The 115,343-nt window shown below is 73.6% G+C and carries 76 protein-coding genes and 3 pseudogenes; 42 read left to right on the forward strand and 37 right to left on the reverse strand.

From position 1 onward, the window contains the following. Window positions 1-419: 419 nt before the first annotated feature. Window positions 420-818: pseudogene (locus ACZ4UX_RS13930) on the reverse strand (DUF2267 domain-containing protein); the annotation flags it as partial. 450 nt (window positions 819-1,268) lie between these two features. Next, on the reverse strand, window positions 1,269-1,706 hold the full coding sequence (locus ACZ4UX_RS13935; protein WP_329491750.1) for an Hsp20/alpha crystallin family protein: 438 nt from the start codon (window positions 1,704-1,706) through the stop codon (window positions 1,269-1,271). 1,085 nt (window positions 1,707-2,791) lie between these two features. Here ACZ4UX_RS13935 and ACZ4UX_RS13940 point away from each other — a divergent pair. Both ACZ4UX_RS13940 and ACZ4UX_RS13945 read left to right on the forward strand, forming a co-directional pair. Beyond that, window positions 2,792-3,073, forward strand: coding sequence for a helix-turn-helix domain-containing protein (locus ACZ4UX_RS13940; protein ID WP_329492399.1), 282 nt, complete (start codon window positions 2,792-2,794; stop codon window positions 3,071-3,073). A 472-nt stretch (window positions 3,074-3,545) separates the two neighbouring features. Then, window positions 3,546-3,935: an STAS domain-containing protein gene (locus ACZ4UX_RS13945; RefSeq protein ID WP_465706756.1), complete on the forward strand. Its 390-nt coding sequence runs from the start codon at window positions 3,546-3,548 to the stop codon at window positions 3,933-3,935. Between the two features lie 599 nt (window positions 3,936-4,534). Here ACZ4UX_RS13945 and ACZ4UX_RS13950 read toward each other — a convergent pair. Together ACZ4UX_RS13950 and ACZ4UX_RS13955 are read right to left on the reverse strand one after the other, a co-directional pair. Further along, entirely contained in the window at window positions 4,535-6,091 is a 1,557-nt protein-coding gene (locus ACZ4UX_RS13950) for a DEAD/DEAH box helicase (RefSeq protein WP_465706757.1), read from the reverse strand. A gap of 372 nt (window positions 6,092-6,463) precedes the next feature. Beyond that, on the reverse strand, window positions 6,464-6,667 hold the full coding sequence (locus ACZ4UX_RS13955; RefSeq protein ID WP_030918248.1) for a cold-shock protein: 204 nt from the start codon (window positions 6,665-6,667) through the stop codon (window positions 6,464-6,466). 834 nt (window positions 6,668-7,501) lie between these two features. On the opposite strand from ACZ4UX_RS13955, the gene ACZ4UX_RS13960 reads away from it, so the two are divergent. Both ACZ4UX_RS13960 and ACZ4UX_RS13965 read left to right on the forward strand, forming a co-directional pair. Beyond that, window positions 7,502-8,167 carry a hypothetical protein gene (locus ACZ4UX_RS13960; protein WP_465706758.1) on the forward strand — a complete coding sequence of 222 codons (666 nt, stop codon included), beginning with the start codon at window positions 7,502-7,504 and terminating at the stop codon, window positions 8,165-8,167. A gap of 335 nt (window positions 8,168-8,502) precedes the next feature. After that, the gene (locus ACZ4UX_RS13965; protein WP_465706759.1) at window positions 8,503-9,000 is read left to right on the forward strand and encodes a hypothetical protein; all 498 of its coding nucleotides are present in this window, start codon (window positions 8,503-8,505) and stop codon (window positions 8,998-9,000) included. Between the two features lie 228 nt (window positions 9,001-9,228). Here the strand turns inward: ACZ4UX_RS13965 and ACZ4UX_RS13970 are convergent, their stop codons facing one another. Together ACZ4UX_RS13970 and ACZ4UX_RS13975 are read right to left on the reverse strand one after the other, a co-directional pair. Then, a complete protein-coding gene (locus tag ACZ4UX_RS13970; protein ID WP_465706760.1) occupies window positions 9,229-9,768 on the reverse strand; it encodes a CinA family protein in 540 nt (179 codons plus the stop codon). Window positions 9,769-9,788: 20 nt separating this feature from the next. Then, window positions 9,789-11,255 (reverse strand): aminotransferase class I/II-fold pyridoxal phosphate-dependent enzyme, encoded by a 1,467-nt coding sequence (locus tag ACZ4UX_RS13975; protein WP_465706761.1) that lies wholly within the window; start codon window positions 11,253-11,255, stop codon window positions 9,789-9,791. Between the two features lie 204 nt (window positions 11,256-11,459). On the opposite strand from ACZ4UX_RS13975, the gene ACZ4UX_RS13980 reads away from it, so the two are divergent. Then, window positions 11,460-11,792, forward strand: a complete 333-nt coding sequence (locus ACZ4UX_RS13980; protein ID WP_329491756.1) for a hypothetical protein — start codon at window positions 11,460-11,462, stop codon at window positions 11,790-11,792. Between the two features lie 73 nt (window positions 11,793-11,865). Here the strand turns inward: ACZ4UX_RS13980 and ACZ4UX_RS13985 are convergent, their stop codons facing one another. Further along, window positions 11,866-12,036: a hydrophobic protein gene (locus ACZ4UX_RS13985; protein ID WP_329485246.1), complete on the reverse strand. Its 171-nt coding sequence runs from the start codon at window positions 12,034-12,036 to the stop codon at window positions 11,866-11,868. Window positions 12,037-12,244: 208 nt separating this feature from the next. On the opposite strand from ACZ4UX_RS13985, the gene ACZ4UX_RS13990 reads away from it, so the two are divergent. The 3 genes and pseudogenes from ACZ4UX_RS13990 to ACZ4UX_RS14000 all read left to right on the forward strand — a co-directional run bounded on the left by ACZ4UX_RS13990 (window position 12,245) and on the right by ACZ4UX_RS14000 (window position 13,248). Then, window positions 12,245-12,484 (forward strand): hypothetical protein, encoded by a 240-nt coding sequence (locus ACZ4UX_RS13990; RefSeq protein WP_465706762.1) that lies wholly within the window; start codon window positions 12,245-12,247, stop codon window positions 12,482-12,484. Window positions 12,485-12,543: 59 nt separating this feature from the next. After that, window positions 12,544-12,675: pseudogene (locus ACZ4UX_RS13995) on the forward strand (glutathione-dependent formaldehyde dehydrogenase); the annotation flags it as partial. A 99-nt stretch (window positions 12,676-12,774) separates the two neighbouring features. Continuing rightward, on the forward strand, window positions 12,775-13,248 hold the full coding sequence (locus ACZ4UX_RS14000) for an MSMEG_6728 family protein (protein WP_465706763.1): 474 nt from the start codon (window positions 12,775-12,777) through the stop codon (window positions 13,246-13,248). Between the two features lie 175 nt (window positions 13,249-13,423). On the opposite strand, the gene ACZ4UX_RS14005 is transcribed toward ACZ4UX_RS14000, so the two are convergent. Beyond that, window positions 13,424-13,984 (reverse strand): TetR/AcrR family transcriptional regulator, encoded by a 561-nt coding sequence (locus tag ACZ4UX_RS14005; RefSeq protein WP_465706764.1) that lies wholly within the window; start codon window positions 13,982-13,984, stop codon window positions 13,424-13,426. Window positions 13,985-14,100: 116 nt separating this feature from the next. Here ACZ4UX_RS14005 and ACZ4UX_RS14010 point away from each other — a divergent pair, with 116 nt between their 5' ends. From ACZ4UX_RS14010 to ACZ4UX_RS14025, 4 genes are all read left to right on the forward strand, one after another. Further along, entirely contained in the window at window positions 14,101-14,787 is a 687-nt protein-coding gene (locus ACZ4UX_RS14010) for an SDR family oxidoreductase (RefSeq protein ID WP_465706765.1), read from the forward strand. Between the two features lie 54 nt (window positions 14,788-14,841). After that, complete coding sequence (locus ACZ4UX_RS14015; RefSeq protein WP_465706766.1) at window positions 14,842-14,973, forward strand: hypothetical protein; 132 nt, start codon at window positions 14,842-14,844, stop codon at window positions 14,971-14,973. Between the two features lie 197 nt (window positions 14,974-15,170). Then, the gene (locus ACZ4UX_RS14020) at window positions 15,171-16,175 is read left to right on the forward strand and encodes an NADP-dependent oxidoreductase (RefSeq protein ID WP_465706767.1); all 1,005 of its coding nucleotides are present in this window, start codon (window positions 15,171-15,173) and stop codon (window positions 16,173-16,175) included. Window positions 16,176-16,557: 382 nt separating this feature from the next. Further along, window positions 16,558-16,965: an imine reductase family protein gene (locus ACZ4UX_RS14025; RefSeq protein WP_465707009.1), complete on the forward strand. Its 408-nt coding sequence runs from the start codon at window positions 16,558-16,560 to the stop codon at window positions 16,963-16,965. A 90-nt stretch (window positions 16,966-17,055) separates the two neighbouring features. Here ACZ4UX_RS14025 and ACZ4UX_RS14030 read toward each other — a convergent pair whose 3' ends face one another. The 5 genes and pseudogenes from ACZ4UX_RS14030 to ACZ4UX_RS14050 all read right to left on the reverse strand — a co-directional run bounded on the left by ACZ4UX_RS14030 (window position 17,056) and on the right by ACZ4UX_RS14050 (window position 20,927). Beyond that, entirely contained in the window at window positions 17,056-17,832 is a 777-nt protein-coding gene (locus tag ACZ4UX_RS14030; protein ID WP_465706768.1) for an alpha/beta fold hydrolase, read from the reverse strand. A gap of 76 nt (window positions 17,833-17,908) precedes the next feature. Then, window positions 17,909-18,226, reverse strand: a pseudogene (locus ACZ4UX_RS14035) (aldo/keto reductase); the annotation flags it as partial. Beyond that, window positions 18,223-19,089, reverse strand: a complete 867-nt coding sequence (locus tag ACZ4UX_RS14040) for a helix-turn-helix domain-containing protein (protein WP_465706769.1) — start codon at window positions 19,087-19,089, stop codon at window positions 18,223-18,225. The pseudogene ACZ4UX_RS14035 and the gene ACZ4UX_RS14040, both read right to left, overlap by 4 nt. Before the next feature lie 295 nt (window positions 19,090-19,384). Continuing rightward, the gene (locus ACZ4UX_RS14045) at window positions 19,385-19,711 is read right to left on the reverse strand and encodes a nuclear transport factor 2 family protein (RefSeq protein WP_465706770.1); all 327 of its coding nucleotides are present in this window, start codon (window positions 19,709-19,711) and stop codon (window positions 19,385-19,387) included. A gap of 31 nt (window positions 19,712-19,742) precedes the next feature. Continuing rightward, window positions 19,743-20,927 (reverse strand): M20 metallopeptidase family protein, encoded by a 1,185-nt coding sequence (locus ACZ4UX_RS14050; RefSeq protein ID WP_465706771.1) that lies wholly within the window; start codon window positions 20,925-20,927, stop codon window positions 19,743-19,745. A 171-nt stretch (window positions 20,928-21,098) separates the two neighbouring features. On the opposite strand from ACZ4UX_RS14050, the gene ACZ4UX_RS14055 reads away from it, so the two are divergent. Continuing rightward, complete coding sequence (locus ACZ4UX_RS14055) at window positions 21,099-22,124, forward strand: Lrp/AsnC family transcriptional regulator (RefSeq protein ID WP_465706772.1); 1,026 nt, start codon at window positions 21,099-21,101, stop codon at window positions 22,122-22,124. 375 nt (window positions 22,125-22,499) lie between these two features. Here ACZ4UX_RS14055 and ACZ4UX_RS14060 read toward each other — a convergent pair whose 3' ends face one another. Continuing rightward, window positions 22,500-22,877, reverse strand: coding sequence for a hypothetical protein (locus ACZ4UX_RS14060; protein ID WP_465706773.1), 378 nt, complete (start codon window positions 22,875-22,877; stop codon window positions 22,500-22,502). A gap of 270 nt (window positions 22,878-23,147) precedes the next feature. Between ACZ4UX_RS14060 and ACZ4UX_RS14065 the strand changes: the two genes are divergently transcribed. From ACZ4UX_RS14065 to ACZ4UX_RS14085, 5 genes are all read left to right on the forward strand, one after another. Next, the gene (locus ACZ4UX_RS14065; protein WP_465706774.1) at window positions 23,148-24,149 is read left to right on the forward strand and encodes an RICIN domain-containing protein; all 1,002 of its coding nucleotides are present in this window, start codon (window positions 23,148-23,150) and stop codon (window positions 24,147-24,149) included. Window positions 24,150-24,522: 373 nt separating this feature from the next. Next, window positions 24,523-25,236 carry an NPCBM/NEW2 domain-containing protein gene (locus tag ACZ4UX_RS14070; protein WP_465706775.1) on the forward strand — a complete coding sequence of 238 codons (714 nt, stop codon included), beginning with the start codon at window positions 24,523-24,525 and terminating at the stop codon, window positions 25,234-25,236. Between the two features lie 743 nt (window positions 25,237-25,979). Beyond that, window positions 25,980-26,834, forward strand: coding sequence for a methyltransferase domain-containing protein (locus ACZ4UX_RS14075; protein WP_465707010.1), 855 nt, complete (start codon window positions 25,980-25,982; stop codon window positions 26,832-26,834). Between the two features lie 301 nt (window positions 26,835-27,135). Further along, window positions 27,136-27,429, forward strand: a complete 294-nt coding sequence (locus ACZ4UX_RS14080; protein WP_465706776.1) for a hypothetical protein — start codon at window positions 27,136-27,138, stop codon at window positions 27,427-27,429. A gap of 179 nt (window positions 27,430-27,608) precedes the next feature. Further along, window positions 27,609-27,866 carry a hypothetical protein gene (locus ACZ4UX_RS14085; protein WP_465706777.1) on the forward strand — a complete coding sequence of 86 codons (258 nt, stop codon included), beginning with the start codon at window positions 27,609-27,611 and terminating at the stop codon, window positions 27,864-27,866. A 510-nt stretch (window positions 27,867-28,376) separates the two neighbouring features. On the opposite strand, the gene ACZ4UX_RS14090 is transcribed toward ACZ4UX_RS14085, so the two are convergent. Both ACZ4UX_RS14090 and ACZ4UX_RS14095 read right to left on the reverse strand, forming a co-directional pair. Further along, a complete protein-coding gene (locus tag ACZ4UX_RS14090; RefSeq protein ID WP_465706778.1) occupies window positions 28,377-28,670 on the reverse strand; it encodes a hypothetical protein in 294 nt (97 codons plus the stop codon). 754 nt (window positions 28,671-29,424) lie between these two features. Further along, window positions 29,425-30,447 (reverse strand): LysR family transcriptional regulator, encoded by a 1,023-nt coding sequence (locus tag ACZ4UX_RS14095; protein WP_465706779.1) that lies wholly within the window; start codon window positions 30,445-30,447, stop codon window positions 29,425-29,427. A 458-nt stretch (window positions 30,448-30,905) separates the two neighbouring features. Here ACZ4UX_RS14095 and nadC point away from each other — a divergent pair, with 458 nt between their 5' ends. The 5 genes from nadC to ACZ4UX_RS14120 all read left to right on the forward strand — a co-directional run bounded on the left by nadC (window position 30,906) and on the right by ACZ4UX_RS14120 (window position 35,449). After that, window positions 30,906-31,799: a carboxylating nicotinate-nucleotide diphosphorylase gene (gene nadC / locus ACZ4UX_RS14100; RefSeq protein ID WP_465706780.1), complete on the forward strand. Its 894-nt coding sequence runs from the start codon at window positions 30,906-30,908 to the stop codon at window positions 31,797-31,799. Continuing rightward, entirely contained in the window at window positions 31,787-32,659 is an 873-nt protein-coding gene (locus ACZ4UX_RS14105) for a PhzF family phenazine biosynthesis protein (RefSeq protein ID WP_465706781.1), read from the forward strand. The genes nadC and ACZ4UX_RS14105 overlap by 13 nt, the downstream gene beginning before the upstream one ends. Window positions 32,660-32,765: 106 nt before the next feature. Next, window positions 32,766-33,059: a DUF1330 domain-containing protein gene (locus tag ACZ4UX_RS14110; protein WP_465706782.1), complete on the forward strand. Its 294-nt coding sequence runs from the start codon at window positions 32,766-32,768 to the stop codon at window positions 33,057-33,059. 403 nt (window positions 33,060-33,462) lie between these two features. Further along, window positions 33,463-34,683, forward strand: a complete 1,221-nt coding sequence (locus ACZ4UX_RS14115) for an alpha/beta hydrolase family protein (protein ID WP_465706783.1) — start codon at window positions 33,463-33,465, stop codon at window positions 34,681-34,683. Window positions 34,684-34,891: 208 nt separating this feature from the next. Next, window positions 34,892-35,449 carry a hemerythrin domain-containing protein gene (locus ACZ4UX_RS14120; RefSeq protein ID WP_465706784.1) on the forward strand — a complete coding sequence of 186 codons (558 nt, stop codon included), beginning with the start codon at window positions 34,892-34,894 and terminating at the stop codon, window positions 35,447-35,449. A 213-nt stretch (window positions 35,450-35,662) separates the two neighbouring features. Here ACZ4UX_RS14120 and ACZ4UX_RS14125 read toward each other — a convergent pair whose 3' ends face one another. The 3 genes from ACZ4UX_RS14125 to ACZ4UX_RS14135 all read right to left on the reverse strand — a co-directional run bounded on the left by ACZ4UX_RS14125 (window position 35,663) and on the right by ACZ4UX_RS14135 (window position 37,803). Further along, window positions 35,663-36,355 (reverse strand): DUF6766 family protein, encoded by a 693-nt coding sequence (locus tag ACZ4UX_RS14125; RefSeq protein ID WP_465706785.1) that lies wholly within the window; start codon window positions 36,353-36,355, stop codon window positions 35,663-35,665. A gap of 85 nt (window positions 36,356-36,440) precedes the next feature. Then, complete coding sequence (locus tag ACZ4UX_RS14130; RefSeq protein ID WP_465706786.1) at window positions 36,441-36,857, reverse strand: hypothetical protein; 417 nt, start codon at window positions 36,855-36,857, stop codon at window positions 36,441-36,443. A 421-nt stretch (window positions 36,858-37,278) separates the two neighbouring features. Further along, window positions 37,279-37,803: a GNAT family N-acetyltransferase gene (locus ACZ4UX_RS14135; RefSeq protein WP_465706787.1), complete on the reverse strand. Its 525-nt coding sequence runs from the start codon at window positions 37,801-37,803 to the stop codon at window positions 37,279-37,281. A gap of 551 nt (window positions 37,804-38,354) precedes the next feature. On the opposite strand from ACZ4UX_RS14135, the gene ACZ4UX_RS14140 reads away from it, so the two are divergent. Next, window positions 38,355-38,804 (forward strand): SRPBCC family protein, encoded by a 450-nt coding sequence (locus ACZ4UX_RS14140; protein WP_329491774.1) that lies wholly within the window; start codon window positions 38,355-38,357, stop codon window positions 38,802-38,804. Window positions 38,805-39,008: 204 nt separating this feature from the next. Here ACZ4UX_RS14140 and ACZ4UX_RS14145 read toward each other — a convergent pair whose 3' ends face one another. The 6 genes from ACZ4UX_RS14145 to ACZ4UX_RS14170 form a co-directional block, all read right to left on the reverse strand. After that, on the reverse strand, window positions 39,009-39,473 hold the full coding sequence (locus ACZ4UX_RS14145) for a DUF5709 domain-containing protein (protein ID WP_465707011.1): 465 nt from the start codon (window positions 39,471-39,473) through the stop codon (window positions 39,009-39,011). 286 nt (window positions 39,474-39,759) lie between these two features. After that, window positions 39,760-39,963, reverse strand: coding sequence for a hypothetical protein (locus ACZ4UX_RS14150; protein WP_359808374.1), 204 nt, complete (start codon window positions 39,961-39,963; stop codon window positions 39,760-39,762). Between the two features lie 47 nt (window positions 39,964-40,010). Further along, a complete protein-coding gene (locus tag ACZ4UX_RS14155) occupies window positions 40,011-40,235 on the reverse strand; it encodes a hypothetical protein (RefSeq protein WP_465706788.1) in 225 nt (74 codons plus the stop codon). A 715-nt stretch (window positions 40,236-40,950) separates the two neighbouring features. Further along, window positions 40,951-41,964 carry an NAD(P)/FAD-dependent oxidoreductase gene (locus tag ACZ4UX_RS14160; protein ID WP_465706789.1) on the reverse strand — a complete coding sequence of 338 codons (1,014 nt, stop codon included), beginning with the start codon at window positions 41,962-41,964 and terminating at the stop codon, window positions 40,951-40,953. Beyond that, window positions 41,961-42,482: an isoprenylcysteine carboxyl methyltransferase family protein gene (locus ACZ4UX_RS14165; protein WP_352291336.1), complete on the reverse strand. Its 522-nt coding sequence runs from the start codon at window positions 42,480-42,482 to the stop codon at window positions 41,961-41,963. Before ACZ4UX_RS14165 ends, ACZ4UX_RS14160 begins: the two co-directional genes overlap by 4 nt. Before the next feature lie 6 nt (window positions 42,483-42,488). Continuing rightward, a complete protein-coding gene (locus ACZ4UX_RS14170) occupies window positions 42,489-43,556 on the reverse strand; it encodes a type III polyketide synthase (protein WP_396491002.1) in 1,068 nt (355 codons plus the stop codon). Between the two features lie 79 nt (window positions 43,557-43,635). Here ACZ4UX_RS14170 and ACZ4UX_RS14175 point away from each other — a divergent pair, with 79 nt between their 5' ends. Further along, on the forward strand, window positions 43,636-44,520 hold the full coding sequence (locus tag ACZ4UX_RS14175) for a UbiA family prenyltransferase (protein WP_465706790.1): 885 nt from the start codon (window positions 43,636-43,638) through the stop codon (window positions 44,518-44,520). A 495-nt stretch (window positions 44,521-45,015) separates the two neighbouring features. Here ACZ4UX_RS14175 and ACZ4UX_RS14180 read toward each other — a convergent pair whose 3' ends face one another. Together ACZ4UX_RS14180 and ACZ4UX_RS14185 are read right to left on the reverse strand one after the other, a co-directional pair. Then, window positions 45,016-45,144, reverse strand: a complete 129-nt coding sequence (locus tag ACZ4UX_RS14180; protein ID WP_465706791.1) for a hypothetical protein — start codon at window positions 45,142-45,144, stop codon at window positions 45,016-45,018. 653 nt (window positions 45,145-45,797) lie between these two features. After that, window positions 45,798-46,511 (reverse strand): hypothetical protein, encoded by a 714-nt coding sequence (locus ACZ4UX_RS14185; RefSeq protein ID WP_465706792.1) that lies wholly within the window; start codon window positions 46,509-46,511, stop codon window positions 45,798-45,800. A 395-nt stretch (window positions 46,512-46,906) separates the two neighbouring features. On the opposite strand from ACZ4UX_RS14185, the gene ACZ4UX_RS14190 reads away from it, so the two are divergent. After that, window positions 46,907-47,296, forward strand: a complete 390-nt coding sequence (locus tag ACZ4UX_RS14190) for a hypothetical protein (RefSeq protein WP_465706793.1) — start codon at window positions 46,907-46,909, stop codon at window positions 47,294-47,296. A gap of 491 nt (window positions 47,297-47,787) precedes the next feature. Here ACZ4UX_RS14190 and ACZ4UX_RS14195 read toward each other — a convergent pair whose 3' ends face one another. Continuing rightward, a complete protein-coding gene (locus ACZ4UX_RS14195) occupies window positions 47,788-49,773 on the reverse strand; it encodes an APC family permease (RefSeq protein ID WP_465706794.1) in 1,986 nt (661 codons plus the stop codon). Between the two features lie 420 nt (window positions 49,774-50,193). Here ACZ4UX_RS14195 and ACZ4UX_RS14200 point away from each other — a divergent pair, with 420 nt between their 5' ends. Continuing rightward, entirely contained in the window at window positions 50,194-50,454 is a 261-nt protein-coding gene (locus ACZ4UX_RS14200) for a GlsB/YeaQ/YmgE family stress response membrane protein (protein ID WP_329491812.1), read from the forward strand. Between the two features lie 225 nt (window positions 50,455-50,679). On the opposite strand, the gene ACZ4UX_RS14205 is transcribed toward ACZ4UX_RS14200, so the two are convergent. Further along, complete coding sequence (locus ACZ4UX_RS14205) at window positions 50,680-51,228, reverse strand: NIPSNAP family protein (protein ID WP_465706795.1); 549 nt, start codon at window positions 51,226-51,228, stop codon at window positions 50,680-50,682. Then, entirely contained in the window at window positions 51,225-51,701 is a 477-nt protein-coding gene (locus tag ACZ4UX_RS14210) for a hypothetical protein (RefSeq protein WP_465706796.1), read from the reverse strand. Before ACZ4UX_RS14210 ends, ACZ4UX_RS14205 begins: the two co-directional genes overlap by 4 nt. Before the next feature lie 56 nt (window positions 51,702-51,757). On the opposite strand from ACZ4UX_RS14210, the gene ACZ4UX_RS14215 reads away from it, so the two are divergent. After that, on the forward strand, window positions 51,758-52,687 hold the full coding sequence (locus tag ACZ4UX_RS14215; protein WP_465706797.1) for a helix-turn-helix transcriptional regulator: 930 nt from the start codon (window positions 51,758-51,760) through the stop codon (window positions 52,685-52,687). A 159-nt stretch (window positions 52,688-52,846) separates the two neighbouring features. Here ACZ4UX_RS14215 and ACZ4UX_RS14220 read toward each other — a convergent pair whose 3' ends face one another. Next, a complete protein-coding gene (locus ACZ4UX_RS14220; RefSeq protein ID WP_465706798.1) occupies window positions 52,847-53,542 on the reverse strand; it encodes a hypothetical protein in 696 nt (231 codons plus the stop codon). Window positions 53,543-55,048: 1,506 nt separating this feature from the next. On the opposite strand from ACZ4UX_RS14220, the gene ACZ4UX_RS14225 reads away from it, so the two are divergent. From ACZ4UX_RS14225 to ACZ4UX_RS14265, 9 genes are all read left to right on the forward strand, one after another. Continuing rightward, window positions 55,049-56,257: a cytochrome P450 gene (locus tag ACZ4UX_RS14225; RefSeq protein ID WP_465706799.1), complete on the forward strand. Its 1,209-nt coding sequence runs from the start codon at window positions 55,049-55,051 to the stop codon at window positions 56,255-56,257. Between the two features lie 104 nt (window positions 56,258-56,361). Continuing rightward, window positions 56,362-57,708 (forward strand): serine hydrolase domain-containing protein, encoded by a 1,347-nt coding sequence (locus ACZ4UX_RS14230; RefSeq protein ID WP_465706800.1) that lies wholly within the window; start codon window positions 56,362-56,364, stop codon window positions 57,706-57,708. Window positions 57,709-57,847: 139 nt separating this feature from the next. Beyond that, window positions 57,848-75,064 carry a non-ribosomal peptide synthetase gene (locus ACZ4UX_RS14235; RefSeq protein ID WP_465706801.1) on the forward strand — a complete coding sequence of 5,739 codons (17,217 nt, stop codon included), beginning with the start codon at window positions 57,848-57,850 and terminating at the stop codon, window positions 75,062-75,064. Between the two features lie 13 nt (window positions 75,065-75,077). Further along, window positions 75,078-95,108: a non-ribosomal peptide synthase/polyketide synthase gene (locus ACZ4UX_RS14240; protein ID WP_465706802.1), complete on the forward strand. Its 20,031-nt coding sequence runs from the start codon at window positions 75,078-75,080 to the stop codon at window positions 95,106-95,108. Between the two features lie 92 nt (window positions 95,109-95,200). Then, window positions 95,201-95,404, forward strand: coding sequence for an MbtH family protein (locus ACZ4UX_RS14245; RefSeq protein ID WP_465606995.1), 204 nt, complete (start codon window positions 95,201-95,203; stop codon window positions 95,402-95,404). Between the two features lie 109 nt (window positions 95,405-95,513). Beyond that, on the forward strand, window positions 95,514-96,026 hold the full coding sequence (locus ACZ4UX_RS14250; protein ID WP_359836805.1) for a GNAT family N-acetyltransferase: 513 nt from the start codon (window positions 95,514-95,516) through the stop codon (window positions 96,024-96,026). Window positions 96,027-96,516: 490 nt separating this feature from the next. Continuing rightward, window positions 96,517-97,401 (forward strand): helix-turn-helix domain-containing protein, encoded by an 885-nt coding sequence (locus ACZ4UX_RS14255; RefSeq protein ID WP_465706803.1) that lies wholly within the window; start codon window positions 96,517-96,519, stop codon window positions 97,399-97,401. 278 nt (window positions 97,402-97,679) lie between these two features. Continuing rightward, entirely contained in the window at window positions 97,680-99,683 is a 2,004-nt protein-coding gene (locus tag ACZ4UX_RS14260; protein WP_465706804.1) for a WD40 repeat domain-containing serine/threonine protein kinase, read from the forward strand. Beyond that, the gene (locus tag ACZ4UX_RS14265; RefSeq protein ID WP_465706805.1) at window positions 99,680-101,158 is read left to right on the forward strand and encodes a serine/threonine-protein kinase; all 1,479 of its coding nucleotides are present in this window, start codon (window positions 99,680-99,682) and stop codon (window positions 101,156-101,158) included. The genes ACZ4UX_RS14260 and ACZ4UX_RS14265 overlap by 4 nt, the downstream gene beginning before the upstream one ends. An 802-nt stretch (window positions 101,159-101,960) precedes the next feature. Here the strand turns inward: ACZ4UX_RS14265 and ACZ4UX_RS14270 are convergent. Genes ACZ4UX_RS14270 through ACZ4UX_RS14285 form a run of 4 tightly spaced genes read right to left on the reverse strand, consistent with a single transcriptional unit; the run spans window position 101,961 to window position 103,776 of the window. Then, a complete protein-coding gene (locus tag ACZ4UX_RS14270) occupies window positions 101,961-102,185 on the reverse strand; it encodes a hypothetical protein (protein WP_465706806.1) in 225 nt (74 codons plus the stop codon). Beyond that, window positions 102,182-102,601: an arsenate reductase ArsC gene (locus tag ACZ4UX_RS14275; protein WP_465706807.1), complete on the reverse strand. Its 420-nt coding sequence runs from the start codon at window positions 102,599-102,601 to the stop codon at window positions 102,182-102,184. Before ACZ4UX_RS14275 ends, ACZ4UX_RS14270 begins: the two co-directional genes overlap by 4 nt. A 36-nt stretch (window positions 102,602-102,637) precedes the next feature. Beyond that, complete coding sequence (locus ACZ4UX_RS14280; protein ID WP_465706808.1) at window positions 102,638-103,387, reverse strand: aquaporin; 750 nt, start codon at window positions 103,385-103,387, stop codon at window positions 102,638-102,640. Continuing rightward, entirely contained in the window at window positions 103,384-103,776 is a 393-nt protein-coding gene (locus ACZ4UX_RS14285; RefSeq protein ID WP_465706809.1) for an ArsR/SmtB family transcription factor, read from the reverse strand. The genes ACZ4UX_RS14280 and ACZ4UX_RS14285 overlap by 4 nt, the downstream gene beginning before the upstream one ends. 85 nt (window positions 103,777-103,861) lie before the next feature. Here ACZ4UX_RS14285 and ACZ4UX_RS14290 point away from each other — a divergent pair, with 85 nt between their 5' ends. Beyond that, window positions 103,862-104,371: an ArsI/CadI family heavy metal resistance metalloenzyme gene (locus ACZ4UX_RS14290; protein WP_465706810.1), complete on the forward strand. Its 510-nt coding sequence runs from the start codon at window positions 103,862-103,864 to the stop codon at window positions 104,369-104,371. Window positions 104,372-104,539: 168 nt separating this feature from the next. On the opposite strand, the gene ACZ4UX_RS14295 is transcribed toward ACZ4UX_RS14290, so the two are convergent. Continuing rightward, the gene (locus tag ACZ4UX_RS14295) at window positions 104,540-106,699 is read right to left on the reverse strand and encodes a DUF5054 domain-containing protein (protein WP_465706811.1); all 2,160 of its coding nucleotides are present in this window, start codon (window positions 106,697-106,699) and stop codon (window positions 104,540-104,542) included. Window positions 106,700-107,408: 709 nt separating this feature from the next. Between ACZ4UX_RS14295 and ACZ4UX_RS14300 the strand changes: the two genes are divergently transcribed. Further along, window positions 107,409-108,437, forward strand: a complete 1,029-nt coding sequence (locus ACZ4UX_RS14300; RefSeq protein ID WP_465706812.1) for a LacI family DNA-binding transcriptional regulator — start codon at window positions 107,409-107,411, stop codon at window positions 108,435-108,437. A gap of 391 nt (window positions 108,438-108,828) precedes the next feature. On the opposite strand, the gene ACZ4UX_RS14305 is transcribed toward ACZ4UX_RS14300, so the two are convergent. Continuing rightward, a complete protein-coding gene (locus tag ACZ4UX_RS14305; RefSeq protein WP_465706813.1) occupies window positions 108,829-109,407 on the reverse strand; it encodes a DUF4328 domain-containing protein in 579 nt (192 codons plus the stop codon). A 387-nt stretch (window positions 109,408-109,794) separates the two neighbouring features. On the opposite strand from ACZ4UX_RS14305, the gene ACZ4UX_RS14310 reads away from it, so the two are divergent. The 3 genes from ACZ4UX_RS14310 (at window position 109,795) to ACZ4UX_RS14320 (ending at window position 115,121) form a co-directional block, all read left to right on the forward strand. Then, window positions 109,795-110,475, forward strand: a complete 681-nt coding sequence (locus ACZ4UX_RS14310; RefSeq protein ID WP_465706814.1) for a TetR/AcrR family transcriptional regulator — start codon at window positions 109,795-109,797, stop codon at window positions 110,473-110,475. Window positions 110,476-111,094: 619 nt separating this feature from the next. Then, entirely contained in the window at window positions 111,095-112,579 is a 1,485-nt protein-coding gene (locus ACZ4UX_RS14315; protein WP_465706815.1) for a flavin monoamine oxidase family protein, read from the forward strand. Between the two features lie 304 nt (window positions 112,580-112,883). Next, window positions 112,884-115,121 (forward strand): ATP-binding SpoIIE family protein phosphatase, encoded by a 2,238-nt coding sequence (locus ACZ4UX_RS14320; protein ID WP_465706816.1) that lies wholly within the window; start codon window positions 112,884-112,886, stop codon window positions 115,119-115,121. The last annotated feature ends 222 nt before the right edge of the window (window positions 115,122-115,343 follow it).

Here is a 115,343-nt window from a genome sequence, read left to right on the forward strand (position 1 = left end):
TTCCCCCCCCCCCCCCCCCCCCCCCCCCCCCCCCCCCCCCCCTCCCCCCCCCCCCCCCCCCCCCCTCCCCCCCCCCCCCCACCACGCCCATGGCCGGTGTTGGACGGTCGACTTCGGCGCGGCGCGGCGCGGTGATGGTGCGGGGTGTCAGGCCGCGGTGGCCGGTCGCGCGTTGCCGAACAGGAGCGCTGACGACGACACGGGCCACCAGCGGCCGGGGGAGGGGGAGCTCGCCGGTCGTCGCGGTGCAGGCCTCGACGGGGAGGGCGTCGGCGAGGTCGCACCGCTCCTCGTCGACGAGTCGTGCGCCGCGGACGCCCTGACCGTGGTCAGGGCGCGTTCGGCCCTTGGGCTGTTCTGGTGGCGGCCGAGGATGCGGTCGCGGTCGAGGCGGGTGTGCCGGGTCGTGGCCGGGGTGGCCCTGCTGCGGGGTCGGGGCGGCCGAAGAGGAGGTCGTAACCCGGGGGGAGTTGGAGCAGGAGGCGGTGGGTGAGGTCGTCGCCCGCGGCGTCGGCGACGACGCTGAGGACGGCGCTGACGTCCCAGGCGGCGGTCGCCTCGCTCGCGCCGGGGATCCAGGCGGCGGTGGCCCGTACGAACCGTTCCGCGTCCAGGGGCTGGGCGGCCTGCAGGGGGTTGAGGAGGACCAGGGCGAAGGTCTCCGGGAGCCGGGCCGCCAGCTCGGCCCGGTCGCGGCCGGCGACGTGGGCACCGAGCAGGGCCAGGACCACGCGGGCGGCCTGATCGGCCTCGCGGGGTGTGGGGTACTCGCCGCGTTCTCGGACCTGGGCCAGGAACGCCTCGGGTCGAAGAGTCATCGTGGTTGCCTCTCCGGATGCGTGGGTGGGCGGTTGGACCTGGGCGCGGGTTGCTGCCGTTCGCGGGCCCGGCGGCGGTGAGGTCGGGGTCCGCCGGTCAGGCGCCGTCCCAGGCCGGTGGGCCGCAGGATCCGGGTGACCGGGTACTGCGGCCGCGTAGCGCCGGGTGCTGGCCGGTGGCGTCGGCACGGTTGCGGGCAGGGCGTGGGGCGGCGACCACGGGGGCCGGCCCTGCACGACGGCGAGGAGCCTGCGTCGAAGGGGTGCGGCGCTCGCGAGGTTCGACGTCACCGCGGGCCGTCACCACGAGGGGGTGCCCGCAGCGCCGGCGGCGGCGTTGCTTCCTTGGCACGGGGCGAGCCTTCCCCGCTGACGCCCGGGCGGGCGCCGGAGGGGGTACCGCCCTGCGCGGCCCGGGGGTGCAGGGCGCAGGGCGGCAGGCTCAGGAGGTCAGGCGCGGATCTGCCTGGGCGCCGGACCCTGGGCGGTGACGGAGATCTTGCGGGGCTTGGCCTTCTCCGCGACCGGGATGCGCAGGGTCAGCACGCCCGCGTCGTAGTCGGCGCTGATGCCCTCCGGGTCGAGGGTGTCGGAGAGCATCACCTGGCGGGAGAACACGCCCAGCGGCCGCTCCGAGAGCTCCATGCGCGCGCCCTCGACCTCCGGGCGCGGGCGCCGCTCCGCCTTGACGGTCAGCATGTTCCGCTCCACGTCGATGTCGATCGCCGCCGGGTCCACCCCGGGAAGGTCGAACGCGATCACGTACTCGTCGTCGGCCCGGTAGGCGTCCAGCGGCATCGGGGCGGGCCTGCTCCAGGTCCCGCTCTGGGTGACGAGCTGCTGGGTCAGACGGTCCAGCTCGCGGAAGGGGTCGGTGCGCATCAACATCGCGAAACACCTCCAGTGGTCCAGGCAGCCAAGTGCCAATGCGCTTCACCTGACACCCGTTGTAGCATGTCATCCATCCGATGACAATGGCTGATGTCTCCGACAGAGTGACTCCATGAGAGAACGGCCACGCCCGGTGCGGGCCGCCACCGGCCCCGGCCGGTGTGGGCTCCGGGTGCGGGCCGCCGGGCCCGGTCCTCGCGCAGGGACGAAGACTGCCTCCTCGGTACGCAACGGAAAATCTATGCCCGCTGAAGTAGACATTGCCTGGCGCCGTGGTTACTGTTTCTCTCGTAGACGCGGTCAAGCAGTACCCGCCAGACACGAACTGGCGGGCAGCAGTACGCAAGTTCGCAGGTCGGCGCGGTTGCAGGGTCCTGAAGCCAGGGATGTGCGGTAAGGCGACAGGACCGGCGGCCGCTCCGGGCGGCCCGCAGGTATCAGGGGCCGCCACCCAGCGTTACCGCAGTTCAGCAAGTGCATGGCCAAGCAAGTGCATGACCCGAAGGTGAAGTTGAGTTGGGCAGTACCAGCAGTCGCAGGACGCGGTATCCCAGTAAAGGCGCCAGGACTGCGGGCGCGCGTGCTGGGAGGTCCGGGCAGTGGGGTTCCAAGCCGAGCAGGTGAGCACGACGGGCGACGGGGCTGGCTGCCGGACCGGGCGGACCATCAGGACCGCCGCAGCAGTAGTTGGCAGTACAGCAGTAACCGCAGTTCGCAGGGACAGAACCCGGGTAGTGCAGAGGATGAACGGAGGGACGTAGCGCCATCAGGATCGCCCGGCCCGTGAGGCAATGCACCGGGCGGAATCCGAGGACCCCGAAGCAAGGACGGTGGTTTCCGGTCACGCATACGCGATCCCCGCACGCCCCCTCACCCGGGGCGAGGCGGACTCAAGGAACCCGGCCACAGGGCCGGAAGATGGTGTAAAACCCTTCGGGGCCCCGGGAGCCGCAACGGCCCCGGGGCCCCTCAGCGCGTCCCCGGACACAACAAGAAGAGGTGCAGTGACCACGGCAACCATCCGACCGCATACCCCCGACACCCCCGACCGTCTCGACGACGACGACTACCCCGCCTACACGATGGGCCGCGCCGCCGAGATGACCGGCACCACACCCGGCTTCCTACGCTCCCTCGGCGACCAGGGCCTCATCACCCCCCTGCGCTCCGAAGGCGGCCACCGACGCTACTCCCGCTACCAGCTGCGCATCGCGATGCGCGCGCGTGACCTCGTAGACCAGGGCACCGCCATCGACGCAGCCTGCCGCATCGTCATCCTGGAAGACCAGCTCGAAGAAGCCCTGCGTATCAACGACGAGCTCCGCCGCTCCCAGCAGGGCCAGGCCCCCGACGCCGATACCTGACCGTCTGCCCCGCCCGGCCGACGAGACCGGCCCGCGGTGGGCGACGAGCGCTCACCGCAGGCCGCCCGGCCGCCCGTCCGAGAGCAACGCCGCCGGCCGCCGATCCTGGATCACGGAGCGTCCTCTCCTGCGCGGGCCGGCCGCAGACTCCGCCTCACCAGCGCGAGCTGTCCGTGACCACCGGGTACGACGGCTTCGTCGTCATTCCCGAGCCCACGCCCCGACACGGCTCCACCACCACCGTCGCGCCAGCGTCAGGACGCCTGCCCGGCCTACTTCCGCCGACCGGATCGCGCCGTCTCCCGGCCGGCTCTGCCCGGGACCCGCCCGTAGGCGGTTCGCCCACGCGGGTGGTCCGCCGGGCCCCCGGCCACTACGGTGTGATGTGCCCCCGCACGCGGGCCGTCAGGTCAGATTCCCGCTTCGCGGGCGCACCCCGGGCCGCCGAGAGCGGGGCCGCAAGGAGTGAACGGTGACCGTCTCCGAGGAGAGTCGACCTCCTGCCCTCGATGTCCGCCTTAGGCCGGACGCGGGCGACGTGGTGCTCGACGCGGCGGGCGACCTCGACCAGACCACCGGTCCCCTGCTGAGCGCCGCCGTGGAGAGCGTCCTGGACACGCCGGCCGTTCCCGGGAAGCTGGTGGTCGACATGTCCCGGGTCGCGTTCTGCGACTCCGGTGGCCTCAACGCCCTCATCCGCGCCCACCTGCGCGCCCGCGAAGCGGGGTCGGAGCTTCACCTGCTGCGTCCGACCGCACCCGTCGCGGCTCTGCTGCGCCGTACCGGCGTGGACCAGGTCCTGCTCGTGGGCGCGGACCCTGCGGTGGCCTTCACCCAGGAGGGCATGCCCGGGTTCGCGTGAGGTCGCACCGCCGCAGGGCAGCGCCCTGCGGGGAGGAAGGTCGCCGGTGGCCGGGGTGCCACGGGCGACCCGGCGGCCGCGGAGGCCCGGTGGGGCTTCGTCGCGCACTCGTGGGCGTCCCAGGCCGTCGCCTCCGGCCGCCGGGAGCAGGCGACCTCTGCCGTACATCGGCGCCCGAGGCCGGTCCTGGAAGCTGAACAGGCCGATGACGTGACCTTCGCGGTCCACGACGGCCACGTGTTCAGGCCAGGGGAGTGCATGGCGGCGGCCGCGGTGTCGGCGGGCATGCCCGGCGTGGCGAACGGGGCGCGGTCGAGAACGATGTCGTGTACGGGGGGAGCGCTCGGTGGACCAGGACCGGGCCGGAACGGCGCCAGGTGCAGGCCGGTCGGCAGCCCGGCGCAGCGACCGGCCTCGCCGTCTTTCGCCCGGCGGGTCCGGCGGGCGATCGTGGCACGTCGGTGGGACGGGTCGGCGGGGTTCGCCGGGGTGGGGCGCTGTCGGCGGCTCGCGCGTGCGGGGCATCGCGGGAAGCCGGTGTCGCCGAGGCGGCGAACCGCGCGGGCCCGGTGCGCTGTGAGCACCGGGCCCGGCGGGTGCTACGCGGCGAGGGCCACGCGCCCGGGCGCGCGGCGGCGGCCGGAGGTGCCCCGGTTGTCGCGGCCCGCGGCAGACCGGGTGTCGCCGGAGCCGCCTGCGGGGCGGCCGCGGCGGCCACGGCTGGTGGAGGTGCTGCGGCGGGGGCGTTCGGTGACGGGGTCGGCGATCACGGTGGGGATGCCGGTGGGCACGCGGGCGCCGGTGATGCGGGACAGTTCCTCGTCGCCGGCGGTGACGCGGGTGGTGACGGGGGTGATGGCGGCGGTGGTCATCATCCGGGTCATCTCGCGGCGCTGGTTGGGGAGTACCAGCGTCACGACGGTGCCGGACTCGCCGGCCCGGGCGGTGCGCCCGCCCCGGTGGAGGTAGTCCTTGTGGTCGTTCGGCGGGTCCAGGTTGACGACCAGGTCGAGGCCGTCGACGTGGATGCCCCGGGCGGCGACGTTGGTCGCGATGAGGGCGGTGACCTGGCCGGTGCGGAACTGCTCCAGGGTGCGGGTGCGCTGGGGCTGGGACTTGCCGCCGTGCAGGGCGGCGGCCTTCACGCCGTTGGCGAGCAGCTCGTCGACCAGGCGGTCGGCGCCGTGCTTGGTGTCGATGAACATGATCACCCCGCCGTCTCGGGAGGCGATGTGGGCGATGGTGGCGTTCTTGTCGAAGCTCTGGACGTGCAGCACGTGGTGTTCCATGGTGCTGACCGCTCCGGCGGACGGGTCCACCGAGTGGGTGACCGGGTCCTTGAGGAAGCGGCGTACCAGGCGGTCGACGTTGCGGTCCAGGGTGGCGGAGAAGAGCATCGTCTGGCAGCCCTCGGCGACCTGCTCGAGGAGCTCGGTGACCTGCGGCAGGAAGCCCATGTCGGCCATCTGGTCGGCCTCGTCGAGCACGGTGATGCCGACGCCGTCGAGCTGGCAGTCGCCGCGCTGGATGAGGTCCTTGAGCCGCCCGGGGGTGGCTACCACGACCTCGGCGCCGCGGTTCAGTGTCTGGGCCTGGCGGCCGATCGACATCCCGCCGACCACGGTCGCCATTCGCAGGCGCACCGCGTGGGCGTAGGGGGTGAGGGCGTCGGTGACCTGCTGGGCGAGTTCGCGGGTGGGGACCAGGACCAGGGCCAGCGGGCGGCGCGGCTCGGCTTTGTGCCCGGCGGTGCGGGCCAGGACGGCGAGGCCGAAGGCGATGGTCTTGCCGGAGCCGGTGCGGCCTCGTCCGAGGACGTCGCGCCCGGCCAGCGAGTTCGGGAGCGTCGCGGCCTGGATCGGGAACGGCGCGGTGACGCCCTGGCGGGTGAGTACCGACAGCAGCGCCTTCGGCATGTCCAGCTCGTCGAACGCTTCGACGGCCGGCAGCGCCGGGGTGGTGCTGACCGGCATCGCGAACTCGCCCTGCGGGGAAGAGCCCTGACGGGAGCCCCGGCCGCCGGAGGAGTACCGGCCGCCGGCGGGCCGGTCGCCGTAGAAGGAGCTGCCGCCGGAGCGGGAGCCCGTGGAGGAGCGGGAGCCTGCGGAGGAGCGGGAGTTGGCGTTCTGGTACGAGGAGCGACTGGAGCGGTTCATGTGGGACCTTCCTCAGGGCGGCACGTCACGAGGAAGGCTCCGTGGCGCGGAGGCGCCGGCGGAGACCGCAAGGGAACGGGCCGAAAGTGTGACGGGCGGAGCGTGGACGGTAGAACCGTGCGGCACGTCACCTACGGTCGGCGCTCACCGCGAAGGGGGCGGGAGCGAAGAACCTCGAACCGTGAGCTGTCACGGTAGGGCGCCGATCCGGACGCGGCGCTGGGCGTCTCGCGTGGGGATGGCCGCCGGTGGCGGAGCCAGGGGGCCTGAACGGCCGGGGATGCGCGTCGTGGCGCAATGCCGAGGGGCCCGCACCGGGCATCAAGTACGCGGTGCGGGCCCCTCGCTACCAGGCGGGTGCCGTGGCAGAAACTACAGCGGACGAATGTTCTCGGCCTGCGGGCCCTTCTGGCCCTGCGTGACGTCGAACTCGACCTTCTGGCCCTCGAGCAGCTCGCGGAAGCCGTTGGCGTTGATGTTCGAGTAGTGGGCGAAGACGTCGGGGCCGCCACCCTCCTGCTCGATGAAGCCGAAGCCCTTTTCCGCGTTGAACCACTTCACAGTGCCATTAGCCATAAAGAAATCTCCTTCAAGGGGCTGTCCGAAGCACGCACCGTGCGTGCTTCGAGTCGCCGCGATGAGCACCCACCCGGGGAAGAGCCGGGAAACAAAAATGCGCCTGCGATACATCAGCAGGCGCACACAAAGTTCATGGGAACCACTACTGCAACTAAGAGCGACTCTAGCAGGCCACGGCCTCCCGTGGTGGATTTCTTCACCTCCGGTTGTGCGACGGCCTTCCTCGGGGCCCGCCGGACCCGAGCCGACCGGATCACCAACGCCCTTCTGTGGAAGGCCAGTTGACAAAGAATCCGCACCCCCGTCGGCACCGGTGTCTCCCCGGGAGAATGTGTCCCGCCACCGGGGGCACCCTGGCTCCTCCGGCAGCGCCGTAAACGTGACGTACCACGCCCACCTTGCAATCCAAGGCGCCGGGCGGCGTACACGGCATTCCGTCCCCCGAAATCGAATGCGCCGGAAAAGCCTCGTGCCCGCGCTTTCCGGCGCGTACCGCTGAACGCGGACCCCTCCGGTGCTCTCGCCACCGGAGGGACGGCTGGTCGACGTGCCGCACGGCGTCCACGGCTTCGACTGCGACGAGCCGACGAAGGAATCCCAGCGGGGCCGTTGAGCGGGCGGGGGCGTGACGGGGCATCGGGGGGCTGAGGTGGCCGGGGCCCCTCACGGCGCGTTGCACCGTGCCGATCGGCAGGGTGCAACGCCCCGGGAGGGCGGCCCCGTTCATGCCGATCGGCACATGTGCGGGAGGGGGTGCGGAGGCGAGGGTTAGGGGCATCAGGACGGCGGCCGACGGGGCCGCCTGGAGGAGGGAAACCCACCATGTTCCGTATGCGTAGCCGTGCCCGCGTCAGCGCCCGTGTCGTCCGGGGTGCCGCTGCTGCCGGGCTGGCCCTTGCCGGGCTCGCGGGGATCGCTCCGGCGTCGGCCACCGGTACCACCGGCCCCGCTGCGGGCCCGTCCGTGCAGCAGGACGGGCGGCCCGGGCGTCCGGCGAGCGTCAGTGGTACGGCCCGTATCTGGTACGCGATCACTCCGGACGACGAGATCCGGTTCACCCTCGATGCCTGGGCGGAGCCGTACACCCGCCCCTTGCCGGGTACCCAGGCGTCCGAGGGGCTGCCCACCGACGCCCGGGGCACCATCCGCTACTCCCACCGGAGGGCCGCCACCGGGGAGGTCTACAGCGCCGAGGCGGAGGTGGACTGCCTGAGCACCGGCGGCCCGGTCGCCACGCTGACGGCTGTCGTCACCAGGTCGGACGTGGGCAACACCGGCGAGCGGATAGGCCTGAGCGTCTACCAGGGCACCGGGCACGGCGACGGTCGGCTCGGGTTCTCCTGGGGCGTGGCGAACATGGACATGGGGGCCGACGGGAAGCCGTACCAGCCGGTGGTCGGCACCTGTATGGCGCCGGCGCCGTTCGCCCCGGTCCTGCGGGGTGGCTTCACCGTCCACCACACCGAGTTGGAGGCGCCGAAGACGGCCGGACGGTAGCCGGGCGGCCCGCCCCGGAGATGGTCAGGCGGACCGGACGAGGAGTCCGTGCCGGTAGCGGGCGGCGGCGGTGATCGGGGCACGGGATCCAGGCCGAGCGTCCCGAACAGGGCGTAGCGGGCGCCGCGTGTCCCGTGGTCGAGTGCGTCGGCGGTAGACGCGCCAGGGCCACCGTGACCTCGCGGGCGGTAGGGGTGCCGAGCGGCGCCTCGGGTGGGCAAGGAGGCCTGCTCGGGCGAGACGGCGCCGCGGCCCCTTCGACGTCCGGGGCGCGGCTCACCTGGACGGGTGCGCTGGGCTGGCCACGGCGTGTGACTCGGCAGCAGCCTGCGGTTATGGAGTACGCAACGGCACAGCGAACCGATTCCCCCGGCCGCCCAGACGGCGGGGAGCCCGGGAACGGGCGGCGGCGAGCGGCCCTACGGGTCGACGAAGGCCTCCTGGTCCTGGCGGCGGCCGTCCTCGACCACGGGGTGCCGCTCTTCGATCGGCGGTCCGGCGATGCGGCCGCGGAGGTGGCGCGTCGTCTACGCTCCGCAGTCGACAGGCCGCCGCAGACGCCGGACCGCCAGCACCTGGCCGTGGCTGTCGAGAACGCGCTGCGCGACCGTTCCGGCAGGCCGCGGTGTGTCGTGGAGGCGGCGACGGTGGAGGAAGCGGTCGCGTGTCTGCGGCGTGTGGAATCGGCGCTGGCGGGCGAGGCGCTCGGTCGGGCCTGCCGACGTCTGTGGGAGGCCCTGTACCTGTGCATTCCCTTGACGACGATCCTCTCCCGGCCCGCGTGGCCGCCCGCCGTGGGCTTCGAGCTGGCTGACGCGCCTCCGCTCGGGTGAGACGCGCCCGCCGGTCCGAGCACGATCCGGGCACGGCGGGAAGCGCTCCGTGGGTAGGGGGGAGCGGCCCGTCCACGGCCAAGGGGGAAGACAGCCCTCGCCGACGCGGAGATCGAGGACCGCTCCCCAGAAGGAGAAGCTCGAGGTCGCCGCCCACGTCCAGGACGAGGAGACCAGACCCTTCCCCGGCTGCGCCACCCCTGTGCTCCCGAACTGTGTCCGTGCTGATCAGTCGGGACGCAGCAGGTCGTGGAGGAGCTGCAGGGCGGCGAGGACTGCGTCGTTCTGGATGTCGTTGCGATGCCCGGAGCGCGGCTCGGGCTGGGTGGTGATCGTGGCGTGCGGGGCGGCGACGGCCACGAAGACGGTGCCCACCGGTTGGCCGTCCTGCGGGGCGGGGCCGGCGACGCCGGTGGTGGCCAGGCCGTAGGTGGCCTGGGTGAGGGCGCGCACGCCCTGTGCCATCTGGGCGGCCACCTCGGGATGGACGGCTCCGACCTCGCCGACCAGGGCGGGATCGACGTGCAGCAGCCCGGTCTTGAGGTCGGTGGCGTAGGCGACGACGCCGCCGAGGAACGTCGCGCCGGAGCCGGGCGCGTCCGACAGCGCCACGGCGAGGCGGCCGCCGGTGAGGGATTCGGCCGCCGCGACGCTGTGGCCGGCGGCGGCCAGCGCGGAGGTGATCTGCCGGACCAGGACGTCGGCCGGGTCGAGCCCGCGGGAGCCGTCCTGGCCGCCGTGTCCGGTGCGGCCTTTGTCAGGGGGCATGGGGATCTCTCAGGCAAGGATCAGGTCTCGACCACGACGCGCAGGGAGGCGAGTTCGGGGTCGGCGCTGTCGGGGACGAGCATGCCCGCGTCGACGCCGCTGCGCAGGTAGTCGATCACGTCGTCGTTGAGGCGTTCGCCCGGGAGGGCGGCGGGGATGCCCGGCGGGTAGGGGGTGAGCATCTCGGCGGTGATTCGGCCGGACGCCTTCTCGATGGGTACCTGTTCGGTGGGGCCGAAGAACGCGTCGCGAGGCAGCATGACCTGCTCCAGGCGCAGGTCCCCGGGGGCGGGAATGTGGATACGGGGTGCCGGCCGCAGATCCGGGGCGCTCTCGGTCAGTTCGGTCAGTGCGCGGATGAGGGTGTCGGCGGTCGTGGTGTCGTCGGCGTGGGTGAGTTGGGCGCTGACGCGGCGGTGGTCGCAGACGTGCAGGGTGATCTGGTGGTGGGAGCGCAGCCAGTCGGCGGCGCGGTAGCCGGTGGTGCCGAGTGCGGAGATGTCGACGATGACCTGGAGCGGGTCGAGGTCGGCGGCGAGGCCCGGTGCGCAGAAGTCGTCGCGGCCGTGGACGTGCAGACCCTCTAGGGCTTCGATCCGGGCGCGGGTCGTGTCGGCGAGGTCGAGGGTGCGGTCGTAGAGGGCGCGGCCGTGCTGGACCATCTGGCGGCGCCAGCCGTCGAGAGCGGCGTAGATCAGGGTGGAGGGGCTGGTGGTGCCGAGCAGGTCCTCGCGTTGCTTGAGGACGGCCGGGTCGATCAGGTCGCCCTGCAGGTGGAAGACGGAACTCTGCTCCAGGGCCGATCCCATCTTGTGGACGGAGGTGACGCACACGTCCGCCCCCGCGTCCATCGCCCAGCGCGGCAGCCGGGGGTGGAAGGGCAGGTGCGCGCCCCAGGCCTCGTCGACGATCAGCGGTTTGCCGCGCTCATGGCACACCCTGGCGATCGCCTCCAGGTCGGCACATGTCCCGTAGGGGGTGGGCGAGGTCACCAGGGCGCCGCGGGCGTCCGGGTGTTCGTCGAACACCGCCTCGAAGGACTCGGCGGTCGGGGGGTGCGCGAGGTGCAGGTCCGCGTCCCACTGGGGATCGACCCACAGCGGCCGGATCCCGGCGACGATGAGTCCGGCGACGACGGACTTGTGCACGTCCCGGCCCACCAGCAGCGTCTCGTGGGGGCCGGCGACGGCGAGCATCGCGGCCTTCACCGACAGGGAGCTGCCGCAGGTGGAGAAGAACGTGTGGTCGGCACCGACGGCCTCCGCCATCAGCTCCTGGGCGTGCTGGAGGATGCCTCGGGTATCGAGGCGGTCGTCCAGGCCGCCCGTGGCCAGGACGTCCGCGCGGAAGACGCCCGTGCCCAGGGTCTCCAGTACGCGGGGGTCGGCGCCGCGGCCCTGCTTGTGGCCGGGCGGGGTGAAGGCGGTCAGCGGGTTGGCGTGGAATGCCGCGAGGGCTTCGAGTACCGGTGCCTGGGACTGGTCCATGCCGCGCGTCTTCCCACCGGTCGGGGCAGGAAACGGGGCGGCGTCGGAGCCGGCGCAGGTCCACGGGACGGACGCGGGCCGGGCGGCGTCCGCACCCGGGTGCCGGGGGCGCGCGCACCCTCCGCTCCCTCCACCGGGCGACGGGGCTGGTCCGGATGCCACCGTGGGGGTGCGACGGACCGTCCCTGCGGCCAGGTTGAGGAGATGGACATCGTCACCGTGCTGGAGCCGGACACCCCGACCAACATTCGGCTCCTGGAAGCGGACTTCGCCCCGGCCGATCCGCAGGGCCCGGTGCGCCGCGCACACGCCGCCCCGGCGGAGGCCTCGGGCGTCTGCGGCCCCCTCACCCTGTGCGGCCTGGACACCGGCGAGATGACCCTCGCCCCGCACCGACCCACCGACCCCGACCAGCCCTGGCGCCAGGCGCGCTGGAACACCTGCTACACGTGCCGGACAGCCGAGCAGAACGCCGGGCCGGCCGCTCAGGACCGCCGGGACGACGGCTCCCGTCCGGCGGGAACGACGGCCGGCTGACGGGGCCGCACGCACGGCGGCGGGGCGCCCGCTTCACGCGTGCGCCCCGCCGAGCCTGATCTACGGATGTGACCTACCAGCGGTACCAGCGGTGGCGCCGGCCCGAGGAGTGCGTGCCACGGGCCACGAAACCCACCAGCCACAGCACGAGTACGGCAATCGCCACCCACCAGAGAATCTTGAGTGCGAACCCGGCGCCGAAGAGCAGCAGGGCCAGCAGGAGAACGAGAAGAAGGGGAACCATCGGAACCTCCGCAGTCGGTGTCGAGCAACCGGTTGCCCCGGGGTCGCACGCATATTCGCCCGAATCCTTCCGGCAACCCGGGGTAGAGGGGCCTGTTTGGCGCAGGGGCCCCACCGCTTCGGCGCCTCCCGGGCCCGGCGGGCCGCCGCGGTGCCCGTTTGGCGCAGGACCGCCCGGGCAGGCGCGCGGTACCCGAAGAGGAGGAGCCATGGACGACATCCCCCAGGGCGGCTCCGGCGGAGTGCCCGGTCACCACCACGACGACCCCGGCCACCCCGGGACTCCCGACAGCCCCGCGACCCCGGACGGTCCGTCGGACGGCCGCGGCCGGGAGGCGAAGACCGTCCGCGCCGGACAGCCGGTCGCCGAACAGCGGACCGACCGGAAGGCCGATCGGCAGGAGGGCGGCGATCGGGAGCAGCCCACGGGCGACCGACCCGACGAGTGAACTGCACCCCTGGCAAGGGGCACAGTGAAAGCTGTCAGCCGGCGCACGGCCAGCGGGACATGAGGACCGAAGAGGTACCCGATCCCGTGAGCAAGGACCCGACCGACGTCATCGTCAGGGTCACCACCAGCGGACTGTGCCGGTCCGACCTGCACCTGTACGAGGTGCTCCGGCCGTTTCCGGCGTCCGGCCCGCCGCGCTTCGGCGGGCCCGAGCCGGGCCACTGACCCGACCGGCCGGGGCGCCCGCGTTGCCGCGCGCGCCCCGGAGGGGCCCGGCACGATGGAGGGGTGCAGACCTTCCTGCCCTACCCGGACTTCGCTGAGTCCGCCGCGGTGCTGGATCCGAGGCGGCTCGGCAAGCAGCGGGTGGAGGCCCTCCAGGTGCTTCGTGGGCTGACCGTCCCCGGGTACGGCTGGCGCCACCATCCGGCCGTAGGGATGTGGGCCGGGTACGAGGAGGCGCTCGTCCGGTACGGGCTGGAGATGTGCCGGGCCTGGACCGCCGAGGGGCGCCGGGACACCTGCGCGGACAGCCTCCGGGACGGCCTGCCGGAGCGCGCCGGGCCGCCCGTCGTGCGCTCGCAGGCGGAGTTGGCGGGTGCGGGAGAACTCCCTCCGTGGCTGGGAGCCGCGGAGTTCCACGCCAGCCACCGGTCCGCGCTGCTCCGCAAGGACCCGGCCTTCTACCGGGCCCGCTTCCCGGACGAACCGGACGACCTGTCCTACGTGTGGCCCGCATCCGACCGTGCGCGCCGGGTGTGAGGCGGGGCCACCGCTCGCCGCGCAGGGGCCGGCCTGGCGTTTCGCGCCGAGACATGGCCGAGTCGGCGTCGCGGCACGAGCTGGTGCCGTCCGTTCGGGGTGGTTCTCGGTCGCGTCGCCTGGGCCGCGAGTGCTGGGTTTTCGAGCACCGCGCCGACCAGCGTGGCTGTGCGGATCAGCTGGTTGCCGTCAGGGCTGCGCGCGCGGCGGTGAGGATCTGCTCGGAGAGCGGGGAGCCCTTGGTGGCGCGGGCCAGGACGAGTGCGCCGACCATCGTGCAGAGCTGGGCGATGCCGTCCTGGTCCTCGGTGGCGAGCCACTCGGCGAAGTCGCTCACTCCTTCGGCGTAGGCGCGGTGGGCGTCGCGGGCTCCGGGTTCGCGCGCCATGTCGGCGGCCAGTGCGGCGGTGGGGCAGCCCTCTGCCACGTCGTCGCGGTGCTCCGTGGAGAGGTAGATGTCGACGAGGGCTCGCCGGGCGGCCTCACGCTGCCCAGCGTGCTGCTCGAGTCCGGCATCGCGGCGCTGGGTGAGCTCCTCGAACGCGTGGGTGGTGGCTTCGTCGATGAGGGCCTCCTTGGAGGCGAACTGCTTGTAGAAGGCGCCGTGGGTCAATCCGGCCGCCTTCATGAGGTCGGCGACGCTGACGTGCGTGCCCTGCTCGCGGAAGAGCCGTGAGGCGGTCTCCACGACCCGCTTGCGGTTCTCCTGCGCCTGCGCCTGCGATACGCGGCCCATCGGGCACCTCCATTTGGATGTCGACTGGCATCTATCCTAGCCGCAGGTTAGATTGGATGCGTAATCTAATTGGGGGCGGCCCGAACGGTCGGGCCGCCGCGACGCTGGGAGCGCACATGGAACTGAAGGACGCGGTCGCCGTGGTCACCGGAGCCAATCGGGGACTGGGCCGCCATCTGGCCGCGCAGCTCGTGGAGCGCGGAGCGAAGGTGTATGCGGCGGCCCGCCGCCCCGAGACGGTGGACCTGCCGGGTGTCGTCCCGCTGCGGCTGGACGTGACGGACGAGGAGTCGATCCGGGCCGCTGCCCGCGTCGCGTCCGACGCGACGCTGCTGGTGAACAACGCGGGCATCTCCACCGCCACGCCGCTGATCGCGGGCGGCCTGGACGCGGTGCGTCTGGAGATGGAGACGAACTACTTCGGCCCGCTCGCGGTGACACGGGCTTTCGCCCCGGTCATCGAGGCCAACGGCGGCGGCGCCGTGCTCAACGTCCTGTCCGTGCTGTCGTGGCTGCATCCGGCGGCCCTGGGGTCCTACGCGGCGGCGAAGGCCGCGGCATGGGCACTGACCGGCGCGGCCCGGGAGGAACTGGCTCCGCACGGCATCACCGTCTCCGCGCTGCACGTCGGATACATGGACACCGACATGGCCGCAGGGATTCCCGCCGCCCAGAAGGCCGACCCCGCCGACGTCGCCGCCCAGGCCCTGCACGGCATCGAGACGGGCCTGCCCGAGATCCTCGCCGACGAGAGCACCCGGTACGTCAAGCAGGGCCTGGCCGCCTCGCCGAACGCGGCGTGAAGCGCACCCGCCGCACCCTCCCTTCCTCCCCTGTTGATCCTTGAGCAAGGACACATGATGCGTTACACGACTTTTGGACGCCGGACGGGTCTGCGCGTGTCCGAGTACGCGCTCGGTACGGCGAACTTCGGCACCGGCTGGGGCGACTCCAGCCGCGTCATCGCCCCCCTCGCACCGTTGGCCTGACACCCGAGGGCAGCGGCGGCCGGAGCGTCGCCGCCGCCCCTGGCCTGCGGCGGACGCCGAGCCGGTGAGCGCAGAGCGCCGCATCGGCGAGGGGCCCCGGAAGACCGAAACAAGCACCACAGAGTGTCCCGTTACTGGGAGAAGCCCAGCATGGACCAGAGATCCCGTCCCCTCCCGGACGAGAAGCGGAGACGACGATGAAGGCCTTCCTGATCGAACGGTACGGCGACAAGGCCGGCCCCCACGCCGGTGAGATGCCCGACCCCCGGGTGGGCGCCGACGACGTCCTGGTCCGGATCCACGCGGCGAGCGTCAACCCGCTCGACGTCAAGCTCCGCGACGGGGCCTTCAAGGCGATCCTGCCCTACCGTCTCCCTCTCGTCCTGGGCAACGACCTCGCCGGGGTGGTGGTCCAGGTGGGATCGTCCGTCACCCGGTTCACGGTGGGCGACGAGGTCTACGCGCGGCCCGACAAGGACCGCATCGGCACGTTCGCCGAACTCATCGCCGTCCACCAGGACGACCTCGCCCCCAAACCGGCCGCACTCACCATGGCGGAGGCCGCCTCCCTTCCCCTGGTCGCCCTGACCGCCTGGCAGGCACTGGTGGAACGGGCACACGTGCGGCCGGGCCAGAAGGTCCTCGTCCACGCCGGCTCCGGCGGGGTGGGCACCATCGCCGTCCAACTGGCCAAACACCTGGGCGCGCAGGTGGCCACCACCGCGAGCACCGCCAAGGCCGACCTGGTGAAGGAGCTGGGTGCCGACATCGTCGTCGACTACAGGAAGCAGGACTTCGCGTCCGTCCTCGACGGCTACGACGTCGTCCTGGACACCCTCGGCGGTGAGACGCTGGAGAAGTCGCTGCGGGTGCTCAAGCCCGGCGGGACGGTCATCAGCGTCGCAGGCCCTCCGGACGCCGCGTTCGCCCGTGAGCTGGGCGCGAACGCGGCCCTGCGGCTGGTGATGAGCGCGCTGAGCTTCAGGACCCGGCGCCGCGCCCGGCACCGCGGCGTGACGTACGCGTTCCTGTTCATGAAGGCCGGCGGTGACCAGCTGCGCGAACTCACCGCGCTCATCGACGCCGGAAAGATCCGCCCGGTGGTCGACCGTGTCTTCCCCTTCGACCGGACCGGGGAGGCGATGGAGTACGTCGAGAAGGGCCGCGCGAAGGCCGGCAAGGTCGTCGTCACGATGACCTGACCGAACAGTCCTCCCGCCGGCAGACCGGCGGAGCCCCCCTCGGCTGCCGGGAGAGGAGGGTCGTCCTGGCGCGGACAGCTGGGCTTCGAGGCCGGCGACGCGGTGGCGTTGGCAACGCAGATGGGAGCGAGTGGCCTTGAGCCGCTCGTCGAGCGTGCGGTTGTCGGTCGTGAGCCGGCGGACCCGCTGATTGAGCGTGGTGTTCTCGGTGGTGATCCGCTGGATGGCCTCTCAGGGCCGGACCGCTTGGGGCACCTTCGTCGACGGCCGCCTCGTCAGCGTCAGTTGATGACGCCGGCGTCGTGGGCGAGGAGAACGGCTTGGACGCGCTTGGTGACGCGGCGGTGGGGAGTCGACACTGGGCACGCTCGGCACCGTCACCCTGGGGGCGGCGGACCAGGGGCTCGCGGCTTTGTACGACGTGGCCGGCCTGGCCGTGATGTGGAGCGTCCTGAGCGCGTGGCTCCAGGGCACGGCCATGCTCAGGACGGTCGGCGTCGACGCCGCGACGTACGCGCCATTCGCACAGCAGATCGCCGCCGGGGTGGCCGCATGGCTGCCCGGATACGCGGAGCAGATCGACGCCGGCTCCTTCCCGGCCGAGGCGTCCGCCCTGGAGACCGACGCACGGGCGATGGAGCACCTGATCGAGGAGAGCGAGGCGGTGGGGGTGAACGCCGAACTGCCCAAGTTGCTCAAGGAGATGGCCGACCGCGCGATCGCCGCCGGACACGGCGCGGAGCAGTATCCCGTACTGATCGAGGAGTTCGGCAAACGCCGCAACGGCTGACCGGCCCGGCACCGGGATCGGGCCGACCTGCCGTCGCTGCTCCTCCGGCGGAGGGGTTCGGACTCGGTGCATCGGGGGCGGAGTTCGGCGTCACTGCTCCGGGAGACGGCGGATGAAGTCCAGCAGCAGGGTGCAGAACGCGGCGGGCTGTTCCAGCGGCGCGAGGTGTCCTGCGGCTGGGATGACCACGCTCTGGCCTGCGTCGAGGGCGTGGGCCAGAGCCTCGCCGCCCTCGAAGAAGTCGGGCATGTCGTGTTCACCGACGCCGACCAGGGCGGGAGCGGTCAGTGTCCGCAGCGCTGCCGTTCCTTCACCGAGCGGGTCCGCCGCCAGTGGCGGCTCGCCGTGGGCGAGTTGTTCGGCAAGCCGGCTGCGGAGCATCCGGGCAGCGTGAGCGCGTACTTCGTCGCTCGCGCCGGCGGAGGTCCATGCCTCGACACCAGCTGTCACCGCTGTGTCCAGGTCGCCGGCGGCGAGCGCGGTCCTTTCGGCGTCCCAGGCGGCCCGCAGACGTGGAGAGGCCGGCTGGTCGTGGGGCCGGTACCCGACGAGTACCAGGCCGTCGACCCGCTCGGGTGCCGTGACGGCGGCCTGGAGCGCCACCAGGGCGCCGAGGGAGTTCCCGGCCAGGACGAAGCGGTCGGCCCCGAGGTGGTCGAGTGTGTCGAGTACATCCGTCCAGGGGGCCACTTCACGGGCTTCGGGTACGGTCGCGTCGCCGTGGCCGGGCAGGTCCAGGGCGATGGCCCGCACGCCCGCGTCGGCGAGCAGGGGGAGGTGGGCGCCCCACATGGTGCGGTCGGTGGGGCGGGCGTGAAGCAGGACCACGGGGCGGCCTCGGCCCATCTCATCGGAGGGCAGCAGCATGGCAAGCATCTTTCGTCGGTGGGAACAGGGGTGGGGACGGAAAGGGAGAGACCGCCCGGGCTCCTGGTGCGAAGGAGCGGGAGACCTTCCTGACCTCGTCGGGCCCGTTGCGGGTCAGCCCCGCCTTGGTCGCGATCAGCACGTCGTCGCGGTAGGGGTGGATCGCCTCCCGGATGATCTCCTCGCTCACGTACGGGCCGTAGGAGTCCGCGGTGTCGATCAGCCGTACGCCGAGTTCGACGGCGCGGCGCACCACGCGCACGCACTCCCGGCGGTCGTCGGGCTCACCCCACACCCCGAGTCCGGTCAGGCGCATGGCACCGAACCCTAGACGGGCGACCTCCTTGTCGGCGATCTCGAAGGTGCCGGCGGCCTCGGAGAGCGTCGCGGTCATGACCGGGGTCCTCCTTCCGGCACCGGAGCGGCGCGGTCCGCCAGGGCCCCGTCCCGCTCGGACAGCCGGCCGAGCAGGACCAGGGCGTCGGCGTCGGCGCTGCCGGGTTCCGCGCTGTAGACGGACAGGTGCTGTCCGGGGGCGCTGGTGACGGCGAGCGCCTCGAAGTGCAGACGTATCTGTCCCACCCGCGGATGCCGGAAGTGCTTGTCCTCGTGCGTACGCGGGCGGACCTCGTAGTGCGCCCACAGGCCCGCGAACGCGGGGCTGCGCACGCTCAGTTCGCCGACGACCCGCTCGATCCGCCCGTCCTGCGGGAACTGCGAGGAGGACGCCCGCACGTTGCCCACCGCGATCCGCGCCGCCTGGTCCCAGTCGGCGTAGAACTCGCGCGCGAAGGGATCGAGGAAGATCATGCGCAGCAGGTTGTCGTACCGGGCGAAACCGCTGTACAGCTCCCGCGCCATCGCGTTGGCCGCCAGTACGTCCTGCGCCGCCCCGACCACGAAAGCCGGCACGTCGCGCATGCCGTCCATCAGCCGCAGCAGCGCCGGGGCGACGGTCGTCGCGGCAACCGCCGTCCCGAAGACGGACAGGCCCAGCCGGAAGAGATGGGCGGCCGCCGCGTCGTCCAGCCGCAGCGCCCCGGCGATCGCCCGCAGCACCTGCTCGGACGGGTGCCGCTCCCGGCCCTGTTCCAGCCGGATGTAGTAGTCCGTGCTCATCCCGGCCAGCAGCGCCACTTCGTCACGCCGCAGCCCGGGCACCCGCCGCGCCCCGTCGTCCGGCAGGCCGACGTCCGCCGGCGCGACCGCCGCACGGCGGGCCCGCAGGTAGGCGCCGAGCTCATTCGTGTTCTCCATGGCCGCCACGCTAGTCGTGGCCGGATGCCGGGGCGTGGGTGCGCTGCACCCACCCCGGAAGGCCCACGCTGGAGGGCCCACTCCGTTTGCCCCCGTGACCTGCCGCCACCGCGCTTCGAGAAGCGGATCGTGCCGGCTGCCTCCTTCATCGCCGGCCCTGTCGCCGGGCAGTGCGTCGCGGACGGTGGCGCTTCGGCGGCGATGCCGGGCTCCTGGTCCGTTCGGCCAACCCGGCCGCTCAGCGGGGCTCAGGGGAACTCAAGCGACGTCGCACATCACCGCACGCCCAGGCGGCTCAGCCGAGGAACTCGACGCGGTCGATGAGGCCTTCGCGGACCCGGTAGGCCACCAGGACGCGGACCGGTTCGTCGGACAGGCCGTGGGCGACTTCGTGGTCGACCACCCAGTCGCCCTCGGTGAGCCGTCCTACGATCTCCGCCCGGCAGCGGCCCGCGGCGAACTGCCGCGTGTAGGTGTCGCGCAGGGCCTGGCGGCCTTCCAGTCGGCTGCCGTCCCGCCGCAGAACGAGGATGTCCTCGGCGTAGGTGGCGACGAAGGCGTCGATGTCGTGGTTGTTGTAGGCGGTGAGCTGCTGCTCGACCACGTCGCGCGGTTCGGTCATGTGCTTGATCGTTTCTTCCTTGGGCAGGGGTTCAGGCCGCGAGACGGCGGGTGGCGAGTTCGGCGTAGAGCGCCGCTCCGTCGGGGAGCACCGCGTCGTCGAACTCCGCGTAGGGAGAGTGGTTGAGCGGCAGGGTGTCGGGATCGCTCCCCTTCGGGGCGGCGCCGAGCCACGCGAACGATCCCGGAACGGCGTCGAGTACCCGGGAGAAGTCTTCCGACCCGGTCATCGGGTTGGCCATCGTCCGGAAGCGTTCCTCGCCGAAGGCCTCTCGGACGGTGTCCCCGAGGAAATCGGTCTCGGCCCCGTCGTTCACCGTCACCGGGTACCCGGGAAGGTACTCGATCTCGGCCCGCAGGCCGTGGGCGGCCGCGACGGCCCGCACCAGCTCCACCACGGTGTCGGTGACCTTGGCCCGCGCCTCGGCGGAGAAGGTGCGCACGGTCGCCTCGAAGTAGGCGGTCTCGGGGATGATGTTGCGCTGGGTACCGGCCCGGAGGAGTCCGACGGTGATCACCACCGGATCGAACACGTCGAAGCGGCGGGTCACCATGGTCTGCAGGGCGGTGACCGTCTCGCAGGCCGCCGGGACGGGGTCCTTGGCCCGGTGAGGTACCGAGCCGTGCCCGCCCGCACCGTGGAGGGTGACGTTCAGCGCATCGGAGGCGGCAAGGATCGGCCCGCGCCGGGAGCTGAACTCCCCGTGCGGCATGGTCGACGCCACGTGCAGGGCGTATGCGGCGACCGGGCGCGTGCCCGCCGCGTCCAGAACGCCCTCGGCCAGCATGGCTCCGGCGCCGTCCCAGCCCTCCTCGCCGGGCTGGAACATGAAGACCACGTCGCCGTGGAGCCGCTCCCGCCGTGCGGCGAGCAGGTGTGCGGCGCCCGTGAGCATGGCGGTGTGCAGATCGTGTCCGCAGGCGTGCATGGCACCGTTGTCGGACGCGAACGGCAGCGGGGCCTTCTCGATGACCGGCAGTCCGTCCATGTCGGCGCGCAGGAGCACCGCCGGCCCCGGTAGCCCGCCGCGCAGCACCGCGGTGACCGAACTCAGCGCGGAGCCCTGACGTACTTCCAGCGGCAGTCCCTCGAGAGCCCGCAGCACCCGCTCCTGGGTGCGCGGGAGATCAAGGCCCAGCTCGGGGAACCGGTGGAGGTCGTGGCGGAGCCGGACCAGGTCGGGAGCCAGAGCCAGGGCGTCGTCGTGTATGGACACAGGTACCTCCATCGGGCCCGCGCGGGGCGGGAACTTGTGCGGAGCGATCTTGTTCCGCGATTCTGGAGCCCGCAGCGGGGGATTCCCGCGATTTCGCAGGATCACGCCACGAAGAGGCCCTTCGATGAACGAACCAACCGGCAGTCGACAGTGACCGGCGCCGAGGTGACAGTGGACGAGTTGGATCTCGCCCTGGTGAACGCGATGCAGCTGCGGCCCCGGGCACCCTGGTCGCTGCTCGGCCAGACCCTCGGGATCAGCCCGGTCACCGCCGCGCGCCGCTGGCGACGGCTCTCGGAGGCCGGGATCGCCTGGGTGACCGCCTACGGCCTGCCCCACCCCGAGGACCCTGGCTGCGTCGCGTACCTCGACATCGACTGCGCTCCCGACCGGATTCGGCAGATCGCCGACGAGCTGGCCGAGGACCCGCACGTGATGAGTGTCGAACACCTCTCCCAGGGCTGCGACCTCGTCATCGCCGCGGCCTTCACCGACCTGGCGACGGTCTCCCGTTACACCGCCGAACGGTTGGGCAGGCTCCCGGGGATCACCGCCGTCCGCACCCACCTGGCGACCGGCTTCTACGCCGAGGGGATCCGCTGGCGACTGGATTCACTGGACCCCGCCCAGCGCCTGGAACTCCACGACGACCACCCGACGGGCTACGGGCCGTCCTCCCCAGTACGGGCCGAAATCCGCCACGAAGACCGGGAGTTGCTTATCAGGCTGGGCACCGACGGCCGCCTCGGCCAAGCCGAGCTGGCCGCCGCCACCGGGCTCAGCCCGTCCACGCTGCGCCGCCGCCTCGACCGGCTGGCCGCCTCCGACGCGATCCGCTTCCGCTGCGAGATCGCCGCCGGAGACGCCGGCCGACCGGTCCTGGCGACCTTCCGGGCCGACATCCCTCCGGACCGGCTCGACGAGGTCGGCCCCCAACTCGCCAGGCTCCCCGAGATCCGGCTGTGCGTAGCCGTCACCGGCCGGCACAACCTCATCCTCTCCGTCTGGCAGCGCTCCCTCGCCGACGTCCAGCGACTGGAAGCCGCACTCGCCCGCAGGTTCCCCGACCTGCGAGTGGCCGAGCGCCGCGTGTCACTGCGCACCGTGAAGAGGATGGGACGGATCCTGGGCTCGGACGGCCGCGCGGTCCGCGCCGTCCCGATGGACATCTGGCGAGACCCGATCCCGGTCTCCTAGCGGTGGTCCACCCGGAGGTGCCGACCACCGGTCCGCGCCCGGGACGGCGCCGGCGGGCGCGTGACCGGCCCCGCACCCCCGGTGCCCCCGCCCGGGCCGTCGACCCCGGTCCGGCTGCCACCGACCTCACCTCCCTCCTCGCCGGGCCGCCGTCCTGGTGCCGCAGGTCCTGGTGGCCGCCCCGGTCCGGTCCGCTGTTGCGCCTGCCTGCCGCCGGTCCGTCCCTCACGGCGCCAGGTCTCCTCCGTCGCCAGGAGCCGGCCCTTCCCGGGCCGATCTGGGAGTGACGTGGGGGTGGTCGTGCGTGGTGTGCGGTGCGGGGCAGCGGCCCGAGGGCATCCCCCCGGGCCGCCGGGCCGCTCCGTTCGGTCTGGGTCAGCAGCGAACGGTGGAGCCGCCGTTGCTCAGGTTGGCGTCGTAGATCCAGCCGCTGCCGGCCGGGCCCCGGACGTAGGTCCAGGTGTTCCCGTAGTCGTTGACGGAGTAGCAGTCGTAGTCCACCCGGATGCCCTGGGAGAATGAGCCGACCAGGGTGCACGCTCCGTACGGGCCGGTCCGCACCGGAGCACTGCTCGCCGAGATCGTGCCCGAACCCGAGTCCAGGTTGCTGTGCGGCCAGTTCGCGTTGCCGCAGGTGACGGCGGCGAGGTCGGACGACGACGGCGCCGCGGCCGCCGACACGGCCGGGAACGAGAGCGAGGCCACGGCCGTCAGCCCGACGGCGAGTGCGGTCTTTCGGAGACGGGATGTCATGAAGCGAACTCCTCGTGAGCGGGTCGCCGAGCCGGCCGGCCCGGCGAGCCCTCACCCTTGCCGCCGCGGTCACGGCCGGGCAAGGTTCCCGAGGTGTCCGGGACTGTCCGGGACTGTCCGGGGAACGGTCGGACACGCCGGACTCGGTCCGACCAGCCGAACCTCCCGGACCGCGGGACGACGGCGCCGGCCGCACCGCTGCCCTCGTCCTGGCCAACAACGTCTTGAATCAACGTGGTTGGCCGCGGACTGCTCCGCCAGGATCGGGGCATGAGTTCCCAACCCTTGCCACCGAATCCCTCCCTGGCGCGGGATACGGCCGAGTTCGTCGCGTGTCTTCGACAGCTTCGGCAACGGTCCGGGCTGACCTACAGGGCGCTGGAACGCCGCGCTGCCGAGGTCGGGGCCGTGCTCCCGCGCAGCACGATCGCCGAGGCGCTCCGGCACGACCTGCTGCCGCGACCGGAACTGCTCGACGCCTTCGTCCGGGCCTGCGGCCTCGGCGAGGACCCGGCCGTGTGGCTCGCGGCACGCGAGCGGCTGGCCCACGAGGCCACCCACCCGGGGCCCGGCGCCCCCGCCGAGGCCGGCCCACCCGGCCCACAGACCCTGCCCGGCGCCCCGCGGACCGTACCGCCCGCGCCCTCCCGCCGGCGGCTGCGCAGCGCTACTCCGATCGTGGTGGTCCTGGCGCTGGCGGCCGCCGTGGCGGGCGGGGCGGCCTTCCTCCACGACCGTGCGCACCGCCCCGCCGCGCCCGCTCCCTCCTCCGGCACCCAGGAACGGGCACTGGTCGCGGCGGGCGCGTATCTGATCCGGCCGGTGGGCTCCGGACTCTGCCTGGGGGAGTCGACCACGCACGAAAGCGGTGGCGAGGTAGGGCAGTTCGCGTGCCCGGGTAACGTGCCCACCTACGTCTTCGAGCCGGTCGGCGGCGGCCAGTACACGATCCGCTCCCTCCATCCGGTGATGGGTCACGGCTGCCTGGGAGTGGAGGCCGCACTCCTCGCCGACGGCGCCCGTCTGATGAACGACTACTGCGGCCGGCGGGGGACAGCGGAACGGTTCCGGCTGCGCGCGTCGCCGGGAGGCGCCGGTAGCTACCTCATCCAGCTGGTCCACAGCAACGCCTGCGTGACCATCCCGGGCGATATCGGCACCCCGGGCGTCCTCGCACGCCAGCTCCCCTGCGCAGACCCTCCCGCCGGGCAGAGCTTCACCCTGGAGCCCGTGCCGGCCCCGACCGCCATCCCGGACATCAGAACCAACTGATCACTCGCGTCGGCCGGTGCAGCCGGCCTGGTCCGCCGCCTTCGGTGATCGCGGCCGGCCCCGCACCCACCGCGAACGGGGCGAGGCACGCGGCGAGCCGATCGCCGACCCGGTGATGGCGCGGCCGGCCTTCGGGTCGAGCCCGCCGGGCCGGGGCCGGGGAGAAGACAGAGGTGGTGCCGCTGGTTCTCACCCCGGATCGACTCCGCCCTGGCCTCGCCTGTTACGCGGCACTCCGGACAGCGAGGCCCCTGCTTCCCGCAGGCCCTCTGTTGTGCGGGCTCGGGATCGGCGAATATCGTTCCTGATATTCCGTCAGTCGGCGCAGGGGGAGCGAACGCCCTTGCGGTGACGCCGTTTGAAGGAGCCGGCAGTGACTGCTGAACCGTCGCCGGGTGGTGTCCCGCCGGTGCCCCCGGGCCCGCCGCCGGGTGCCGGAGGCGGACCGGCGCCCGCGTCCGGCCGTCGCCTCGGCGAGATCGCGGCGCTCGTCTCGGCCGGCACCGCCCTCGCAGGTCTCCTCCTCGGCTTCCTCGGACTTCCCGCTGTGGTGAACTCACCCACCGCCAGCACCGTCACCGAGACCGTACGCGCCACGGTGACCGTGACCGTGACCGCGACCCCGGCAGGCCCCTCCACGCCCATCACGGCTCCGGCACCGAGCGGCAGCGGCCAGCCGCCGCCCACCACACCCGGGCGGGTCTCCCTCGTGGACGACCTGCTGCCCGTCGACCATGAACAGGGCAACTACGACCGCGGGCCGCAGAACGTCAACGGCACGCTGTACCCCACCGTGCTCTCCAGCACCTGCGCCACCGCCACCTGGCAACTGGACCGCCAGTACACCACCCTGACCACGTCATACGGCCTGGCCGACAGCTCGTCCTCCGGCAAGACCGTGAGGATGTACATCGAGCTGGACGGCGCCCGGAAACTGGAACGAGATGTGCTGGTCGGCTCGACGACGCCCGTGACTTTGAACGTCCAGGGCGTCTTCCGCGTCACCCTTGGCTCCAGCTACTGCTACACCTTCGGTTCGAACAACGTGGGCGCGTGGATCGACCCCGTTGTCACCAAGGCCCCCTGAGTCCGCCCTTGGTCTGTGGCCCGCATGGTGACTTGCTCTCCGGCCCCTGGCCCGGCCGCAGGCGTCCCGTGGGCGTGCTCGCGCTCGTCGCGGTGCTTGGTGCGCAGCAGTCGGCCGGGGCCGGCGAGGACCGGCCGGTGAGCGCGGCGCCGGACGCCGGTCGGCGCGCGGAGCTGCGGCGGGCGGTGAGCCGCGGTGGACGGCGGAGCGCGGCGAACGAGATCAGGTTCGGGGGCGGGTGATGACGGTGCTGCCGCTTCGGGGCGAGGGGCAGGCGCCTGCCTGGAGCGGGGCGCGGGGGCGCGGTCGGCGACGGCGCGCTGAAAGGCGTGCCCGTCCGAGACGTTACCTTTGCCGCTTCTACGCCGACATCACCTGGGGCGGCGGCCGCGGTTCTCGACGTTGTGCGAGGAGAGGGCGGTGATGTTCAGCGACTACGGGTTCCACCACCAGAGGTCGTCACGGGTGAACACCGGCAAACTCGCGATCATCGTGAACGGCTATGGCGGTGGCGGTGGAGTCTGCTGTGGACGGAGCCACCCGCCTCGTTGTCGGCGAGCCTGCGGTGCGGGGACACGGCACGGCGGTCCTTGGCGCACGGTGGACCATCGGACGGAACCGAGCGCGTGTTCCCCCTGCTCGGACTGCGGCATCACGGGATGTCCAGGAAATCGGAGGCGGCGCTGCCCACGAGTCCCATAGCATCGGCTCGGACCGACCCGTCGAGTATCACCAAGGACTTTGTGAATCACTCCGATCTCCACGCCAAGGCCCCCTCGCTCGCGGCCGGCATGGCCGCTGCCGATCACAGCCCGGACATCCAGCTGTCCCAGACTCGCCACCGCGCCGCGCTCGTGGCGAGCTGGCAGATCGCACCCGGCTCAACGGTCCTCGAACTGGGCTGCGGCCAGGGCGACATGACCGTCGTCCTCGCGGAGGCGGTGGGGCCCGACGGGCGCGTGACGGCCGTCGACGTGGCCGACCCCTCCTACGGGGCGCCGGTCACGCTCGGAGAATCGGCGGCCCGGATCGCGGTAGGCCCTCTCGGGCCGCGCATCGACTTCCGCTTCGGCACGGACGTCCTCGACCCGTCGGTCGACTTCCCCGGAAGTACCTTCGACTTCGTGGTGCTCGCGCACTGCTCCTGGTACTTCGCATCGCTCGGACAGTTGCGGGACACACTGGCCCGGGTACGGCCGTGGGCGCGGCGACTGTGTTTCGCCGAGTGGGACTTGACGCCTGCGTCCGGCGACCAGCTGGCGCACCTCCTGGCTGTGCTGCTCCAGGGGCAGACCGAGGCCGCGGGGTCTCATGGCCAGGGCAACGTTCGCACGCCGTTCTCCCGTGAGGCGCTGCTGAGGCTCCTGCACGAGGCCGGCTGGACGGCCGACGGCAGCGGCCCGGTCGATACCGGAGGGCTTCAGGACGGCGACTGGGAGATAGCCGCCTGCCTTGACCTGGCCGCAACGGAGGAGCGTCTGGCCGCGCTGCCCGAGCCGGTGCGCCAGCTCGTCCTGAGCCAGGCCGACGTTCTCCGGGCCATCGCCAAGCCGCACGGCAACCGCGCGCTCGCCGCGTACTCAGTCACCGCGCGCTGACCCACGGCCCCGGCGGCCGGCCGGTCAGAGGTCGGTGGGATCGGTCAACCGTCGCCCTTCTTCGCTTCCAGGCCCGGGGATGCGGGCGGTGTCTGCCGAGCCCTCGGAGGGGCCGAGTTGTCCTGGACCCTCGCCGCATTGGCCGCCGTCTCGCCCGCCACGGTCCGCCAGGACGTCGCGGCCCAGGTCAACGAAGTCGCGCGGGTGCTCCACACGAACCTCCACCCGGTGAAGGAACGCGGCGTGCGAGCCGTGCGGCCACGCCCCTACCCTCGCGCGGGTGACGGCTACGAGACGTGGCATGCTGCCTCCCGTGATCGACACCGCCGATAGCGCCGCTTCGGGCGGGACCTGGTCGTCCGCCACCGCGCGCGAGCCGGCCGAGTTCCCCGCGGCCGGAGTCGAAGGAGTGCCCGGCGTCGAGCACGCCGCCGACGGCCGCCGCACCCTGTGCGGGATCCGCGGCCGGTACCTGACGTTCTTCCTGCGCCACTTCCAGCCACAGGGCCTGGCCTCGTGCCGCAAGTGCCGGACGCTGGCCGAGGTAGCGCCCACCCAGCCGGGCGGGCAGGAACGCCTGCACGACCTGCTCTGACGTGCGCGGATGGGCGCTTGCCCCGTGCCCGGCCAGAATCGCGACAGCCGCGCGAGCGTAGCCGCCGGGGTCAGGTGCTGCCGCGTTCCGGTGCTCAATTGGCGGGAACGAGCAGCGGCACAACCTCGGCCCGGGCTGTTTCGCCCCCCGTGTCGTCGCTCGGGGCCTATCATCCAGCAATGCTCATAGGGTTAATGATCGGCTTTCTGATCCTCGGTCTGGGCCTGGCCTCGTACCAGGCCTCCAAGCGGCAATGGCTCGACGCCGCTCGGCACCTGTGCAGTACCGCGATCGCGGTCGCCGGGTACGCGGCGATTCTGCTCCACAGGCCGTGGATCGGTATGGCGGCTCTGCCTGTAGCGGTCGCCGCCGCCGTGGCCTACATCGCGATCGCCAGGTCTCAGGCCCGGAAATCCGCCCCAGCTGACAAGACCTGACGAGGCCGAAGCCGAGTTGCCCGGGAGGCGGTCGCGGCTGCGCCGGCCTGGATGGCGTGGTCCTCAGCCTCAGCGCACTCAGGCGTGTAGCCCAGCGCCTGGGCAGCGACGGCCGGCGGCATCTCCTGGACCAGGGCGCGGATCACGCAAGGCGGGTGCCGAGTGGGTGGATGCCGTTCTTGGCCAGCTGGTTCAGCAGGTAGGTGGAACAGCGCGAGGCTGCAGGCCGCCTGTTCCGAAGGAGATGATCGGCTGTCTCCTGAGCAGAGTCCTCAGGTGCTCCGATGCCCTAGAGAGCGGCGTTCACCCGTGCTGGCGCTGGCGGCGGCAACGCGTCGTCGGCGAGCAGCGGCAGCAAGAGCAGGAGTCGGGCCGCGGTGTCGTGCATGCCGGGTGCGGTCAGGTCCGGCGTCTCGGCGATGTGCACGATGTCGCGCCAGGACAGGCCCGGGCCGTACCAGTCGCTGTCAAAGCTGGACAGGTGCTCTGTCCGAGACCCGTCCGGTTGGGTCAGCAGGTAGTCGGTCCCGTAGTCACCGATGAGGTTCCGGTAGACGACGACGGGGCTGTGACCACCTTGGAACGGGATGCGAAACGCCGGCCAGGCCAGGCCTGGTCGTCCAGGAGGACTTCGGACAGGGCGTCCGTGTCGGCGCCGTCGTCACCGAACCACTCTGGTGCTGGCCGGGTCTCACCCGAGGTGAACCGGCACATGGCCAGCAGGTGATTGGACCAGAACCCGGCACGCTCAAGCAGCCACTCACCCGCGACCAACGGCCCGTAGTCGTATCCCTTGATCAGCACGAATCAGAGTGTCTCAAGCCCACTGACCTTGTTCCGCTGCCGGGCCGTCGGGAGTTGCGGGACAGCCCTCAGCCGAGGAGGACGGGATCATGGGTGGGACGGACCCGGAGGCCTGAGACGGCGTGCTGCTGATTCAGCCCGGCGGCCGTATCCCCTTCCTTCGCCGTCATCGGGCCGCCGGGAACGCACGGTCGGTCGTTCTGGCGGTGGGGGCCTCACGACTCGGAGCTCCCTGTCGAGTGGCACGTCGACCTGCGACCGGTATCGCCGGAGGTCGACCGTTCGATCGACGAGCAGGCCGCATGGGAGCGGAGCATGCGTGGCGAGGGTCCGGACATCGAGCTTCCTGGCGGCGAAGACCTGCACGACTACTTCGGTGGTTTCGCCTGCTATCCCAACCGCTACGCGCGGGTCGGGCCCCCTGGCAGTTCCTCTTCAAGATCAGCGACGCCGGCGAAGCTGAGGAGGATCCCTACTTCCTCAACTTCGGCCAGGTTAAGGATTTGCCTTCGTCAGCCCCGATCGCCGCGAAGGACGCTTCTTCTGGGAATGCTCGTAGTCACCGAGCTGTCTCGGTGGCGTACTCGTTCCGGTGGGCCCCGCGGACCGGAACTGAGTGCTCGTGATGCTGGGCCTCAGGAGGCGGTGGAGGGGAGCAGGGGCTTCTGGGCGGCAAGATCAATCGGTGCCGCCTTCTGGCCGGCCCCAGGCGGGAGGCCGATCGTGCGAAGCCGGGCGCCGAGGCGGCAAGCGGTCAGCGGTCGTGCCGGCCGCGGGCTCGGGAGGGGCCAGGGCGCGTGGTGCTGGTTGCCGGCGACCGGACGGGCCCGGCACTGGTCGACGAGGTGGCGATCGGGGAGTTCGTCGCGTGCTGGCCGGCTCCGCCGGTTCCGTCGTCGACGGGTGGCCGGCTGTCCGATCGTGCCAGCAGGTCCGCCCAGGGGCTGTCGTCGGGGGTGGCCAGGAGGAAGCGTTCCCGTGGCGGGTCGGACGCGAAGGGGCGCCAGGTGATCCCGGTGTCCTTCGTGACGGCGGTCCGGGTTCGTAGGGTGATCAGGTTCTGGTTGTTGCGCAGGTGGTGGCGGTACAGGGCCCGGCTGTGCGCGTCGACGGTACGTAGTCGTGGTGACCAGCCGTGGCCGGCGAGGTGGGCCAGGACGTCCTCGGTGAAGTGCGGGTTGCGTTCGGCGGGGAACCAGAGCAGGTCCTGGCCCGCGAGGTCGGCCCAGGACAGGGCCGTGTGGTGGGCCAGCGGGTGGTCGGGGCGCAGGAGCACGCCGAGTGGTTCGTCGGCGAGGGTGAGCGTGGCCAGGTCGTGGATGTCGTGGAAGGCGCGCATCACCCCGAGGGAGAGGGTGCCGGTCCGTAACAGGTCGAGTTGCTTCGGGGAGTCGGTCTCGGTGAACTCGACGTCCGGGGATCCGTCTTCGGCCAGGACCTGCTCGACCCGTGCCAGCAGGTGGTCCGGGACGGTGCCGCAGACCCCTACGCGTACCGGAGAGCGGGCGTCGCGTGCCTGCGCCAGCGACGACTCGATCTCGGCCAGGGTGCGTGTGGCGCTCGTGTACAGGATCCGGCCGCCCTCGGTGAGCTCCATCCCTTTGGGTCTGCGGTGGAACAGTTTGGCCCCGACCCGGCGTTCCAGGGCGCTGATCTGTTGGCTGAGGCTGGGCTGGGCGATCCGCAGCACCCGTGCGGCCTCCGTCATCGTGCCTTCCTCGGCGACGGTGACGAAGTAGCGGAGATGACGAAGTTCGACGCCCTGGTGGTCGTGCACGTCCGCTCCTTGCTCCCGGGATAGGTCAGAGCCTATGGGGTGGCCTCGTGGGTCTATTGGCGGGCAGCGGATCGCGGGGGTTTTGATGGGGGCGAACCGTCGATCCGGCGGTCTTGTTGAACGGAGCAACACGTCATGCGCGATGACTTTCCCGGCGCCCGCGTCGGGTTCGTCGCCGCCGCTGCTCACGGTGGCGTTGTCGTCCTCGGTGCCGGGCCCGGCGACTGCGCCGCAGCCATCCGCGGTGCGCGGCCGGGGCCGCGCACCGCGGTGGTAGGGGCCGAGTACGGGGGGCGGCGGGTGTATCGGCGCCAATGGTGTTCCGTCCAGATGTGGGATCTCACCCAGCAGATCGCTAGGCACATCCATGCCCACCCGACGCCAGCGAAAGCCGTCGAGGAAGCCGTCCAGGGCCTCGTCGGTCCGTTGATCGATCTCCGAGAGGCGAGGAACCAGCTATGAGGATCGCCGATTTCCCCTTGTCGGCGGCGCGGGCCAGTGTGGCCGCCGCCTTGACGGAGGACAGGGCCGACGGCGACGTCACCACCTTGTGGAGCGTCCCGGCCGATCTGGTCGCCACCGCCGAGATCAGTACCCGCCTGCCCGGCGTCGTCGCCGGAATGCCCGTGGTCCGCGAAGTCTTCGCCCAGAGCGCCCCGGAGGTCGGGGTCGAGGCTCTGGTCGCGGACGGCGAACGGGTGCGGGCCGGGGACGTCCTGGTGCGGCTGACCGGGTCGGCCCGCAGTCTGATCACCGCCGAGCGCACGGTGCTGAACTTCCTGCAGCGCCTGTGCGGCATCGCCACTGTCACCGACGCCTTCGTCCAGGCCGTGGCCGGAACTCCGGCGCGGATCCTGGACACCCGCAAGACCGCCCCGGGGCTGCGGGCGCTGGACAAGTACGCCGTCACCGCCGGCGGCGGCGGCAACCACCGGCTCACCCTGGCGGCGATGGTCCTCCTGAAGGAGAACCACATCACCGCGGCGGGCGGGGTGACCGCGGCGATCGACGCGGTCCGAAAGGGAATGGCCGATTCCGGGAGGAGCCTGCCGATCGACGTCGAAGTGCAGACCGTCGCGCAGGCCCGCGAGGCCATGGAAGCGGGAGCGGGCTGGCTCATGCTCGACAACATGGAACTGGCCGACATCGAAGAAGTGACGCGGATGAGGGCCGGCCGTCGCGGCGGTTCGGAGATCCTCCTGGAGGCCTCCGGCAACGTCACCCTGGACCGGGTTCGCGCCATTGCCGAAGCCGGCGTCGACCTCATCTCGATCGGGTCCCTGACGCACAGCGCGCCCGCGCTCGACCTGACGATGCTGATCACGACGGACGCGGCGCCGTGCCCGAGGTGACGATCGTCGACGCGTGCCGGCGACAGGGCCGGGGCGGCAGCGCGACCGCCGTGCTCGACGACGCGCCCTTCACCGATGCCGAGCGACGGCGCGTTCCCGCCGCGACAGGCACCTCGCACGCGGTCTTCATCACCGCGATGGACGGCGAGGACCGGGCCCGAGCGTCGTATCGGCTCCGATTCTTCACCGGCGAAGGCGAGTTGCCCGCCTGCGGCCACGGCACGGTCGCCGCACTGGCGCTGCTCGCGCTGCGCCACGGCGGCGACGCCTACTACCGGGCCATGCTGCACACCACGACCCGCGTATTCGAAGGCCGGGCGACGCGGGAACACGACGACCTGACGGCCACGTTCGACCCCGGCCCGATCAGCCCGCGAGAGGCCGGGGGACCCGGACTCCGGGCGATCGCGACCGCCCTCGGCCTGAACAGCGAAACCCTTCCCGACGCTGCCCACGTGGCCTCACCCGGCCGGCCACGGCTCCTGTTGCCCGTACGATCGCGCACCGCGCTGGCCGAACTCTGCCCGGACTTCAGGGCTCTGCGCGATGCCTGTGACCGCTACGGACTGCTGGGCTGCTACGCCTACTCGGTCCCCGACGCGGACGGCCGGGCGGCGGCCCGAATGTTCGCCCCGTCGATCGGCGTCCCCGAGGACGTCGCCAACGCCAACAGCACCGCGTGTCTGGCCGCGTATCTCGCGGATCAGGGCGTCACCGCAATCGCGGTCGACATGGGCGATCACCTCGGCCATCCGTCCACGATCATCGCCGACGCTCGGCGCGGCGCGTCCGGCACCCGGATCCGTGTGGGCGGCGCCGCGCAGATCGCGCGCGCCGTCGGCCTTCCCCGGCTCGACTGACACGAAAGCGACTCGCGGTGGCCAGCAGGCCGACCGGGCCGGCCGCCGACGCTCGTCCGAGACCAACCCGTCCATCGAATGCACTCATCCCCACACTGGAGGTTCCATGCCCAAGGGCTACTGGGTCAGCGTCTACCGCACCATTTCGGACCCTGAGAAGCTGGCTGCCTACAACGAGCTGGCCGGTCCGGCCGTCCGGGCCGGGGGCGGACGGCTCCTCGCCCGTGACGGTCGGGTCGTGGCACACGAGGCCGGAATCGCCGCGCGCACCATCCTGATCGAGTTCGACAGCTTCGAGCAGGCCGTCGCGGCCCGCGAGAGCGCGGCCTACCAGGAGGCGCTGGCCGCCCTCGGCGACGGCGCCGAGCGCGACTTCCGCATCGTCGAAGGCATCGACTGACCGACGGTGGTCCGGTCGGATCCTCACCGATACAGCGGGGTTCCGGGGTATACCGGGCCGCTCCCGGGAACGGTGTCATCAGCTGGTTCCGACACGGCTCGGGCCGCCTGGCCGGGACCGGCGGCAGGGGCGTGGCAGCGCGGGATGTCGCGGTCGGTGGTGTGGACGGCGGCCCGGCCCGCGGTGAGGACTCGCCTGGGCCGGGGTGATGCCCCGGAGAGGACCGCCATCGCCAACTCCAGGTCGAAAGCCGCCGATCCGCACCCTGCGCCGTGGCATCCGACCTGTCCCCTAAGGGATGGGCGCCCAGCATCCCTGACGGACCCTGAGGGGGTCTTCCCCCCGTGACGGCCGGGGGGTGGCTCCATGTCCCGGCGCAGCGGCCAAGCGGCAGGATCCTTACATGACTTCACGGCGAACAAGTACTCGGATCCTGGCGGGCGCGGCTGTCCTCGGCAGCGTGTCGGCCCTCGCGGTACCGGTCTCGGCGGCGGCCGACTTCCCCGGGGAGCGGGCCCAGGGAGGGGCCGTCGTCTCGGTCGAGCAAGCGGCAGACCTCACGGCGGAGGAAGTGGCCGGACAACTCCGGGGCGAGATCGACTCCACCCAGGTCCGCTACGGCGTGACCGCCTACCGGGTCACCTACCGCACCGCCGACAGCGCGGGTTCCCCCACGACCGCGAGCCAGCTCGTCGTCCTGCCCAGGAGTGGGGCGCGTGACCTGCCCGTCGTCTCCTGGCTGCACGGCACCACCGTCTACCGCAAGGACGTCGCCTCGGAGAATCCCGAGTCGAACGACCGGCTCGTCGCCCTGCTGTTGGCCTCGACCGGACGAGCCGTTTCGGCACCCGACTACGTCGGCCTCGGCTCGGGTGAGGGCTTCCACCCCTACGGCGACCCCCGGGCCACCGTCGCGGCCTCGGTGGACGGCCTGCGTGCGGCCCGAACCCTCGCCCACCGCAACGGCCGGGAACTGCAGCGCAACGTCCAGGTCAGCGGCTTCTCGCAGGGCGGCCCCGCGACCATGCTGGTGGGCCGCGCGCTCCAACGGAAGGACACCGACCGCTACTTCCGGCTGGGGGCCCTCGCCCCGGTCAGCGGCCCCTACAACCTCTCCGCCTTCGAGGCCGCCGCAGCCGACGACAGGATCAGGAACGCCGGCCTCTACCTGGCCTACTTCGCCACCGCCTGGAACAGGATGTACGGCCTCTACCCCACACCCGGCGATGCCTTCAAGCCCCCCTACGCCGGTGACGTGGAGGACCTCTTCGACGGCTACCACACCACGGAGGAGATCGCCCACGCCCTCCCGGCGACCTCCGAGGCCCTGTTCACCGAGGCCTTCCTGAACAGGATCCGCAAGCCCGACGGTGTCCTGAGCGAGAAGCTGCGCCCGATGGACAACACCTGCGACTGGCGGCCGAACGTGGCGGTGGAGATCTTCTACAGCCGGGGCGACCGAGACGTCGATCCCAGTCACTCGACCTACTGCGCGGACCAGTTGAGGAAGCAAGGCGCCGCCCCCCGGCTGACCGAGGTCGGCGGTGTCGACCACAACGGATCGGTGCTGCAGGCCCTGCCCCGGATCATCAGGTTCTTCGACGAGGCGGCCAAGACAAGCTGAAACCCGCCACCCACCACGACACCGGCCCGTAGCCCGCTCGGCCCGTAGCCCGCTCGGTCCGGCCCGGACCGGCCCGGACCGGACCGGGGGAGTTTGCGGCCGCCCGATCCGGTGAGGAGCGGGCCACCGGCGAAGGCCCGCGAGGGAGCGGGAACGCCCTTCGGCTGGGCGCGGACCGACTCGCCCGCGGACGACGAGAGGCAGGACAATGGGACACGGCGGAAACGTGATCGAGGAACTGATGGCGGACCACCGCGAGGTGGAGGACATGTTCGGCCGCATCCGGGCCATGAACGGCGGCGGCCAGGCACTGCGGGACGTGATCGACCACGTCACCATCGAGCTGGTGCGGCACTCGGTCGCCGAGGAGCAGTACCTCTACCCCGCGGTCCGCGAGCACCTCGACGGCGGCGACGCCCTCGCGGACAGGGAGATCGAGGACCACCGCCAGGTCGAGGACCTCCTCAAGCAGCTGGAGGACCTGCGCACCGACGATCCCACGATGGGCTCGGTGCTCCGGCAGCTGATGGACGAGGTGTCCGCCCACGTCGAGGACGAGGAGACAAACCTCTTCCCGATGCTGCGCACGGCCTGTACCCCGGAGCAGCTGGACGACCTCGGGGACAAGATCCGCCGGGCGAAGGCCATGGCCCCGACCCGCCCGCACCCGGCGGCCCCGGACAGCCCGATGGCCAGCAAGCTCCTCGGCCCCGGTGTCGGCCTCGTGGACCGGGCCCGGGACTTCGTGACCGGCCGCGGCAAGTAGGCCCCGACCGCGCCGACCGAACCCCGGCGGTTCCCTGTCACGCCTTGCCCGACCGGGCACACGCCCCGCTCGGTCGGGCAGGGCGTGACGGGGTCATGTCCCCGCCCGCACTCGTGTACCTCCGCGCGCCCGGCGGATCCCACCGGCTGGAGCGTCTCCGTGGCGTCCTCCGCCCGGCCCGGATCGGGGCCGCCGGGGGGCCGCCGGTGGGCATCAGCCTTCGACGCCGGTGGAGGTGTGGGCCGCGCCGACCGGCTTCGACTCGGGTGATCCGCGTTGGCGCAGGTAGACGGAGAGGATCGCCATGGAGGCGACCGCGAGGAGTTCGGACTGCCAGTTCTGCAGGGTGCGGTTCCAGAAGTCCGCGGACAGCACGTAGTCCCACCAGGTGAACGGCGCCTGGAGGTCGCGCAGCCGCCCGGCGTTGAACGAGGCCGCACCGGTGATCGACTGGGCGAACCAGGAGCCGACGAAGAACAGCGCCATGACCGTGCCGAGGGAGCGCGAGTACAGGGTGCGGCGCAGTCCGGCCGCGCGGGCCCAGGAGGGCGAGTCGGCGGTGGCGTGCGCGCCGACCTTCTGTTCGCGGTCGGACTCGGTACCGGGCCGGTCCAGGCTCTTGGACTCCGGGGACCCCCGTTGCAGCAGCCAGACGGTGCCGAAGATGTACAGGAAGAACTGCAGGTACTCCGACTGCCAGTTCTCGGTGACGTCCACCGCGAAGTCGGAGCCGGTCAGATAGCCGGCGACACCGACGGGCTGGAGATCGGCCGCGACGAGCTCGTTGTTCACCTCCGCCAGCCCCGCGGCGGCCTGCCCGATCAGGGTGAGCAGAAAGGCGGCACCGAAGGCCAGGGTGAGGCTGTTGTCGCGCAGGAATCGCCCCGCGCGGTCCGTGCGGCTCATCGGTGCAGCGCCCCGATCGTCGTGAAGTAGACCAGACCGCCGACGACGATCAGCACGCACAGGGCGAACAGGCTGCGCACCGGTCTCACGCTCCCTTGACCACGCACTTGTAGGGCTTGCGGGGCTGCGGGTCGCACCCGGCGGCGGTGATCTTCCATCCGTCCGGGAAGGCGGACAGGAAGAGGGTGTCGCTGTCCAGCACGGCGCGGGCCTGCCGGCCGTAGACGTCGACTCGGCGGACGTCCGCGGCTGCGGGTAGGTCGCTGTCGCCGATCGCCTGCTGGCAGCCCGTCTTGTTGCTGTCCTCGAGTTCCTCGCGGGTGCCCGGGGCGAGTGCGCCGCACAGCGCCGCGTTGTCCTGGCGGGCGAGGTCGGCCTCGAAGGCGCGTGCCGCGGCCGCGACCGCGTCCTCCCGGTCCGACAGCGACGAACAGCCGCACAGCACCGCCAGGGCAAGCCCGACCTGAAGGCCCGCCCACATCCTGCTCCGCCCTGAGACCATGCGGGGCAGTCGACCACGACCGGCCGCCCACCCGGGCGACGCGGGGCCGCCACACGACCGAACGAGTGGCTCGACGGAGCGTCACGAGAGCGCCCGCCCCGCAGGGCTCCGCCTCACCGACGGCGCCGGCGTCCGGGCGAGCCGGGCACGACCTCGCCGGCGAGCCGGGCCGGCGGAGCCTCGCACTCCCGGGGAGGCGGCAGGTCGGGCAGGAGGGGTGCCGGCCGCTGCGGCGGCCGCGCCACGCATCGGGCCGTGACCCGTCGCGCCTACGGCTGCGCCGGGGCGCCGTCGCTGTATCCGGTGGGCCTGTCGCCGTACAGGCCCACCGGAGGTCGGGCTGGGGGGACGAGCCAGTTCGCGGGGTGAGCGGAGGGGCCGACGCGGGGCGTTTCGCCGGCCCGTCCGGCTAGAGGGTTGGCTACCGGGGGTCGCTGCGGAAGCCCGGGTAGCCCAGGATGAGGACCTTCTCACTCGGGTTTCGGACGTAGGGGATCACCTTTCCGGTGTCCTCGAAGCCGAGTCGTCGGTAGAAGGCCAGGGCGCGTGCGTTGCTCTCGTTGACGCCGAGGGTCAGCCACCGTGCGTCGGTGTGGTCCTGTGCGTGGCGGATGGCGGCCCGCACGAGGTCGGTGGCGGGGCCGGTGGCGCCGCGGTGGGCCGGGGTGACGTAGACGGAGCGGACGCACAAGGTGTCCGGGACGTCGGGGACGGGTTCGATGCCGGCCGTTCCCACGCAGTTCCCGCTCGCGTCGCGGGCCGTGAGGGTGGCACGTTGCCCGGCGGCCTCCGCGGCGGCCTGTTGCTGCCAGTAGGCGGCGGGGTGGGCGGCGGTGTCGGCGTAGGAGAGGTTGAATGCGCCGGGGGAGTCCCGCAGTGCCTCCAGGGTGATCTCGCGGAGCTCCCGCCATTCCTCGGCGGCTATCCGGTGTACGACGTAGTGCATGCGGTGAGCCTGGCACGGCCGTGGCGTGGCGGGATCAGGCGCGAGGATGATCTTCGTCCGGCGGCTCCCCCGCAGGGGGGGACCCCCGGGGAGAGGGAGGACGGCCGCAGCCGGCGGAACCGAGCCGGGGCGGTTGTGTCGGGCGGGTGGGGGAGCACCGCCGAGATACCGGGAGGCTCGTGACGGCCGAGAGCCAGGTCGGCTGGTGCGCGGCGCTGTGACCTTCATGAATGCTGCCGACTCGATGCCCTGCCCCGGTGCCTGGATCGGAGCCGGATGCCGGGGCGTCCTGGTCCACCTCGCCCGGCCCTCGGCCCGGGTCGCCCGCGTCGTGGAGGTCACCGGCGCCGACCAGGTCTTCCTCGGTCGATCCGCGTGCGCCGGGTGGTGGGCGGAGAGCGGTGGCCTGGGGATATCGGTACTCGGATGGGTGGCGGCTGTTGCCGGTTCGTCCGGAATGCGGCGAAATCGGTAGGGGCCGGGCATACCGGCCGGCGGTCGGGGCAGGTGCTTGCCCGACCGCGAAGCGATGCGAAGGCGAGTGAGCAGCGATGAGCAAGGTGCAGGAGCAGATCGACGTCGATGTGCCGGTCAGCACGGCGTACAACCAGTGGACGCAGTTCGAGCAGTTCCCGATGTTCATGGAGGGCGTCGAGGAGATCACCCAGCTCGACGAGCGGCACAACCACTGGAAGACGAAGATCGCCGGTGTGTCCCGGGAGTTCGACACCGAGATCGTCGACCAGGTCCCGGACGACCACGTGGCGTGGCGTACCACCAGTGGTGATGTGCGGCAGACGGGCATGGTGCGGTTCGAGCCGATCGATGCGACCCATACCCGGGTGATGATGGAGATGGACTTCCAGCCCGGCGGCATGGCCGAGAAGGCCGCCGACATGACCGGCATGCTCGACCGGCAGGTCAAGGGCGACCTCAAGCGGTTCAAGCACTTCATCGAGAAGCGCGGCACCGCCTCCGGCGGCTACCGCGACACCCTCTGACCCGGACCACGCCGTCAGCCGCCCCCGCCACGTCCACGGATGTGGCGGGGGCGAGGTCATGTGCGAGCGGGAGCGAACCCGGAGGGACCGGGCAGCAGGTGCTGCCCGGTCCCTCACCGCTGACCGTCCCCATGGCCAGCCCCCAGTCGCCGGATCCAGGGCCCGGAACTGAGGGTGTCTACCTGGGGCGGGCTCAAGCGATGGTCAGGGCTCCTCGTCCGGGACGATGTGGACGGCGGCTTCCTCGGCAGACGCCGCGCCTCCGTCGACACCGACATCCGTCGCGAAGGTACTCGGTCCGGTGGCCCGGGGGCGCAGCCGGCCCGCGCGGGCGGCCCCTACCTCCTCGTCGCGAGGCTCGTCGCTCGTATCGGCGGTCTCGTCGGTGCCGTCTGTGGGGGTCTGGGCGGGGACGGCCAGCGTTGGGTCCGGGACCTCCTCGGCCAGCCGTTGGTCCAGGCTCTCGCCCTCGTTCTGCTCCGCCGCCGTGGTGCCCTGGTGTTCGACGGCGAGTGGCCGTTCCGGCGGGGACCAGCCCTCCTCGTAGGGACCGGCGGCGCGGTCGAGCAGGGTGTCCTCCGGGTCCAGGAGGCCGGTGTCGTCGCCGACATCGGTTGTGGCATCGGGCTGGTAGACGTCGTCGCCCCTGGCGTCGTCCGTTGCGGTCATCATGTCCGTCCTTTCGTGGGGCTGGGGCTGTGCTTGCCGGGCGCCTGTCCCGGGGGCCCGGATCGGTCCCCGGTTCCCTGCGGGTCCCGCTGCCGCTTCCCGACCGCCGCTCCCGGCCGCTTCCTGCTGCCAGGAGCGGCGGCGCAGGTGCCGGCGGTGGACCGTGGTCCTTCTGGCGATGTCCGGGTGCCGGCCCGGCAGGCGGGGCACCTTCGGTCACTGGGTGGCGCCAACTCTCACCGCTCAGGTGGGGCCACTGGACTTCCTTCCGGTCAGGACGGGAAGGTCAGCGGCTCGACTCCTCCGGGGCCGGTTTGTCGTCGGGGCCCAGGTGGCGGGTGGGCGTCGGGTCGGCCGTGGTGGCGTCTCCCTGTCGCTCGTCCAGGTCCTGTGCTTCGCCCTGTGTGCTTTCGTCGCCCTGCGCGGCAGTCGGGCCATCCGGTTCGCGCTCCGGGTCGTGCTCCTGCTTCGCGTCGCGCTCGGTGCTCATCGGATTCCGGTCCTTTCGTAGGATGGTCGGCGCCTTCTGCGGCCCGCTCAGGGCGCCACCGCGTCCGCGGCCGGCGCGGCGGGCGGCTCGTCCTCGGACCCCTGCCCTTCGGGGCGGCCCTGCGGGCGGTCGTCCGTCTTGGCGCCCGGCCCCGCCACCCGGCCCGCGTCCTCACTCTCCAGCGCGCGCCGGATGCGCTCGGCGGCGGAGCCGACCGCGTCGTCGACGTCGCCCTCGCCGCTCACCGAGGTGTTCTTCGCCTGCTCGCCCATGTCGCTGTGCCCTCTCCGCTGTGTCCGCGCCCCGGTCCGTCCCGGGGCGGTGATCGTCTACGGGTGCGGCTGCCCAGGCCGCACGGCCTCACACCTGCGGACATCGGCGAGCAGGCCCGTCCGGCGGCTCACCGGAGGCCGAGGGGGCCGGTGATCATGCGGCCACGGCTCGGCCCGCTGCCCGTACTCCTCCAGCGCGGCGTCGACGCGGCCGGTGACCACGGACGCGGGGCGCGCGGCGCGCGGACGGTGTCGGTCGGCACCCGCTCGACACCGCGTCCGAGCGCCCGCCGGGCGTGGCCGAGCCGCTGTCCGGCGTCGGCGCGATGCACCGGCCGGGGCCGGCGGCTCGGTGGGCGGCGAGCGCCTCATCCCCCCGGACCCGGCTCGCCCGGGCGTGCGCGGCGCGCGGATCCAGGACGCGGGAAGTACGCCACCAAGGAGGAGGCCGACCAGGGCGTCGGGTCGGCGAGGGTGGGCACGACGGCTGTGACGTTCCACCGGGCGCTCTGGGCGGCTGCCTCCGTGATCCAGGCGGCCGCGGCCGGCTCCGATCGCCGACGGATCCCGGCAGGGCCGGCCGACCCCGGCTGCCAGGGGGAGGATGCGAACAGACCCGGAACTGGCCGCCCGGGGGTGCTCGTGCGCAGCGCGTTCGGGGCCACGAGGTGAGGGAACCGACTCGCCGGCACCATCCCCACGGACGTCATCACCGTCAGGTGAGGCGGTTGACCAGGGCGGTGAAGAGCGCGGGGGCGCGGGTGGCCAGGGGGACGATCCGTGGGGCCAGGAGCGGGTTGACGCGGGCGCGTACCAGTGCTCCGGTGAGCAGGCGGTGGTCGCGGGTGGCGCGGCGCCAGGCCCGCTCGTAGTCCAGCGGCCGGCCGGCGCGTACGCAGCGCACCAGGTGGGCCGCGCCGGTGAGGGCGAGCGAGATGCCCTCGCCGGTGAGCGCGTCGATGTAGCCGGCGGCGTCCCCGACCAGCAGGACGCGTCCCGCCACCCTGGCCCGTACCCGCCGGCGCATCGGTCCGGCGCCGCGCACCGCCGAGCCACTGTGGGCGGTGAGGCGGTGAAGGAGTGCGGGGAACGCGGGCAGCAGTGCGTCGAACGGCAGTCGCTCGCCGGTCAGGACGGCGACGCCGATCCGGTCCGGGCCGAGCGGGGTGACGTAGGCCTCGCCGAGTGCGGACCAGTGGACCTCCACACAGTCGGTCCAGGGCGCCACCGCGAAGTGCCGTCGCAGTCCGTAGCGCGGGGGTCGCGGGTCGGGGCGTTCCAGGCCGAACTGCCGGCGCAGGGGCGAGTGCAGGCCGTCCGCGGCGGCCAGGTAGCGGGCGGTGAGTCCGGCGGCGCTGATGCTGTCGCCGTCCTGGTGGACGGAGGTGACCTTCCCCGCCAGCACCGGCACGCCGAGTTCGGCCGCCCGGCGGGACAGCGCGGCGTGCAGGACGGTGCGCCGCACGCCCATCCCCGCCTCGTGGCGGAACCTGCCCTCGGCGCGGTGGCGGTCGTCCAGGTAGCGGATGCCGCGGATCGGGTGGCCGACCACCGGCACGTCCAGGGCGGCCAGGGCGCGGACGGCCCCGGGCATCAGTCCCTCGCCGCACGCCTTGTCGATCGGGGCGGGACGTGGTTCGAGGACCACCACGTCCAGCCCGGCCAGGGCGGCGTGGATCGCGGTGGCGAGGCCGGCGGGGCCGCCGCCGGCGACGAGGAGGTCGATCACGTCGACGCCGTGGCGCAGCCGGCCAGGGCGGCGTTCTCGCAGCGCAGCCGGGTGGCGAGCAGGGGGAGGTTGAGCAGGGTGAAGGCGGTCGCGGTGAGCCAGGCCCCGTGGACGAGGGGCAGGGCGGCGCCTTCGGCGACGACGGCGAGGTAGTTCGGGTGGCTGAACAGCCGGTAGGGGCCGGTGCTGACCAGCGGCAGGTGGGGCACCACGATGACCCGGGTGTTCCAGCGCGGCCCCAGGGAGTGGATGCACCACCAGCGCAGCGCCTGGGCGGCGAGTACGAGGATCAGCATGGGCAGGCCCAGGGCCGGCAGGAAGGGACGGTGCGCGAGGTGGACCTCGGCCAGACAGCCGGCCAGCAGTGCGGTGTGGAGCAGGACCATGACGGGGTAGTGGCCGGAGCCGTGTTCGACACCGCCGCGTGCCCGGCTCCAGGCGGCGTTGCGGCGCGCGACGGCGAGTTCGGCCAGGCGCTCGACGGCGACCAGGAGGACCAGCAGCGTGTACAGGGGCATCCGGGCCTACCAGCGCAGGAGGACGAGTTCGGAGCAGAAGCCCGGTCCCATGGCGAGGAGCAGACCGGGGCCGCCGGGGGGTGGTGGCGGGTCGTGGGCGAGGGTGTCGCGCAGGATGTGCAGGACGGAGGCGGAGGAGAGGTTGCCGACCTCGGCCAGTGAACGCCGCGTCAGTTCCAGCGCGCGGGCGTCGAGCCCGAGGCTCTCCTGCAAGGCGTCCAGGACCTTGGGTCCGCCCGGGTGGGCGACCCAACCGGTGACGTCCGGCGGCTTCAGGTCGTGCTCGGCGAGGAAGGACCGGACGTCTTCGCCGACGTGCAGGCGCACCAGTTCGGGCAGTTCGGCGCCGAGGACGATGGTGAAGCCGCTGTCTCCGATGTCCCAGCCCAGCGCACGCTCGGTGCCCGGGTACAGGCGGCTGCGGGTCGCCGCCACCCGCGGCCCCGCGAAGTCCCCGGACCGCGGGTGGTGGCGTCCGACGGCCACCAGGGCGGCAGCGCCGTCGCCGAACAGGGCACCGGCCACCATGTTCGGCACGGAGGTGTCGGCGCGCTGCAAGGTGAGCGAGCACAGCTCGACCGAGAGCAGGACCGCGACGTGCCCGGGATGGCCCTGGAGGTAGTCGTGCAACCGGGCCAGGCCCGCGGCGCCGCCCACGCAGCCCAGGCCGAAGATCGGCACCCGCTTCACGTCCGGCCGCAGGCCCACCCGCCCGGCCAGCCGGGCCTCCAGCGAGGGCGCGGCGATACCCGTCACCGAGGTGGAGACCACCAGGTCCACCTCCTCGGGCGCCAGACCGGCCGCCGCCAGGGCGCCGCTCAGGGCTTCCTCCGCCAGCCGCAGCCCCACGTCGATGAACAGGTCGTTGGCCCGACCGAACCCGCCCAACTCGCGGTAACGCTCCAGCGGCAGAGCCAGGTGGCGGGTGCCGACCGCGGCGGTGGCGTGCAGCCGTTGAAGGACGCCGCGCTGGGCGTCGGACGCCGCGCACATCGCCGTCAGGGCCTCGGTGATCTCGCCCTGCTCGTACCGGTGCGGCGCGAGCACGCCGTGGACAGCCGCGATTGTGGTCACCGGCTCACCCTAGACGTGATCTGATACGTCATCATGAAATGACCGCCAGTCGGCGATTTGCCCGATCTAGCATGAGGACGTGCACACCACCGGAGTCCGGCCCGCGGAAACCCCGACCGTTCAACCGCAGTCCAGGAGGGGCGCAGCGGCACGGGGGCTGCTGGCCGCCTCCCACGCCGCCCCCGCGCTCGCCGTCACCGCCGTCGTCACCGCTCTCGCCGTGGCCTGGGGGCGGGGCACCGGGGGAAGCGCGCTGGTGGCCTCGGCGGTCCTGACCGGGCAGCTGTCGGTGGGCTGGTGCAACGACCGGATCGATCTTCACCGCGATCTCGCCACCGGCCGCACCGACAAGCCGCTGGTGGCCGGCGTCGCCCGGCCGCGGAGCGTGGCCGCCGCCGCCGGGGGCGCACTCGCGCTGTGCGTCCCGCTCTCGCTGGCGGGCGGACTGGCGGCGGGCGCCGCCCACCTCGTCGGGGTCGCGGCGGCCTGGTCCTACAACCTGGGCGTCAAGCGCACGGCGCTGTCCTGGCTGCCCTACGCCGGGGCCTTCGCGCTGCTGCCCGCCTTCGTCACCCTCGCGCTGCCCGGCCACCCGTGGCCCCCGGTGTGGGTGACGGCGGCCGGCGCCCTGCTCGGCACGGGCGCTCACCTCACCAACGCGCTTCCCGACATCCCCGGCGACCTGGCCACCGGCGTGCGTGGTCTGCCCCACCGCCTCGGCCCGCACCTCACCCGCGCCCTGGCCGCGACCCTGCTGCTGGCCGGGGCGGCCGCCCTCGTCCTGGGACCGCCCGGGCCCCTCACCACCACCGACCGGGCCTGCCTCGCCGCCACCGGCGCGCTCGCACTCACGGTCGCCCTCCCCACCCGCGACCCGCGCAGCCGCCTGCCCTTCCTCGCCAGCCTCGCGCTGGCCGCCCTGGACATCGCCCTGCTCCTGCTGCGCGGCACCCCTCTCAGCTGACAGCGGCACGCGCGGCCTCGTCACACCGCACCGCCTCGCTCACCGTCCGATCCTCCGGGGGGACCGCGGCGCCGGGGCGGTGACCGGTGCGCGGGCCCGGAAGGACGGATTGGGCTATTCGGGCAGTGTCGGGGCCTGGGCCGTCGCGCAGGTCGCCAGGAGCGGAACGGGGCGGCGAGTGCCGCCGCCCACGGCCGCCTTCACGACGAGCGCAGGACACCGGCGCGGGTGGACCCGCTCTCCGCGATCGGCCGAGGAGGCCCCGCCTCCACGTCACCGCCGACCCGGTGCCCCCGGCGGACGGTCCGCAGCAGTCGTCTGCCGTCGTCGCCATCGGTCTCACGGACCCGCGCGCGTTCGGCGGCGTGATCATTCCGACGGCCCCGTGCCGCTCAGCGGCTCCCAGGAGTCACCGGGTCCTGGCCACCTGAGCAGGGCCTCCGGGGGCTGGATGGTGCGGCCCGGCGCATCGTCGGCGGGTGATCGACACTCATTTCACAGCGCCTGGCTTGCCCGGCGGAGATGCTGAGTATGGCGCTGGGTGAGCCGACGTCGGGCGATGGCCGCTTGCGGCAGACTGCTCCTGCCGCGCGCGGGGCGCAGCCCGGCGATGACGAAGATCATGGCGAGAAGCAAAGGCGCTGACAGAAGGACGAGGACGGGCATCATCGGACTCCTCACACAAGTGGTCGAGCACATATCCGGTCTGTGCACGAGAGACAGCCACGGTCGCCGGGCGCTCGTACGGCGGCGGCAGGGTTCAGGCCTGCACTGTCCGGGCTCGATGGCGGCCAGGATGGGCCACTGCATCGGCTGATCCGGCAGCGAAGCGGAGAGTGGCACAAGGAGCCGGCCTGGCCGGCGTCGAGCCCGGAAGGGGTGGCGCGATCAGCCGAGTCATGACAGTCATAGCCGCCTCCGCGCGCTGGTCCGGTGTGGTGTGGAGATCACTTGCCCGCTGAGAGGTCGCCCAATCCCGGTCGTGAGAAGCGGCGTTCGGCGCGCCGTGGCCGGCTCCCGCAGCTGCAGACGCACCCCGCGCACGCACCCGCACGCACGACCGGGCCGGCCGCGACTGGGCACGACAAGGTTGGTGGGCCGCTCCCGCAGACGTCCGCTCGCTCCGCGCGGCGGTACGAAGGCCGGGGACGTAGGCGACCTTCGGATCAAGGCGGCCGGACGACCGGGGCGGGTCCCGGGGCCGGTCGGAACGAATCCGACCGGCCCCGAAGAATCCACCACCCCAGCGGCGTTCGCCACCCGGCAGGTACGCGGGGTCAGCTCGTCGGCAGTGCCTCGAACAGGCCGCGGCCCGCACGCTGTGCCCGGCCGGCCTTGACGAGCCGTTCCAGGGTCGTACGGACGTTGTCGTCCGTGCTGCCGGGGCTGAGGGTCGCGGAGACCTCGCCCGCCCGCACCGGCTTGCCGGCCGCGGCGAGGGCGTTCAGGACATCGTCGGCGATCCCACGGGATCGCTTCGGCGCCGTCGGGGCTGCCGGAGCCGGCGAGGCCGACTTCTTCGCCGGGGCCTTCTTCGCGATCCGTGCCTTGGGCTTGCTGTCGGCCGGGCCGGCGCCGGCTTCGGCGGCCGCAGGGGTGGCCCCGCGGGGCTTGCGCGCGGTTCGCTTGGCGGGCGCTGCCTTGGTGGCGGGCGCCCGGCGTCGGGTTGCCTTCTTCGGTTCCGGTTCGCCGGCTGCGGGGAGCGGCCCCGCGGCGGCCCCGGCCGGCTCCGGCTCCGCTGCCGCCGGAGCTTCCTCGGCGGACACGGGTGGGGGAGTGGCAGGCTCGGCTGTCGTGCCGACGGAGGGCCGCAGGGCCGCTTCCGCTGCGAGCAGGCCGTCGAGGGCGACCCGCAGCGAGGTGACGTACGCGGCGACTCGCTCCAACTCGCTTTCGAGCGCGGCCTTCTGCTCCTCGAGCTGGGAGAGCTGGCCCTCGACGAGCGTGATGGCGGCCGCGACGCCGGAGTTCGTTTCGACGGAAGGTGCCAAGGGGTGACCTCACTCACATGTGGGAACGGCGACCGCCGTACGGATGATCGCCTTCATGACGCGCCTGCCCGCTCTGCACCCGGGCAACCCTGCAGGGAGCCGGGGACAGCAGCGAACCTCACGGACTGTTCGAACATCCGTCGAAGGTGGCACTCACGTGCCCGATCGGACCCCGAAGGGCCCTCGAAGAGTTCGGCCTTCACGACACCGCGCTCCCCGAACCGCCGCGGCCGCGCCATGCCCGGGACCAGCTCACCACCCGGCCCCACCGTCCGGGTGTCCTCCACCCTCCACCTGGACGGTGATAGTGCCCGGCCCGGCTCCCGCCTCGGATACCGTTCTCCTACACGGGGTGCCATAACGGATGTGGCGCCCCCTACGGAGGTAGCCAGCGTATGAGTTCCAAGCGCAGCCAGAATCCAGCCCTGCCCACTCTCGACGACGCCTACCGGCTCGCGTCGGTCAAGGACACCGAGGAGTCCGAGCGCGACCTGGCCGCACGGCTGGCCACCACCGAGCTGCGCCGCGCCTCCCACCCCGGCCGGGTCACCTGGGATCCCACCGATCAGGCCGAGCCCGTACCGGCTCCGCCGACGGTGGTCGACGGCGACGGGGACCTGTGGCTGAGGGACCGGGGAACTGGCACCTGGACCATGCCCGAATTCGACCCGAAGACGTTCCCGGCCCGCTGTGGCGAGGTCCTGACGTGGAGCGAGCTCTCCTGTGAGTACGGCCCACTGACCGCACTGGCCGACGACCGCCACGTCGGCGGCCGCCGCCGCTGACCGTGCGGCCCTCCGGGTCGACCCCGCCCCGGAAGGACACCGACCCGGCCCCGACCGTGGCCCTTCGCCCCGATCCGGAGCGGATCTGGCCACACCGTCCGGCGGGTCGTCCTGGCGGTGTGCCCGCGCTTCGAGGTGCTGCATGAGCCTGCGGGCAAGCGAACCACCGCCCCGGGATGCCTGACCGGTGATGCCCTGGGAGCAGCCGCACAGCAGTGGTCGAGGCGGAGCGCACCTGCGGGTGACTCCACCCGCGCTTGCGCGGAATACGACACGTGGGGAACAACCCTCTGCCGTCGGCAGAGCGGACAGCGAAGGGCCGCCACCGATTCGGTGGCGGCCCTTCGCCGGTGTGACGGTGAGGGCTTCTTCGGGCGGATGGAGAACCCGTGCGGACTCGCAACTCCGGCTGGGCCGGTGGCCGCCGGCGCCGGAGCAGCCGGGGAGCGCCTGGGAGGTGCCGGCTCGGGGCGGGTGACCGGGCTTCGGGGTCAGCCGCCGACGTGGATGCCGGGTCGACGGGCGGGGTCGGGTTCGTGCTTGCGGATGATCTCCCGGGTGACGGGGGCCGTGTCGCCGCGGCCGAGGAGGAAGTAGCGGAACATGTGCTTGAGGGGGCTGCCTTCGGCCCAGGCGAAGTAGCAGTGCGGTTGGACGCCGGTGGAATCGCGCAGAGCGAGCAGGATCGCGGCGATGGCGTTGGGCGCGGCGGGGGCTTCGGTGCGCAGGACGCGGTAACCGTCGACCTCCACGCCGTGGACGGTGAGGGTTTCGCTGAAGTCGGAGGGGTCGACGACGTCGATCTCCAGGAACAGCACGTCGGCGGGGCCGGGCACCGGGTTGATGCCGCGCTGCTCGCGTTCCTTGTCCTCGTACTCCGCGCGGTCGCCGGCCTGGCGGCGGTTGGCGATGATGTTGATGGCCTGGTCGTGGGCGAGGGTGTCGGTGACGAACCGGCGGGCCGCCGGGTCGAGGACGATGCGGTCCGCCCGCAGCTCGGTGGTGCGCGAGACGCGGGAGATCAGCGAGACGGTGATGATGCCGAGGATGAACAGGCCGGAGATGGCGATGCCGTCGGGCTTGTCGACGATGTTGGACACCAGGGCGTAGAACAGCACCGCGGTCAGGAGGGCGAAGCCCGCGGTGGCGGCACGGCGGCGCCGGCGCAGGGCGGAGACGGTGACGGCGAACGCGCCGGAGACCATCATGGCGAGGATGCCGGTGGCGTAGGCGCCGGCCTGCGCGTTGACGTCCGCGTCGAAGGCGATCGTGATGAGGATGCACAGCGCCGTGTAGACGAGGACGACCGGGCGTACCGCGCGTCCCCATTCGGGAGCCATCCCGTAGTCGGGCAGGTAACGGGGGACGATGTTGACCAGGCCCGCCATGGCGGAGGCACCGGCGAACCACAGGATCAGGATGGTGCTGACGTCGTAGACGGTGCCGAACGCCTCGCCGACCTTCTCGTGGGCCAGCCACGCCAGCGCGCGTCCGCCGGCCGCGCCGCCGGGCTCGAACTCCTTGTGGGGGATGAGGACCGTGGTGACGAAACTCGCGGCCAGCAGGTAGACGCTCATGACGACCGCGGCGGTGGTCAGCAACTTGCGGGCGTTGTGGATGCGCGCTTCAAGCCGCTCGGCTGCGTTCGCGCCCTCGGCGGCCACCAGGGGCATCATGCTCACGCCCGTCTCGAAACCGGACAGGCCCAGCACCAGCAGCGGAAACGCCAGCAGCGCCGGTTCGGCCAGGCCGCTGAAACCGCCGCCGCCTTCGGCCAGCGCGTCCGTCCACGCCGACCAGGCCCCCGGCGTGGTGAACACGTCCACCAGGCCGACGGTGACGGTCACCGCGTTGAGGACGAGGAAGACCGCGACGAGGGGAATGGCGACGGTGACCGCCTCACTGAACCCGAGCAGGAAGACCCCGCCCAGCAGGAGCAGCAACCCGATGGTGAGGGCGACCTCGTGGCCGTGCAGGGCATCGGACAGGTAGGGGTTCTCCACCAGGTGCACGGAGGCATCCGCCGACGACAGCGTGATGGTGATGATCCACGACGTGGCGACGAAACCGAGCAGCACCAGAACGAACAGTTTGCCCCGCCAGAACGGCAGCAGGTCCTCCAGCATCGCCACCGACCCCGCGCCGTTGGGGCTCTCCCGCGCGACCCGCCGGTACATCGGTAGCATCCCCACCAGCGTCAGCAGCACGATCAGCAACGTCGCCAGCGGCGAGACCGCTCCAGCGGCCAGCGCGGCGATGGCCGGCACGTAGGCGAGGCTGGAGAAGTAGTCCACCCCGGTCAGGCACATCACCTTCCACCACGCCTGCGGCTCGGTGTGCCCCTCGGCGGCCGCCGGACCCACCGGCTGCACCCGGTGGCGCAGCAGCCACCGCCCGACACCTCCGGTCGGCTGCGCCCGCGGAGCAGCGCTCTCCACCACTTCCGGAACGGCCAGATCGGCCGGACCCTCCTTCATTCCCCCATCACCCTTCGATGCTCAGCACACCGCGGCAGTCGCCGTGGCCAGGTGAGTATGCGCTACCCGGCAACCGTCCCGAACCGGGGGGGGCAGGCCGGGACGCGCCGCACCGGGAGCCTCCTTCCCCGCCGTTGCCGTCACACCCCCGCGAGAAGCGAGCCTCCTGCCGACCCGCACCGCCTGGACGGGGCCCCGGGTCGGCCACGGGCCGGGCAGAAAGGGCCGCGATGGAGGAAGGGAAGGCCGGTGCCGGCCGCCGGCGGGTCGGCCGGCGACGCCGAGCGGTGGGACGCCTCGGCGGCCCAGGCCGGGTGGACGGGGTGGGAGATCCGTCAGGAACGGGTGTGCGGCGGCCCTGACGGGGAAGGCGGGGCGCATCACCGGACGGTCATGCCGTACGCGCACAAGGAGAAGATCATGTCGTTCATCTGGGCCGTTGTCGCGGGTCTCATCATCGGCGTACTGGCCAAGCTGGTCATCCCCGGCCGCCAGCCGATTCCCCTGTGGCTCACCGTCATCCTGGGTGTCGTGGGCGGTCTCATCGGCAACGCGCTCGCCGGCGCCTTCGGTGTCGCGGACACCGGCGGCATCGACTGGATCCGTCACATCTTCCAGATCGCGGCCGCCGCCGTCCTCATCATGGTCGTCACACCCCTGTGGGGCCGCCGACACGCCTGACCGGCGCCCGCCGCTCGCGGTGCCCCGTCGCCCTGTTCGGTCGGCGGGGCACTCGCATGCGCTGGAGCCGGGTGATCGGTCGGGCAGGCCCCCGACGCCGGTTGGCCGGTGCGGGCGGCTGCCGCTCCGGGACAGCCCATGGGCGTGACCCGGAGCGCGCGGCCGGTGGTCAGGTCACCGCGGTAGTCCTGGCCGGGCGGCTCCCCGCCTCGTGGCAGCACGAGGTCAACTCGTCACGGGCTCCAGCCGCAGCCGCCGGACCGGCCAAGGCGGTGGCTCGGCCGGGCCGAACCAGACCCGCACGTCCACCCCGGTGCGAACAGGCAGGAGGGGGAAGTCGTTCTCGGCGTGCTCGGTGCGGTGCAGCGCATGGCGCGGGTCCAGGTGCCGGGCGGCGTACGCGTCGAAGGCCGCCGCGTCCGACGGCCGGCAGAGCGTCGCGACCACCTCGCGGGTGGACGGCTCCGGGGCGAACCCCGGACCGCGTAGCAGGAGGACGTCGTCGCTGTCGACCATGGTGGCGTTGGCCGCGTCGCGGTGCTCGCGCCAGATCGTGCCGGTGTAGAACGCCTCCAGCGCGTGCCGGCGGTGCGTCATGTCGGGGAACGCGCGCAACCAGACGAAGCGGTCCGGGTCGTCGAGGTCGCGGAACCGGCCCCCCATCGTGATGCCGGCCGCCTGCTGGCCGGTCACGAACTCGCGCTCGAACAGTTCGATCAGCGTCTCCCGGGTGCCGGGGCGCAGGGTGTACTGCCGGAGTTCGACGATGCTCATACGCCGGCCGGCCCGGTGCGGGTGAAGTCCATGATCCAGTTGAGCTCCCAGGTGAGGCCGCCGTCGCCGGAGAACTCCTGCTCCCAGCGGGCGGCGTCCGGGTCGAGGCGGTACCAGGTGAAGTGCACCTGGATCGGGCGGCCGTCGTAGGTGTCCTCGCCGTGGAAGTCACCGCGGTCGCCCGTGAATGCGCCGACCACCGGGGGATCCAGCCGGCCCGTCCGGCTGTCGGACCAGTAGATCGACCACAGTTTCGTCCCGTGGTCGAACAGCCGCAGGGTCACGCCCTGGCGGCCGAGGGTGGGGAAGGTGATCTCGTCGATGTTCCCGGCGCCCCCGAACAACGGCTGGATCACCGAGTGGCCCGGGAACTCCTCCCAGGTGCCGGCGCCCGCGCCCGCGCCGCCGAGCGGGGTGGTGAGGCGCCGGTTGGCCACGTGCCAGGAGCCGTGCAAGAAGTCGAAGTCGTTCATGCGCCGCAGGTTAGGGGCACTCCACTGACATCCGCTGTCAGTGGATAATGGAGAGCATGCGTGCGAGCCGGCTGGTCACCCTTCTCCTGCTGCTCCAGAACCGGGGCCGGATGACGGCCCAGCAGCTGGCCGCGGAACTCGAGGTCTCCGTCCGTACGGTCTACCGCGACGTGGAGGCGCTCGGGGCCGCCGGTATACCCCTGTACGGCGACGCCGGGCACGCGGGCGGCTACCGGCTGGTCGAGGGCTACCGAACCCGCCTCACCGGGCTGACCGCGGACGAGGCGCAGGCCGCCTTCCTCGCCGCACTCCCCGGCACCGCCGCCGAGCTCGGCCTCGGCGAGGCACTCACCAGTGCCCAGCTCAAGCTGCGGGCCGCCCTTCCCGCCGAGTTGCGCGAGCACGCCGGGCGGATCCAGGAACGCTTCCTGCTCGACGCCCCGGGCTGGTACGGCGACGCCGACCGCACGCCTCACCTGGCCGCGATCGCCGCCGCGGTGTGGGCCCGACGCGCGGTGGTCCTGCGGTACCGGCGCTGGCGGGCACCGCAGGAGATCGAGCGGCGAGTGCAGCCGTACGGACTCGTACTCAAGGCCGGCCGCTGGTACCTGGTCGCAAGCGGGCCGGCCGGAATCCGCACCTACCGGGTCGACCAGATCGCTCGGCTCCGCCCCCTGGAGGAGGAGTTCGTCGTCCCGGACGGGTTCGACCTGGCCGTGCACTGGAACACCTACCTCGCCGACTTCCGAGCCCGGCTGCACACCGGGGAGGCTCTGGTACGGCTCACCCCGGCGGGAGCCCGCCGGCTCGGCGTGACACCAACAGGTGACGGATGGACGGAAGCCCGGGTGCCCATCGAGTCCATCGACCACGCCCACGGAGAGTTCCTCCGGCTGGGCACCGACATCGAGGTCTTGGCACCGGCCGAGCTCCGCGACCGCATCGCCGAGACGGTACGGACCCTGGCCACCCGCTACGAGGGATGACTCCGGGCAGAGGGATCCCCGGGGGTACTGCTGTCGGCGGTGCCGTGCGAGCTGCTGGGTGAGGCGTACGAGGAGGTCGCAGGCCTCGGAGGGCGAGCGGCAGGGTGCGCGGGGGAGGGGTCCGGCCGATCGCTTCGGCCGGGCCCCTCCCCCTGTGCGTCAGGCCTTTCTGCGCGCCGTCTTGTAGAGCTCGGCGGTCAACGCGGCCACCTCCTCCTGCGAGACGCCCTCGCCGCCATTCATCGCCTGCGCCAACTCGACGACGTTGGCGCCTCCCAGCGTGGAGTAGTCGGACCAGGCGCAGACCGGGAACTGGAACTCCGCAGGACCGCCCTTCGGGGCGTCGGCGTTCTTGTCAGGGGTGACTTTCACGTCCTGGCACTTCATGAGCGCGCCCTCGAAACCGTCGGGCTTCACGGCTCTGGGTTTTCCGAGGCGCTCCAGCTTGAGGCCACGCGCTTTGCCGTCACCCTTCAAGCCTTTCTTGGTGATGTTGGCGAAATAGTTGTCCAGCGCCGTGGCGGGGTCGGGGATGTCGCCGTAGAGGCCATCGAAGATCAGGCGCTTGCCTCCCACCTTCGCCGGATCGCCGGGGTCGGTACTTGCCACGTTGTAGATCCCGGACACCGCCTGCGCGTTGTTCACACCGACGCCCGCCGCCTCCTTCTTCTGCTCGGCGTTCAACTCTCCGGGCGCACTGGCCGGACCCGATTTCGTATAGGCATCGACCGACTCCGGAGCCACGAGCGTGTAGCCCTTGCTGTCCGCGGCGACGTCACCGTGGCCCGCGCCCCCGCTGTCGTCGCCGACCACGACGTACGCGCCTCCCGCGATCACCGCGAGGGCGACGACCACTCCGGCGATGGTCAGGCCCGTCCTCTTCCCCGCGGCCGGCTTCGGCGGCGGGTAGCCACCCGGTGTGCCGCCGTACGGGAACTGCTGTACGAAGGGGTGCGGTTGCTGGGGCGGGCCCCAGCCCTGCTGGCCGAGCGGCTGCGGCCCGGAGACCGCCGCCGGTCCGAACCCTCCGGGCTGGCCGGGTGGCTGGGGTCCGTAGGGGCCGGGTTGGCCGGGTGGCTGGGGTCCGTAGGGGCTGGGCTGGTGGTGTGGCTGGGGGCCGTACGGGCCGGGCTGGTCGTCACTCATGTGCACCGTCCCCGGTGGGTAGGGGTCCACGGCCGCCGAGCAGCCTGCCGAGCGGCGGTGTTCGACCCGGACGCGGCGCAGAAGCTGTTCCAGGCGCGTGCGGCGTGGGCCGTGCCGGCCGGCTTGTCCTTGCCGGACGCCAGTTCCCGGACCTTGGACCAGGGGAGTTCGTATTGGCCCCCCTTCACCTTCTGTGCGGATCCGTCGATGGCGAGGCGGAGACCGATATCGGACGTCACGCTGAACTCACCCTCCTTCTTCGATATGTCCACCATGTGGTGCAACTGCTTTTGCGCGATTGCTCACTGGGCCTGCTGCAGAGATCCTGATGTCCGGATGCCCTCCGCCGAGCCGGGACGGAGAGGTGAACGCTGCCGCGAGCCGGACGCCCTGATGGTGGTGGGCCGAACCGCCCGGGCAACAGGCCAAGCCACCGGCCATTGGTGACCGGCGGTCGAACGGCCCCCTGGCCGTGCTGTTCCGGCGGCCACCCGCTCCCGTCCGGCGGGGCACCCCTCAGTGAGGTTCCGTTCTCCTGCTCGTGCGGCCGGGTGCCACGCCGGGGGACCCCGGCGCCGGTCCGGCGGACGCGGATGGTGCCGCGCTTGCAGAGGCGGGGGCCGAGGGCGCGAGTCCGATCGACGACTGCCCGCACCGCCGGTCGAGCCGCCCGCGCGGGAGGCGGAGCCGAAGACGGCGCAGACCTGGTTTACGGCGCGCTGACGGGGCAGACGGGGGTGACGAACGGCGGATCGGTGTCCTGCCCGAGACGCACCTGAGAATTCCTTCCGGTTCGACCTCGGGGGGTTGCCATGGTGTGACTCACCGTGAAGACTATGGCGGGTTCGCCGTGGGGGGCCGATCGGCTCGGGGCGTGCTGGTGCTGTGCAGCCGTTGCACAGAGGAGAAGGGTGAGGGGAATGCGATGTCAGGCTGGTTCGCCGTGCGGGTCGGGGCGCGCGATGACAGCCGACCGCTGAGGCGCACCGGGCTGCGACGGGCGTCTCGGTCGCCCCGCTTCGCCCGGACGCCGGAACCCCGGTAGGGGGTCGGCCAGGCCCCGCCGTCCGGGCCGTTCCCAGCGGCGTGCCCGGGGAGAGCTGTGCCCCGCCGGGCGCCGCGGTGCGGCCCGATGGCGCATGTCCGCTGGGCCCGACCCGGCGTATCCCGTTCCAGACCCTGTGATGCTCGCGAGTCCCGACCCAAGGAGAACTGGTGACCGCTCGTCAGTTAGGCAGCCCGGAATTACTGTTGGAGGAGATATCCAACCGCTGGTCGGACGATCGCGAGGCCGGAGCGGTTCGGTACGAGGAGAGTCAGGGCCTGTGGCAGGTCCTGGACTACGCGACGGTGGCCGCTGTGCTCGCCGATCCGCTGACCTACTCCTCGGATCTCTCCTCCCTCGCCCCCACTCAGGAGGACTTCGAGGTCTTCCGGCAGGGCAACTTCGTTGGCATGGACCCGCCGCACCACCGAAGACTGCGCGCGCTGGTGAGCCAGGCGTTCACCCCGCGGGTCGTCCAGGGGCTGGCGCCGCGGATCGAGGCGCTGTGCGCGCGACTGCTGGACGCCGTCGCGGACCAGGACCGGTTCGACCTGGTCGACGCGTTGGCGTATCCGCTGCCCATCATCGTCATCGCGGAACTGCTCGGTGTGCCGGCCGACGAGCACCGGCTCTTCCAGGACTGGGCGAGCGTCCTGTTCAGCGGAGACCAGCTCGGCGAATCACCCGACATGGCGGACCTGTCACGGGCGTTGGAGGCCATCGCCCCCACCGTCCGTGAGATGAACGGGTACATGCTGGAGCACATCCGTGCCCGCCGGGCGCACCCGGGGGACGACCTCACCAGCAGGCTGATCGCCGCCGAGGTGGACGGCGTCCGCCTGGAGGACCAGCAGATGGTCGGGTTCGTCGCCCTGCTGCTGGTCGCCGGGCATGTCACCACGACCGCGCTGCTGGGCAACGCCGTGCTGACCTTCGACCGGCACCCCGGCACGGACGCCGCGCTGCGCGCCGACCCCGGACTGCTCCCGTCGGCCATCGAGGAGGTGCTGCGCTGGCTGCCCCCGTTCGCCGAGTTGGGTCGCCGCGTGGCCCGGCCCGTGGTGCTCGGCGGTCACGAACTTCCGGCCGAGTCCATGCTGATCGCCCATCTCGGTGCCGCCAACCGCGACCCCGCCCGCTTCCACGCCCCCGACGTCTTCGATGTGACCCGCCACCCCAATCCTCACCTGACCTTCGGCCACGGCATCCACTTCTGTTTCGGTGCGCCGCTGGCCCGGTTGGAGGCGGTGATCGCTCTGCGCCTGCTGCAGGAACGATTCCGCTCCGTGGCGGTCCCCTCCTACGAGGACATCGTGTACCAGAACCCGGCCGTGATCCTCGGCGTGCGGCATCTGCCCGTCGAGGTCGTCAGGCCGTAGGTCGGACCCGCCCGCACCCTCGCCCGTACCCCGGTCGGCCCGCGCTCACCCGCGGCCGGCTGTTCGGACCTGCACATGAGAGCCATCAACGGGAGTCCCTTCTCATGGTGTACAACACTGCCCCGACCCGCAGACGCGCGCCGTTCCCGGAGCGACGGGAGCTGCAGCACCGACTCGACACCCTCGCCCGCCTGCACCGGGTGCCCGGGGCCCAACTGGTGCTGGACACCGGCTCGGAGGTCGTCTCCGTGCACACCGGTACGGCCGACGTCGGCACCGGCGCCCCCTTCGCCGAGGACACCGCCGTCCCGCTGGGGTCTCTCACCAAGCCCTACACGGCCGCGCTCGTGCTGCTCCTCGCCGAGGACGGCGACCTCGACCCGGACGACCCGGTCGCCGAGTACCTCCCCGAGCTCCGCGAGCTGCCACACGTGACGGTCCGTCACCTACTCAGCCACACCGGCGGTCTGTCCACCGGGCCCGACTCCGACGCGGCGGCGCGGACCACCGCGGCGCACTACCTGTCGTCGGTCTGCACCGCCCAGGGCGCGCTGTTCCCGCCCGGGACCGACTTCTCCTACTCCAACGCCGGGTACGTCGCCGCCGGGCGGCTGGTGGAGACGGTGACCGGCATGCCGTGGAACGAGGCGATGGACGCCCTGCTCCTCGAACCCCTGGGCACCGCGCCCGCGTTCCTGGGCCCGTCCGCCCCCGCCCGCCCCGTCGCGGCCGGTCACGCCCTCAACACCGCGACGGGCCAGGTCCGCCCCGTCCGGCAGAACCTGGCCCCGCTGGAGGCGCCGGCCGGCGCCCTGCTGGCGAGCGCCGAAGACCTCGCCGCGCTCGGCGGCGCCCTGGTCGGCCGGACCGCGGCGCTGCCGCCCGTGGTCGCCAAGGAGTTGCGGCACGCGGAACTCGCCGCCGACCCGGGGGCGCTCGCCGACGGCTGGGGGCTGGGACTGGCCCTGTTCCGGCAGGACGAGAAGCTGTGGTGCGGCCACGACGGCAACGCCCAGGGCACCTCGTGCCACCTGCGGGTCGAACCGGACACCGGCACGGTGGTCGCCTTCACGGGCAACGCCGGTGCGGCGACGGCGCTCTGGCGGGACCTCGCCGAGGACCTGGAGCGGATCGCGGGGGTGCGGGTGCCCACCGTGGTCGAGCCCGTCGCAGCGGGCGAGCCGGTGGCGCTGCCCGAGTGCGCGGGCGCCTACGCCAACGGCGGCACCCGGTACCGCGTCGCGCCGGGGCCCGGTGGCTCGCCGGTGCTGTCGGTGGACGGCGACGTGCCGATACCGCTGCGTTGCTACCCCGACCTGTCGTTCGACCTGGTCGACCCGGGGACGGGCCGTCGGGAGGCCGGGGGGCGGTTCCACCGCGACCCGCGCACCGGCGCGATCGACCGCGTGCAGATAGCGGGGCGCACCGCGCGTCGCACCGGCCACGCCTGAGCCCGAAGCTCGTCCGCCTGTCAGCTCGTCAGTCCGTTCAGCCCTTGGTGCCGGAGTACGCGTCGGGCGTGCCCGGTCGCACTCCGCTGCCCGCAACCGCTCGCGCCGCCTCCTCCCCGCCCGGAAGGACCTCATCTCCATGGCCGACCAGCCCGACCACCTCGTCCCCGCGCCTCCCTCGCAGCAGGACGGTGAAGCCTTCGGGGTGCCCGAGCACGAGGCGTCCCCGGTGGACGGGGGCGCGACGCTCGGCGAGCTGTTCGCCACCTGGGTGGCCCGCACGCCCGACGCGCCCGCGGTGACCGACGGCCGGCGCACCTGGAGCTACCGGGAGCTGGCGGCACGGGTCGACCTGCTGGCCGGGTACCTCGTGCGGCGCGGGGCCGGGCCGGAGCGGACGGTGGCACTGGTCCTGCCGCGCTCGATGGAGCTGATCGCGGCGGAGCTGGCCACCGCGAGGGCGGGCGCCGCCTTCCTGCCGGTCGATCCCGACCACCCCGCCGAGCGGCGCGCTCTCATGCTCGCCGACGCGGCGCCCGCGGTGACCCTGGACGACCCGGGCTTCGTGCGCGCCGTGCTGGACGCGGCGGACGGGGGAGGGGGCGGCCTTCCCCGGCCGGCGGTCGGCGCCGACCACGTCGCGTACGTGATCTACACGTCGGGCTCCACCGGGACGCCGAAGGGCGTGGCGGTCACCCATCGCGGCATCGGCGGGTTCACCGCGGCCGCCATCGAGCGGTACGCGGTGCGGGCCGGTGACCGGGTGCTGCAGTTCTCCTCGCCCAGCTTCGACGCCTCCGTCCTGGAGCTCTTCATCTCGGTGCTGTCCGGGGCCACGCTCGTGGTGCCCCCGGGCGGCCCCTGGCTGGGCGACGAACTCGCCGCCGTCCTGGACGAGCACGGCATCACGCACGCCCTGATCCCGCCGGCCGCGCTGGCGACGCTGCCCGCCCCCGCGGCGGGCACCGCCCACCGGCTGCGCACCCTGATCGTCGGGGCCGAGGCCTGCCCGCCCGCGCTCGTCGACCGCTGGGCGCCGGGCCGACGCATGATCAACTCCTATGGTCCGACCGAGGCCACCATCGTGGCCACCTGGACCGGGCCGCTCTCCGCCGGTGCCGGTACACCGACGATCGGCGTGGCCCTGCCGCACACCCGGGTGTATGTGCTGGACGCGGCGATGCGTCCGCAACCGGGGTCCATGGAAGGCGAGTTGTACATCGGTGGCGAAGCGGTGGCGCGCGGCTACCTGAACCGCGCCGGGCTGACCGCCGCCCGCTTCGTCGCCGACCCGTTCGGAGAACCGGGCGCCCGGCTCTACCGCACCGGCGACCGGGCGCGCTGGAACGCCGAGGGAGAACTGGAGTTCCTCGGCCGGCTCGACCGGCAGGTGAAGCTCCGAGGCTTCCGGATCGAACCGGGCGAGATCGAGGCCGCCCTGCGGCGGGACACCGCCGTCGGCGAGGCCGTCGTCGTGGTCCGCGAGGACGAGCCGGGCCGCGAACGCCTGGTCGGCTACGTCACCCCGGCCGACCCGGAGCGGGCGCCCGACCCGGCGGAGCTGCGCACGAACCTGGCCGCCGCGCTGCCGGCCCAGCTGGTGCCGTCCGTCGTCGTCGTGCTGGCGGCGATGCCGCTCACCTCGCAGAACAAGATCGACCGGCGAGCGCTGCCCGCGCCCGTCCGCCCGGCGGCCGCCGACCGGACGGCGCCGCTCACCGCGCCGGAGCGCACCCTGGCCGCCATCTGGGCGGACGTGCTGGGCGCCGACACGGTCGGGGCGACGGACGACTTCTTCGAGCTGGGCGGCGACTCGATCCTCGCCGCCCGCACCCTGGCCCGGATCAGGGACGAACTGGGCGTCCGGCTCACCCTGCGGGACGTCTTCACCGCGCGATCCGTCGCGGCCCTGGCCCCGCTGCTGGGCGGGCACCGCGCCGCCGCGCCGCCCGAGCCGATCCCGGCCGCCCCGCACGGGGTGCCGCTGCCGCTGTCCAACGCCCAGCGACGGCTCTGGTTCCTCGACGACCTCACGGCCGGCGGGACGGAGTACAACACCGGCGTGGCCCTGCGGCTGCACGGCGCACCGGACCCCGAGGCGCTGAGCCGGGCCCTGCGGCGCCTGGTCGCCCGGCACGCCTCGCTGCGCACCACGTTCGACACGGTCGACGGGCAGGGCGTGCAGCGGATCGCGCAGCAGGCCGCCCTGCCGCTGCGCACGGCCGACCTCGGCGGGCTGCCCGCGGTGCGGCGCGCCGAGGCCGCCGAGCGGCTGCTGACCGACGAGCTGAGCCGCCCCTACGACCTGACGGGCGGCCCGCTGGCCCGGGCGCTGCTGGTGCGCCTGGCCCCCGACGAGCACCTGCTGCTGCTGGGGCAGCACCACGTCATCACCGACGGGTGGTCGGTGGGCGTCCTGGTCCGCGAACTGGCCGCGCTCTACCACGCGGAGGTCTCCGGCGAACCGGACGCGCTGCCCGTGCCGGCCCTCCAGTACCCCGACTTCGCCGTCTGGGAGCAGCGGCGTCAAGCCTCGAACGCGCAGGTCGCGGAGGACGCGGGGAGCCTCGGGTACTGGAAGCGCCACCTGTCCGGGCTGCAGCACCTGCACCTGCCCACCGACCGGCCGCGGCCCGCGGTGCGCACCACCTCCGGCGCCGCACACCGCCACCACCTGCCCGCGGACCTGGTGGCCCGGCTGCGGCACCTCGCCACCGGACGCGGCACCACGGTGTTCACCCTGTTCGCGGGGGCGTCCGCGCTGCTGTTCTCCCGCTACTCGGGCCAGCGGGACGTGGCCTTCGGCACCGTCACCAACGGGCGGGAGCGCCGCGAGCTGGAGGACGTGACGGGCTTCTTCGCGAACACGGTCGTGCTGCGCGGTGACGTGGACGAGACGGTCACCGTCGACCGGTTCGTCGAGAACATGCGCACGACCGTGCTGGACGCCTTCGTCCACGCCGGGGTGCCCTTCGACCGGGTGGTCGAGGAGCTGGCCCCGCCCCGGGACCCCAGCCGCACCCCGCTGGTGCAGGTGCTCGTCGTCCAGCAGGCCCCCCTCGACCTGCCGAGCGCCGGCGGCCTGCGCCTCGAGGAACACCCGCTGCCGCGGCCCGCCGCACGCTTCGACCTGGTCCTGGAGTTCTCCCCGGACGCCGGGGGCGGCTGCGTCCTGACCGTCGAGTACAACACGGACCTCTTCGAGGCCCCGACCGTGGCCCGGATGTCCCGTCACCTGCACCGGCTGCTGGCGGCGATGGCGGACGGCCCGCAGCTGCGGCTGGCCGAACTGCCGATGCTCTCGGAGCAGGAGCGGCGCACCCTGATCGACTCGTGGAACCCGCCCGCGCGCACCGGGCACACCGCCCCGGAGGTCGCCCTGCCCGAGCTGTTCGAGGCGCAGGCGGCCCGCACCCCCGAGCGGACCGCCGTGGTCTGCGACGCGGTGCGACTGGACTACGCCCAGGTGAACCGGCGTGCCAACCGCCTCGCCCGGCTGCTGGTGTCCCGGGGCGCGGGCCCGGAGAAGCTGGTCGCGCTCTGCCTGCCCCGCTCCGCCGAGCTGCCCTCGGCGCTCTGGGCGGTGCTGAAGTCGGGCGCGGGGTACCTCCCGCTGGACCCGGGCTATCCCGCCGAGCGCATCCGGCTGATGCTGGACGACGCCGAGCCGGTGCTCGTCGTCGCCACCCGGCAGACGGCCGCCGCGCTGCCGGAGGGCTGCGAGCCCCTGATCCTCGACGAGTTCGCCGACGCCCCGGGCACGGACGAAGCCGATCTGACGGATGCCGACCGGCTCGGGCCGCTGGCGCCGGACCACCCGGCCTACGTCATCTACACCTCCGGGTCCACCGGCCGCCCCAAGGGCGTGGTGGTCACCCACCGCACGGTCGTCGCGCTCGCCGGCTGGGCGGGGGAGCGGTTCGGTCCGGGCGGCCTGGACCACGTGATCGCCGCCACCTCGCTCAACTTCGACGTGTCGGTCTTCGAACTGCTCTGCCCCCTGCTGGTGGGCGGGAGCGTCGAGGTGGTCGCCGACCTGCCCGCCCTCGCCGACACGCCCGGCCGGCGGCAGGTCGGGCTGGTCAGCGGCGTGCCCTCGGTGATCTCCCGCCTGCTCGCCGGCGGCGGGGCCCCGGTGGAGGCGCGGACCGTCGTGCTGGCCGGTGAGGCCCTCCCGGCCCAGGTGGTGCGCGACCTGCGGGAGGTCATGCCCGGGTGCGAGATCGCCAACCTCTACGGCCCCACCGAGGCCACCGTGTACGCCACCGCCTGGTTCGCGGGCGACGGGCTGCCGGAGCAGGCACCGCCGATCGGCAGGCCGCTCGCGCTGACCCGCGGCTACGTCCTCGACGACGCGCTGCGCCCGCAGCCTCCGGGCGTGGTCGGCGAGTTGTACCTCGGTGGCGGCGGCCTGGCGCGCGGCTACCTCGGCCGCCCGGGCCTGACCGCCGCCCGGTTCGTGGCCGACCCGTACGGCGCTCCGGGGCAGCGGATGTACCGCACGGGGGACCTGGCCCGCTGGAGCCCCGAGGGTGAGCTGGAGTACGTCGGCCGGATCGACCAGCAGGTCAAGGTCCGCGGCTTCCGGATCGAACTGGGGGAGGTGGAGGAGGCGCTGCGCGGCTGCGAGGGCGTGGCGCAGGCAGCCGCCACCGTCCGCGAGAGCGAGGGCACCCGGCGCCTGGTGGGCTACGTCGTCCCCGTCCCGGGAGGCCGCACGGAGCCCGAAGCCGTACGCCGGGAGCTCGCTCTCACGCTGCCCGACTACCTCGTCCCCTCGGCGGTCCTGGTGCTGCCGGCCCTGCCGCTCAACCCCAACGGCAAGCTCGACCGCGGCCGGCTGCCCGCTCCGGGACCGGCCCCGCGCGCCGTGGGCCACGTCGAGCCCCGCTCTCCCAGCGAGCGGGCCTTCGCCGCCATCTGGGCGGACGTCCTCCAGGTGGAGCGGGTCGGCGCGGAGGACAACTTCTTCCAGCTCGGCGGCGACTCCATCCTGAGCATCCAGGTGGTCGCCCGCGCCCGGCAGTCGGGCCTGTCGGTGACCTCCCGGGACGTCTACCAGCACCAGACGGTCGCCGCGCTCGCCCGCTGCGCGGACGCCGCCGACCGGTCGCGGCCGACCGCCGCCGCCGTGGTCGCCGCCACCGGCGAGAGCCCCCTGACGCCCATCCAGCACTGGTGGTTCGACGAGGGCGCCGAACGCGTCGGCCACTTCGCCCAGGCGCTGTCCGTCCGGCTGCCCGAGGACCTGGACCCGGCGGCGCTGGAGGACGCGCTGAACGACCTGGTCGCTCACCACGACGCCCTGCGCTCATCGTTCGGGGCCGCCGACGGCGCGGACCCGCGCTGGCGGATCGACGAGCAGACCCGCCGGGTCGCCCTGGCCCGCCACCGCGGCCCGGACACCGACACCCCGCACTTCGGTCCCTTCGACCTGCGCCACGGGCCGCAGCTGCGCGCCGTGCTGCACGAGCGCGGGGCCGGCCGCCCGCCCGTCCTGCACCTGGCCGTGCACCACCTGGTGGTGGACGGCGTCTCCTGGCGGGTGCTGCTGGAGGACCTCGACCGGGCCTACCGGGCCCGCCGCGACGGCGGCGACGGAGCGGCGGCGCTGCCCGCCAAGTCCTCGCCGCTGCGGCAGTGGGCCCAGCGGCTGCACGCGCACGCCGCCGACGGCGGCTTCGATTACGAGCGGGGCTACTGGGCGCGGGCCCTCCCGGACCGCGCGGACCCGCTCCCGGCCGACCTGGCGGGCGCCGACACCTACGCCTCGGCCCGCTCGGTGACCGTGCGCCTGAGCGCCGCCGACACCGCCGTCCTGCTGCGCACCCTGCCCGAGACCTACCGCACCCAGGTCAACGACGTGCTGCTGAGCGCTCTCGGCCGGGTCCTGTGCGGGTGGAGCGGGCAGGACCGGGTGGTGGTCGACGTCGAGGGGCACGGGCGGGAGGAACTCTTCCCCGACCTCGACCTCAGCCGTACCGTCGGCTGGTTCACCACCCGGCACCCCGTCGCCCTCGCCGTCCCGGCGCAGGCGGACTGGGACGCGGTCCTCAAGCAGGTCAAGGAGCAGCTGCGGGCCGTTCCCCGGCACGGCCTGGGCCACGACGTGCTGCACCGGCTGGGCCGGATCGGGACGGCGCGGGGCGCGGCGGCGCAGGGCAGGACGGCGCAGGGCAGGACGGCGCAGGTCAGCTTCAACTACCTGGGGCGCATCGCGTTCCCGGACGGCCCGGACGGCCTGTACCGGGGCACCTTCCGTCCGCTGGAGCTGGACGCCGACCCCCTGGTCGAGCGCCCGCACGCCCTGGAGGTCGTCGGACGCCTCGACGGTGACGCGCTGGAGTTCAGCTGGTTCTACTCCGACCAGCGGTACCTGCCCGCCACCGTCGAGGCGCTGGCCGGACGGTTCGCCGACACGCTGGCCGACCTCGCCCGGCACGCGGCCCGGCCGGGCGCGGGCGGCCGCACGCCGTCCGACTTCCCGCTCGTCCGGCTCGACCAGGCCGCCGTGGACCGCGTCGTGGGAGCCGAGCCGGGCGCCGTGGAGGACGTCCTGCCGCTGACGCCGACCCAGACCGGCATGCTCTTCCACGCCCTCTCCCAGGCCGACAGCGCCGCCTACTTCCAGCAGCTGACCTTCGTCCTGGAGGGCGTACCCGACCCGGACCGGCTGGCCGCGGCCTGGCAGCGGGTGACCGGGCGGAGCGCGGTGCTGCGCGGCCGCGTCCGGTGGCAGGACGTGCCCGAGCCGTTGCTGGTGGTCGAGCGCCGTGCCCCCGTACCGGTCACCGGCCTGGACTGGCGCGAGCTGACCGAGGAGGAGCGCCGCGAGCGGCTGGCCGACCTGCTGGACCGCGACCGCGCGACCGGCATCGACCTTGCCCAGGCGCCGCTCCAGCGCCTGGTGCTCGCACGGGTCTCGGAGACCGGTGTGCGCGTGGTCTGGTCCTTTCACCACCTGATCCTGGACGGCTGGAGCCTGTTCCAGGTGCTGTCGGACGTCTTCGCCTGCCACGCGGCGCTCTGCGCGGCGGGGCCGGACGCTCCGGACGTCCTCGACGGCCTCGACATCCCGGACGGGACGGCGCAGCGCCCTCCCTACCGCGACTACCTGGCCTGGCTGCGCGAGCGCGACTGGGACCAGGCCGAGCAGCACTGGCGGGAGCGCCTCGGCGGCCTGACCGAGGCGACGCCGCTGCCCTGGGACCGCGAGCCGCGCGAGAGCCACCACGCGGAGTCCGGCCAGGCCGTGCGGGTGAGCGTGCCCGCGTCCGCCACCCGGGCCCTGGAGGACTTCGCGAAGACCACCGGCCTCACCCTGAACACCCTGGTCCAGGGCGCTTGGGCGCTGCTGCTGGGGCGTCAGTCAGGCCGTGACGAGGTGGTGTTCGGCACCACGGTGTCCGGCCGGCCGGCCGAGCTGCCCGGCGCCGAGGCGATCACCGGCCTCTTCATCGCGACGCTGCCCACCCGCGCCGCGGTGCCGGCCGTCGGCACGCTGGTCGACTGGCTGCGCCGGCTCCAGTGGGAGCAGAACGAGGACCGGCGCTTCGACTTCGTGCCACTGACCCGGATGCGGACGTTCACCGGCCTTCCCGAGCGGACCGCCCTGTTCGACAGCATCGTCGTCTTCGAGAACTACCCGGTGGACGACGAACTCGCCGCCGCCCACGGCCTGCGCCTGAGCGGCCTGGAGGGTGTCGAGACCACCAACTACCCCTTGAGCCTGGTCGCCTACCCGGGCCCTGAGCTGGCGCTGCGGCTCTGCTACGACCCGGAGCTGTTCGACGCCGCCACGGCTCGGCGGATGGCCGAGTACCTCACCGTCCTGCTGGCGGGCATGCCCGACGGCGCCCAGCGCCCGCCCGCCCGGCTGCCGCTGCTGAGCGCGGAGCGCCGCGCCCAGGTGCTCCACGCCTGGAACGACACCGCCACCGACCTGCCCGAGCGCAGCGTCGCCGAGCTGTTCGCCGAACAGGTGCGCCGCACGCCCGACGCCGTCGCGCTGGAAGCCGGCGACGAGCGGCTCAGCTACCGGGAGCTCGACGCCCGCGCCGCCGCCCTGGCGCGCCGGCTGACCGCGCTCGGCGTCCGGGTCGAACGCCCGGTCGGCGTGCTGATGAACCGTTCGGTGTGGCTGATCGTCGCCCAACTGGCGCTGGTCCGCACCGGCGGGGTGTACGTGCCGCTGGACGGGCGGGCGCCGCGCGAGCGGCTGCGCCGGACGCTGGCCGAGGCCGGCGCCGAGCTGGTGCTCACCGACGCCGACTGGGAGCCGACGGCGCGCGACCTGTGCCCCGGCGACGGCGTCCTGCGCCCGGACGAGCCGACGCACGACGCGGCCGCCGAGGCCCGGCCCGAGCAGGACGGTCCGGCGGTCCACCCCGACAACCTCCAGTACCTGATGTTCACCTCCGGCTCGACGGGCACGCCCAAGGGCGTCGCGGTGCGCCAGCGCGATGTCGCCGCGCTCGCCCTGGGCCGTGCCTTCACCGGCCACGACCGGGTGCTCGTGCACTCCCCGCACGCGTTCGACGCCTCCACCTACGAGGTGTGGGTGCCCCTGCTGCGCGGCGGCACGGCCGTGCTGGCCCCTCCGGTGGAACTGGACGCGGCCGTGGTCCGGCGCGCCGTCACCGAGCAGGGCGTGCGCCACCTCTGGCTGACCGCCGGCCTCTTCCGCCTCCTCGCCCAGGAGGACCCCGGCTGCCTGCGCGGCGCCCGGGAAGTGTGGACCGGTGGCGAGGCCGTGCCGGGCGCGGTGGTCCGCCGGGTCCTGGAGGCGTGCCCCGACCTCACCGTGGTCGACGGCTACGGTCCGACCGAGACGACCACCTTCGCCACCCGCCGGGTCTTCCGCGCCGGCGAGCCGCTGTCCGCGGTGCTGCCCATCGGACGCCCGCTGGACAACACCCGCGTCTACCTGCTCGACGACGCGCTCCAGCCGCAACCGCCCGGCATCGTGGGAGAGCTGTACATCGCCGGCGCCGGGCTCGCCCGGGGCTACGCCGGCCGGCCCGGCGAGACCGCCACCCGTTACCTGGCCGACCCGTTCGGGCCGCCGGGGGAGCGGATGTACCGCACCGGTGACACCGCGCGCTGGAGCGACGACGGCGAACTGCACTTCGTGGGCCGGGCGGACGACCAGATCAAGATCCGCGGGTTCCGCATCGAACCCGCCGAGATCGAGGCGCGACTCACCGACCACCCGGACGTCGCCGAGGCGGTCGTCTCGCTCCACCAGGACGGCGGCCGCAAGCGGCTGGCCGCCCACCTGGTGCCGGCCGAAGGCGCCGCGGCGCCGTCCGCGACCGCCCTGCGCGGCCACCTGGCGGCCGACCTGCCCGACTACATGCTGCCCGCCGCGTTCGTCACGGTGCCCGAGCTGCCCCTGACGGCCAACGGCAAGGTCGACCGGCGCCGGCTGCCCGCCCCCGACTGGGCGGCGTCCGGAGACAGTGCCTACCGGGCTCCGGCCACCGGGACCGAACAGGTGCTCGCCGCGATCTGGGCGGAGCTGCTCGGCGTGGACCGGGTCGGCGTCGACGACGACTTCTTCATGCTGGGCGGCGACTCGATCCTGAGCATCCAGGTCGTCTCGCGGGCCCGGGCAGCGGGGCTCGCGCTGACCCCCCGCGACCTGTTCCGGCACCCCACCGTCGCCGCACTGGCCGTCATCACCGGCACGGCGGGCTCCGTCGCCGGCACCGAGCCGGTGAGCGGCGAGGTCGCCCTCGCGCCGATCCAGCACTGGTACCTCGACCCCCGCCCGCCGCAGGCCGGCTTCTTCAACCAGAGCGTGGTCGTGGAGACCCCCGGCGAGGTCGACCCGGACGTGCTGCGCCGCGCCCTGACGGCCCTGTGGGCGCACCACGACGCGCTGCGGTCACGCTTCACCGCCGAGCCGGACGGCGGCGTCCGCCAGCACTGCGCCCCGGCGGACACCCCCGCGCCCGAGCTGCTCGAAGTCTGCGACCTGGCCGGCCTGGAGCCGGGCGCGGCCGAGCGGGCCGAGGCCCTGGCCACCGCGGCGGCGCACGAGGGGTTCCGGCTGGAGACCGGCCCGCTGCTCACCGCCCGCCTGTTCACCACCGGCGGCACCGGGCCCGCCCGGCTGCTGCTGGCCGTGCACCACCTGGTGGTCGACGGGGTCTCCTGGCGGGTGCTGCTGGAGGACCTGGAGACCGCCTACCGGCAGGCCGCGGCCGGCAAGCCGCTGCGCCTGCCCGCCCGGACGAGCTCGTTCCAGGAATGGACGCGCCGGTTGCGCGAGCACACGGCGAGCGGCGGGTTCGCCGGCCGGCGTGCCCACTGGACGGCGGTCGCCCGGCACAGCGCGGCACCGCTGCCGGTGGACGGCGAGGGCGGCAACACCGCGGCCGACGTGCGCGCGGTGACGGTCCGGCTGGACCGGGAACGCACCGACGAACTGCTGCGCAAGGTCCCCGGGGTCTACCGGACCCGGATCGACGACGTCCTGCTCACCGCGCTCGGCCGGGTCGTCGCCCGATGGACCGGGCGGGACACCGTCGCCGTCGGGCTGGAGGGGCACGGGCGCGAGGACCAGTTCTTCGAGGACATCGATCTGTCCCGCACGGTCGGCTGGTTCACCACGCTCTTCCCCGTCGCCCTCCGGGTGCCCGAGGGGGACTGGGGCACCGCGCTCAAGTCCGTGAAGGAGCAGCTGCGCGCGGTGCCCGACCGGGGCCTGGGCTACGGCGCGCTGCGCCACCTCGCCCGGGACGCCCAGCTGGTCGGTGCGGCGACGCCCGGCATCAGCTTCAACTACCTGGGCCGGTTCGACTGGTCGGACGAGGGCGCCGCCCTGGTGCGCGCGGTCCCGGGCGGGCTCGACGGCGCGCAGGCGCCCGGCGCGGCGCGCCCGCACCTGCTCGACGTCGTGGCCCGCGTCCAGGACGACCACCTGGAGATCAGCTGGTACTACAGCGCCGGCCGCCACCACGAGCGGACCGTGGCCGCGCTGGCGGACGGCATGGTGAGCGCGCTGGAAGGCATCGTCGCCCACTGCGCCGACCCGGACGCCGGCGGCCGCACCCCCGCGGACTTCCCGCTGGCCCGCCTGGACCAGGCGGCCGTCGACCGGATCGTGGGGGACGGGCGCGACGTGGCGGACGTCTACCCGCTGACGCCGATGCAGGCCGGCATGCTCTTCCACAGCCTGCTCGAACCGGACGGCCGCACCTACCTCAACCAGGTGCAGCTGGTGCTGTCCGGGGTCACCGACCCGCACGCCCTGGCCGAGGCGTGGCAGCGGACCGCGGACGCCAACCCGGTCCTGCGCACCCGGCTGACCTGGGAGGAGAGCGCCGAGCCGCACCAGGTCGTCCAGCAGCGGGCCGCCGTGCCGGTGGCCCACCACGACTGGACGCAGTGGCCGACCGACCGGATCGAGCGCGAGACGGCCCGTCTGGTCGCCGAGGACCGGCAGGCCGGCCTCGACCTGCGCACGGCGCCGCTGATGCGGCTCGCCCTGATCCGGCTGTCACCGACCCGGGTGCGGATGGTGTGGACCTTCCACCACGTCCTGCTGGACGGGTGGAGCGCGGCCCAGGTCTTCGACGAGGTGTGCGAGCGGTACGACGCCCTCACCACCGGGCGCCCGCCGGCGGCGCCCGAGCGGGCTCCCTTCGGCCACTACCTGGGCTGGCTGGCCGGGCAGGACCCCGCCCGGGCCGAGCGGCACTGGCGCGAGGTCCTCGCCGGATTCCCGGCCGCCACCCCGCTGCCCCGGGACCGGTGGCCCGTCGGGGCCCACCGCGCCTCCTCCGGCGCGTCGGTGCGCGTGGCGCTCGACAACGACCTGTCGCCGCGGCTGCGCGAGACGGCGCAGCAGGCGGGGCTGACCGTCAACACCGTGCTGCAGGGCGCCTGGGCGCTGCTGCTCGCGCGCTGCGGCGGCGGCGACGACGTGGTGTTCGGCACCATCGTCTCCGGTCGGCCTGCCGAACTGCCCGGCGTGACCTCGATGGTGGGGCTGTTCATCAACACGCTGCCCACCCGGGTGCGGATCGAGGGACAGCGCCCGCTGCGGGAGTGGCTGCGTGCTCTGCAGGCCGCCCAGTCGGAGGACCGGCGCCACGGCTTCGTCTCGCTGGCGCAGTTGCAGACCTGGAGCGAGGTGCCCGGCGGGACCAGCCTGTTCGACAGCATCGTGGTCTTCGAGAACTACCCGTTCGACGAGGACGCGGTGAACCGTTACGGCCTGGCCGTCGAGGCCGAACGCGACGTGGAGCCCACCAACTACCCGCTGTGCGTGGTGGTGGTGCCCGGCGAGGCGCTGTCGGTCAGCCTCGAGTACGACCCGGCCGCCTTCGACGCGGCGACCGTCGAGGCGCTCGGGGCGGGCCTGGCGACGCTGCTCGCGGCGATCGCGGCGGACCTCGAACAGTCGCCGGCCGACGTGCCGTTGCCGGACCCGCCGCGCGGACGCGCGGCCCTCGAACGGCGCACGGCGGCGGTGGCCCCGGCGCCGGGGGGCACCCGGTCCGAGCCGCCGCAGGCCACCCCGGCCGCGGTCGGCGACCGGCCCTCGCGCACCGGCACCGAGCGGCTGCTCGCCGCGATCTGGTCCGAGGTCCTCGGTGTGCCCGACGTGGGCCCGGACGACAACTACTTCGCGCTCGGCGGCGACTCGATCCTGGGGATCCAGATCGTCTCGGCCGCCCGCCGGGCCGGGCTCGCGCTGACCCCCCGGCACCTGTTCTCGCACCAGACACTGGCCGAACTCGCCCTGGCCGCCGAGGAGGCGCCGGCCGCGGCGGTCGTCGCCGAGCAGGGCGCGGTGGTGGGCGAGGTTCCGCTCACCCCCGTCCAGCACTGGCTGTTCGACACCCTGGGCGGTGACGCCCGCTTCACCCAGGGGGTCTCCTACCAGCTCGCGGCGGACGCCGACGAGACCCTGCTGCGCGCGGCCCTGACCGCCGTGCTGGCCCACCACGACGCCCTGAGCCTCCGGTTCGAGCCGACCGGCCCCGGTCAGTGGCGCCAGTACGGAGCCGCCCCCGGCGGCGCGCCGGCCAGCCTGCGGGTGCACGACCTGCCCGGCGGTGAGCCGCGGGTCCTCGCGGCGGCGCTGCGCGAGGCCGCCGCCGACCTGGCGGACGGCTTCGACCTGGGCAGCGGGCCCCTGCTGCGCGCCGCGCTGTGCCGCTTCGACGGCGCGGCGCACCCGGTCCTGCTGCTGGCCGCGCACCACCTGGTGGTGGACGCGGTCTCCTGGCGGCTGATCCTGGAGGATCTGGAGCGCGCCTATCGCGCCCTGGGCGAAGGTCGGACGCCCGACCTCGGGGCCAAGAGCACCTCGTTCCAGGCCTGGGCCCGCCGGCTCGCCGCGCACACCGCGGCCGGCGGCTTCGACGACGAACTCGTCCACTGGCAGGGCCTCGACGACGGGGACGGCGCGAGCGTGCTGCCGAGGGACCTCGACGGCGCCAACACGGCGGCCGTCGAGGAGGCGCTGACCGTCGGCCTGGACGCCGAGGAGACCCGCCGGCTGCTCCAGGACGTGCCGGAGGTCTACCGGACCCGGGTCAACGACGTCCTGCTCTGCGCCCTGGGCCGCGTGCTGTCCCGCTGGACCGGCCGGGACCGGGTGGCGGTGACCCTGGAGGGCCACGGCCGGGAGGAGCTGTTCGACGACGTCGACCTCGCCCGCACCGTCGGCTGGTTCACCACGATGTACCCCGTCGCCCTGGAGGTGCCCCGGGACGCGGACACCGGCGGCGCGCTGAAGGCGGTCAAGGAGAGCCTGCGCACGGTGCCGCGCGGCGGACTCGGCTACGGCGCGCTTCGCCACCTGCGGCCCGCCGGGGGACCACCGCTGCCGGAGCTGCCGCGGATCGGCTTCAACTACCTGGGGCGCCAGGACCGGAACCACCCACCGGGCGGTCTGCTGCACGCGCCGTCCGGCCCGCTCGGCGGCGGTATGGACCCCTCGGCCGAGCGGCCGCACCTCCTCGACGTCCTCGGGCAGGTGAGCGAGGGACGGCTGGGGTTCACCTGGTCGTACTCCCGGGAGGTGCACCGGCGGGAGACCGTCGCCCGGCTGGCGGCCGAACTCGCCGACGAGCTGCGGGCGATCATCCGCCACTGCGCCGAGCCCGGCGCCGGGGGCCGCACGCCCTCCGACTTCCCGCTCGCTCCGCTGGACCAGCCGGCCGTCGACCGGCTGGCGGGCACCGGGCGGGAGGTGGTGGAGATCTACCCGCTCACGCCGACCCAGACCGGCATGGTCGTGCACGGCCTCGACGAGGCGGGGAGCGGCCTCTACGTCGAGCAGCTCACCTTCGTGCTGGACGGCGCCCGCGACCCGCGCCTGCTGGCCGCCGCCTGGCAGCACGTGGTCGACCGCACACCGGTGCTGCGCACCTCCGTGGTGCTGCACGACGTGCCCGTACCCCTTCAGGTGGTGCACCGGCAGGCGACCCTGCCCGTCACCGAGCACGACTGGAGCGCCGTGGCGCCCGAGCGGCTCGGGACGGAACTGGAACTGTTCCTCGCCGAGCGGCGGGGCCGCCCGCTGGGCCTGGACCGGGCCCCGCTGCTGCGGCTCGACCTGGTCCGGCTCGGCCCGGACGCGGTGCGCGTGGTGTGGACCTTCCACCACGTCCTGCTGGACGGGTGGAGCGTCTTCCAGGTCCTGTCGGACGTGCTGGCCGCCCACGCGGCGCTCGCCCGCGGCGAGCGGCCGAGCCTGCCCGAGCGCCGGCCCTTCGTGGACTACGCGGGCTGGCTGGCCACCCGCGACACCGGCCGGGCGGCGGACCACTGGCGGGGCGCCCTGGCGGACCTCGCCACGCCCACCGCGCTGCCCTACGACCGCAGGCCCGGTCAGGACGCCACGGCCTGCTCCGGGGTCTGGCTGTCGCAGCGGCTCGGGGCGGCCGAGACCCACCGCCTCCAGGAGTTCGCCCGTCGCCACCGCCTCACCCTGAACACCCTGGTCCAGGGGGCCTGGGCGTTGCTGCTCTCGCGCTGGAGCGGCCAGTCGCAGGTGTGCTTCGGCACCACCGTCTCCGGTCGGCCGGCCGACCTGGTCGGCGCGGACACCATCATCGGCCTCTTCATCACCACGCTGCCCGCCCGCGTCACCGTCGACGGCGGCGCGAGCTGCGACGGGTGGCTGCGCGCGGTGCAGGAGGCCCGGGCCGAGGACCGCCGGTTCGACCACCTGCCGCTGAGCGAGATCCAGGCCCTGAGCGAACTGCCGCCCGGCACGGCGATGTTCGACAGTCTGATCGTCTTCGAGAACTACCCGGTGGGCGAGGCGACGGCCGGCGCGCACGGCCTGCTGATCCGCGACCTGGAGGCCCGGGAGGCCACCAACTACCCGCTCACCGTGGTGGTTTCACCCGGTGACCGGCTCAGTGTGGAACTCGGCTACGACCCGCGGTACTTCGATCACGGCACGGCCGGCTCGCTGGCCGCCCAACTGCTGCACACGCTGTCCGCGCTGGCCGCCTCGGACGGCGCCGGCCGGCTGGACGACATCGACGTGCTGCCGGCCGGGGAGCGGACCCGGCTGCTGCACGGGCCGGTGCGACCGCCGCTCGACCCGGCGCCCCTGGCCACGCTGCCCGCCCTGGTGGAGGCCGCCGTGGACCGTCGGCCGGACGCACCGGCGCTGGCCGCCCCGGGACTGGAGCTGTCCTTCGCCGAGGTCGAGGCGCACGCCAACCGGCTGGCGCACCGGCTCATCGCGCGCGGCGCCGGTCCCGGCGAGCTGGTGGCGCTGCTGCTGCCGCGCTCGGCGGACATGGTGCTGGCCCAGCTGGCGGTGGCGAAGACCGGCGCCGCGTTCCTGCCGGTCGACCCCACCTATCCGGACGAACGGGTCGAGCTGATGCTGCGCGACGCGGCTCCCGCGCTCACCCTCGATGCCAAGGAGGTGGCCGGCCTGCTGGCCGCACCGGCGGACGGCACGCCCGACCGCCGGCCCACCGACGCCGACCGCAGCCGCCCGCTGGACCTGGACGACCCGGCCTACGTGATCTACACCTCCGGCTCCACCGGTACCCCCAAGGGCGTCGTCCTCACCCACCGCGGGCTCGCGGTGTTCGCCGCGGCCGAGGCCGAGCACTACCAAGTGGCCCCGGGCGACCGGGTGCTGGCCTTCGCCACCCCCAGCTTCGACGCCTCCGTGCTGGAACTGTGCATGTCCCTCCCGCACGGAGCCCGACTGGTGGTCCCCGCTCCCGGTCCGCTGCTCGGCGCCCCGCTGGCCCAGGTGCTCCGGGAGGAGCGGATCACCCACACCCTGCTGCCCCCGGCCGCCCTGGCCACCCTGCCGCCCGGCACCCCCGGCACGCTGCCGGACCTCAAGACGCTGGTGGTCGGCGCCGACGCGTGCAGCGCCGACCTGGTGGCCCGGTGGGCCCCGCGGCACCGCATGGTCAACTCCTACGGGCCCACCGAGGCCACCGTCGTCGCCACCTGGTCCGCGCCGCTGGAGCCGGACGGCGCCGCGCCGCCCATCGGCCGCCCGCTGCCCGCCACCGGGGCCTACGTCCTGGACGCCCGGCTGCGGCCGGTGGCCGACGGCGTGCCGGGCGAACTGTGGCTGAGCGGACCGGCCCTGGCCCGCGGCTACCTGGGCCGGCCGGGGCTGACCGCGGCGCGGTTCACGGCCGACCCGTTCGGTCCGCCCGGCACCCGGATGTACCGCACCGGCGACCGGGTGCGCCGCGACTCCCGAGGCGAGCTGCACTACCTGGGCCGCACGGACCACCAGCTCAAGCTGCGCGGACACCGGATCGAGGCGGGCGAGGTCGAGGCGGTCCTGGTGCGCCACCCGTCCGTCCTGGACGCCGTGGTGAGCGTGCGGGAGGACGAGCCGGGGCAGCCTCGCCTGGTCGCCCACCTGCTCGCGGGCCCCGGCGGCGACGCGCCGTCCGGCGCCGAGCTGCGCGCCCTGGCCGCCCGCTCCCTGCCGGGCCACATGGTCCCCTCGGCGTTCGCGGTCCTGGACGCCTTCCCGCTCACCGAGAGCGGCAAGACCGACCGGACGGCGCTGCCCGTGCCCGCCCCCGTCGAGTGGGGGCAGGCCGGCCACGTGCCGCCCCGCACGCCCACCGAGGAGGCGGTGGCGGCCATCTGGGAGGAGAGCCTGCGGACGGCCGTGGGCGTGGAGGACGACTTCTTCCTGCTGGGCGGCGACTCGATGCGCGCCCTGCTGATCGCCTCCCGCGCCAACGACGCCTTCGGCGTCACGCTCACCCCCCGCGACATCCTGGTCTCCCGCACCGTGGCCGCCCTGGCGGAGCTGGTGGAGGAGCAGGTGCTGAGCGAGCTCGAAGACGCCGCGTACGGCGGCCCCGACGATGACGAACGGTGAGGACCCGACGACCATGACGCCTTCGAAGCGAGACCGCGCCGCCGCCCTGCCCGCGGACCTGCGGGAAGCGCTGCGCCGCAGGCTGGCCGGACAGGCCGGCGGCGAGGGGCCCGGCGCCGGGCGGACCGTCCCGCGGGCCGACCGCGGCCGCCCGCTGCCCCTCTCCTTCGTCCAGCAGCGACTGTGGTTCCTGGACCGGCTGCGGCCCGGCGACCACCGCTACAACAGCGCGCTCGCCGTGCGCTTCACCGGGCCGCTGGAGCGCGAGGCGCTGGCCCGGGCGCTGACCGCCGTGGTGGCACGCCACGAGGGACTGCGGACCACCTTCGAGGAGACCGACGGCCACCTGGCGCAGACCGTGCGGCCGGCCGAGCCGGTACCGCTGCCGGTCCGCGAGCCGACCCCGGCGGATACCCTCGACGCGATCCTGCTGGCGGAGTACTCCCGCCCGTTCGACCTGCGCCAGGGCCCACCGCTGCGGGCCCTGCTGGTGCGCGAGTCGGATGCCGCGCACGTCCTGCTGCTGACCGCGCACCACATCGTCACCGACGGCTGGTCCATGGGCGTGGTCCTGGACGAGCTGTGCACCGCCTACGCCGCCCTGGTCCGGGGCGCGGCCCCCCAGCTGCCCCCGGTGGCCACGCAGTACCCCGACTTCGCGGTGTGGCAGCGCGAGCAGCTCTCCGGCACCCGACTCGAGAAGCACCTCGCCTACTGGAAGGGGCAGCTGGCCGGCGCGGTCGCCCCCGAGCTGCCGCTGGACCGGCCCCGGCGCGGCGAGGAGGCCGGCGCGGGCGCGATCCACACCTTCACCGTCTCCCCTCGGCTGACGGCCCGGCTGCGCGACCTGGTGACCGAGCAGCACAGCACGCTCTACACCGCCCTGGTCGCCGCCACCCAGGCGCTGCTGGCCCGCTGGTCCGGCCAGGACGACATCACCGTGGGCTCCCTGACCTCCGGGCGCTCCCGCACCGACCTGGAACGGGCCGTCGGCTGCTTCGTCAACACGGTGGTGCTGCGCACCCCGGTGGAGCGGTCCTGGTCCTTCCGCGACCTGCTGTCGGCCGCCACCACCACCGTCAACGACTCCTTCGTGCACGGTGACACGCCCTTCGAGCGCCTGGTGGAGACGGTCGGCGCCCCCCGCGAGGCGGGCCGCAACCCGCTCTTCGACGTGATGGTCCTGCTGCACCCCGCCCCGCCCGCGCCCGCCGCCGCGCACGGACTGGACGTCTCCCTGGTCGACGTGCCCCGGCAAGCGGCCACCTTCGACCTCAGCGTGGAGTTCGTCCCGGACGGGGAGGGGCTGACCGGCCTGCTGGAGTACCGCAGCGACCTGCTCGACGAGTCCACCGCGCGGCGGATGGCCGACCAGCTGCTGCGGCTCCTGGAGGGCGTCGCCGCCGAACCGGACCGGCCGCTGGGCACCGTGGCGCTGCTCTCCGCCGAGGAGGTCCGCCGGGTGACCCGGGAGTGGAACGGGGACCGCCTGCCCGTCGACGACGCCTGCTACCCCGAACTCCTGGAGCGCCGGGCCGCCCTGACCCCGGCGGCCCCTGCCCTGGTCGCCGGCGGCGAGCGGCTGGACTACGCGACGCTCAACCGCCGGGCCAACCGGCTCGCCCACCACCTGATATCCCTCGGAGCCGGCCCCGAACGGCTGGTCGCGCTGACGCTGCCGCGCACCGCCGACATGATCGTGGCGATCCTCGCCGTCTGGAAGTCCGGCGCCGGATACCTGCCGATCGACCCCGCTCTGCCCGCGGAGCGCGTGCGCTACCTGCTGGAGGACGCCCGGCCCGCGCTGGTCCTGGACGAGGACGCGTTGCGGGCCGCCCCGGCCACCGGCCGGGACACCGACCCCGTCGACGCCGACCGGCTCGCCCCGCTGCGCCCGGCGAACACCGCCTACGTCATCTACACCTCGGGCTCCACCGGCCGCCCCAAGGGCGTCGTGGTGGCGCACCGCGCGGTGACGCACCTGCTGGCCGCCCACCGGGCGGGCTTCGTCGCCGACGCGGGCGGCGGCCCGCTGCGGGTGGCGCTCACCGCCTCGTTCTCCTTCGACACCTCCTTGGAGGGCGTGCTGCTGATGGCCGACGGCCACCCGCTGCACGTGGTCGACGAGGTCACCCGGATGGATCCGGCGGCGCTGGTCGAGTACGTGGTCCAGCACCGCGTCGACTTCCTCGACGTGACCCCCTCCTACCTCGGTCAGCTGCTGCCCGCCGGGCTGCTCACCGATCCGCGGCACCGCCCGCGGGTGCTGATGCTCGGCGGCGAGGCGGTCGGCGCGGCCCTGTGGCGCGAGCTGGCCGCGCACCCCGGGGTGGCCGCCTACAACTTCTACGGCCCGACGGAGTGCACGGTCGACGCACTGGCCTGCCGGATCGCGGACGGCGACCGGGCGCTGGTGGGCCGCCCGCTGCCGAACGTGCGGGCCTACGTGCTGGACGACCGGCGCCGGCCGGTGCCGCCCGGCGTCGGCGGCGAGCTGTACCTGGCGGGCGAGCAGCTCGCCCGCGGCTACGCCGACCGTCCCGGGCTGACCGCGGCGCGGTTCACGGCCGACCCGTTCGGGCCGCCCGGTGCCCGGATGTACCGCACCGGAGACCTGGCCCGCTGGACCGCCGACGGGCGCCTGGACTACCTCGGGCGGGCCGACGACCAGGTCAAGGTGCGCGGCCACCGCGTCGAACCGGGCGAGGTCGAGGCGGCGCTGCTGGAGCTGCCCGCCGTCGGCGCGGCCGCGGTGGTGGCCGTGCCCGACGCACACGGCCGCGCCCGGCTGGCGGCCTATCTGGTGCCCGCCACCGGATACGCCGTGCCGCCCGCCGCCGACCTGCGGGCGGCGCTGCGGCAGGTGCTGCCCGACCACCTGGTGCCGTCCTCCTTCACCGCGCTCGACGCGCTGCCGCTCACCACCAGCGGCAAGCTCGACCGCCGCGCCCTGCCCGCCCCCGACCTCGAAGTAGACCGGCAGCAGAAGGAGTTCGTCGCCCCGCGGACCCCGGACGAGGAGGTGCTGGCCGGCATCTGGGCCGAGGTGCTCGGCGTCACCAGGGTGGGCGTCACGGACAACTTCTTCGAGCTGGGCGGCGATTCGATCCTCAGCATCCAGGCCGTCTCCCGGGCCCGCGCCGCAGGCCTGCGGCTCGGTTCGAGCGACGTCTTCCGCCACCAGAGCGTCGCCGACCTCGCCGCCGCGGCGGCCCGCCGCCGGCTCGCCCCGGCGGCGACGGCGGGGCGACCGCGGGACGACGGCCCCGCGCCGCTGACCCCGGTGCAGGAGTGGTTCTTCGCCACCCACGGCCCGCTGCGCCACTTCAGCATGTCGATGCTGCTCGACCTGCCGCGCGACCTGGACGAACGGGCGCTGGAGCTGGCGCTCGAAGCGGTGGCGGCCGCGCACCCGGCGCTGCGCACCCGGTTCACCCGCACCGGCGACGGCTGGCGCCAGAGCCCCGGAGCCGGTCCGGTCGGTGCGTTGCTGACCTGCCACGACCCGGCCGCCCTCGCCGCCGACGCCGACGCCGACGCCGAGGCCGAGGACGCCGCCCGGCGCCGCGCGGCCGACGCGGCCCGCGCGGCCCTCGACCCGGCCACCGGCGCGCTGCTGCGCGCGGCCCTGCTGCGGGCCGCCGGCGGCGCCCGGCCCCAGCTGTTCGTGACGGCCCACCACCTGGCCGTGGACAGCGTCTCCTGGCGGGTGCTGCTGGCCGACCTCGCCCTGGCCTATCGGCAGGCGGCCGCCGGCGAGCCGGTTCGGCTGGACCCCGAGCAGACCCCGTTCACCGACTGGGCGCACCACGTCGCCGAGCGCGTTCGGGCCGGGGACCTCGACGGTGACCTGCCGTACTGGCTGGACGAGGTCTCGGCCGCGCCCGCCCCGCTGCCCGTCGACCTTCCCGGCAGCCCGCTGGCCGGCTCCGTCCGCACCGTTCGGACCAGGGTGGACCGGGCCACCACCGAGGCGCTGCTGCGCCAGGTCCCCGCGGTCTACCGCACCCAGGTCAACGACGTGCTGCTCAGCGCGCTGGGCCGGGTGCTCGCCGACTGGACGGGCGCCGGGCGGGTGGCCGTCGCCCTGGAGGGGCACGGCCGCGAGGAACTCGGCGGGCCGGCCGGCCACGAGCCCGACCTCAACCGCACGGTCGGCTGGTTCACCACCCAGTACCCCGTCACCCTCACCCCGGTCGGAACGGCCGGCGCCCCGGACTGGGCAGCCACCCTGAAGGCGGTCAAGGAGCGGCTGCGGGCCGTCCCCCGGCGGGGCCTGAGCTACGAGGCGCTGGCCCGCCTCGGCTCGCCCGACCCGGCCGCGGCCGCCCTGCGGGCGGTGCCGCTGCCCCAGGTGTCCTTCAACTACCACGGCCAGTGGGCGGCCGCCGAGGGCGGCGACTTCGCCCCGGCCGGCGAGGCGCCCGGCCGGGACATCGCCCCCGACGCGCCGCTGGACCACCTGCTCGACATCTCCGCCGTGGTGGCCGACGGCGAGCTGGAGATCACCTGGCACTACAGCGACCAGGTGCACGAGGCGGCCACCGTCCAGCACCTGGCGGCCGCGCTGACCGCCGCGCTGGCCGCCGTCGCCGCGCACTGCGCCCGCCCCGGCGCCGGCGGCCGCACCCCGTCCGACTTCCCGTTCGCCCGGCTGGACCAGGCCGGCGTGGACCGGCTGGTCGGCGACGGCCGGGCGGTGGAGGACCTGCTGCCCCTCACCCCGCTCCAGGAGGGCATGCTCTTCCACCGCCTGGTCGGCGGGCCCGACGACGTGTACGTCGACCAGGCCGCGCTGCTCCTGGACGGCGTGAGCGACCCCGACACCTTCGCCGCCGCCTGGCAGCGGGTGGCCGACCGCACGCCCGCCCTGCGCACCTCGGTGGTGTGGGAGGGCGTCCCCGTCCCGCTCCAGGTCGTGCACCGCCGCGCCCGGATACCGGTCACCCAGCTGGACCTGCGCGCGGCAGGCCCGCAGGAGCGGGCCGAGCGGGTGGCCGCCGTGCGCGCGGAGGACCTCGCGCGCGGCGTGGACATCGCCGCGGCGCCGCTGATGCGGCTCACCCTGATCCGGCTGCCCGACGCGCGCCTGCACCTGCTCTGGACCTCCCACCACCTGATCCTGGACGGCTGGAGCCTGGCCCAGGTGCTCACCGACGTGTTCGAGGAGTACGCGGCGCTCAGCACCGGCGCCGAACCGCGACCGGCCGCACGCCGGCCCTTCGGCGACTACGTGCGCTGGCTGGCGGGGCAGGACGCCGAGGCCGCCAAGGCCCACTGGCGGGGCGTCCTGGAGGGGTTCGCCACCCCGACCCCGCTGCCCGTCGACCGGGTCCGGCGCGGGCTCCACCAGGCCCGGTCGGCGGGCGTGCACCCGGCCGGGCTGTCCGAGGAGGTGTCGCGGCGGCTGGCCCGGACCGCCCGGCAGGCCGGGCTGACCATGGGCACCGTGGTCCAGGGCGCCTGGGCGCTGCTGCTGTCGCGCTACAGCGCCGAGCGGGACGTGCTGTTCGGGACCACCGTCTCCGGACGCCCCGACGACCTGCCCGGTGTCGAGTCGATGATCGGGATGTTCATCAACACCCTGCCCACCCGGGTCCGGGTGGACGGCGGGCGCACCGCCGCGGCGTGGCTCCGGGACCTCCAGGAGGCGCAGGCCGAGGCCCGGCGCTTCGCCGCGGTCTCGCTGGCCGAGCTGACCGGCATGAGTGAGGTGCCCTCCGGCAGCCCGCTCTTCGACAGCATGGTCGCCTTCGAGAACTATCCCTTCGACGAGGCCCGCTCGGCGGGCTCCGGCGTGCGACTGGCCGGCGTCTCCTCCCGGGACGCCACCAACTTCCCGCTGGTGCTGCGGGCCTACCAGGGCGAGCGGTTCGGTTTCGACCTCGCCTACGACCCGGAGCTGTTCGACGCCGGGACCGCGCGCACCCTGGCCGACCGCCTCTGCCTGCTGCTCACCGAGCTGGCCGGCGGCCTGGACCGCCCGCTGCGCGCCCTGGCCTGGACCACCGCCGAGGAGCGGCGGCGGATGCTGGTCGACTGGAACGGCGCCGCGCAGGGCCGGCCGGACCGGACCCTGGTGGACCTCTTCGAGGCGCAGGCCGCCCGGACCCCGCACGCCGAAGCCGTGAGCTTCGGCGACGAGCGCCTCGACTACGCCACGCTGGACGCGCGGGCCGACCGGCTCGCCCACCGACTGGCCGAACTCCACGCCTCGACCGAGCAGTTCGTGGCCCTCGCGCTGCCCCGCTCGACCGACCTGGTGGTGGCGGTCCTCGCCGTCCTCAAGACCGGCGCGGCCTACCTGCCGCTCGACCCGGCGCTGCCGCCCGAGCGCCTGGCCCAGCTGCTGCGCGACGTCCGGCCGGTGGCGCTGGTGACGCTCACCGGGGACGCTGCCGCGCCGGGGCCCACCGACGTGCCCGTGCTGGCGCTGGGCGACGCCGCCGTGCGCGCCGACCTCGCGGGGCGCCCGGCCGGCAAGCTCGCCCCGCGCCGCCGCCCGCTGCCCGAGAGCCCGGCCTACGCCATCTTCACGTCGGGGTCCACCGGGCGCCCGAAGGGAGTCGTGATCCCGCACGCCAACGTGGTGCGGCTTTTCGACCGCACCGCCGAGTGGTTCGGCTTCGGCGCCGAGGACGTCTGGACGCTCTTCCACTCCTACACCTTCGACTTCTCGGTGTGGGAGTTCTGGGGCCCGCTGCTGCACGGCGGCCGGCTCGTCGTGGTTCCCGAGGACACCGCCCGCTCCCCGGAGGACTTCCTGCGCCTGCTGGCCGACGAGCGGGTCACCGTCCTCAACCAGACCCCGTCCGCGTTCTACCCGTTGATCCGCGCCGACGCCGAGAACCCGGCCCTGGCGGACCGGTTGGCGCTGCGCACGGTGGTCTTCGGCGGCGAGGCGCTGGACGTGACGAGGCTGGCCGACTGGTACGACCGCCACCCGGACGGCGCCCCGCGCCTGGTCAACATGTACGGCATCACCGAGACGACCGTGCACGTCACCCATGCCCCGCTGGACCGCGCCACGGCCCGCGCCGGCGGCCCCGGACCGATCGGCACCGGCATCCCCGACCTGCGGGTGTACGTGCTGGACGCCGACCTGGCGCCGGTCCCCCCGGGTGCGGTGGGCGAGCTGTTCGTCGCGGGGGAGGGCCTGGCCCGCGGCTACCTGAACCGGCCGGGCCTGACCGCCGCCCGCTTCGTCGCCGACCCGTTCGGGCGACCCGGCGCCCGGATGTACCGCACCGGCGACCGGGCCCGCCGGCGGGCCGACGCCACCCTGGAGTACCTGGGCCGCGCCGACCAGCAGGTGAAGATCCGCGGCTACCGGATCGAGCCCGGCGAGATCGAGGCCGCCCTGCACGCCCATCCGGGTGTGGGCGCCGCCGCCGTGGGCGTGTACGAGGACACCGCCGGCACCCGCCGCCTGGTGGCCCACGTGGTCGGCGGCGGTGCGCGCGCCGAATCCCCGCCGTCCGCCGCCGAGCTGCGCGCGCACCTGGAGCGGCTGCTGCCCCCCTACATGGTGCCCGCCGCCTACGTCCCGATGGCGGCCCTGCCGCTCACCGTCAACGGCAAGCTCGACCGGCGGGCGCTGCCCGCGCCGGGCCCGGACGGTTTCGCGGCCGGCCACGACCGCACCGCCCCCCGCACCCGCGCCGAACGGCTGGTCGCCGAGGCCTGGGCGGACGTCCTGGACACCGACGAGGTCGGCGTGGACGACGACTTCTTCGCCCTCGGCGGCGACTCCATCCTCGCGATCCGGGTCACCTCCCGGCTGCGCGCGGCGTTCGGCACGGACGTCTCGCCCCGGCTGCTGTTCAGCCACGGCAGACTGGCCGACCTGGCCGCCGCCCTCGGCGAGCCGGCCGCCGGGGGGAGCCCGTCGGCCGACGCGATCCCCGCCGCCGACCCGGCCGTCGAGCCGCCGCTGTCCTACGCCCAGCAGCGGCTCTGGTTCCTCGACCGCTTCGAGCCGGACGGCACCGAGTACACCACCCTGTCCGTGCTGCGCCTGCGCGGAGCGCTCGACGAGAGCGCCCTGCGCACCGCGCTGGACGCCCTGGTGGCCCGGCACGAGGCGCTGCGCACCACGTTCACCGAACAGGACGGGCGCGCCCGGCAGAGCGTGCGCCCGGCGCAGCCGGTCGAGCTGCCGGTGGACGACCTCCGCGGGCAGCCCCCGGGGCTCCTGGAGGCACTGCTGGAACGCGTCGCCGCCACCCCGTTCGACCTGGCCGCCGGGCCGTTGCTGCGGGCCCGGCTGGTGCGGACGGCCGAGGACGAGCACGTGCTCGTGCTGGCCGTGCACCACATCGCCACCGACGGCTGGTCGGTGGCCGTCCTCGGCCGCGACCTGGGCGAGCTGTACGCGGCCGCCCTCGAACGGCGCCGCCCCGAGCTGCCCGAGCTGCCCGTGCGGTACACCGACTACGCCGTCTGGCAGCGCGCCCGCACCGACCGCGCCGAGGCGGACCTCGCCCACTGGCGCCAGGCCCTGGACGGCCTGGAGCCGCTGGACCTGCCCACCGACCGTCCGCGCCCCGCCGTCCGCACCCGGGACGGCGCCCTGCTGACCTTCACCCTGCCCGCCGCGCTGACCGGACGGCTGCGCGAGCGCGGGCGGGAGGCCGACGCCACCCTCTACATGACCCTGCTGACGGCGTGCCAGGTGCTGCTCGCCCGCTGGGCCGGCCAGCAGGACGTCGCCGTGGGCACCGTCGCCTCGGGCCGGGAGCGGCCCGAACTGCACGACGTGGTGGGTATCTTCGTCAACACCCTGGTGCTGCGTGCCCAGGTGCGTCCGGAGCTGTCGTTCCACGAGCTGCTGGGCCGGTCGCGGGACACCGTCCTGGCGGCGTTCGCCCACCAGGAGGTGCCGTTCGAGCGGCTGGTGGACACCCTCCAGCCGGAGCGCGACACCAGCCGCACGCCGCTGTTCCAGGTGATGGTGGCCCTGCACAACCTGGGCACCGAGGCACCCCGTCTGCCGGGCCTGGAGGTGGCACCGCTGGCACCGCCGGTCCGCAGCGCCACCTTCGACCTCGCCTTCGACTTCGTCGAGCGCGACGGCGGTCTGACCGGCTACCTGGAGTACAGCACCGGCCTGTTCGACGAGGCCACCGCCGAGCGGCTGGCCGGCTGGCTGCGGACCCTGCTGGAGGCGGTGGCCGAGGACCCGGGCAGCGCCGTCGCCACCCTGCCGCTGATGACCCCCGACGAACGCCGCCGGGTGCTCCGGACGGGGCAGGGCGAGCCGATGGCAGTGCCGGACACCACCTTTCCCGCCCTGTTCGAGGCGCAGGCCGCCCGTACCCCGCACGCCACCGCCCTGGTGGCCGGGGACGCCACCCTCGACTACGCCGCCCTCAACGGGCGGGCCAACCGGCTCGCCCGCTACCTCGTCTCCCGTGGCGCCGGCCCGGAGCAGGTGGTCGCGGTCCGGCTGCCGCGCACCTCGGACCTGCTGGTGGCCCTGCTAGCGGTGCTCAAGGCGGGTGCCACCCTCCTCTGCCTGGACCCCGAACTCCCCGAGGAGCGGGCCGCCTTCCTGCTCGCCGACGCCCGTCCGCGGACGCTGCTGACGGAGCGGGAGCTGCACGAGGTGCCGTGGGACCGGCTGCCCGCCCACGACCTCACCGACGCCGACCGGCGCCATCCGCTGCTGCCGCGGCACACGGCCTACCTCATCTACACCTCCGGCTCCACCGGCCGGCCCAAGGGCGTCGCCGTGGAGCACCGCCAGCTGGTCAACCTGTGCCAGGACCACCGCGCGGGGCTGTTCGCGCCGCACCTGACGGACGGGCGTCCCCTGCGGATGGCGCTCAGCGCCTCGTTCTCCTTCGACACCAGCTGGGAGGGCCCGCTGCTGCTCACGTTGGGCCAGGAGGTGCACCTCATCGACGAGGACGTCCGGCTCGACCCGGAGGCCTTCTGCGCCCAGATCGCCGAACGCCGCTTGGACGTGGTCAACGTCACCCCCTCCTACCTGCGTGAACTCTCGGCCGCCGGGCTGTTCGCGGCGGGCCGCCACCACCCGGGCCTGCTGCTGGTCGGCGGCGAGGCGATCTCGCCCGCCGCCTGGCAGGAGCTGTGCGCGGCGCAGCACGACCTCGGCGTCACCGCCTACAACGTCTACGGGCCCACCGAGTGCACCGTCGACGCCCTCTACGGCCGGTGCGCGGACCGCCCCGAGCGCCCGGTCGTCGGCCGCCCCGGCCGCAACCTGCGGGCCTACGTGCTCGACGAGGCCCTGCGGCCGGTACCGCCGGGCATGGCGGGGGAGCTGTACCTGGCCGGGGCGCAGGTGGCCCGCGGCTATCTGAACCGCCCGGGCCTGACCGCCGCCCGCTTCGTGGCCGACCCGTTCGGCGCGCCGGGGGAGCGCATGTACCGCACCGGCGACCGGGCCCGCTGGGACGCCCAGGGCCTGCTGGAGTTCCTCGGCCGGGCCGACGAGCAGGTCAAGATCCGGGGGTTCCGGATCGAGCCCGGCGAGGTGGAGGCCGCCCTGGTCGACCACCCGGACGTCGCCGAGGCGGTGGTCACCGCCCGCGAGCACGCCGGTCGGCTGATGCTCGTCGGCTACCTGGTGCCTGCCGGAAGCCGGATCCCGCCCGCCGAGGAACTGCGGGTCCGGCTGCGGCGGACGCTGCCCGACCACATGGTGCCCGCCGCCTTCGTCCCGCTGGAGCGGATCCCGCGCAACTCCAGCGGCAAGACCGACCGCCGCGCCCTGCCCGCGCCGCCCGCCCAGCCCGACAGCGGCAACGCGTTCGTGGCGCCGCGGCCCGGCACCGAGGAGCGGCTGGCCGCGATCTGGGCCGAGGTACTGGGTGTGGCCCGGGTGGGCGCGAACGACAACTTCTTCGCGCTCGGCGGGGACTCCATCCTCAGCATCCAGATCGTCTCCCGGGCCCGGGCCGGCGGGCTCGCGCTGACCACCAAGGACGTCTTCCGGCACCAGAGCGTCGCCGAACTCGCACTGGTGGTCGGTGCTGCGGGCGCGCGCCCGGACACCGGGGGCGACCCCTCGCCCACCGAGGCGCCGCTCACCCCGATCCAGCACTGGTACCTCGACGGCCGCCGCCCCGGCGACCCGATGCGCTTCACGATGACCCAGCGGGTGGAACTGGCCCCCGGCGCGGACCCGTCGGCCCTGGACCGGGCAGCCGCGGCCCTGGTGCACTGCCATGCCGCCCTGCGCACCCGGCTGCGCCACACCGGCACCGGCTGGCGCCAGGAGGTGCTCGCCGAGGCGCCCCGGAGCGTCTTCACCCGGTACGAGGCGGCCGGCCTCGACCCCGCGGCCCTGGAGGCGGCGGTGCAGGACACCACGGCCTCGGCCCAGGCCGAACTGGATCCGACCGAGGGCCGGATGGTCCGCGTGCTCTTCTTCGACCGCGGCGCCCGGCAGCCGGGCCAGCTCGTCGTCACCGTGCACCACCTGGCCGTGGACGGCGTCTCCTGGCGCATCCTGTTGGCCGACCTAGAAGCGGCCTACCGGGCGGTCGGTGCCGGCCGCGGCGCCGAACTGCCCCCGGCGGGCACCTCCTACGGCCACTGGGCGACCCGGCTGGAGCAGCACACCCGCTCCGGAGCGCTGGCCGGCGACGCCGCTTACTGGGCGCGGACCGCCACAGCCCCGGCCGACCTGCCCGCCGGCCGGCCCGGTCCCAACACCCACGGCGGCGCCGCCACCGTCACCGTGACGCTGGACGCGGAGACGACCGAGGCCCTGCTGCGCCAGGTCCCCGAGGTCTACCGCACCCAGGTCAACGACGTGCTGCTCAGCGCCCTGGGGCGCACCCTGGCGCGCTGGTGCGGTCGCGAGAGCGTGCTGGTGGGCGTGGAGGGGCACGGCCGGGAGGACCTCTTCGACGACCTGGACCTGTCCCGGACGGTGGGCTGGTTCACCGCCGAGTTCCCGCTCGCCCTGAGCGTCGACCCCGACGCCGGATGGCACGAGACGCTGCGCTCGGTCAAGGAGCAGCTGCGCGCCGTTCCGCTGCGCGGGCTGAGCCACGGTGCGCTGCGCCACCTGCTGCCGGGCGGTGCGCCGGCGGGTGCGCCGGCTCCGCGGATCGGCTTCAACTACCACGGCCGGTGGGACGCCGAGAGCGCCGGCGCCGACGGTCTCTACCGCGCGTCGCTGCCCCCGGCCGGCCGCGACACCGACCCGGACGAAGCCCGCCCCTACCTCCTGGACGTCACGGGGGTGGTCCAGCACGGGCGCCTGGAACTGGGCTGGACCTACCCGGCGGCCGTCTACGGCGAGGCCGAGGTCCGCGCACTGGCCGAGGAGATGCGCACCGCCCTGCGCGAGATCGCGGCGCACTGCGCCCGCCCCGGGGCCGGCGGCCGCACCCCCTCCGACTTCCCGCTCGCCGGCCTGACCCAGGAGCAGCTGGACCGGCTCGTCGGCGACGGGCGCCAGGTCGCCGACGTGCTGCCGCTGACGCCGCTCCAGTCCGGGATGCTCTTCCACGGGCTGGTCGACACCGAGGGCGCCTACTTCGACCGGATCGTGGTGCGGCTGGCCGGCGTGGCCGACCCGCGCGTGTTCGCCGAGGCCTGGCAGCTGCTGGCCGACCGCACGCCCGCGCTGCGCACCGGCGTGCACTGGCGGGGCCTGCCGCATCCCGTTCAACTGGTGCTCCAGCGAGCCGAGGTGCCCGTCACCCTGCTGGACTGGCGGCAGCTGCCGGCGGACCGGCAGGAGGCCGAGACCGAGCGGCTGCTCGCCGCGGATCGCGCGGCGGGCATGGACCTCACCGCCGCGCCGCTCACCCGCCTCACGCTGGCCGCGCTCCCCGGTGACGAGGTGCTGCTGCTCTGGTCCACCCACCACCTGATCCTGGACGGCTGGAGCAGCGGGCAGTTGCTGACCGAGGTCTGCGACCAGTACGCCGCGCTGACCGGCGGCGCCGCGCGGGGGCCCCGCCCGTCGAGGCGTCCGTTCGCGGACTTCCTGCGCTGGCTGGCCGAGCAGGACGGGCAGGCGGCCGAGCACTACTGGGCCGACGCCCTGGCCGGCTTCACCGCGCGCAACCCGCTGCCGTACGACCGGGTGCCCGGCCAGGCGCACCGCGCCCGCTCCGCCGCCACCGTCCACCACGAGCTGGACCAGGACCTCTCCCAGCGGCTGCGGGAGCGGGCCGCGCACGCCGGACTGACCGTCAACACCGTGGTCGAGGGGGCCTGGGCCCTGCTGCTGGCGCGCTACGGCGGCAGCGACGACGTGGTCTTCGGCACCACGGTCTCGGGCCGGCCGGCGGAGCTGCCCGGCGTCGAGTCGATGATCGGCATGTTCATCAACACCGTGCCGACCCGGGTCCGGATACCCGCCACCGGCGGCGTGCTGCCCTGGCTGCGCGAGCTCCAGGCGCGCCAGAGCGACGGGCGCCCCTTCGACCACCTGGCCCTGACCCGGATCCAGGCGCTGAGCGAGGTACCGGCCGGCGAGGCACTCTTCGACAGCATGGTGGTGTTCGAGAACTACCCCGTCGACGAGTCCGTCGCGGCCAGGACCGGTGTGCGGGTGACGGAGGTACGGGCCGACGACGCCACCACCTTCCCGTGGTGCCTGCGTGCCTACCTGACCGAGCGGCTCGGCCTCGACCTGGCCTACGACCCCGCGCTGTTCGACCGGTCCACGGTGGAGCGCGCGGCCCAGCGCCTGGCCGTGCTGCTCACCGCCCTCGCCGACGGTCTGGACGGTGAGCTGGGCGAGCTGGAGCCGCTGACCGCGGCCGACCGCGAGCTGCTGGCGTCCTGGCAGGGCACCGCCCGCCCGGCGGCGGCGCAGAGCCCGGTGGCGCTCTTCGCCGAGCAGGCCCGCCGCACACCCGAGGCGGTCGCGGTGCGCCACGGCGAGGACGACCTGACCTACCGCCGGCTCGACCGGTGGTCGGACCGGCTGGCCGCCCGGCTGCTGGCCGACGGCCTGGCCGTCGAGGGGCGGGTGGCGCTGGCGATGGACCGCTCGGTCGAGCTCGTCGTCGCCCAGCTCGCCGTCCTCAAGGCGGGCGGTGCCTACGTCCCGGTGGACGTCCGGGCGTCCGAGGACCGCCGCCGCGCGCTGCTCGCCCGGGCCGGCGCCACCGTCCGGCTCACCACCGACCAGGTCGCCGCCGTCCGTACCGAGGCGGCCGGGCAGCCCGTGCTGTCCGCGCCGCCGGCCGACCCCGACCGGCTGGCCTACGTGATGTTCACCTCCGGATCCACCGGCGAGCCCAAGGCGGTGGCGGTCCGGCACCGCGACGTGGCCTCGCTGGCCACCGACAGCCGCTTCACCGACGGCAGTTGCGAACAGGTGCTGTTGCACTCCCCGGTGGCCTTCGACGCGAGCACCTTCGAGGTCTGGGCACCGCTGCTCAACGGCGGCCGGGTGGTCGTCGCCCCCGACGGGCCGGTGGACGCGGCACTGCTGCGGCGGCTGACGTCCGGCGGGCTGACGGCGCTGTGGCTCACTGCCGGGCTCTTCCGCCTGCTGGCCCAGGACGCGCCGGACTGCTTCACGGGCCTGCGCCGGCTGTGGACCGGCGGCGACGTGGTGCCCGCCGCCGCCGTGCGCCGGGTCCTCGCCGCCTGCCCCGGCCTGTGCGTGGTGGACGGCTACGGACCCACCGAGACCACCGTCTTCGCGACGTCCTTCGCCCTCACGGACCCGGCGGCGGTGCCCGACACCGTGCCCGTCGGCCACCCCCTGGACGACAAGCGGGTGTACGTCCTCGACCGCCGCCTGCGGCCCGTGCCGCCCGGCTGCGCGGGCGAGCTGTTCGTCGCCGGTGGGGGCCTGGCGCGCGGCTACCTGGGCCGGCCCGGCGAGAGTGCGGCACGCTTCCTGGCCGATCCGTTCGGCGCGCCGGGGGAGCGGATGTACCGCACCGGTGACCTGGCCAGGCGGCGGCCGGACGGCGCCGTGGAGTTCCTGGGCCGCACCGACGACCAGGTGAAGATCCGCGGCTTCCGGGTCGAGCCCGGCGAGGTGGCGGCCGCGCTGGCCGCGCACCCGGGGGTCGCCGACATCGCCGTGGTCGTCCGCGAGGACCGCCCCGGCGCCCGACGGCTGGTGGCGTACGTCGTCGGCCCCGCGGGCGCCGACCTGGCGCAGCTGCGGGACTTCGCCGCCCGCCTGCTGCCCGACTACCTCGTCCCCACCGCCTTCGTCCCGCTCGCCGCCCTTCCGCTGAGCCGCAACGGCAAGCTCGACCGCGCGGCACTTCCGGCGCCGGACGCCGACCGCGACGCCGGGCCCCGCGAGCGCCTCGCGCCGCGCACCGAGGCCGAACGCCGCACGGCCGAGGTCTTCGGCGAGGTGCTGGGCACAGCCCCGCCCGGAGTGGAAGACGGGTTCTTCGAGCTGGGCGGGGACTCCATCCTCAGCATCCGGCTCGCCGCCCGGCTGGCCGAGGCGTTCGGCACCGACCTGACGCCCCGCGCGGTCTTCCTCCACCCCACCCCGGCCGCACTGGCCCGGCTGCTCACGCAGGAGCGGCAACCCTGCGGCGCGGCCCCCGCCGTCGTCCCGGTCGCCCGCAAGGCGGCGCCGCCGATGTCCTACGCCCAGCAACGCCTCTGGTTCCTGGAGGAGTTCGCGCCCGGCGGCACCGAGTACGTCACCGCGCTCGCGCTTCGCCTGCACGGCGCCCTGGACCTCGGCGCGCTCGGCGCGGCCCTGGACGCGCTGGTGGCCCGCCACGAGTCGCTGCGCACCACCTTCGACAGCGTCGACGGGCGGGGCGTCCAGCTCGTCCATCAGCCGGGGGAGGTGCCGCTCGCGCTCCACGACCTGTCCGAACTGCCCGAGCAGGAAAGGCAGTCGGTGCTGCGCGGGCTGCTCGCCGACGAGCGGGGCCGACCCTTCGACCTGCGTCGGGGCCCGCTGCTGCGGGTCACCCTGGTCCGGCTGGCCGACGGTGACCACGTGCTGGCCCTCACCCTGCACCACATCGTCACCGACGGCTGGTCGACCTCCGTCCTGCTCACCGACCTGGCCCACCTCTACCGCGCCGAACTGGGCTCCGACGAAGCCCAGTTGCCGCCCCTGCCGGTGCAGTACGCCGACTACGCGCACTGGCAGCGCACGGCCGGCGCCGCCGCCGCCGACGATCAGCTCGACTACTGGAGGAAGCAGCTGGCGGACGCCGAGCCGCTCCACCTGCCCACCGACCGGCCCCGGCCCGCGGTGCGCACCAGCAACGGAGCCACCGCCCGCCTGGAGGTGCCCGCCCCGATCGCCCGCCGGCTGGCCCGGGTCGGCCGGGAACAGGGCGCCACCCTGTTCACCACGCTGGTCGCCGCCACCCAGGCCTACCTCGCCCGGCTCAGCGGGGACGCGGACATCGCGGTCGGCACCGTCACCTCCGGCCGCGACCGGGCCGAGACGCGGAACCTCGTCGGGTTCTTCGTCAACACCCTGGTCCTGCGCTCCCGGGTCGAGGCGGGGCAGCCCTTCACCGAGTTCCTCGGCGGCGTGCGGCACACGGTGCTGGACGCCTTCGCGCACCAGGAGGTGCCGTTCGAACGGGTGGTCGACGAGGTGCAGCCGGTCCGCGACACCAGCCGCAGCCCGCTCTTCCAGGTCATGGTCGTCCTGCAGAACACCCCGGCCGCCGACCTGGAGCTTCCCGGCCTCGCCGTCACCGACGTCGAGACCGAGCTGGAACAGGCGCCGTTCGACCTCACCCTGGAGTTCGCCGAGACGGACTCCGGAGCGCTGCGCGCCCTGATCAGCTACAACACCGACCTGTTCGACGCGGTCACCGCCGAGCGCATCGCCGACCAGCTCGCCACCCTGCTCGCCGCCGTCGCCGAAGGCCCCGAACGCCCCATCGGCGCCCTGCCGCTGGCCTCCGACGACGAGCTGAAGGCCCTGCTCGACCAGGCCCGGGGGACGTTCCGGCCGGTGCCCGAGGCGACGCTGCCCGAGCTGTTCGAACAGCAGGCGGCCCGCACTCCCCACGCGGTGGCGCTGCTGGACGGCGAACGCGAACTGACCTACGCGCAGCTGGACCGGGCGGCCAACCGGCTGGCCCACCGGCTGATCCGCCAGGGCGTGGGGCCGGAGCGGGTGGTGGCCCTGGCGCTACCGCGCGCGGCCGAGACGGTGGTGGCGCAGCTCGCCGTGAGCAAGGCCGGCGGCGCCTTCCTCCCGGTCGACCCCGGCTACCCGGCCCGGCGACGGGAGTTCATGGTGCGCGACGCGGGCGCCTTCCTGGTGCTCGACGACCCGGCCGCGGTGTGGACCGCCGACGGAGCGCCGACACCGCCCACCGACGCCGACCGCGCCACCGCGCTCAGCACCGGCCACCCCGCCTACGTCATCTACACCTCGGGATCGACCGGGACACCCAAGGGCGTGGTGGTCACCCACCGCGGACTGGCCGGCTTCGCCGCGGCCGCCGCCGAGCGGTACGCGGCCGGCCCCGGCGACCGGGTACTCCAGTTCGCCTCGCCCAGCTTCGACGCCTCGGTGCTGGAGCTGTGCGTCTCGCTGCTCAGCGGGGCCACCCTGGTCACCGGCGAACAGGGCCCGCTGGTCGGCGAGCGGCTGGCCGAGGTGCTCGCCGACCGGCGGATCAGCCACACGCTGATCCCGCCGGCGGCCCTGGCCACCGTGGACCCGGCCGCGGCCGGCGCGCTGCCCGCGCTGCGCACCCTCATCGTCGGTGCCGAGGCCTGCCCGGCCGACCTGGTCGACACCTGGGCCCCCGGACGGCGGATGGTCAACTCCTACGGCCCCACCGAGGCCACCGTGGTCGCCAGCTGGACCGGCCCGCTGGCGGCGGGCGCGGGCACCCCACCGATCGGCCGGCCCGCCGGACCCACCAGCGTCCACCTGCTGGACGCCGCCCTGCGGCCGGTCCCGCCCGGCGTGACCGGGGAGCTGTACGTCGCCGGGCCCGCTCTGGCCCGCGGCTACCTGAACCGCCCGGGCCTGACCGCCGCCCGCTTCGTGGCCGACCCGTTCGGCGCGCCGGGGGAGCGGATGTACCGCACCGGCGACCTCGCGCGCCGCCACGGCGACGGAGAACTGCGTTTCGTGGGCCGGATGGACGACCAGGTCAAGCTGCGCGGCTTCCGGATCGAGCCCGGCGAGGTGGAGAGTGCGCTGCGCCGCAGCGCCCTGGTGCGGGACGCGGTCGTCACCGTGCGCACCGGCGCAGCCGGGGACGGCCCGGGCGCCGGGCCCGCCAGGCTGGTGGCCTACCTCGTCCTCGCCGAGACCTACGCCGGTCCCGCCGGTCCCCTGGCGGACCAGGTGCCCGTCGCCGAGCTGCGCGCCCACCTGGCCGAGCTGCTGCCCCCGCACATGGTCCCCTCCCTCTTCGTGCCACTGGAGCGGCTGCCGCTCACCCCGAGCGGCAAGACCGACCGCCGGGCGCTGCCCGACCCCGGACCCGCCCAGGCAGCCGCCGGGCCACGGGTCGCCCCGCGCACCGACACCGAACGCCGGATCGCCCGGATCTGGTCCGACGTACTGGGCATCGAGGAGATCGGCGCCGACGACAACTTCTTCGTCCTCGGCGGCGACTCCATCCTGAGCATGCAGGTGGTCTCGCGGCTGCGCCGGGACGGCCTGCACCTGGCGACCCGGGACCTGTTCAGCCACCAGACCGTCGCACAGCTGGCGACCGTCGTGCGCGACGCCCCGCAGCGCGCCGACGACGCACCGGTGACCGGCGAGGTGCCGCTCACGCCCATCCAGGAATGGTTCCTCGGCACCCCGCGCGCCGCCCACCACCACTTCAACCAGTCGACGCTCCTCGAACTCGGCGCCGCCCCCGACCCGCGGGCGCTGCGCACGGCCCTGCACGCCCTGCTGGAGCACCACGACGCGCTGCGCATGCGCTTCACCCGGGACGAGGCGGGCTGGCACCAGTTCAACCCGCCGCCGGCCCCCGCCGACGACGTTCTGGAGCACCACGACCTGACCGGGCAGACCTCCGAACAGGCCGCCGCCGCCGTCGCACGGGCCGCCGACGCCCTGCACGCCGGATTCGACCTGGCCCGCGGCCCGCTCCTGCGGGCGACGCTGTTCACCGGTGACCCCGGCCAACCGGTCCTGCTGCTCCTGGTCGCCCACCACCTGGTCGTCGACGCCGTCTCCTGGCGCATCCTGCGCGACGACCTGGAGAGCGCCTACCGACAGGCCGAGCAGGGCGAACCGGTCACCCTCGGCGAACGCGGCACGTCCTTCCGGGACTGGGCGCTCGGACTCGCCGCCCACGTCGCCGCGGGCGCCCTGGACGACGAACTGCCCCACTGGGAACAGGCGGTGTCCGCCGGGCCCGCCCGGGCGGCCGGCCCCGCCGACCCGGACGCCGACGCCGGGGCGGGTGAGCAGGCGACGGTGAGCGTGGAACTGGACGAGGCGGACACCACGGCCCTGCTGCGGGCCGCGCCGACCGCCTACCGCACCCGTGTCAACGACGTCCTGCTGGCCGCGCTCGCCCTGGCGCTGGCCCGCTGGACCGGAAGCGAACAGGTCCGGCTGGACCTGGAGGGGCACGGCCGCGAGGACGTGCTCGACGGCGTCGACCTCTCCCGGACGGTCGGCTGGTTCACCACCGTCTACCCGGTCGCCTTCCAGGTGCCCGCACCCGGCGAGTTCGGACCCGACCGCGACTGGCGGTCCCTGGTGAAGTCGGTGCGCCGCCAACTGCGCGCGGTGCCGGGCAACGGGCTCGGCTTCGGCGCGCTGCGCACCTTCGGCCCGCCCGAGGTCCGCGAGCGGCTCGCCGCCGGCGCCCGGGGCGAGGTGGTCTTCAACTACCTCGGCCAGTGGGACTCCCGCCCCGAGAACGCCGGCCGCGGCCTGGTGCGCGTCGAGCGCGGCTCGTTCGGGCAGGACCACGACCCCCGCGACGGCGGCTCCCACCCGCTGGAGGTGGTGGGCGCGGTCCAGGACGGCCGCCTCGCCTTCACCTGGCACCACCGCCCCGCCGTCCACGACACGGCCAGTGTGCGCGGGGTCGCCGAGGAGTTCGGCGAGGCCCTGCGCCACATCGCCCGGCACGCCCGAGGAAGCCGATGACCGCGCCGTACCCGCCGGCGGGCCGCGGCCCCCCGCGCGCCCGCCCGACCATCACCGCCGACCGCACCCCAGCTACCACCGAGGAACGTGACATGGACGAGAACACCCGCTACCAGGTGCTGCGCAACGACGAGGAGCAGTACTCGCTCTGGCCGGCCGACATCGAGGTACCCGCGGGCTGGCAGAGCGTCGGCAAGGAGGGCACCGAAGCCGAGTGCATGGCCTACGTCGACGAGGTCTGGACCGACATGCGCCCGCGCAGCCTGCGCGAGCGCATGGCCAACAGCGAGTCCTGACCGGCCACCCGACCGGGGGCGCCGGCCGCACAACGCCGGCCCGGCGCCCCCGCCCCTCTTCCCCCGCTCCCTGCCACCGCCACGGTGCCCACCCCGATCGGAGCCCGCCATGACCCCCGCCCTGCGCACCGAGCGCCTCGACTTCATCCCCTACCGGCCCGAGGACGAGGACGCCTTCGTCGCACTGCTGCGCATCGAGGAGGTGTGCCACTGGATGGGCCAGGAACGCGCCCCCGAGTCGGAGCTGCGCGTGCTGTTCCGCGCGATCCAGACGGACGTGTACCCCAAGGACCTGTTCGACGTGTGGGGCCTGTGGCACGACGGGAGATACGCGGGCCACGCGGAGCTGAAGAAGACCGGCAACGTCGACGGCCACGAACTGATCACCGCGCTCGCCCCCGAGTTCTGGGGCCGGGGACTGGGCAGCGAGGCCGTCCGCGGCCTGCTGCGCCACGCCGCGGACCACCTCGGGCTCAAGGAGGCCTACGGGATGGTGGGTGCGGAGAACACCGCGAGTCTGGAGATGTGCCGCCGTCTGGGCTTCCGGCACCTGCGCGACGTGGTCGGCGAGGACGGCTCGGTGACGAAGCTCCTGGCCGTCTCCACGGAGGAACCGACGTGACGCCACCGGGTCACCCGGGACGCCGTCCACGCACGTGAGCCCGCCCGGCCGCCGAGCCCGCGCCGCGGCCGCACCGCCGACCCGCTGCGGGCCGGGCAGTAGGTCAGCCCTGCCCGGAGACCGTTCATGAACATCCTCACTGACGCTCCCACCGATCACCTGGCGGATCGCCGCCACCACGCGCAGATCACCTCGCCCGCACGCTGATGCCGCAGGTGAGGCCGGGGGAGTACAGACATTGCGGCGAGGCACGTGATCGACACGGGCGACATCGACGTCCGTCTCGGTCCGGACGTCGGCAAGGGAGAGCACCACGCCACCGCCCTGACCCCGGTCGGTCGCGGGTGGGACGCCGTAGCATCGAGTGGAGTGGCACTGACCGGCTCCACGGTCGGACGGCGGCTGCCCGCGCCGGACCCTGTGGGTGCGGCCACCGGCGGTGGCAAGGCGCCCCGCACCCGGCGGGCCGCTGATCTTTGGGGGTCGTCTCGTGAACCATCGCGTCGGACGCGGCAGCACGACAGGTCAGGGCGTCGGCGCCCCGGCGGCCGGTGGGCTGCGGCAGGTCACCCGCCCGCTGCACCCCGGGTTACGGCCGTACATGCGCGGCCGCATCGGATACTCGCACCTGGCCCCGCCCTACCAGGTGCGGATGGTCCCGACCGGGCACGTCGTCCTGACGGTAAGTCTGGGGGAACCGTTCAGCCAGGTCCGCCGTCTGGGGACACCCGGACCGGGCACCGGGCGGATCGACTCGCTGGTGGTCGGGATGGAGGACCGGCCCGCGCTGTGCGAACACCCCGGGGGCCGGCAGGAGGTGATCCGTCTCGAGTTCACGCCGCTCGGTGCCTACCGGCTGTTCGCCCTGCCCATGAGGGAGTTGACCAACCTGGTGGTACGGCTGGACAGCTTGTTCGGCCCGGAGGCCGACATCCTGGTGGAACGGCTGGCGGCCACCCCCGACTGGGACGGCCGGTTCGACCTGCTCGACGGGTTCCTGCTGGGCCGCCTCGACCGGGGGCCGGCGCCCGCGCCCGAGGTCGACCACGCATGGCGCCTGCTCGCGGCCTCGGCCGGCTCGATCCCCATCGCGGGCCTCGCCGAGGAGGTGGGCTGGAGCCGCAGCTACCTGGTCCGCCGGTTCACCGAGCAGGTGGGGCTGTCGCCGAAGACCGCGGCCCGGGTGCTGCGGTTCCGTCGCGCCGCGGAGATGCTCGCCGGCGGGACCGCCGGCCTTGCCGGGCTCTCGGCCGCCTGCGGCTACTACGACCAGGCCCACCTCAGCCGTGAGTTCCAGGCCCTGGCCGGGATCACCCCTGGGCGGATGACCACGGCCACCCGGCCGGTCGAGGACGCGCTCGCCCTCCTGACATGAGGTCACATTCGTCCAAGCCAGGTCCCTCCGTACCCGCCTACGCTCCCATGTGCGGTGCCGGTCGTCACCACGTCGGTCGTGTCCGGAGGCGCGACGAGGCGCGACGTGGGGCGACGGGGGCGACGGAAGCGCGCGACGTGACGGGGGCGCGCGACGTGACGCCACCGCGGGGGTGTGGCGTCCGGAGGGCCCGGGCGCCACGGGACGACCGGGGAGGGGCTGCGATGACGGCGCCGTTGCGCGCGGGTGACCCACGCGAGGTGGGCGGCCATCGGCTGGTGGGGAGGCTGGGGGGCGGTGCGCTGGGGACGGTGTTCCTCGGCCGCTCGCGCAGTGGACGGCTGCTCGCGGTGCGGGTGGTCGCTCCGGAGTTGGCCGCCGACGGCGAGTTCCGGCGCCGGTTCGAGGAGACGGTGGCCTCAGCGCGCGCCGTGAGCAGCTTCCACACCGCGCAGGTGGTGGCGGGTGGCGCGGACGGTGGCGTGTTCTGGCTGGCCAGCGAGTACATCGCGGGTCCGTCGCTGCGGGAAGCGGTGACGGTGCACGGGCCCCTGCCGGCGGAGCCGGTCCGGTCCCTGGGATCCGGTCTGGCGGAGGCGCTGGCGGGGGTGCACGCGGTCGGCCTGGTCCACGGCGGCCTCACCCCGGGCGACGTGATCCTGGCCGACGACGGCCCGCGCCTCACCGACTTCGCCCTCGCCCGCCTGTGGGACGCCGCGCACCCCTCCCGCACGGTCGCCGCCGCACCGGGCGGCACCTTCCTGGCGCCGGAGCAGGTGCGGGCCGGCACGACACTTCCGGCCTCGGACGTGTTCGCGCTCGGCGGGGTGCTGGTCTTCGCCGCCACGGGGCGAAACGCGTTCGGCTCCGTGTCCGGTTCGGACGCGCTGATCCGGGTGGTCGACGGGGAACCGGACCTCGACGGGGTGCCCGCCGAGCTGCTCGACCTGGTCCGGGCCTGTCTGGCCAAGGACCCGGTCCGGCGGCCGGCCGTGGGCGAGGTCCTCCGGAGCCTGGCGGGGAACCCCCCGGACGCCTGGCTGCCGTCGGCCGTCGCGGGGATGGTCGGGGAGCGCGAGGCACAGGCCGGGGTCCACGGCGCGGCGCGGCGGCCGGGCCGGCGGACGCTCCTGCTGGCCGCGGGGGCCGGCGTCGTCGGCCTGGTGGGCGTACCGGTCGGGATCCGGCTCGGCGCGCGCGACGCCGCCGGGACGCCGAAGCCGACGGCCGCACCACCGGCCACGGACGGAGCTTCCGCGCCCGGAGCCGTGCGGCTCGGCCCGGCCACCACGATCGAGCTCGGCCGCAACGACACCGACGCCCGGAGCCTCGCCTACAGCGCGGACGGTCGGCTGCTGGCAGCCGGGGCGCGGAACAAGGTGGTCCTGATCGACGCGGTCGCGCTGAGCAAGACCGGGGAGATCTCGTTCGAACGAGCCCTGGACTACGTGTCCGCGCTGGCGTTCAGCCCCACCAGCGGCCTGCTGGCAGCCGCCTACACCCTGCCGCCCGACCTGCGGAGCCAGGACCCGGAGGCCCGTGAGCACGGGAGGGTGGCCGTCACGCTGTGGGACATCGCCTCCCGCCGTGAGGTGGTGATGCTGTCCTGCCCTTCCGAGGAGAACCTGATGGCGCAGGCTCACACCTTGGCGTTCAGCCCGGACGGACGGCTGGTGGCGCTCGGCCGGGACGGGCGCGACAGCATCGGCAAGGCCCTGGTGTGGGAGGTGAGTTCGGGCAAGCAGGTCGCCTCCCTTCCGGTAGGCCCCGGCTCGAACGGGACCTTCGGCCGGGCGGGCAGCGTCGCGTTCAGTCCGGACGGCAAGGTACTGGCCGTCGGGTACGGGAGCGATCTGAAGGGGGCGGTCGACCTCTTCGACACCGCCTCCTTCGCCCCGATCGCCACGCTCTCCCTGGCCCGGACGGACGCCTTCGGTGTCACCGCCCTCGCCTTCGCCCCGGACGGCCGGACGCTCTACGGGGCGTTCGGCGGCATCGCCGCCTGGGACACCGCCGCCAGGAAGCTGACCACCACCCTCGCCGAGGTCGGGTCGCGCTACCAGTCGTTGTCCCTCAGCCCCGACGGGAAGATGCTGGCCGGGGCCGGCTCCACGGGCGACGGGCTGGTGCTCTGGGCCCTCCCCTCCGGTCGGCAGACACCGGTGCCGACCGGGCGCACCGGCAACCGTCTCGTGGCGTTCGGCCCCGACAGCAGGACGATCGCCGCGTGCACCGACACCGCCGAACTGCTGGCAGCGGTCCAGATCCGGTCGCTCGCGTGATCGAGCAACCGGACGGGACGGATCCCCGTCACGTCGGGCCGTACGAGCTGGTGCGGCGACTCGGCCGGGGTGGGATGGGCGAGGTGTTCCTCGGACGTTCGCCGGGCGGGCGGCTGGTGGCGGTCAAGGTGGTGGCCGCCGAGCTCGCGCACGACGCCGAATTCCGCCGCCGGTTCGCCCTGGAGGTCAGCGCGGCGCGGAAGGTGGGCGGCTTCTACACGGCGCAGGTGGTGGACGCGGACACCGACGCGGTACGGCCCTGGCTGGTCACCGCCTACATCCCCGGACCTTCGCTGCACCAGGTGGTCCGGGACATCGGACCGCTGCCCGAACGGGCCCTCCGGGTGCTCGGCTCCGGCCTGGCCGAAGGACTGGCCGCGATCCACGCCGCCGACCTGGTCCACCGCGACCTGAAGCCCGGCAACGTCATCGTCGCCGACGACGGCCCCCGCGTCATCGACTTCGGCATCGCCCGGGCCCTCGACGGCGGCCAGCACACCGGAGCAGTGATCGGCACACCCGGCTTCATGTCGCCGGAGCAGGCACGGGGCGAGCCGACCGGGCCGGCCTCCGACGTCTTCGCGCTCGGCTGCGTCCTCGCCTTCGCGGCCACCGGGCACAGCCCCTACGGACAGGGCCGCCCGGACGTCATCCTCTACCGGACGGTCCACCAGGCCCCCGACCTCGACGGGGTACCCGAGGAGCTGGCCGCCTTCGTCCGGATCTGCCTGGCCGCGGAGCCGGGGAGGCGTCCGCTGGTGTCGGATGTGCTGCGCCACCTGGCGACCTCGGCCGAGGACATCCAGTGGCTGCCTGTCGGGGTGGCCGCGATGATCAGCGAGCGGCGCAGCGAGACGCTCGTGCTGCGGGAGCGCGCGAGCGTCAGAGTGCGCACCGCGCCCCGGCCGGTGCGCCGTCGGGCACGGGTGGCCGCGGCGGCGTCGCTGGCCGTCGGCGGCGCCGTCTGGGCCGCGCTGTCGTTCCCGCACCCCTTCGGCGAGGGCGAGGCGGGGACAGCGGGAGCGGGGCCGACCAGCACGGCGGCGGCCTGGAGCGGCGACCCGTGCGACCTGAGCACCTACGACCTCCTCCAGCGCAACCAGCTCACCAGCGTGGGGCAGCACGACGACTTCACCGACGGCTCCGCGGCGGTGCAGACCTGCACCTGGAGGCTGGGGGCGGCGACGGCGGGCAACACCAGCTCGATGACTCTCGCCTACTCCAAGGCCCCGTTCCAGCTGATCTCCGACCGCAAGGCGCCGCAGGACTTGAGCAGGATCGACCTGACCGTCCTGGAGTCCGGCTCGGCCTACGCGGACGAGTACGACCGACAGTGTGAGGTCAGCTGGCGCGCCCCCGACGGCTACGCCGCGGTCATCCAGGACGAGCCGGGCGGCACCACCGGCTGTTCCGGCGCGGTCGCCTTCGCCAGGGACCTGTCCCCGAGGCTGGCCGGTGGAACGAAGCACACCTGATACTCCAGCAGGACTTCTCCATTACCGCTGGCCAGCGGCCTGGGAGTGGGAGTGCAGCGGGGTGGTGACAGCCTCCTTGCCAGTGAAGCAGCGTCACCGAGGTGGTCCATCAGGGCTGGCAAAGGCTGCCGGGCCGAGCGAGGCCAGAGCGTCTTCGGCGGCGCGTCGGTCAGCCTCGTCAGGAGCTGCGAGGTGCAGAACGAGCTGGTGGGTGTCACGGGTAAACGCTGACGGGCGGCATGGCCTGCCGGACCCTGTACCGCATGACCGGCGCCAGAGGCTGCTACGGGTTCGCATGCACTTCGCTGTCGCCTTGGTCGCGCGGGCGCCGACGACAGGGGGAGGACTCTGGCACGGTCGTCCCACATCAGCCCCTCGTAGGACGTGGTCAACCGACCCAGTGCGGCCGGCCAACTGACCGGCCATTGCTGTGCAGGAACGCCATCGGTCCCCCACACGAACGTGAGGGGCCGATGGCGTTCGCCGGTCAGGCGGGGCTATGACGAGGGGCCGAGGTCACCGTTGACAACGGCCTCGGTGACCAGGGGACGGTTCCCAAGGGCAAGGATCTCGGCGGCCAGGGCCACGATGGGCCGCGGGTCCTCTCTCCCGAACGTCTGGATGGAGGCAGCCGAAAGGCTGCGTGGGACTGCTCCGGCGTCGAGCAGGACTCCCCAATCCCCGGGCCCGAAATCGAGGAACTCCAGCCCGGTCAGCGCCGCGATCTCCAGCGGGTCGGCAAGCGTGCCGGGGTAGGCGCAGAGCGTGCGCAGACGGGGCAGCCCAACGACGGGGGCGAGGCTCAGGGGCGCGCCACTCCGCGCCCCGATTCCCAGGACTTCCAGCGCGCGTCGTGACACCTGTGCAGCCAGGGGCGACGGATCACGGGCAGCCCGACCGGGGTGTCCCTGAAGGCGCCGTCGTTCTCGAAGGTGGCGTCGCCGCCGTCGATCCCGTGCTGGTAGATCGTCAGCACCTGATCGGCGTGCCCGGGCAGCATCGCCGTGAGGGCCACGGCGGCGTTCATGCTGTGGCCTCGATGCCGAGCTCGGTGAGCAGGCCTCGGATGCGCTGCTCGATCTGATCGCGGATCGGGCGCACGGCGTCGACGCCCTGGCCTGCCGGGTCATCCAGCTTCCAGTCCAGGTACCGGGTGCCGGGGAAGTACGGGCAGGCGTCGCCGCAGCCCATGGTGATCACCACGTCGGAGGCCTGCACCGCCTCGGCGGTCAGCACCTTCGGCACTTCGGCGGAGATGTCGATGCCGACCTCCGCCAGCGCCTCGACCACGGCCGGGTTCACCGTGTCGGCAGGGGCGGATCCGGCGGAGCGGACCTCGACGCGCTCGCCGCCGAGGCGGGTGAGGAACGCGGCGGCCATCTGCGAGCGGCCGGCGTTGTGGACGCAGACGAACAGCACGGACGGGACGGCAGGAGAGTTCACGGGTTCTTCCTTCGGGCAGGAACGGTGGGGCGGGGTTCAGCGGCCGGCGGCGGCCGGGTGGTGCACGTCGTACGGGACCACGACGTCCTCGGCGGCAGCCGCGACGGGGCGGCCGAACAGCACGGCGACCAAGGCGACGCCGACCACCAGGCCGACGAGCTGGGCGGCGACGAACGGCAGCACCGAGGGCGGGGCGATCCCGGCGAAGGTCTCGGTGAACGCCCGGCCGACCGTGACGGCCGGGTTGGCGAACGACGTGCTGGAGGTGAACCAGTACGCGGCGCCGATGTAGGAGGCGACCGCGACCGGGGCGAAGTGCGCCCGGCCGGCCCGGGCCAGACCGAAGATCAGCAGGATGAGGCCGGCGGTCGCCACGACCTCGCCCAGCCACAGATGCGGGGCCCAGCGGTCGTGGGTGGACCAGCGCACCAGCGGCTGCGCGAACATCGCGTCCGCCAGTACCGCTCCGCCGATCGCCCCGGCGATCTGCGCGGGCAGGTAGGCGGCGACCTCGCGCAGGCCCGGGCCCTCCCCGCCGCGGCGTCCGGTCCACCAGGCGGCCAGGGTGACAGCAGGGTTGAAGTGCGCCCCGGAGACGGGGCCGAGCAGGGCGATCAGCACGCCGAGACCGAACACGGTGGCCAGCGAGTTGGCCAGCAGCCGCACGCCCACGTCCTGGGACAGCTGGGTGGCCTGGATGCCGGAGCCGACCACGACCGCGACCAGGGCGCCGGTGCCGACGAACTCGACCGCGGCCCGGCGCCCGAGCGGAGCCACCTCGGTCATCTCGCGCCTCCTGCCGTCTGGGCGGCCGTGCCTGCCGGAGTCTGGAGCAGGGCGGACAGCTTGGCCAGCGCGGCGGGCAGCACCCAGTAGTAGACCCAGGTCCCACGCCGCTCGGAGCCGACCAGCCCGGCCTCGCGCAGCACCTTCAGGTGGTGGGAGATGGTCGGCTGGGAGACCTCGAAGGGGCCGGTCAGGTCGCAGACGCAGGCCTCTCCGCCCTCGTGCGAGGCGATCAGGGACAGCAGCCGCAGCCGCACCGGGTCCGACAGGGCCTTGAACATCTTCGCCAGGTCCGTGGCGGCTTCCTCGCCCAAGGGCTCGCGGACCATCGGCGAGCAGCACGCCGCCGCGTCGTCCTGGCCGAGCACCGGCAGTTCCAGATTCGACATACGTCTATGTTGACAGCCATCTATCCGGAGAGGCAAGCTCACTGTATCGACAGACGTCGAAACAAGACCTCAGAGGGGAACCGCCATGTCCCGTGTTCAGCTCGCCCTGCGCGTCGCCGACCTCGAAGGCTCCGTCGCCTTCTACGCCAAACTCTTCGGCACCGAGCCGGCCAAGCGCCGCCCCGGCTACGCGAACTTCGCCATCACCGAGCCCCCGCTCAAGCTCGTCCTCATCGAGGGTGAGGCCGGCGAGGACACCCGCCTGGACCACCTCGGCGTCGAGGTCGAGTCCACCGAGCAGGTGGCCGCGGCGACCGGCCGGCTCAAGGACGCGGGCCTGGCCACCTTCGAGGAGAACGACACCTCCTGCTGCTACGCGCTCCAGGACAAGACGTGGGTGCACGGCCCCGGCAAGGAGCCGTGGGAGGTCTACGTCGTGAAGGCCGACGCGGACACCCTTGGCAAGAGCGCCGACAGTGCGCCGGAGGCTTGCTGCGGCACCACCGCCTGCTGCACCCCCGACGAACAGGCCGTCGACCCCACCCAGAGCCCGGCCGAGGCGAAGACCGCCGCAGGCTGCGCGTGCGGCGGCTAACCCGCCCCGCCCCAGCTGTTCGGTGATTGATCTGCTGCGGTCATCGCGTCCGAACTCGGGCCCCGCCCGGACCAGTTGCAGGACGGGCTGGCCGCGTTGGAGGAGGAGAACCGCCTCCTGCGCACGCGGCTGGGACAACGGGCCGGTTAACCCCGCCCTGCCGGGGGTTCACCGGGGGAGCCCTCCGAATTCCAGGACGAACTCGGCGCGCTGGTCCTCTTCGAACCACTGCCGGTAGTTGGTACCCCATACGTTGTTGTGGAGGCAGAAGCCGAAGCCTTCGCCCGGGTCCCCGAAAGTGTTGTCGTGGGAGAACATCCGCGGCCCTCCGACGGCCAGCACCGGCGTGTCGAGCGGGGTGATCCGCACCGACCCCCGAGCCTCGGCGTACACGAGTTCGTGGGCCGCGTGCAACGCCCGGCCACCGTCGCGCACCACGTCGAGCGGGTTCACCGGCACACCCGACTTCAGCAGCCGCCAGCGGGACGGTGTCGCCACGATCGGGCGCAGGTGCAGCCAGGAGGCCTCGGGACCGTAGAACGCGTCCTTGTCACGCAGGAACGCCGTGACCCCCAGTCGCAGTACATCTCCCCGCGACACCCGGTACTCGATCGTGATCGACCGGGGCGCCCCGAACTCCTCGGTGGCCCGCGCGGGCATTCCGGCCGTGACCCGGAGCACTGTCGAACCGTCGGCGTCGGTCCAGCTGTGTGCCGTCCGCACATTGGGCCGGAACACCTCGGTCACCCGCTCGGGACGCACCAGGTCCAGCCCCGGCTTCCCCAGGTCGGGGAACGCCCAGTCCGCGTTCCGCTCCGGGTCGCGCACGTACTCGCGCAACCAGCGCTGCTCGTCGCTCGCGCCGTACGCGACGTACGAGTACGCGCCCAGCTCGCCGTGGCCGCGCGGGTCGGCACCGGTCGGACCGGCCGCGAGAACGCGGTGCCCGGCCACCGTCAGGGCGATCAGGGCGCCGTGCGCGTCGATCTCCAGCTCGACTCCGTCGAGCGCCACGCGGCCGTGCGCCTCGGTGGCGTCGGCCGGCGGTGCGGCGGGCACCACCGCGAGCTCGGCGTCCGCCTCGGCCCGGAGGCGGGCCGGGAGGACGTCCAGCGCGGTCTGCGTGTGCGCGCGCTTCTCGTCGAACGACGCGAGGGTCGCCGCGTATCCGAACGACCCTTGCGCGAACTTTCGCAGGTGACCGAGGCTCGACGGGACGCTCCGGTCGAGGTCGATCTCGTCCCGCTCACGAGCGGCCCGGAAGTCGGCCTTGGTGTAGACCGTGTAGTCGGGCAGGTAGCTCTTCACGTCGTAGCCCCAGGTGTGCTCGGCGGCGATGGCGAGCTCGTCGGCGAGCACCCAGTCCACCGGGCCGTGGCGCTCCAGTCGGCCGTCGGCGAGCCACTGGTCGCGCAACCGCTGGAGGCGGGTCAGCCGGGAGGTGAGGACCGGGTCGGCCGAAGCCCCGTAGATCCAGGTGTCGCCGATCTCCTGGTCCACCACCGGCAGGTGTGCGCGGGCGGCCCAGGCCGCCCGGCCGAAGGCGTCCAAGGTCGATCCGCCGACCTCGGCATCGGGGTACTGCTCGCGCAGCACGGCGAGCAGGCGCTCCACGCCCTCGCGGGTGGGCGGACCGTGGTTGTCGTTCGTGAACGCGAGGAACAGCGCCTCGTCCGATCCGGGCAGTCGCCGCACCTGCGCCGCCTCCGGGTCCGACCCGTACTCGGGGTCGAACGACACCACGATCTCGCTGCCGTCCGGTGCGCGCCAGACGAAGTGGCCCGGGACGTCCGGCACGGGCGAGGCCGGGTTCGCACCGATGTGGAGGTACCGCACGCCCGCCGCCGCCATCGGTGGCACGAGTCCGACCGTGTGGCCCGGGACATCGGTCAGCTTGCCCGCACAGGTCTCGCGGCCGTACTCCGCGTCCAGTCGCCTCGACACTTCGAGGCCGTGCTCGATCGTGGCCCGGGTCATCAGTTCGGTCTGCGAGGTGAACGGCAGCGCGTGCCACGCGACGATCCCGTCCCGGACGGCCGCGTCGAGGTCGTGGCGCTGGGCCGCCGTCCCGTGCTCCAGCGCGTGCGCGATGAGCCAGGACCCGGTGGTCCAGATGAACTCGCGCCTCCCGGTCGCGTCGAGCAGATCACGTCCGAGCCGGATCGCGGCGGGGATGAAATCGTCCCGGTACCGGCTGAGGACGTTGACCGCGAGGTCGGTGAACCCGAGATCGAGATGGGTCTTGTAGACCACGTGAACCCGGGTCGGCCCGGCGGCGGCACGGGAGGCGGGAACGGGGATCGGTGCGACGCGGTGGGGCCGGAGCATGACGGTCCTTCGATCGGTGGGATTCGGGATCTTGGTGCGGCGGTGCTGCGGTGGGGGCACCGACCGGCGGTGATGGTGTCCACGGTGACGGATCCGGTAAGCCACTCGCGCGGTGCCCGAGCGCGCGGTGGGGCGGGGGAGGGGCGGGAAGGGTCACACCCGCGTCGCGGCCCGCCTTCCGGCCGGACGGGGAGCTCCTGCGGACCACTGCGTGGTGGGCCGGAGAGCAGAATGTTAACGACACCATTCCAGCGAGGACAAGAGTCGTCTCCACTCTTCCGGATACTCACCGCTCATCGAGCATATCGAGGGCCCGGTCCGGGGAGAGGCTTGTCGGGCAGGGAATGTTAACGATACCGTCGCCGCCTCACCCCTCCACGATCGGGAGCTCCCGTGCACCAGCCCCGCCCCTACGAACTCGAACCCCGCTATCCCGCCGACGCGGGCTGCCCGCACGGATGGAACTGCGGTTGGCCGCACGACCGGGCGCACCGCTCATCGGTGCCGCCCACTGGGCCGGCCGGTCCACAGCGGGCCGGGTGCGCGAGCGCCTCTAGAATAGGGCGCCGAAGGGCGTGGACCGGCGCCGCGCCGCGAGCAGGCGAAGACGCCGACGGCGGGGAACGGACCGGCGTCACCGGGCACAGAGGGGCGGCCGCGGCCGGTGGGCAGACCACCGACGGACCGTTCCGCGAGTGGAGGGATCACCATGGCGCGCGGCCGGTCCGGCGAACGCGGCGCACCGACGATGCGCGACGTGGCGGCGCACGCCGGGGTCAGCGCGATGACCGTCTCACGCGTCCTGAAGACGGACCCGGGAGTCAGCCCGGGCGCCCGCGACCGGGTGCTGGCCGCCGTGGACGCGCTCGGCTACCGGCGCAACGAGAACGCCCGCAGCCTCCGGCTGGGCAGCGGCAGCGGCCTGGTCGGACTGGTCGTCACCGACCTCGCCAACCCCTTCTACTCGCGCCTGGCCCTGGGCGTCCAGGAGGTCGTCGCCGCGCGGGGCATGCGAGTGCTGCTCAGCAACACCGGCGAGAACCTGGAGCGCGAGCACGAACTCGTCACCGACCTGGCCGCTCACCGGGTCGACGGGCTGATCGTGGTACCCGCGGGCAGCAGCCACCGGCACCTGGCGCCGGCCGTCCTGTACGACACACCGATCGTGCTGGCCACCCGACCGCCCGCCGGGATCGACGCCGACTGCGTCCTGGTCGACGACTTCGGCGGAGCGCAGGACGGTGTCCGGCAGCTCGTCGCCGACGGCCACCGGCGCATCGGCTTCCTGGGCGACTCCCACGTCGACTACACCGGGGCGGAGCGGTTCCGCGGCTACTGGGCGGCGCTCGAAGCCGCCGGCCTCCCACCGGACGAGCGGCACATCCGGCGCGGACTGGCCGACGTGGCCGCCGCCCGGGGTGCGGCGCTGGCCCTGCTGTCCGGCCCCGGCGCACCCACGGCGCTGTTCTGCACCAACAACCGCATGAGCCACGGTGCCATTCGCGCCGTGCACGAGCTGGGCCGCCCGGTCGCGCTGTCCGGCTTCGACGACTTCGAACTCTCCGACGTCCTCGGGCTGCCGCTGACGATCGTCTCCTACGACGCCGACGAGATCGGCCGCCGCGCGGCCCGGATCCTGCTGGACCGTATCGACAGCCGTGGCACGGGCGCGCCCCGGCCGGCCGTCAGAACGGTGGTCCCCACCCGTGTCATCCACTACGGGACCACCGGCGGGTGACCTCACCGAACGACCGGTGCTCACCGCCCCGGCGAAGACGGCTCTGTCATCCGCCGCACCCCGGAGCAGCCCCGTTCCAGCAGCCCGCCTCGCACATCAGCCGCCGGCTTCTTTCCCCAGCCGTCGACTTCCTGACACCCCCCGCAACGCCATGACGTCGTGGTGAGTGCGACCGCGCCGGTGGTCACCGCCACGGCGTCACCCCGTCTGCGGCCGCCCGTCGGCCGCGTCACCGTAGGAGGAGCGGCCCGGCGCCCGAACCCCCGAGCGGGCCCGGGCCGCTGCTCACCTGCTCGGCCCGCGTCGCGCACCTCGCGGTCGTCCGCGACCACGTCACCGTCGGGCGTGGATCTCCACGGCTGCGCTCCGGTGTCCGGCCGGGTCAGCGGGCTCACGCGTGCTGGGAGGCCCGCCTGCCGAGTTGCGTGACAGGGGGGAGGCCGAGCGCCTCGGTCTGACGGGAAGTGATCTGGCCGATGATCCGGATGAAGGCCACCATCCTGACCAGCGCCAGAGCGCACTCGGCCAGGACGGCGACCTCGTGCAGGTCCCGGAAGGCCGCCAGCACGTAGCTGACGTAGACGGCGATGCTGAGGCCCCACCAGAGGTTCACCACCCCGCTGTCCGGCAGACCGCTCGCGCGCCGGATATCCAGAGTGACCCGCCGCGGCAGCCAGAGCTGGACCAGCGGAACGAACCACACACCGACCGCCCACCCGCGCCCGCTGCGCTGGCTGCCCGGAACGAGCACCTCCGCGTTGCTCCAGCACCGCCGGATCCAGACGCTGCGCACGATGGCTTCGGCCGCCAGGGCGAGGAGCGTGACCAGGACGAGGAGGCCCATCACGGTGTTCGAGGGGGAGTAGAGGAAGGCTGTACTGATCAGGGCGAGACCGGCATTCGTCAGGACGGCGAGCGCCTTGAGGTTGCCGGCCGGTTCCCGGGGGTCGGCCGGTTGGACGTGTGCCACGGACGGGTCCTCTCGACGTGATGATCGTCGGGAGGTTATGTGTTGATCATTCCGGCTGTCCAGTGCGATCCGGACGGGCACGGGAACATCGTCCGGCGCTGCGCTGCGGAGCGTCCTCAATAGCGGCCCACGGGCCCGGTTCCCTGACGGGGTGTCATCTGCTGCTCGGTCACCGCACGATCGTGCGTGGCAGATGGGCCGGAAGTGCCGGTGCAGTAGCAGAACTGCCGGCGGGAGCCGCGAACCGATCTGGATCCGCGTGGGCCGGATCGTGGTTCGGGGATTTCGGGCAGCCGGGGCGGCGTGCTTGAGGTGACCAGATCGCGATCCACTTTCGCGCGCTCAGCTAGAATGGGCGCGTGTCCCCCATCATCCCCCCTCTCTTCCGTGTCTGAGGCGAGCCGGTCGCGGCGTCGTACTGCCGCCCCGACAACAGGCCAGAAGCCGCTTCACGCACCGGCTCGGCCGAATGCCCAGCTGCAGCGGCGAGGGGCCGAACGGGTCAACGCGATACTCGACGCCGCTGAGCAGATCCTGGCGACCGACGGCTACGAAGCGGCGACTCTCAAGAGTGCGGCAGAACGCGCCGGCATTCCCACCGCCTCGGTCTACCACTACTTCTCCGACCGTCACCAGGTCGATACCGAGATCATGCGCCGCCACATCGACCACCTCGAAACCCTGATCAACGAGGTTTTCGGCGGCAACAACCCTCCGGCCACGCTGGACGATGCCGTGGGCACGCTCGTCGACCTCATGCTGGACTACTTCCGCGAGCATCCGAGCTGTGTCGAGTTGTGGTTCGCGCGGCGCAGTGACCCTCTCAGGGAACTGGTCCAGGCTTTTGATGAGGCCATGGCCGAACAGCTCTGGCACTTCGCGCGGAGCCGGGGACTCCTGCGCCCCGACACCCCGCTACTGGTCATTCAGCTGTCCTTCGAGGCTGGAAACCGGCTCCTCGACGTCGCCTTCCGCGTCACTCCGGTGACCGGTGCCGATGCCGTTCTCGCGGAGCACCGTCGCCTACTCACGTCCTACCTGCGAACGTACGCGCCAGCCTCTTCGTAGGATCGATGGCAGGGGCAAGATTCGGCGGCCTTGACAGTAGGCAACACCCGCATCCACGGCCACGGACGCATCGGCGTATCCGTGGCCGCTGGGCTTGAAGGGGTGCGGTGGCCGAGGTCAGCCGGCCCAGACGTCTTCGTTGTAGCGGCCGGACTCGATCATGCCGGTCAGTCGGGCGGGGGTCTCCTCGTCGCCCACCCTGGATCTGGTCACAGAACTCTCCGACGAGACACGGCTCCGCAAGGCGATCGGCAAGGACCTGAGCGCGTTCCGGCCGATCGGCGGGGACGGTCTGTTCACCGCCTACGGTGACGAGCCGAACCGGCGCAAGCCGCGCACGACGTGCTGACGCCGTCGGGCCATGCCGCAGTGGCGTCGGGGTCTGGATGGGGGTGTCCAGGAGCGCGAACCAAGAGTAAAGTCGAACTCGAATCGAGATTCGATCGGGGTCGTCCGGGCTGCCTTGGACGTACGGCGCGAGAGGGTCCACCGGTGGCGCTCTCGTCGGCTGTCGACGAGCTCGACCTGTCCGGGGCACGGCATGGGAGTGAGATGCGTTGCCGGTCGGCGCGTCGCCGCCGGCCACGTGCGGGGCCCGCTTGTCCGCCCAGAGCAGACCGTGACCACCGTCGATTCGACAGACCGCGCGGCTGCGACGCCGGCTGTTCGCACAGAGGCCGACGTGGAAGCCGTCCTGAATGACGAAGTGAGGAAGAACATGGCGAACGCGGAGCCCGAGCTCAACGCGACGAACGCGGCGCGACCTGTGCGCGAGGAGAATTGCGAGGTCGTCGTCGTCGGTGCGGGAATGGCGGGGCTGATGGCGGCCACCGTGCTTGCCGACAGGGCCGATGTCATCGTGCTCGAGGCGTCGGAGCGGGCGGGCGGACGTGTCGAGACCGTCCGGAAGGGCGACTACTGGATCAATGTCGGGACGCAGTTCACCGAGGGCACCGGGGCGCTGATCGACGCTCTCCACCACCACGGCATCGAGATGGGGTCCCTGGCCGACAAGAGCGCGGCGCTGGTCCTCAACGGCGTGCTCGTGGACACGTCCAAACTGTCCGAGCTCCTGTTCCGTACGCGAATGAGTCTCCTGGACCGGATCAGCCTGGCGGTGGTCGGCGCCCGTATCGTCTCGTCCGTCCCGTTCATGGAGTCGGACAGCGGCCTGGCGAAGCGGGTACGTGCCAGGCTGGACAGCCGTCTGGCGTCGGATCTTCTTCGCGGCATCCGATCCGATCTGGCCCGTGACGTCCTCAGGTCACTGACCGGCCAGTGGATGGGATGCGAACCCGGCGAGACGGCCGCGACCCAGCTCATGATGTCGCTCGCCGTCATGGTGACGGACCCGGACAAGGAGTCCAATTTCGCGCTTCCGGTGGGTGGCAACCAGACGCTGACCGACATTCTGGCCACCGATCTCGGCGAACGCCTCCGGCTCCGGGCCGCCGTCCGGTCCGTGGAGGCGGAGGGGGACGGGGTCGTCGTCGACTATGCCGACGCGGGAGGCCCGGTGCGGGTGCGGGCGAAGCGGGCCGTTGTCGCGGTCCCCACCGATGTCGCGTCGCGGCTCCTTCCGGGGCTTCCGCAGGCGTACCACGACGCGTTCGCGGACATTCGCTACGGCCGCTACGTGGTCGTCGGGTTCTTCACCGATGAGGAAGGGCCGCAGCCCTGGGACGACTTCTACGCCGTGTCCACGCCCCAGCACTCCTTCCAGGCGGTGTTCAACCATGCCGCCGCCATGCGCAAGCAAGGCACGCGAAAGCCCGGCGGCGCGCTGGCGTGCTTCGCCGGCGGCGCCCAGGCCGACCGCCTGTTCGAGCTCTCCGACAAGGAGATCGCCACCCGGTTCGAAAGGGACCTGCTCTCCGTCTATCCCCAGCTCCGGGGAAAGATCGGAGAAGGAATCGTGCGGCGGCACCGCCGTGTGGTGCCTTTCTGGGCCCCCGGAAGGCGCGCATCGCTGCCGCGGCTGCGTGCCCCTCTCGGGCCTATCCACCTGGCCGGTGACTACCAGCTCCACATGCCTTCGCTCGCTGACGCGGCGACCTCGGGCGAGAACGCGGCACGGGCCGTTCTCACGAGTCTGGGGCGCTGACCTCGACTCCGTGGCGGTCTCCTCAGTGGCTCTCGGGCCCTGAGCGGCCGGTCACGGACGGGCCATCGCGTCATGAGGGCGGAGTTCCACACGGCCGGACGGCGCGGTGGCCCGGGTCCCCACGGACCCTCCGAAGACAGCTCACTTCCGCGTCCATCAGATGTTGTCCGGGGCGCGGACGAGGCCGGCAACCGTGTCGTCGGGTACGCATGGATGATCGCGCACCTCCCACCGTCTCCGCCGACAGGCGGGGACACGTTCCGTGAGGTGGCGGGCATCGGAGGCGTTGCGGAGAATTGCTCCCATGAGGGTCGATGTGGATGATTTCCTCCGCCGCCTTGCCCGAGAACTCAGACCGCGGACGAAGGATTCGGTCGACGCTCTGCTCGTGCGCATGCGTAGGGAGCTTCCCGAGCCGTGGCGGCACGAAGACATCGCCTCCCTCATTTCAGAAGAGACGCTCGGACACCTCACCGCCCTCCTGGACGTCCTGGAGCACGGTCTCGACGCGGCCGAGGTGAACGCGCCTCCCCAGTCCCTCGAGATCGCCCGGAGGTTCGCCCGCAGCGGCGTTCCCCTCAGCACGCTCCTCCGCGCCTACCGCCTCGGCCACGTAGGGCTGTTCCAGCTGTTTCAGGCGGAGGTGCCCCGTCTCACCGACGATCCGGAACTGATCAGCGCCGCGGCGATGCGGCTCTCGGCACAGGGGTTTGCGTACGTGGACCGCAGCTCCGTGCGCGTCGTCGAGGCCTACCAGGAGGAACGCGACCGGCGGTTGCAGCGCCGGCTCCTCCTGACCACCGAGGCGAGCATGCGGATCGGCAGCACCCTCGACATCGGCCGCACCGCCCGAGAACTGGCGGACGTCGGAACCGACGACTTCGCCGACCTCGTTGTCGTCGACCTTCTCGCCACCGTTCTCGATGACGAGGACGCGCGGCCGTCATCGGGTCCGCCGCCGCTCCGCCGCGTGGCCCATCGGCTCGTGTCGGACACGGAGACGGTGGAGTCGCCCACGACGCCCGACCGGACGCACACCTACCCTGCGGAATCCGAACCGGCCAGGGCCCTGGTCACCGGCCGGGCCTCGCTGCTCCGCGGCCCAGACCTCGCCACGCGGGAATGGTGGCCGTCGGCCCCTGAGCGCGGAAACGGGACGTACGGCCACGACGGCTTCCACTCGATCCTGCTGCTGCCTCTGCCGGCCGGCGGAGAGGTCCTGGGCCTCGTCCAGTTCTTCCGTGCTGAAACCACCGCCCCCTTCGACGAGGACGACCTCTTCCTTGCCCGGGAGATCGTGGCGAGAGCAGCCGTGTCCATCGACCACGCTCGCCGGTACACCCAGGAACGTTCCACCGCGCTCACCCTCCAGCGCAGCCTGTTGCCGCAGCGCATGGTGGAACAGGGGGCCGTCGTCGCGGCCGCCCGCTACCTGCCCAGCGGGGCCCGGGCGGGAGTCGGCGGTGACTGGTACGACGTGATCCCCCTGTCCGGGGCACGCGTGGCCCTCGTCGTGGGCGACGTCGTGGGGCGCGGCTTGCGCGCCGCCGCCACCATGGGCCGCCTGCGGACCGCCGTCCGCGCCTTCGCCGACATCGACCTGATGCCCGACGAACTGCTCACACACCTGGACGACGTGGTCATCCGGCTCCAGAACGAGGAGGAGTCGAAGGTGGGCGAGACCAGCGCCACCTGCCTGTACGCGATCTACGATCCCGTGTCCCGCGTCTGCTCCTTCGCCAGCGCGGGGCATGTCCTTCCGGCGGTCGTCGCTCCTCCGGGCGCCGAGGACGAACCGGGGGGTTTCCGGCCGGTCGAACTCCTGGAGGCGCCGATCGGGCCCCCCTTGGGGCTGGGCGGCCTCCCCTTCGAAACAACCCGATTGAAGCTGCCGGAGGGCAGCCTGCTCGCTCTGTTCACCGACGGCCTCATCCGGAGCCGCGCGCGCGACGTGGACACCGCCCGGGCACTGCTGGGTGACATCCTCGCCAGAGCATCGGAGCCGCCCGAGTCGGTGGGCTCAGCGGAACCACAGGATCCGCCCGACGAGATCTGTGACCGGATCCTTGCCGCTCTACTGCCCAGCCGTTCCTCCGACGACGTCGCCCTCCTGGTGGCGCGCACTCGGGCACTCGACCCCGGTCACGTCGCGACACTGGACCTTCCCTCCGACCCCGCGGCCGTCGCTGATGCCCGCCGCTTCGCGTCCGCCACGCTGACCACCTGGGATCTGGAGGAACTGTCCTTCGCCACAGAACTCATGGTCAGCGAACTGGTGACGAACGCGATCCGCTACGGGAAAGCCCCCGTCCGGCTGCGGCTCATCCTTCAGTCCACGCTGACGTGTGAGGTCTTCGACGCCAGCAGCACTGCCCCGCACCTGCGCCGAGCCCGAACCTTCGACGAGGGGGGTCGCGGGCTGCTGCTCGTCGCCCAGCTCGCCGAGCGCTGGGGGACACGGCACATCCGCGAAGGCAAGGTCATCTGGGCCGAGCAGCCCCTCCGCTCCGACGGGGCGCGGCTGCTCCATGCGGAGCTGTGACAGCGGGAAGCGGGAAGCGGGACGCGAGGCTGCTGTCGTTCCTTGTCGAGCCGCGCTCGGTCGAGGAGGTCGCCACACACCGTCTCGTCTACCGCCCTCACATCGAAGGTCCGCACGTGGAACCGGTCGAGCGCAGGACCGCGGTGCAGCACCTGGAGCGGCTGATCGGCGCGGGACCGGTCGCGGAGGTCGAGGAAGGACGGTTCCGCGCCGGGTGACGCC

The sequence above is a fragment of the Kitasatospora sp. NPDC028961 genome, from assembly GCF_055564815.1.

What these genes read in the sequence shown, in the direction of transcription:
- ACZ4UX_RS13935 (WP_329491750.1), bottom strand. Translation starts at nt 1,706, where the DNA reads ATGTTGATGCGCACCGACCCCTTCCGCGAGCTGGACCGTCTGACCCAG.
- ACZ4UX_RS13940 (WP_329492399.1), top strand. Translation starts at nt 2,792, where the DNA reads ATGGGCCGCGCCGCCGAGATGACCGGCACCACACCCGGCTTCCTACGC.
- ACZ4UX_RS13950 (WP_465706757.1), bottom strand. Translation starts at nt 6,091, where the DNA reads ATGAACCGCTCCAGTCGCTCCTCGTACCAGAACGCCAACTCCCGCTCC.
- ACZ4UX_RS13955 (WP_030918248.1), bottom strand. Translation starts at nt 6,667, where the DNA reads ATGGCTAATGGCACTGTGAAGTGGTTCAACGCGGAAAAGGGCTTCGGC.
- ACZ4UX_RS13960 (WP_465706758.1), top strand. Translation starts at nt 7,502, where the DNA reads ATGCGTAGCCGTGCCCGCGTCAGCGCCCGTGTCGTCCGGGGTGCCGCT.
- ACZ4UX_RS13965 (WP_465706759.1), top strand. Translation starts at nt 8,503, where the DNA reads ATGGAGTACGCAACGGCACAGCGAACCGATTCCCCCGGCCGCCCAGAC.
- ACZ4UX_RS13970 (WP_465706760.1), bottom strand. Translation starts at nt 9,768, where the DNA reads ATGCCCCCTGACAAAGGCCGCACCGGACACGGCGGCCAGGACGGCTCC.
- ACZ4UX_RS13975 (WP_465706761.1), bottom strand. Translation starts at nt 11,255, where the DNA reads ATGGACCAGTCCCAGGCACCGGTACTCGAAGCCCTCGCGGCATTCCAC.
- ACZ4UX_RS13980 (WP_329491756.1), top strand. Translation starts at nt 11,460, where the DNA reads ATGGACATCGTCACCGTGCTGGAGCCGGACACCCCGACCAACATTCGG.
- ACZ4UX_RS13985 (WP_329485246.1), bottom strand. Translation starts at nt 12,036, where the DNA reads ATGGTTCCCCTTCTTCTCGTTCTCCTGCTGGCCCTGCTGCTCTTCGGC.
- ACZ4UX_RS13990 (WP_465706762.1), top strand. Translation starts at nt 12,245, where the DNA reads ATGGACGACATCCCCCAGGGCGGCTCCGGCGGAGTGCCCGGTCACCAC.
- ACZ4UX_RS14005 (WP_465706764.1), bottom strand. Translation starts at nt 13,984, where the DNA reads ATGGGCCGCGTATCGCAGGCGCAGGCGCAGGAGAACCGCAAGCGGGTC.
- ACZ4UX_RS14010 (WP_465706765.1), top strand. Translation starts at nt 14,101, where the DNA reads ATGGAACTGAAGGACGCGGTCGCCGTGGTCACCGGAGCCAATCGGGGA.
- ACZ4UX_RS14015 (WP_465706766.1), top strand. Translation starts at nt 14,842, where the DNA reads ATGATGCGTTACACGACTTTTGGACGCCGGACGGGTCTGCGCGTGTCC.
- ACZ4UX_RS14020 (WP_465706767.1), top strand. Translation starts at nt 15,171, where the DNA reads ATGAAGGCCTTCCTGATCGAACGGTACGGCGACAAGGCCGGCCCCCAC.
- ACZ4UX_RS14030 (WP_465706768.1), bottom strand. Translation starts at nt 17,832, where the DNA reads ATGCTGCTGCCCTCCGATGAGATGGGCCGAGGCCGCCCCGTGGTCCTG.
- ACZ4UX_RS14040 (WP_465706769.1), bottom strand. Translation starts at nt 19,089, where the DNA reads ATGGAGAACACGAATGAGCTCGGCGCCTACCTGCGGGCCCGCCGTGCG.
- ACZ4UX_RS14045 (WP_465706770.1), bottom strand. Translation starts at nt 19,711, where the DNA reads ATGACCGAACCGCGCGACGTGGTCGAGCAGCAGCTCACCGCCTACAAC.
- ACZ4UX_RS14060 (WP_465706773.1), bottom strand. Translation starts at nt 22,877, where the DNA reads ATGACATCCCGTCTCCGAAAGACCGCACTCGCCGTCGGGCTGACGGCC.
- ACZ4UX_RS14065 (WP_465706774.1), top strand. Translation starts at nt 23,148, where the DNA reads ATGAGTTCCCAACCCTTGCCACCGAATCCCTCCCTGGCGCGGGATACG.
- ACZ4UX_RS14080 (WP_465706776.1), top strand. Translation starts at nt 27,136, where the DNA reads ATGCTGCCTCCCGTGATCGACACCGCCGATAGCGCCGCTTCGGGCGGG.
- ACZ4UX_RS14085 (WP_465706777.1), top strand. Translation starts at nt 27,609, where the DNA reads ATGCTCATAGGGTTAATGATCGGCTTTCTGATCCTCGGTCTGGGCCTG.
- nadC (WP_465706780.1), top strand. Translation starts at nt 30,906, where the DNA reads ATGAGGATCGCCGATTTCCCCTTGTCGGCGGCGCGGGCCAGTGTGGCC.
- ACZ4UX_RS14110 (WP_465706782.1), top strand. Translation starts at nt 32,766, where the DNA reads ATGCCCAAGGGCTACTGGGTCAGCGTCTACCGCACCATTTCGGACCCT.
- ACZ4UX_RS14115 (WP_465706783.1), top strand. Translation starts at nt 33,463, where the DNA reads ATGACTTCACGGCGAACAAGTACTCGGATCCTGGCGGGCGCGGCTGTC.
- ACZ4UX_RS14120 (WP_465706784.1), top strand. Translation starts at nt 34,892, where the DNA reads ATGGGACACGGCGGAAACGTGATCGAGGAACTGATGGCGGACCACCGC.
- ACZ4UX_RS14125 (WP_465706785.1), bottom strand. Translation starts at nt 36,355, where the DNA reads ATGAGCCGCACGGACCGCGCGGGGCGATTCCTGCGCGACAACAGCCTC.
- ACZ4UX_RS14130 (WP_465706786.1), bottom strand. Translation starts at nt 36,857, where the DNA reads ATGGTCTCAGGGCGGAGCAGGATGTGGGCGGGCCTTCAGGTCGGGCTT.
- ACZ4UX_RS14135 (WP_465706787.1), bottom strand. Translation starts at nt 37,803, where the DNA reads ATGCACTACGTCGTACACCGGATAGCCGCCGAGGAATGGCGGGAGCTC.
- ACZ4UX_RS14140 (WP_329491774.1), top strand. Translation starts at nt 38,355, where the DNA reads ATGAGCAAGGTGCAGGAGCAGATCGACGTCGATGTGCCGGTCAGCACG.
- ACZ4UX_RS14145 (WP_465707011.1), bottom strand. Translation starts at nt 39,473, where the DNA reads ATGACCGCAACGGACGACGCCAGGGGCGACGACGTCTACCAGCCCGAT.
- ACZ4UX_RS14150 (WP_359808374.1), bottom strand. Translation starts at nt 39,963, where the DNA reads ATGAGCACCGAGCGCGACGCGAAGCAGGAGCACGACCCGGAGCGCGAA.
- ACZ4UX_RS14155 (WP_465706788.1), bottom strand. Translation starts at nt 40,235, where the DNA reads ATGGGCGAGCAGGCGAAGAACACCTCGGTGAGCGGCGAGGGCGACGTC.
- ACZ4UX_RS14165 (WP_352291336.1), bottom strand. Translation starts at nt 42,482, where the DNA reads ATGCCCCTGTACACGCTGCTGGTCCTCCTGGTCGCCGTCGAGCGCCTG.
- ACZ4UX_RS14180 (WP_465706791.1), bottom strand. Translation starts at nt 45,144, where the DNA reads ATGATCTTCGTCATCGCCGGGCTGCGCCCCGCGCGCGGCAGGAGCAGT.
- ACZ4UX_RS14190 (WP_465706793.1), top strand. Translation starts at nt 46,907, where the DNA reads ATGAGTTCCAAGCGCAGCCAGAATCCAGCCCTGCCCACTCTCGACGAC.
- ACZ4UX_RS14195 (WP_465706794.1), bottom strand. Translation starts at nt 49,773, where the DNA reads ATGAAGGAGGGTCCGGCCGATCTGGCCGTTCCGGAAGTGGTGGAGAGC.
- ACZ4UX_RS14200 (WP_329491812.1), top strand. Translation starts at nt 50,194, where the DNA reads ATGTCGTTCATCTGGGCCGTTGTCGCGGGTCTCATCATCGGCGTACTG.
- ACZ4UX_RS14205 (WP_465706795.1), bottom strand. Translation starts at nt 51,228, where the DNA reads ATGAGCATCGTCGAACTCCGGCAGTACACCCTGCGCCCCGGCACCCGG.
- ACZ4UX_RS14210 (WP_465706796.1), bottom strand. Translation starts at nt 51,701, where the DNA reads ATGAACGACTTCGACTTCTTGCACGGCTCCTGGCACGTGGCCAACCGG.
- ACZ4UX_RS14215 (WP_465706797.1), top strand. Translation starts at nt 51,758, where the DNA reads ATGCGTGCGAGCCGGCTGGTCACCCTTCTCCTGCTGCTCCAGAACCGG.
- ACZ4UX_RS14230 (WP_465706800.1), top strand. Translation starts at nt 56,362, where the DNA reads ATGGTGTACAACACTGCCCCGACCCGCAGACGCGCGCCGTTCCCGGAG.
- ACZ4UX_RS14235 (WP_465706801.1), top strand. Translation starts at nt 57,848, where the DNA reads ATGGCCGACCAGCCCGACCACCTCGTCCCCGCGCCTCCCTCGCAGCAG.
- ACZ4UX_RS14240 (WP_465706802.1), top strand. Translation starts at nt 75,078, where the DNA reads ATGACGCCTTCGAAGCGAGACCGCGCCGCCGCCCTGCCCGCGGACCTG.
- ACZ4UX_RS14245 (WP_465606995.1), top strand. Translation starts at nt 95,201, where the DNA reads ATGGACGAGAACACCCGCTACCAGGTGCTGCGCAACGACGAGGAGCAG.
- ACZ4UX_RS14250 (WP_359836805.1), top strand. Translation starts at nt 95,514, where the DNA reads ATGACCCCCGCCCTGCGCACCGAGCGCCTCGACTTCATCCCCTACCGG.
- ACZ4UX_RS14270 (WP_465706806.1), bottom strand. Translation starts at nt 102,185, where the DNA reads ATGAACGCCGCCGTGGCCCTCACGGCGATGCTGCCCGGGCACGCCGAT.
- ACZ4UX_RS14280 (WP_465706808.1), bottom strand. Translation starts at nt 103,387, where the DNA reads ATGACCGAGGTGGCTCCGCTCGGGCGCCGGGCCGCGGTCGAGTTCGTC.
- ACZ4UX_RS14285 (WP_465706809.1), bottom strand. Translation starts at nt 103,776, where the DNA reads ATGTCGAATCTGGAACTGCCGGTGCTCGGCCAGGACGACGCGGCGGCG.
- ACZ4UX_RS14290 (WP_465706810.1), top strand. Translation starts at nt 103,862, where the DNA reads ATGTCCCGTGTTCAGCTCGCCCTGCGCGTCGCCGACCTCGAAGGCTCC.
- ACZ4UX_RS14295 (WP_465706811.1), bottom strand. Translation starts at nt 106,699, where the DNA reads ATGCTCCGGCCCCACCGCGTCGCACCGATCCCCGTTCCCGCCTCCCGT.
- ACZ4UX_RS14300 (WP_465706812.1), top strand. Translation starts at nt 107,409, where the DNA reads ATGGCGCGCGGCCGGTCCGGCGAACGCGGCGCACCGACGATGCGCGAC.
- ACZ4UX_RS14320 (WP_465706816.1), top strand. Translation starts at nt 112,884, where the DNA reads ATGAGGGTCGATGTGGATGATTTCCTCCGCCGCCTTGCCCGAGAACTC.